The sequence below is a fragment of the Sulfuriferula plumbiphila genome (assembly GCF_009938015.1).
In the GTDB taxonomy this organism is placed as follows: Bacteria; Pseudomonadota; Gammaproteobacteria; order Burkholderiales; family Sulfuriferulaceae; genus Sulfuriferula; species Sulfuriferula plumbiphila.
Genome location: NZ_AP021884.1, coordinates 2,168,089 through 2,282,789, shown reverse-complemented (window position 1 = coordinate 2,282,789; position 114,701 = coordinate 2,168,089). Strand labels below are relative to the sequence as shown.

Sequence of the window (114,701 nt, the reverse complement as noted above, 5' to 3'; positions counted from 1 at the left end):
CGTGTCACGCATTAACGTCGGTGCCCATTTTCCTGCCGATGTTCTGGCGAGCTGGCTGACAGCCTTGCCTCTGGTACTGCTGGTAAGGATGATCGTCACCCGATGTCTGCCCTTACATGAAACAAAAGGAGAAAACAATGACGGCAGCAGACACGTCTGAACAGACTCCCGCAGCCGCGCCCAAGCACCGGTTGAACCACAACATTCTGGGCATGGGGCTGACCAGCCTGTTCAGCGGCTGGAACCACCAGATGGCGACCTCTCCCAACGCCGGTTTCGCCGTCGCCGCAATTTTGGCGCTGGTGTCGGCGCTGATGCCCGGGCGGATGCGGTTCCCGCCGCCAGCGGCAGTTGCCGCGGATGTCTTCCCAGCCGTCAAAGCATGAAAATCTGGAGTGTGTCAGATGAAGTTGTGGCCAGGACAGTTGAAGGTACTTGCGTATCGCCCCGTCCGGGTCCTCTGGGGCGGTCTGCTCCTGTCCGCGATTGGCGACGAGTTCTACAGGATCGCCATCGTTTGGCTGGGAACCTCGTTGATTGGAACTGACGCAGGCTATCTTTCTGCCATTCAGGCGGCCGCTACCCTGATCTTTAGCCTCACCGCCGGAATTTGGGCGGACGCTTGGGAGCATCGTAGGACGATGATCGGCGCAGATTGCCTGCGCGGGCTTCTGGTGCTTTTTCCGGTCCTCTGGGTACAGACCATACCGTTGTCGATCTGGATGCTTGTGCCGGTTGCGATTCTGGTGCCGAGCCTGAGTGCTTTCTTCGATCCGGCATTGCAATCCAGTATTCCGGTGCTGGTGCGCGACAGAGATCTCCTCGGGGCGACGAACGGCCTCTTCGAGGCAACCCGACGGATGGCCCGATTGATCGGGGCGAGCTCGATTGGTCTGCTGTCCTCGATCGTGCCCATCCTGCACTTTTTCACCATCGACGCCGTGACTTTTTTCCTCTCTGCCGCCGCGGTTTCCTCGCTACGTCGCGATTTGCCGCCGACTAGCGCGGAGCGAGTGCATCCCGCTGCGCGTAGCCTCCGTGCAAGCGTTGCGGGAGGCTTTGCCGCTTTGCGACCGCACGCCCTGCTAAAATATGCCCTGCTCACTTCAGGTGTGGTCAACGGTGCGTGGCAGGTCGGTTTCGTTCTGGGGGTCGCTCTCGAGCTTCAGCATCAACGGCCCGGAAATATCGGCGCATTTGGTTTGATGATCGCAGCTTACGGCGCCGGCAGCGTGCTATCGAATATGCTGGTCGGGAGTTTCCGATCATATCGCCCGGCCTTGCCCATGTTCGCCGGGAGGATAGTCGGCGGTATCAGCTTTGTCGCGCTTGCCTTCGCACCAAACCTTGCCGTTGCGCTCGGGCTCGCCGCGATGATGGGGGTGGGCGCGCCGATGAGCAATATTCCCTTGTTGAATCTGCTGCAAACCACATTCTCGGAAACCAGGATTGGCCAGGTTTACCGGATCAAGATGGTAAGTGAGTGGGGATGCATCCTCGTCGCCCTGCTGATTTCACCATTTTTGTTCCGGCATTTGAGCATAGAGCGGGTGATCGCGTTGTGCGGAATGGTAGTGTTGTCGGTCGGTGTTACTGGGCTGTTGAAATTTGTCAGATTGAAGAGACGGCTCGTGTGAGTCAAGTGACCGTGCGGCATTTTCTCGACGAATACAGCCGTCGTCCGCGCCCATGGCAGCAGCAGGCGCTGTCCGATTTGACCTGGCTGTCCCCGCCACGATAAGCGCAATCTGTTACGCCTGTTCGGCTGTTTCTCGCGGGCGGGGAACGGGATCCATGGTTTTTATAGTCAATAGGAGAAAAAGGGAGATGATGTTGTGGCAGAATCGATTCAACGCGTTCGTGGCGCGGTTGCGTAGCCACGCTATTCCCCTGCGGATACGCCTCTGGAACGGCGCCGAAACAGACCTTGGAGCCAGCCCGGCAGTGATGCTCACGGTTCCCAGGATCGCAGCGCTACTTGCTCAATCCTTCCCTGGACAGCCTGGGCCATGCCGTGCTGCCGCTGATCAGGGATTACAGCTATGGCGGCTAAAATGGAGGAGGGCATGAATATACGCCGGATTGTCCTCGACGTGGACAAGGCGATCTCTAAACCCGCCGTCACCGAGCTGGCAGAGGCCATTTGCCGAGTCGAGGGAGTGGAGGCCGTGAACATTACGGTCACCGAAATCGACATCGAGACCGTGGGATTCAACGTCACCATCGAAGGTGAGAATATCTCCTATCCCGACCTGGTGCAGGCCATCGAGCATACCGGCGCGGCGGTGCACAGCATCGACCAACTGGTGGCGGGCAGCCGGATAGTGGAAGAAATCAAGCGGGGGAGGACGTGACCACGAAACGGGTTTTCCGGCGCGCGTGGCTGTTTTTCGTTATCACGGGACTGGTCGAGGGCATGTTGACTGCCCTGACCCTGGCGACCGGGAAAATGCTTCGTCCGGGCGCCGCGCTGACGGGCAGCCTGGCTGTACGGATCGGGCTCGCTTCGGGTTTTCCCACCGCCGTCGTGTTTTTCGCTGCGGAGTACGCCCGCCAGCGGGGGGAGCTGTTGCGCATGGCGTACCAGCTCAACATGACCCGGCGCGAACGGCTGGTCGCCGGGAAATTGGGGCAGCAGGCATTGCGCGAGTCCTTCGTTTCCGCGTTTGTGTCCGGCCTGTGCTCCTTCGGCGGGGCCACCGTCCCATTGATGGTTGCCAGCGCAATACCCGGTTCGGGCTGGCCGTCCGTCGCGGTTGCCGTGGCTTGCCTGGGAGTGCTTGGTGCCGGGATCGGGTACACCACCCTGAGTTGCAAAACGTGCTGGTCCTTGGCGCTCGTAATCGCTGGCGGATTGATGGCTTGGCTGGGATATTTCCTTCGGATAGTTTGACTGGTGGCGACAGCACGGCTGGTGCTCGGTTTATTGCGTACCCACCCGTGCCAGCGCCAGCGTGCCGGCGGCCATCAGCACTGCGGCCAGCCCAAAACTGAACACCGGCGAGACGACCGTCCACAGCACGCCGACTGCGGTGCTGGAGATGAACTTGGCCGTGCCATTGACCGTGCCAAGTGCGCCGTAACTCATGGCCAGCTTATCCGCGCCCACCATGTCGGCGGTTACGGTCGATTCCAGTGCTTCCTGTACGGCGACATATAAGCCAGCGATGAAGAAAATCACGCCGAGCAGCAAAATGCTGTCAATGCTGAACCAGAAGGCCAGCGCGGCGAGAATGGCGGTGAGCGCGCCCAGCACATAACCGACAACCAGCACCGGCAGATGGCCGAATCGATCTGCCAGCACCCCGACTGGATAAGATACCGCAACCTGCACCACATTGCGCCAGACATACAGCAATCCGGCGACTTGCGCCGCATGCACCACGCCCATCGATGCAGTCAGCAACGTGGTCGCCGCCAGAATGAGCAGACTGTGCGAGAAGTCACCGATACCGAAGATGCCAACCGCGCCAAGGTAGCGCTTGAAGCGCGTCGGCAAGCCGCGCAGAGAACTGAAAAATTTCAGTGCTGGATTGGACGAGTGCTGCGGGTCTTTGACCAGCGTCAGAAAGGCAAGCACCGCCAGCACACCGGGAATGACGGAGAGCCACAGCACAAAGCGGAATGGGCCGGACGCATTTTCCCAATGCCAGTCCTGGGCCAAACCGAGCAAAGCCACGCCCAGCAAGGGGCCGACCACTGCGCCAATGGTGTCGGCTGCGCGGTGAAAGCCGAATGCACGACCTCGCGTTTCGGGGCTGACCGCCTGAATCACGATGGCATCGCGCAAGGGGCCGCGCAGGCCCTTGCCGAACCATGACACCAAACGACCCAAAAGCAGCAAGGGCCAGCCTGCCGCCAGGGCGATCAGGACCTGCCCAGCCGGCGTCAGTCCATAACCGACCAGAACCAATAGTTTGCGATGGCCCATCTTGTCGGCGATGTAGCCCGACACCATCTTGGTGAAGCTGGCCACCGCATCGGCGATGCCTTCGATGATGCCGAGCGCCGCCGCTGGTATGCCCAGCACCGCCAGGAAGCCGGGCAGGATCACGGTGGTGGTCTCATAACAGAAGTCGCCCAGCGCACTGGTGATGCCGGCCCCCGCCACGGTGCGGTTGAGCCAGCCCCCGGGTTGTTCTTGCCGCGTCCCAGTCGACGCCATCGCGGCTTCATTCAATTCACTCATGATGTTCTATATGGACGCTTCCCGATTGCCAAGGGTTTTTGCTGTGTTTTGGTAAACAAGACAAGGCTGCAGTTCTATATCCGGCCTTGTTGCAGGCTATTTCCCTGCGGGCCCCGATGGAATTCGCTGACTTGCCCCTCATTCTCCTGGCGGACTATTGATGTCCAGCTCATCATTCAGGTTCAGCAAGCCACGGTCTGACCTGTTTGCCATCACACACAATTACCTATCGCAACCTTTCAGCATTCACTCCTGTGTTCGTTATTCTTTGACTGCCCAGTGCATGGCCCTATGCTGGCCTGATGCTGACCCAGTCGCCCTGGTACGCCCGGTCATGGGCCAGCATCGCCCAGATCATTCGCGCCATCTTGTTGGCCAGCGCGACCACCACCACATTGGATGGCCTGCGCTTGCCTAATTCGTCAACCCACGCCCCAGGTTGCTTGGCGTGTACCAATACCGAGCGGGCGCCGTGGATGAGCAGGGTTCGCAAATAGGTGTCACCACGCTTGCTGATGCCCAGTAGCCTCGTCTTCCCGCCCGTGCCGGTTTGCCCAGGCACCAGGCCCACCCAAGCCGCAAACTCACGGCCTGACTTGAAGGCTTTGGCATCCCCCATCGTGGCCACCGCAGCGGTGGCGGTCAACAGGCCCACACCGGGAATGTCAGCAATGGCGCGGGCCGCCTTGTCCACCTTTAACCAGCTTTTAAGCTTGAGCTCAATTCCCGCGATTTGCATATCCAGCTCCGTAATGCGCTGCCACTGATCACGCAGGGCTTCGATCACGATGCCTGGCAAAATGCTCCAGAAACTTCTCGCGTTTGAGCTGCAAACTCACCATCTCTCCCGTCTCAATATCAACCCAATGCAGTTGAAATACCCGTTTTGCAATATCAATGCCGACTACGCCATGCTTCATGATGGATCCTCTGGTTTGCCTGTGAAGAACTCCATGTTCCTCCAAATTTGGCACTTCGATGCCGTCGGCCCATGAGGATCCACCTTCGCCCCACCCTACGCCACCTCAGTAGCCCGTCGCCGGGGGCAAGCGTCCATACCATTCTCCCTGTTGTCGTGCGTGCGAATAAGGCCAAATTTCTCGACAAGCGTTGGAAACATGATGTCTGTATCAAATAATTCATTGCGGCATCTCAAAGGTCGTCAGTACAAGGTTTTCGTCGTGGGCCTCGTGTCTAGTGTAGGGGTGGAGAGCGAGGGCGATAGCAGGTCTTGCGCCTGGAGGATTAAGTGCTCGCATTGACGCCCGACGGACTCGAACTTCCAAGAAGCCCCGTCTGTTGGAACACCGAGATCTTTACCTGGTCGAGCAGAACGCTGGCGACCAGGACTGCCCCGAGGGTACCTGCCAGCAGAACAACGGGAACAGAAGCCATGAGAATGCCCCAGGCAGCCAATATGGACGCTATGGCTACATTGCCAATCGTCGCGGCAGCGACGTAGCGACTGGGCGCAAGCGACCAGAACCGGCCTGGCACGCGGGTGATGTAAATCGTGGCCTGGGCGGAGTACATGAGGTAGACAAACATCAGCGTCTGGATCTGGAGAGTGGGCAGCTTCAGGATGTTCATCGCCGCCCACAGGATGACAAACCCTAGAACCAGCCAGCCGAGCGCGAGGACGCCGCCGATCTTGGCGATTTCGCGGACGTCCCATTGCCTGGGTGTCGAAGAGCCCTGCACACGGTCGGTCGCCAGGGTGATCGTCACAATGTCATTCAGGACGACGATCACGGCGATCAGGGCCAGCGGCGTCACGAAGAAGCCGGTTGCGATATAGCCGATGGTCAGCAGTGCCGCAAGTTCAACCGTGCGAGCAATCTTCGTGATCGTCCAGGTCAGCATGCGCCGGTAAACACGCCGGCCGCCCGACACCACTGAAACGATGCCTTGAAGCCCGGGAACCGTCAGGACGATCTGTGCAGAGGCTTTGGCGACGTCCGAAGCCGAATGAACCGCAATGCCGACCTCCGCCTGTTTGAGCGCTGGCGCGTCGTTCACGCCGTCGCCGGTCATTCCTGTGATTCGGCCAGAGCGCTGCAGCGTCTGTACAAGGTGGAATTTTTCCTCCGGATAGAAGTTTGCAAATCCGTCATATTCAAGCGGATTATGCAAGGAATCCTCCGCATCCCCGAAGTGACCGCCGATCCCTACCGCACGGCTGACGGCCTGGGCGGTCGCCCGCGTGTCCCCGGTGACCATGAGCACCTTGACGCCAAGCTGCTGTATTGCTTTCACTAACTCCGCAGCGTCGTCCCGGAGCGAATCGGCGAGCGCGACAAGTCCTCGAATGCTCAGGTGCTCCTCAGGACCGGCTGCAACCGCGAGGACGCGCGCGCCGGAAGCAGCCAGCGCTTCGACACGGGCCATGAGTTCGGGCTGCGGCTCGGCGAGCTGTTGGACCACTAGCGGAGCGCCCAGCACCACACGCAAAGCCTGCCCATCCCGGTTGACGTGCGCTTCGGAGTGCTTGATCGCGGGATCGAACGGAACGAACTTCTTCCGGCTGAGCGGCTGTAGCGACCGGTCCTTGAAGGCGCCGAGGATGGCAAGTTCGACCGGGCCCTGAGTCGCCTCGTCGCAGGATGCGGCCGCCCAGGTCAAGACCTCGTCCTCAGACTCGCCTGCGAAAGGCACGAGGGCAGCGAGGCTTTCCTTGTTCTGCGTCAGCGTGCCGGTCTTGTCTATACATAGAACGTCCATGGTCGCCGCTTCCTGGAGTGCGGACAGCCCGGTGACCAGAACGCCTTTGTTTGTCAGTGTCCGCGCTTCGACCGCGTTGGCAACCGTAAAGGCTGCCGGCATCGTCACCGGCACCGTGGCAATCACCAGCACCAGGAAAAAAGGAATGAGCGGAAGCAAGTCTTCTCCGCGCCAAAGAACGGCCGCGACAAGCGCCACTGCGAGTACCGCGTCGATGTTTACCAGATAGCGCACAACGGTGAAGAGAAGCTGGTCAAGATGACCGACCGAGCGGGCGGTCCTGACCAACTCTGCCGTGCGCCCATAGTAGGTGCGCGGTCCAGTCGCTGTGACCGTTCCTGAGGCTTCGCCGCGACCGACGCTCGACGCCGAATAAATCGTTTCGCCGCGGGATCGGGGTACGACGCCTGACTCACCCGTGAGCGCGGACTGATCGACCTCCACGGTCCCTTCGTCGATCGTAAAGTCGGCAGGCACGATATCGCCCATCCTGACGTGAACCAGATCGCCCGGAACAATCTCCCGGGCGGGAAGTATCTGCCAGTTTCCAGCGCGGCGGACTCGCGAACTGACTTGCAGACGGCTGCGCAGAAGATCCAACGCGGTTCGGGCCCGACGCTCCTGGACGCCGCCGAGCACGGCGCTGAAGACCAGCCAGACGGCAATGAGCGCCGGCCCTGCCAGTTTGCCCAGCACCACCTCGAGTACGAGCGCCGCCTCGAGCATCCAGGGAATGGGACCCCAGAGGCGCCCCAGGATGCTTCGAAGAGGACCGGATGGCTCTTCCCGGATTTCGTTGTAACCGAATTGGGCGAGGCGGGTCCGGGCCTCTGCCTCAGACAGCCCCTCCTCAGCACCGGGGGTCAATTCCTTGGGCTTTTCCGTTTCGGTACCGTCAGCGGATTTGCCAGCGGCGGATTCGTTGGACGCGCTCACAGTGGCACCTCGAAGGTGGCCAGCACCGGATAGTGATCGGAAGCCATGTCGGTTATGGGGTACGGATGACCTGATAAGACCTGGCGTGATCTGCCAACGCGTTCGATGCCAACAGGTAGTTGCAGCGCATGACCGCGAACTCGGTGCCGGTGAAACCTGTCGTGGACACCCTCGGAATGCTTGATCCGCCCAGCGCATGGCCAACATCCACCCAGCCAGCGGCTTCCAGCATCAGGAAAATATCAGGCTTGAGTTCGTTGATCAGGCCGATCTGAGCCTGCGCACCACGATCATCGGAGCCGTCGCGTCCGCCGAACAGCGTGTTGTAGGTGAGTACGGTCAGTTTCATGGCTTGCCTTCCTTTATCAGCGGTTTTCGTCGTGCGCCTCGAACACGCGCTGGGCGTAGGCGTCCAATAAGGCTTCGCAGGCCTGCAGGCCTTGCTCGGCCTCAAGCGCCAAGCTCGCGCCGTAGAAATCGAGCTTGCGGATTTTTTCCAGCCAACTTTGCAGCTTCTTAAAATCCACGTCGTTTTCTTCCAGCTCAGCATAGGTGAAGTGGCTAGCTGCGGTTTCCTTGTTGATCTCGCCCTCGAAGTCCCTGCACTTATCAAGGAACTCTCGGTACGCCTCGTCGCGATCCGCTTTAAAACGGGCGACGACTTTGTCTTCCTGTGAGCGATCCAGCGCCACTGTTTCCAGGATCACTGATTCGCCGGTCATTTCGGCTATCTCGTTCTCCAGCATTTTGAGCTGGCGAACGTGGTCGTCGGTCTTGGGTAAGAGACAGACACCGTTCTGCAGGTAGATACCCCCCATTCCTTTGAGCCGTCGCCAAAGGGCGACCCGCTTCTTGGCCGGTTCGGGAGGGACTTTGTAGGTGAGGAGCAGCCAGTTCTGTGTAGTCATAAAATAATTATATTGTTACTATGGTAACAAATAAAGAAAAACTATATTGAATAGAACCGTGAATCTCGATATCAATGGCTTCCAATGGAGCGGGATGTATTTCCGGGGAGTATCGTAATACATGGGAGTCGAGTAGCTCTGCCAGGAGAAGTGAAGTGATGATCAAAATTGACATTCCGGGTGGTGCGACCCTTGAACTCGTCCATCTGGTATGTGATTACAATGGCACTCTGGCCCGGGACGGCCGGTTGCTCGAAGGTGTTTCCCGGCGGCTCGCGGCGCTGGCAGGGGATTTGACCATCCATGTGGTGACAGGAGATACCTTCGGCCAGGCCCGGGAGTCGCTTGCCGGCCTCGATATTTCGCTTGCTGTCCTGGCTGAATCCGGTCAGCGAGAGGCGAAGCTCGACTATGTGCGGCAACTGGGTGTCGAACGGACGGTCGCGATCGGTAATGGTAGCAACGACCGGGACATGTTGGCGGCCACCGCGCTCGGTATCGCCGTGTTGGGGCCTGAAGGTGCCGCGGGGGCCACGCTCGCGGCGGCCGCTGTGGTCGCGCCCGACATCCTCGCCGCCCTTGATCTGCTGTCGAATCCGCGCCGCCTGGTGGCGACACTGCGGCAATGAATCCGTCCCCGTAGCCGCTTTTCGCAGCCAGCGTTGGCTGTCTTGGCCGCCCGGGTCAGCGCTCATTGCTATGGGATAACTGCCATATTTAGGATGAAACATCCGCGGTAAGAACGCATAATGGCGGCAGTGAATGGCGGCAGTGAGGCTGTCCTGGATTTTGTGTGGCCGGGTTTTTATTTGGCACCCAGACAAGATGAACGCACTCACCAACGCATCTGAGCCCAGTAACGGAGATAGTGTGCACAAACCATCCAATCGCAATTTTTTCCTTCTTATCTCGGTGATTGGCGGCTTGGCAATACTCAGCTCAACAATGTCGAAGACACCGGCGTTGCCCCTGTTTTCAAAAGCACTGGGGGCGAGTCCTGCGGAAATCGGCTGGATCGTCATGGCTTCGACTGTGCCAGGCATATTGATCAGTTTTCCTGCCGGGGCGTTATCCGATTATCTGGGCAAGCGCAGCATTATCTACGCCGCGCTTTTCGTGTTTGCCACGGCACCTTTCCTTTATTTGCTGGTGAGCGATGTTTGGCAATTGATCGCAGTGCGTTTCTATCACGGCTTCTCCACCGCCATTTTCGGCACGGTGGTAAATGCGGCTATCGCTGAAAGATATGTGCAGGATCGGGCGGAAAAGCTTTCGGCTTATTCCTCAGCCACCATAGTCGGGCGTTCTGTCGCGCCATTCCTGGGTGGTTTGCTCATTTCGCTGGCGAGTTTCCAGATGGTCTATCTGGCGTGCGGCATCAGTGCAGTATTGGCGCTGGCACTTGGATTCCTGCTCCCGGATGAATCGAAGCCCGCTGCGCGAAGCCATATCCGGCCCCATTTCATGGACAGCCTCCGGACGGTACTGAAAGATCGCTATATGCTGGCGACCAGTCTGGTTGAAGCCGCGCTGTACCTTGTCTTCGGGGCGATAGAAGCGTTCCTGGCATTGTTCGCTTCATCCAAGGGCATTCCCGCCTGGGAGATCGGTATTATCCTCGGGGCACAACTGCTCAGCATCGTGTTCCTGAAGCCTCTGATGGGGACTATTTCCGATAAATCTGGCCGCGAACGCGTCATTATCCCCGGCCTGATTGTGGCGGGGATAAGCGTCTTGCTTCTGCCACGTTTCCCAGGCGTGTTTGGCCTGGTGGTTCTGGTTTCGCTGTTCGGCATCGGCTTTGCCGCTGTCACTTCGTCCACGTCAGCGCTGGTGGCGGATCTCACCAAAAACGGCGCATACGGTTCTTCGATGGGTGTGCTGAGCACTATCATGGACATCGGCCAGTCCATCGGTCCGGTGCTGACAGGCTGGATGGTCGGCCGGCACGGCTATGTCGCCGCTTTTTCCCTGCTGGCGGCGATCCTGCTGGCTGTCGCGATATCATTTGGATATATCGCATGGCTGAGAGGGAAGCATAAGCCGTGAAATGGCAGAGCGCTTACAAAAATCCCGGAGTGAACGGCGACATGTGACGCGGTTCGCTGGTCCGCCGTCAGCGCCAGGAGGCCACGCAAGGCGGCTCATTGCCTTGACGTGGCCTCCTGGCGGCTGGTTCTAGGGTGCATCATGGCCATCCTTCCCATTGGCGGGGTTACCAGCGGACCGCTGCAGCAGCTTGACCTGGACCGCACTGTAGGTCGCGACACAATAGGGCACCACGTAATTGAGTACCAGGTGGCCGATCATAGCGCCTGGCCCGATCTCAGAGACTCCCATTGGTTGATAAGGTTGAGTGCCGTACCTACAACCAGGGAAATCCTGAAGGACTGACGCACAGTCTGGCCAGAGAACGCGAGGGACAATGCTTTCGTCATGGTTGAATGCCCACATTATGTTCATCACAAACGCACGTGCCGCTCAGGATCGGGTCAGCAAGCTTAAAAAAGCTATAGTCCAATATACTGTGTGAGTAGCTTAAACGGCCAAATTTTCTCCCACAAAAAGTGCTCTACTGGAAAGCCTAGCGTTAACCCGAGCCAGAAGCCAACAGACAGCAGCACTGTTTTAGACTTGTGGTAACACTTCACCATAAGACCGTTTTCGTCCCTATGCGTATGAAACATATTAAGTTCCTCAAGTACCAGTCTTGTTATCGAATGAGCGGTTAGCGCCTCGCAATGGTGTCAAAACCGCGCACCCAGGCACCACAGATGATCTCGTCCACTGCCCACGCCTCGTTCGATGCCTGGCCGCATCACGATTCCGGCAATCAATAGACGGCATGACCCGGCCCATGCCTGGCGTGATCTCTTGCAGCGCGATGAAATGGCTCCGTAATCCAGCAAAAATCAGCACTGAACACGCACTTTGGAGTACTCGGCAAAGGGCACCACCTTGGCCATCGCGGTGACCAGTTCCCTGGCTTTGCCGGCGCCCAGTTCAGCGTTGAGTTGCGTCTTGTAGGCCTTGAAAAAATCATCGAACAGCGTGCCGCCATACACGCCCGTTGCATAGAGTTCATCCGTGGCCACGTCGTATTCGAGCGCGACTGCGGAGAGCGGCCCAGCGGCGGGCCCGGACAATACCCTGGCACCCTGTGCCGGGTCATACACGCTGTTATGTGCACAGCATGTAATCACGCCGCCACGCCCGGCGATTTCGCTTGTGTTGGGATTGTAGGTAATCAGGCTCGCGTCCCTGGTCGGGTAGGCGAGCTGATGCGCGCAAATTGCGGTATAGGCGACGACGGATTTGTTGGCGCCCACACCACCGCGCCAAGCGTATTCGTTGCCGTCGCTGGCGACCAGCTTGTTGCCGTCTGGCGCCGGCTTGCCCAGATTGATGAGGAAGCTGGGCGTGCTGGCGTAGGGGTAATTGAATAGGTAGGCCTCGGCGCTGCCGAGTGCGCTGGCCTTGATGGGTTGACCCTGGGCATCCACCAGTTTCACCCGCGCAAACGATGTCAGTTCAGTTGCCTGCGCCTGTTTTGAAAAGCACGCTACCATGCTGCCAGTGGCTGCCGCAGTGCTGCATATTCTTATAAACGACCTTCTGTCCATGCGCTACCCCAAAAAAAAAGGGGGCATGATGCCCCTTGAACTGACTGCTGATTCAAGCGAACAAATCCCGGTAAATGCCGCGCGCCCATTCCAGCGTGGCACGCCCCTTGGCCTGGTCGCGGTTTTCATACAGCTTGGTGTCGCTGGAGAAGCCAAACGCCTTTTTCTTCTTGTCGTAGGCATAACCGGCGTCCACGCTGATGGCCTCCATCGGATCCGCATTCACCATCGAGTAGCAGAGGGTGCGCGGGCTTTCCCAGTTGATGCTCTTGCCTTGGGCGTGTGCGGCGAGCACTTTGGCAACGTACTTGCCCTCGGTGTTGGCGGTGTTGGCGCTCTTGGAGTAAGGCATGGGGCGCGAGTCACCGGTGACATAGACGCGTTCATCGCCAATGACGTGGTACTTGAAACCATCAATGTTGGCTTCTTTCTGGTTGCTGTTGGGGTCAACCAGACCGAAGGTTTCGATGATGCGTGCGCCACGCACACCAGGATAAATGGCGGCGTCGTCGAAGCGGTAGCTGTCGAACTCGGTTTTGATGATCTTCTTCGCTACATCCACACCCTTGATCTCGGCGGAAGGCTTGTACTCGATGTAGTCTTTGTACAGTTCATCAAACGCTGCGTGGAAGCCTTTGGCCTTGATGGTGATGTCGGGGTTGTGGTCAAGCACCAGCACCTTGCCCTTGATCCTGTTTTTCTTGAAGTAAGAGGCAATCATGCAGGCACGCTCGTAAGGCGCGGGGAGACAGCGGTAGTTGCCGCCCGGCACCGTCTGGATGAACAGGCCGCCATCGAAACCGTGAATCTTGTCGCGGATGGTGACGTGCTCGGTGGGCATGGTCCAGCCGGCGGGATAGTCGGTGCGCAGCAGCGTTTCGCTTTCCGCGTCGCTGACGCCGATGCGGCTGTAGTCGTAATCGATACCGGGAGCGAGTACCAGGTAGTCGTAATCGATTTCACCCATGTTGGTCATGAGCTTGCGCCCAGCGCGGTCGAGTCCGGTACAGGTGGCATTGAAGAAAATGTAGTGGTTATTGCGCGCCGCGTCGAGGAAACTGTGATTGGCCAGAAATTCGAGGTTGATCAGGTCGGCGTACCACAGATTGCTGGAAAAGCAGGAGGAATACATATCGCGCTTTTCTACCATCACCACGTCAAACCTGGGATAGGCTTTTTTCGCGTATTTGGCGATGGTCAAGCCCGAGGTGCCCGCCCCCACCACCACCAGGCGCGGGCCTTTGGCTTTGGGTAACGAGGCTTTCACATGGGTGCCGAGTGACAGGGTGGCGGCCTGGACATTTGCAGGTGCCGATGCACCGGTGCCTAGCGCCAAGGTCGCGGCAGCAGCGCCACTCATTTTGAAAAAATCGCGCCGTGTCAGTTTGGGATTGTGGTTCATGATTAAGTCCTCCTCCGTTTTATAGTGGTATATGCGTCGCTCCCTATTATAGAAGCCGCGCTGGAATATGAAGGGTTATGTGTTGTTTTTTTACATTTCTACCCGCTTCGGTGACGATCTATTCTGAAATAGTCCGACTAACCGCCCACGAATGGGCGGGTATCGCCACGTTCTGTACCAGCGTTACAATGTGCTGGACATAGTTTCACCGCCGATTATCTTTAGAATTTACGAACCGGCGCATCCGGTCGATCACTTCTCCCCAATTTTCCCTCCAACCTGCTCATGGCACTTTGTGGAGGGAAAACCGGGAGCTGTATCTCAGAACTTCCAAGTGAGGCCCACGCCAATTTGCCACGTCTTGGCATTTACTTTCGTGTTGCCGATCGTCTCATCCCGGCTGAGGGCTGTTCCCACGTGCGTATCCATCTGCATGTTCTTGGTCAGTTCGTAGCCTAAACCAAGTGTCACCTGGTCTGTCCAAATTACTTCTGCGTTTGTCGCTTGCAGATAACGGACCAAAGATGGGGTGAGGGGAATATTGGTACCGTTGTAGGCAAGCGATGTCGCTTCGCCGACATTCGATCCAACGCCGCCCTTGATCGGGCTATTGACATGACTGTAGCCAACCCGCCACTTCGCTTTTCCTTGGGTCAGTTGAGCACCGAGCGCCACAACGGTCTGGTTCTTATAAATGTCCTGGTAGAATTTTGCGCCCTCCCAGTTCTTCCAGATCACATCGGCAGCCAAGAGAAGCTTTCCGTCAAGCAGTGAAGAATTTGACAAGCCCATCCCAACTTCTTCCGGTTGCTCGACTGTCAGATCCCAGAAGGCGTTCGAGGCATAATTCACAACATCTTTATACTTTATCGAGAGCTTGCTGCGGTAATAGACGCCCGCTGCCGTCTGCCCAACGTGGTAGTTGGCGCCGAGCGCCCCGCGCCAGCCAAATGCGTGGCGCGTCGCGGTATTGGAAGAAAGGCCCGCCTGGAAGAAACCGTTGCCGATGGTAACGGCGCCACCGATATCGAGGTTATCGTTCACCCGGTGTGCTATACCCACGTTGGCGCCGAATAACACGAGTTCGGCAAGCGGATCCAGACTACCGGGCGTTCCGCGAAAATCTGACCCCACTCCAGAGATGGCGGTCAGACCAAGCCCCAATACTGTGTCCTGGCTGATCGGCTGCGTAACGGCGACGGCAGGAACCAGATAATCGCCCGCCTTCGAGTCGGCACTCCAGGCTGTCCCGGTATCTCCCCCATTGTGTTGGGCTCTGACCTGCGGTCTATAGAATGTAGCCCCAAAAGAAAAGGAGGTGCCACTATTGAAGTTCGCGAGCGTTGCCGGATTGCCGAATACAGCTGCGGCAGGTTCCAGCGGGTTCGCGATCCCTACCCCTGCCATGCCACCCGAAGCGGGCAGCATGGTGAGGTTAAGGTCGGTACCGTAATTTGCCGCATTCGCTGCAGAAGCGGCTCCCAAAACAAGTGCAACTACAGCACATATTTTCTTCATTTACTGCCTCCTTTAAGTTTTTGGAATTTTCAATTTTTTTCTTAGGCTCCAGTGACTGCGGCTTCTTGGTGTGACTGGAGTGATTTCATGGGCCCGCCGTTGATCGATACCTTCCCCGTGACCTCGATAGCACGCACCAGCGTGTCCAGTACCGGGCAATGGCTTTCCACGGTTTCGATCAGCTTCTTGATGGTCGCTTCGTCCGCCGCGCTGTCGATGGTGGTTTCGAAAGTCACCTTCTGGAAGCCTGGCGGCACAGCGTCATCCATGGCGAAGAGGCCCCGCAAATCGAGATTACCCTTCACTCCCACCTTGACCTTGGACAACGGGACCCCCATCACGGAGGCGTATGCGCCATACATAATCTCCTGACAGGTTCCGAGCGCGACCAGCACGAGCTCAACGGGACTCATAGCCTCATCTTTACCTCCCAGCGCCGGAGGTTCGGTTACGGTGATTGACGCAAAATCCCGCACCTTCGCGCTACAACGAACGTCCTCGACCAACTCGGTGTCGGCACGGAAGACAAGGCGCGCTGCGCCAGGGTTGGCTTTGATCGATTCGATCGTGTTGAGCAGAGCTGCTTTAACTGATGCTTGAGACATGATTTCTCCTCCATTTTAAAGTGATTTGGATCGCGGCCCCGCGATGGTGGCCATTCAAGACCGCGCAGCAGCAGGAGAATGAAGCAAATGCCTGCCACGTGCTTCCATTACAGCGCCGGACAGCACCACCTGTAAATTGGGACGAACATGTAGAGTGGATTAGGGAATTCACTTAGGCGGCGCGCAGGTGGAGTACCATTCCGACCAATTCGGAGAGCGAATTGGCCTGCATTTTGCGCATTGCATTGGCACGATGCACTTCGATGGTTTTCCAACTCACACCCAGTTCATATGCATTGAACCACCCCGGAAATCTCCGGACAGCAGTGGCCGCATATAAATATTTTTCCATTACTTTCTCCCCGGTATGAATGACAGGCTACAGGGAATATAGCAATACTTATGCCATAATAAATTATGTTTTAATACAGTGCGTTATGATATTCTGTGGCTGGGTAGTCAGAAACAACACTTCCTGGAGGTGATGGCTGTTTACAAACAAAAGGCCTAAATAAACAGGGGGAAAGTGAATACGAAAAGAATTGATCCACTGTGAAATTTTATTTCCTGCTACCATCCGGATTTGGCCGGATATTCAGTCAAAAATTTGCAAGCCAACGATATCACACCATCATAAGCACTGGTATAAGGTGTGTTCCACCGCTACTAACATTGGCGATAGAACCCTGGTGCCCGCTACCTCCCTGTATCCGGGTGTGCGACTTTGAGCCTTGCCTGGGAGCGGTAACTGTTGGGGTCCATGCCGTGTAAATTGAGCTTCTGATGAATCGCCCTTGGCGTAACTCCCAAAGACTTCGCTATCTCGCTGACATTGCCGCGGAACCGGGTAAGCGCCTCCTTGAGGATCAGCGTCTCCACCTGTTCAGCAGCCCGCTGTTTCGCCTCCTTGAGGGACAGGTCAACGGCTTGTACGGCGCTCGCGGGTGTGGCGCCGCTGGTTTGGGGAAGCAGCAGTTGGGTCATAATCGGGCCGGGTGAGAACAGGAACGAGCGCTCCAGTACGTTCTCCAGCTCGCGTACGTTGCCAGGCCAATCGTGCTGCATCAGCTGCGCTATTGCGGTCTCGCTTAATGCTTTGATGACTTTATTGTACCTCGCGGAGAGTTGGGCAAGAATATGATTGACGAGCGGCAAAATATCCTCGCATCGTTCGCGTAGCGGCGGGAGAAGGATAGGCACCACGTTTATCCGGTAATAGAGATCCATCCGGAAAGTCCCCTCGGCAATGAACTTGTCCAGACGCATACTGGCCGCGGCGATCACCCGAACATTTGCGGACAGGCGCTGCTTCCCGCCTACCCGCTCGAATTCCCCGCCCTGCAGCACGCGCAAGAGACGTGCCTGGGCGGCGAGCGGCAAGGAATCGATCTCGTCAAGAAACAGGCTTCCGCCCTCTGCCTGCTCAAACAGGCCGTGATGGACTTCGTAGGCGCCGGTAAACGCCCCGCGCTCATGTCCGAATAGTGTGGTTTCGACCAGGTTTTCGGGTATTGCGCCGCAGTTCACCGCGACGAAATTCCTGTTCCAGCGTTCACTCAAAGCGTGGATGCGACGGGCAATGACCTCCTTGCCCACGCCGGTCTCACCGGTAATCAGCACGGTCGCGGTGGTCGGTGCCACGACCTTGATTGTCTCCAGCGCATTGAGCATGGCCGGGGACTTCGCCACAACGAAAGGTTTGTCGGCATCCTCGGGCTGGCTCGGGCTGACACCGCACCATGCTTTTCCGTCGCGCCGCTCTCTAGTGATCTGCGCTTTGACTGTAGCTGCCCGACCACGGATAACCCCCTGTTCCCGGTGATATTCGTCTCCCTCAAAGGCGGCGGCTTTCTTGGGGTCGGTATAAATGCGCACCTCGCACATCCCGTTTCCCACCGCAATGCGTTTGTCCAGGATCACTTTCGCGTAACCGAAGTTGCGGGCTGCAATCCCGCCGAATACGCTGGAAGTCATCTTGCACAGCTCCGGCGCCTGCATGACGGCTTCTCCGAAGGGGCAGCGCGTATTGACCACCCGTACCATGCCCGGTTCGCTGGATGCACGGGAAAAATTTCCGCCGATCTTATTCTTGATCTCCACAATCATGTCCGCGTACTTGCCATGATCCAGGGATCCGTCTTGCCCAGACTCCTGTCGGTACGCGGTCTCAAAACAGCCGCTCGCGGTGAGACCGAGCTGCTCGATGTAATTTAGGCGGTCATTCCCTTTGCCGCCCCCCATCTTTGCGCTGACCTCGATGCTCTGGGCAACAAAGGTTTGCAAAAACAGGATGGGATTAAGATGGGAAAAAAACTTATCGGGCATAGTCATTCTCCTCAAATCCGGCACCGCTATCGCAAGTCGCCGCTGTTGCGCGCGGGCTTAGCCATTCCAAGATTCTACGGTGGCTATGTCTCCAGGCTATACCAAAAAATTGATTGTGTTTAAGAATGTTGGTGATGCCCACATCCGCATCCCGGTCCGTGCGTGTGTTTCTCCTGCCCCGGTTTCGGCTGCAGCGAGCGCATCGCCAGATCACGACCGCGCGCCATATGGCCATGCATCGCCGGGGCAGAGAGGATCACTTTTTCGGTCGCGCCCCCACATGCCGGGCAATCCGGGCTGGGCGCGTTGATTGCATGGCGTGCTTCGAATTGCAGCTTGCATTGTGTACACAGGTAATCATAAGCTGGCATCGGAATCTCCCTTGTAATAGGTTAGCGCGTTTCTCGGAAACACCAAGACGCGGACGCCTGTTACGCCAGGCGCCCACGTTTCTTGATTGCTCTCCTTGGCCTAGCTCCAGCGCGGCGGTTGCTTCCCCTTGACGCCGAATGGGGCTGAGGTGACATCGGTTCTTGCCCGTTTTTCAGGATCCCGGGTCGGCGCCCGCAGTCGACGCGTCTCAACCTCCCAGACCCAGCCGCTAATGACCGTATCCTTGGGAATGAGGGGGTGATTTTTGAATGTCTCGACTGTCTTCATGCAGGTTTCGTCCACGTCGTCCATCATCCCAATCCACTTGGCGAATGCGCCGTTCGCCAGCTTCAACTCTGGCAGCGTCGGGTCCATTGCGATATTGTCCGTATCGATCCCCTTGTCGCGTAACATCTTTTCCAGATCGGCCGCATTCGCCGACAGCATGCCGCACTGCGTATGCTGCACGATGACGATTTCCTTGGTGCCAAAGAAATTGCAAGTCAGCATCGCCGAACGGATCGCATCGTCGGTGACGATTCCCCCGGCATTGCGGAAGCAGTGCGCATCGCCTCCTCCAGCCGGTGTGTCTACGTGAATCCCGAGCGCTTCGTCTACCGGCAGGCGTTCGTCCATGCAGGCAAGTACCCACAAGCGTCGGTTGTTATGCCCATCCGGTCCATAGCGGCGACGCGTTGCCCAGTGGTCGTATGCAGCGACGTGTGTGCTCAGTTGCTCTTTGAGAGTCGTCATTTTCAGTCTCCTCGGTAAAAGGCTACAAATTTAGAACCCCTTGAGTGGTCTCGCTTCTTTGACAGCAGCCCAAGGGGATTGGTAACGGGTGTTTTACCCGCACACCGGATTAAGCAAGCCTCATGCCATTTATATATATACTTTAAATACAATTGGTTATGTGTTTGCGCTTGCGCTTCATCGATTTCAATTTCCTGCTTAAAATAAGCTTGTTGCACATAACATATTGAAAAACAATAATAGTATTGAAATGAAGAAACACTTCTTGGTGGGAAGAGATACTGCTTAGGCAGGCGCAGGGAAATGGGGCCTGCCATTGCCTGGCAGCCCGGCGTCGTACTCAACCCAGTTCGCTACCTTGAATTTCATTTTCGGAATGTGAGGCAAGGGCAGCGGTATTGCGCTTGTCGGACCTAGGGTGCCCAGGCGCATCGCTCGGAAAGGGTGTTATTCGAGGGAATAACTCTCCAATAAAGACTTTTAGGCCAGATTGTAATGCTTCAGCTTGCGGTAGAGGGTGCGTGCGCTGATACCCAGTGAATCCGCCACATTGCGGCGATGGCCGTTGTGTCTGACCAACAGCCCGGCGATGTGATGTGCCTCCAGTTCCGCGATGGAGGTCCCATGTGGCTTGCTCATCCCTGTCTTGGCCGGGTCGCTGGCAGGAACTTCGGAAGGGGCATGGTCATGGTTGTGTATGGATGAATGACTGCGCAGGTGGATATGCGCGGCGCTGATGATGCCGTGGCTGCTCATGGCCACGGCTTTCAGCAAAATATTGCGCAGTTCCCGCACATTGCCCGGAAAGCTATGCCGCATCAATTTTTCAACGGCGTCGTCGGTGAGTCTGCAACGTGGCGCACCCGCCTGGGTAATGCGTTTGAGCATAGCTTCCGCCAGTGCCGGGATGTCGCTGCTGCGCTCCTTCAGGCTGGGCAGGCGCAGGTCAATGCCGGCGATACGGTAATACAGATCAAGACGGAAGTGGTTGGTTTCGGCCATCTCCAGCAGGTCGCGGTTGGTGGCGGAGATCAGCCGCACATCGGCGTGCAGGGTGCCGGTGGCGCCGAGGCGACGGAACTCCCCGCTCTCCAGTACCCGCAACAGCTTGGCCTGCATGGTGGGCGGGATTTCGCCGACTTCATCCAGAAACAGGGTGCCGCCGTCTGCCAGCTCGAATAAACCCTGGCGTCTTCCAATACATCCGGTAAATGCCCCGCGCTCGTGACCAAACAGTTCATCCTCGAACATGGTCTCCGCAATCGAGGCGCAGTTCACCGCGATGAAGGGCTTGTTGCGCCGCGTCGAGCGGCGATGAATGTATTGCGCCGCCAGTTCCTTGCCGACACCGCTTTCGCCCAGCAGCAGGATGGCGGCCTCGGATTCTGCCGCCCGGCTGAGCTGGTCAAGGCAGGCGAGAAAAGCCGGCGAATTGCCGATCATGCGCATGTCTTCGCAGTCCAGTTCATCCGAGCTGGCGATGTGGAAAATCGCTTCTCCCAGGTAGCGTTGGTTGCCCGAGCCTTGAATCGGGTGCCCCTTGATACGCGCATATTCCGGACGGTTATGGCGGTCGAAATGGGTATGGATAACCTCATGCGGCTGGCCGCTACGAAACACTTCCTGATGCGGGCAATCCTCGCCATTCTGGTGGCAGGGAACAGGAGAACGGTGCGATACCTCGTGGCACGTTTTTCCCACCACTTCGTTTCTATCCATGTCATAGGTAACGCAATAAGCACGGTTGGCCGCGACGATGCGGTAATTTTCGTCTATCAGCACGAAAGGGTTTTCCTGTACGTCAATCAGGGATTGAAGTTCCGGTGCAAGCAAAGTATCCATGAGGATTTTTTTCCTGACAAAGTGTCATGACACGAAGTGTCAGCTTAGTGCAAAGCAGCCAAAATGACATGACGATTTTTGATGCGATGTGTATTGCCTGGCGTTATTCTTTTGTTATCAATGTATTGTAATTTTGGCATGAGTATTGCTCAGCCACACGCACGGTTGGCACCGGCGGATCAGCTTCCTGACCGATAAAAAACCGATATTTGATATGAGGATAACCATAAATGGCACACATCGTTATCATTGGCGCAGGCATAGGCGGCATGCCCATGGCCTACGAAATGCGCGAGCAGGCGCGCAAGGAAGACCAGGTGACGGTCATTTCCGACACGGATACTTTCCACTTTGTCCCTTCCAACCCCTGGGTGGGCGTGAAATGGCGCACCCGTGCAGACATCGCCTTTCCCATTGCATCTTACCTGAATAAGAAAGGCATCGATTTCATCCACAGCGGCGCCAAACGCGTGCACCCGGACAAAAACCAGGTCGAGCTGATGGATGGCCGTCACGTCGATTACGATTACCTGATTATCGCCACCGGCCCCAAACTGGCGTTTGACGAAGTTCCCGGTCTGGGCCCTGAGGGGCATACCCACTCGATTTGCCATGTCGATCACGCTGAAAAAGCCGCCCAAAAATGGGATGATTTTTGCGCCAGTCCGGGCCCGATCGTGGTGGGGGCGGTGCAGATGGCCTCCTGCTACGGCCCGGCCTACGAGTATGTCTTCATCATGGATACAGACCTCAAGCGCCGCAAGATACGCGACAAGGTGCCGATGACTTTCGTCACCGCCGAGCCATACATCGGCCACCTCGGCCTGGGCGGCGTGGGCGATTCCAAGGGCTTGCTGGAAGCCGCCATGCGTGACCGCCATATCAAGTGGATATGCAATGCCAAAACCACCAGAATCGAGGCGGGCAAAATGTTCGTCACGGAACTCAACGACGACGGCAGCGTGAAAAAGGAGCACGAGCTGCCGTTCAACTACGCCATGATGCTGCCCGCGTTTAAAGGCGTAGACGCGGTGTTGGGTATTGAGGGCCTGACCAACCCGCGCGGTTTCATCCTGATTGATCCGTACCAGCGCAACCCCAGGTTCCAGAACATCTATTCGGTGGGCGTGTGTGTCGCCATTCCCCCGGTGGAAGTCACCCCGGTGCCGACCGGCGCGCCCAAGACCGGTTACATGATCGAATCCATGGTCACCGCCACTGCGCACAATATCCGCAACGCACTGGATGGCAAGGAGCCGATGGAAAAAGCCACCTGGAACGCCATCTGTCTGGCGGACTTCGGTGATACCGGCGCGGCCTTTGTGGCGCTGCCGCAGATACCGCCGCGCAACGTCAACTGGTTCAGGGAAGGCAAGTGGGTGCATCTGGCTAAAGTCGCGTTCGAAAAATACTTCATCCGCAAGATGAAGAAAGGCACCACCGAACCACTGTACGAGAAATATGTACTCGGCGCCCTGGGGATCAAAAAGCTCAAATAACTGAAACTGAAGTTGCCTCTACCAGTTCAAGCCTGAGCGACTGGTTGGCAGAGCCGGGCCACACGGATTGTAAACGGCTTGCTCTGCGTGCCCGGTATTTTTCGTGGCTTGAATCGCTGCTACTGAATCGTGCCCTCACCCGTCACCAGTGCCGCCGCAAATTCCCGCTCAAGCTGGCCCAGGAAGTCCTGGTGGCGTTGCTCCAGTTGACGATACGCGGCGATCAACGCCAGCGCCTGCGGGGTGAGGCGCGCGCCGCCGCCGCCCTTGCCGCCGGTAGTGGTGTTCACCAGTGGCACATTGAGCGCGTTGCCCATCGCATCCACGGCATCCCAGGCGGCTTTGTAACTCATTTTCATGGTGCGTGCGGCCTGTGAAATAGACCCGGTCGCGCCGATTTTTTCCAGCAATTCCACGCGGCCGCGACCCAGCATGTTTTTGCCCGCTGCGGTCAACCAGATGCGTCCGCGTATGCGTATGTTGGCCGTATCTGCCATGGCATTTTCCTGCGGTTTAAATGTCCTATTGTAACCAAGCCGCATTGCGGGATACTTGGGATGAAGATATTTTCGAGGAGAGCAGCGTGAAAACGATGAGAATGATTCTGCCAACCGTCCTGATGGCATTCTCGCTGGGGAGTCATGCCGCAGGCGAAGATGCATACAACGTGGTGTATACGGCTCACGGCGATTTTGAATTCATCCGCGACGCGGTAGCTGCCGCCGTTGAGGGCCAGGGGCTGAAAATCAATCACTTCAACAAGATTTCCGCCATGCTGGACAACACCGCTGCGGCGGTGGGCGATACCAGGAAGATTTATCTCGATGCCGAGCAGATGGAGTTTTGCAGCGCAACTATCTCGCGCCAGATGATGGAAGCCGACCCGCACAGTGTGGCGATGTGCCCGTATATCATTTCTGTGTATAACTTGCCGGCTGATCCGAAAACCATCTATATCAGCTACCGCAAACCGCCCCTTGGCAGTACGCCCAAATCCAGAGCGGCATTTCGCGCGGAGGAAAAGCTGCTCGACGCTATCATCAAAGAGGGTATTCAGTAATATCGGCTGAGCGGTTTATGGCTTTTCTCATCGAGGCTTGATATATTCGATAAAGCGAATATAATTGCCGCCATGTTAAGCGAACAGGCATTTTTTGAAATTCTTTGTGACGAAACACGGCGTCGCTTACTCGGCCTGTTGCGGCGTGAAGGCGAGTTGTGCGTATGCGAGCTGTATTACGCGCTGGACCTGGCCCAGTCCAAAGTCTCGCGCCACTTGAGCGTGATGCGCGAAGCGGAAATGCTCAGCATGCGGCGCGCGGGCACGTGGATTTATTACCGCATCAATAGCCAGATACCCGCCTGGTGTGACCGTATTCTCGCGCAACTGGGTGAAGTCTGGGTGGGTAGTCCGACGCAGCAGCAGGATGCGGCGCGCTTAACCGGCATGAGCAATCGTCCGGCGCGCTGCTGCGCCTGATTTTTTTGCCTGTAAATATCTGTTTAAACGAATATATAATTCAAGGATAGCGGGTGCAGGTTCAACGGCAGGCTTCGCATAATTATGAGTAATAATTTCTTCAACGTGTTGTTTCTGTGTACCGGCAACACTGCCTGTTCGATCTTAGCCGAAGCCTTGTTGAACCGTTTTGGTCCAGGCCGTTTCCATGCTTGCAGCGCGCAATATTCCGGTTGCCGTATCGGCGTGTTGCACGCCCACGCCTTCCGGGAAATCCTGCTGTTAATCAGGGCTTCATGTCCGCAAGCTGTCGTGGTGATCGATGAAAAAGCAGTCCATGCGGGCGGTGTGCCCGGGCAATTCCTTGTGGAGAGTAAGTGATGCGTAAAAAAACGGTGTTGATCCTGTGCACCGGCAATTCCTGCCGCAGCCAGATGGCTGAGGCGCTGGTGAATCACGATCTGGGCGACGCGGTGCGGGCGATCTCCGCTGGCACGCGACCCCAGCCCAAAGTGGCCGATGCTGCGGTAGCCGCGCTGCAGGATCTGGGCATTGCGACTGACGGGCTGCACCCCAAGGACGTGGATGCGGTAATGAACGAGGCGATTGATCTGGTGATTACCGTGTGCGACAACGCAAAGGAAGCGTGCCCGGTATTCCCGCGCGCCATTCCCAGCGTGCACATGCCGTTTCACGATCCGCACGGCGAGCCGCTGGAGAGCTTCATGCGCGTGCGCGATGAAATCCGCGCAAAGCTGGTGCCAGAAGTCGCGCGGCGTCTGGGATAAGCAGCCATGCTGGTTGCGCTGCTTATTTTTCTGGTTACGCTGGCCCTCGTCATCCGCCAGCCCAAGGGTCTGGGTATCGGCAGCGCAGCCTGGCTGGGTGCGGGTGCTGCGTTCCTGGCTGGTACGGTATCGCTGACCGACATTCCCACTGTCTGGCATATCGTCTGGGATGCCACCTTCACGCTGATTGCATTGATACTGATTTCGCTGATCCTGGATGCGGCGGGGTTTTTCGAGTGGTCGGCGCTGCATGTGGCGCGCTGGGCGCGGGGATCGGGCCGGGCGCTGTTTGTGCTGATCGTGCTGCTGGGCAGCGTGATTGCGGCGCTGTTTGCGAATGACGGCGCGGTGCTGATCCTGACGCCACTGGTCGTCGAAATGCTGCGCGCGCTGCGCTTTTCGCCGCCTGCGATGCTGGCGTTTGTGATGGCGGCGGGATTTGTGTCGGATTCGGCCAGCCTGCCCTTCAAGATTTCCAATCTGGTCAATATCGTTGCCGCCAACTACGCGGGGATAGGCTTTACCGATTACGCGGCGGTGATGGGTGTGGTCAACCTGGTGTCGGTGGTAGCCTCGCTGCTGGTGCTGGCCTGGTATTTTCGCCGCACAGTGCCGCCAGCCTACGACCCGGACCAGCTTGCCGACCCCGCGGGTGCGATTCGCGACCCGTTTGTGTTTCGTGCTGGCTGGATAATATTGCCCGGTTTGCTGGTGGGCTATTTTCTGTCGCAACACTGGGGCGTGCCGACCTCGCTGATTACCGGGGCAGGTGCGTTGGTGTTGATGCTTGCCGCAGGCCGCGGGCATCTGCTCAGGCGTCAACCGAGGGCGGTCATCCCGGTGTGGACTATCCTGCGCGAGGCACCCTGGCAGGTGGTGGTGTTTTCGCTGGGCATGTACCTGGTGGTATACGGGCTGGGCGACCACGGTCTGACCGCAGGCCTGTCCCATGCGCTGGAATGGCTGGCAAGTTATGGCCTCACCGCGGCCACGCTGGGCACGGGTTTCATGATGGCGGCACTGTCGGCACTGATGAACAATATGCCCGCTGTGCTGGCCGGCAGCCTCGCCGTGGCGCATGCGCAGGTAGACCCGGCGATACGCGAGGCGATGGTTTATGCCAACATCGTCGGCTGCGATCTCGGCCCCAAGATCACCCCCATCGGCAGCCTTGCCACCCTGCTGTGGCTGCACGTGCTGGCGCAGCGCGGCATGAGGATAGGCTGGGGGCAGTATTTCCGGATTGGTGTTGTACTTACCGTGCCGGTACTGTTGGCCGCGCTGTTGGCGCTGGCAGGCTGGCTGGGTTTTTTGCGTTAAAGCCGCGCTTCACGCTATCCTTGCAGGATGGGAGTGAACGCTTTTTTGGCAATCGGAGTGGGTGCGGCGCTGGGCGCATGGCTGCGCTGGGGACTGGGACTCTGGCTGAATCCGCTGTTTCCCACGTTGCCGATGGGCACGCTGGCGGCTAATTTGCTGGGCGGCTATCTGATCGGGCTGGCGATGGCTTTTTTCGCCAGCTATACCGGGCTGGCGCCGGAAGCACGGCTGCTGGTGATTACCGGATTTCTGGGCGGATTGACCACGTTCTCCACTTTTTCCGCCGAGATATTCACGCTGCTCTCGCGTCAGCAATGGGGCTGGGGACTGACGTCGGTGTTCCTGCACCTGGTCGGCTCGGTGCTGATGACCGCACTCGGCGTGCTCACCTTCAGGTTTTTCAGGGGCTGATGTGATGCAAGATAACTGGCTGCGCCTCTACACTTCCGAAAAACAGAAACACGTCGGCAAACCGCTCTATGAATGGCTGCTGGAAACCGCGCGCAAGCAAGGCATCGCAGGCGGCACGGTATTCCGGGCGACCGCCGGATTCGGCCGCCATGGCTTCACTGAGGAAACCTTCTTCGAGCTGGCAGGCGAGTTGCCGATGCTGGTGGAATTCATCGCCAGCGCGGAACAGGTCGAGGCGCTGCTGGCCCTCTGCGCGCAGGAAAACCTGCGCCTGTTCTACACCCGCATCCCCGTTACCCACGGCATCACCGGTTCCTGAGCGGGATGACCTCTTACGCCGACCAGGCCATCCTGTTCGTCGCGTCTTTTGCCGCCAACTGGTTTTCTGCACTGTCCGGCGGGGGGGCGGGGCTGATCCAGTTTCCCATGCTGATTTTCCTCGGGCTGCCCTTCGGCGTGGCGCTGGCTACGCATAAAGTCGCCAGTGTGGCGTTGGGGCTGGGTGCTACTGTTCGCTATCTCAGGGAAAACCATCTGGAACGGCGTTTTTCCCTGATCATCCTCGGCGCAGGCTTGCCCGGCGTGGTGCTGGGGGCCGGCACCATCCTTCAGCTGGCGCCGCGCACTGCCCTTTTTCTGCTGGGTGTGCTGACCCTGGGTCTGGGGCTGTATTCCGTATTCAAACCCCGTCTGGGCATGGAGCATGCGCCGAAAAATCGGGAAGGCAGCGGGCTGCTCACCGGCATGCTCGGTCTGTTCGTGGTGGGCTTTCTCAATGGATCGATCACTTCCGGTACCGGTCTGTTCCTGACCATCTGGCTGATTCATCATTTCGGCCTCGATTACAAGCGCGCCGTGGCCTACACCCTGGTGCTGTGCGGGTTGGTGTGGAACGGCACCGGCGCGCTGGTGCTGGGCTATCTTGGCAGCATCGCCTGGGGCTGGATGCCGGCGCTGCTGGCGGGCTCAATCCTGGGCGGCTATTTCGGCAGCCATATTGCCATCAGGAAAGGCAACCTGTGGATCAAGCGCGCGTTTGAAGTGATCACCATTCTGATTGGCGTCAAGCTGGTTCTGGGCTGAAACCGCAACTGAACAAACGTTGCGAGGGTCTATAGTGTGGGATAGGTCAACCCGGATGCCACAGGCTCACCATGAAGCGCTTTAGTACATTCCTGTTGCTGTTACTCGCGTTGGTGTGGAGTACGCTCGCATGGGCTGCCGCACCGGTGCTGCTGTTGAAGGTGGAGGGCGCCATCGGGCCGGCCAGCGCAGATTACGTGACGCGCGGGCTGGAACACGCCGCCCGCGATGGAGCACAGCTGGTGGTGTTGCAAATGGACACGCCGGGCGGGCTCGACACGTCCATGCGCAAGATGATCAAGGCGATTCTCACGTCACCGGTGCCGGTGGTCAGTTATGTCGCGCCCAGCGGCGCGCGCGCTGCCAGCGCCGGCACCTATATCCTCTACGCCAGCCACATTGCGGCGATGGCGCCCGGCACCAATCTGGGCGCTGCAACGCCGGTGCAGATCGGTATACCGGGGTCACGCGAACCGCAAAGTGCTGGAGACGGAGGCGGAAAACCAGCACAGGCGTCCAAAGATGCCATGACCCGGAAGGCGGTCAACGATGCCGCCGCCTATATCCGTGGCCTTGCCCAGTTGCGCGGGCGTAACGCACAATGGGCAGAGCAGGCAGTACGCGAGGCGGCCAGCCTGTCTGCCGAGGAAGCACTCAAAATCAGGGTGATTGATTATGTGGCGCCAGACCTGCCGCATTTGCTCCGGCAACTGGATGGCAAGCAGGTCAGCGTAGTCGGTGGCGTGCGCACATTGGCCACCGCAGGCGCACCCCTGATTGCTTACCAGGCTGATTGGCGCACCCGCTTCCTCGCGGTGATTACCGACCCCAGCGTGGCGCTGATTCTGCTCATGATCGGCGTATACGGGCTGTTCTTCGAATTTTTCAACCCCGGCTTCGTTGCACCCGGTGTACTGGGCGGCATCTGTTTGTTGCTGGCGCTGTATGCTTTCCAGTTGCTGCCGGTGAATTACGCCGGCCTGACGCTGATCCTGCTTGGCATTGCGTTTATGGTGGCGGAGGCGTTCGCGCCCAGTTTTGGCGTACTCGGCATCGGCGGGGTAGCGGCTTTTGTCATTGGCGCGGTGATATTGATTGACACCGAACTGCCCGGCTTTGGCATTCCCATCGGTCTGATTGTCGCGATAAGTGCAGTCAGCGCGGTACTCATTGCAAGCCTGGCCGGCATGGCGCTGAAGGTGCGGCGCAGAACCGTGGTGAGTGGGGCCGAGCAACTGCTCGGCAGCGTCGGCGAGGTGGTCAAATGTAGTGAAGATATTTGCTGGGCGCGCGTTCACAGCGAGTTGTGGCAGGTCAAAAGCACCCAGGTTCTGATTCCCGGTCAGCATATCCGGGTCACTGGCAGGGAAGGCCTGACGCTTATTGTCATGCCTCAATTTGAAAAAGGAGTCTGAGCATGGAATTCAGTTTCGGTTTTGGTGGTGTGTTCATCATCCTGATTGCGCTGGCGGTTTCGTCAATCCGTATCCTGCGCGAGTACGAGCGCGGTGTGGTGTTCCAGCTGGGGCGATTCTGGAAGGTGAAGGGGCCGGGGCTGGTGATCATCATCCCGGGGGTTCAGCAAATGGTGCGGATAGAATTGCGCACCGTGGTGCACGAGATCCCCCCCCAGGACGTGATCTCGCACGACAACGTCTCCATCAAAGTCGACGCGGTGCTTTACTTCCGCGTGGTGGACCCGGAAAAAGCCTTCATCCAGGTGGAGGATTATTTTTCCGCCACCAGCAAGCTCGCCCAGACCACCTTGCGCTCGGTTCTGGGCAAGCATGATCTGGATGAAATGCTGTCCGAGCGGGACAAGATCAACACCGACATCCAGACGATACTTGATTCCCAGACCGAGGCCTGGGGGATCAAGGTCAGCGTGGTCGAGATCCGCAATATCGAACTCACCGAAGACATGATTCGCGCCATCGCCAAACAGGCCGAGGCCGAGCGCGACCGCCGCTCCAAAGTGATCCATGCGGATGCCGAGTTCCAGGCATCGCAGACCCTGGTCAATGCCGCCGCCATTCTGGCCTCTGCGCCGGGGGGCATGCAGTTGCGTTATCTGCAGACCCTGGCCGAGATCGCCACGGAAAAGAATTCCACTATCGTCTTTCCGCTGCCCATCGATCTCATCAAGCCGTTCCTGGAGATCATGGAGAAAGCGTCCGGAAAGGGAAGTAAGGACACGCCTGCTTCCTAAGCAGCCTGGGCTTGACTGCCAAGCCTGGAAGCGGCTCAATACCTGCCTTTGCAGCAGTGGGTATAAATGGAGCAATGGAGACAGGCCGCAACTGGGATATTTTCTGCACCGTGGTGGACAACTACGGCGACATCGGCGTGGCCTGGCGTCTGGCGCGGCAGCTGGCCGCCGGGCATGGCCTGAATGTGCGCCTGTGGGTGGATGACCTCGGCAGTTTTCATCATCTCTGCACTGCAATCAACCCGATACTGTCCGCGCAAAGTGTGGACGGGGTGACCGTGCGGCATTGGGTTAGCCCGTTTCCCGATGCCACGCCTGCCGATGTTGTCATCGAAGCCTTCGGCTGCAAATTGCCGCAAAGCTACCTGACTGCAATGGCCGCGATGCAGCCCAAGCCGGTCTGGGTCAATCTGGAATATCTCAGCGCTGAAGATTGGGTGGAGGGCTGTCATGGACTGCCTTCGCCGCATCCCCGGCTGCCGCTCACCCAACATTTCTATTTCCCGGGTTTTAACGCCCATACCGGTGGCCTGTTACATGAAGCTGGGCTCGCCGAGCGGCGCATAGGCTTTCAGCGCGACCCGGCGGTGCAGGATGATTTCTGGATGTCGCTGGGTATGAAACCTGCACCCGATGCGCTACGGGTGTCCCTGTTTGGCTATGAAAATCCCGCCGTGGCGGAATTGCTCGAGGCCTGGGCAGAAGGCGAACTTCCGGTGCTGTGTGTGCTGCCGGAAAGCAAGTTGCTGCCGCAGGTCGCCGCATTCTTCGGCGCAACCGGGTTGATTCCCGGCGAGCAGCGCCAGCGCGGAAAGCTGATCCTGCACGTGCTGCCATTTTTGCCGCAACCCCGCTATGACGAATTGCTGTGGGCGTGCGACCTCAATTTCGTGCGCGGCGAAGATTCGCTGGTGCGCGGGCTATGGGCGGCGCGGCCATTGGTCTGGCATATTTATCCGCAGCGGGACGATGCGCACCTGGAAAAACTGAACGCATTTTTGAAGCATTATTGTGCAGGGATGTCTCCTCAGTCCGCCACGGCCTTGCAGGATTTTTGGCATGCCTGGAATGCAGGCAAGGGAGCGGGGCCGGCCTGGGTGAATTACCGGCAGCATCAGGCCGAGATCGATGCCCACGCCTGCCGCTGGGTTGATTGCCTGTTGAAAAACGAAGATATGGGCGCACGTCTGGTGCAGTTTTGCCAAAGTAAGCTAAAATGACCGGCTAAATTATCGCTCACTTCAATTTATTCAGCAGGATATAGCATGAAAACAGCACAGGAAGTTCGCGCAGGCAATGTAATTATGGTCGGTACCGATCCCATGGTTGTATTGAAAGCCGAGTTCAGCAAATCCGGCCGCAACTCGTCCGTGGTCAAAATGAAGATGAAAAATCTGCTTACCGGTTCCGCTTCCGAGACCGTGTATAAAGCCGACGAAAAATTTGAACAAGTCGTGCTCGAACGCAAGGAGTGCACTTATTCCTATTTTGCCGACCCGCTGTATGTGTTCATGGACAGCGAGTTCAACCAGTACGAAGTCGAACTGGAAAACATGGGCGACGCGTTGAACTATCTGGAAGACGGCATGAGCCTGGAAGTGATTTTCTACAACGGCAAGGCCATTTCCGTGGACATGCCCACCACTGTGGTGCGCGAAGTGACCTACACTGAGCCCGCGGTGCGCGGCGACACCTCCGGCAAAGTGCTCAAACCTGCCAAGATTACTACCGGCTTTGAGTTACCGGTGGCTGCGTTTGTTGAGATTGGCGACAAGATCGAAATCGATACACGTACCGGGGAATTCAAACGGCGTATTGCGGCCTGATTCAGACAGCAGGCATTTACCAAAAAAAGGTGGTCTTGGGCCACCCCTTGGTTTTTGGCAGATCGCAGATTGGTTTTCTTGGCCGCCACGGTCTATAAAGAAAACCACCCGGTTGTCGAGTTTATATAAAGGAGTCTGGATCATGCGTCTTTCTTCGGTATTGCCTGGCATCTTCGCTGCCCTGTTGTTCGTTCCGCTCGCCGCGCCGGCGGCCTCGGACAAAGCGTATGTCAAGATCATATCCCCGCTTCCCGGCGCCAAGCTGGACGCCATGGCCCAGACCAAGCTGGTTTACGAGGCCGTTCCCGGACCGCGCGGCGACCATGTCCATGTCTATGTGGATCACAAGGAAGTCGGAATACTGCGCCAACTGAAGGGTAGCTACACACTTGAAACGCTCGCACCCGGAACCCGCAACATCTGCGTCAAGGTGGTGAACAAGGCCCACGTGCCCATCGGGGTGGAACAATGCGTCAAGGTCAGCGTGGAGTAGGGTGTGGATCTTCAAAACCTCGCCTATGCCCTGACCCAGGTGATCCACAATTTTGGCGCGGTTACGGTGGTGGGTGGTGCGGCTACGGCTCTTTGGCTGGCGCCACGGCAACCCGTGCTCGGACGTTCCCTGGCGTGGCTGGTGATGCTGGCGTGGGCGGCCCAGATCGTCAGCGGCGTGGGCCTGGGCGCCATCAGCTTTTATTATTACGGGCGCTTTCCGGATATCAGCGGGATCGCCACTGCCGCACTGGCGATTAAAATAACCAGCGCCGTCATCGGCTTCTTTCTGGCCGTGCTTTATATACTGCGCGCGGCCCGCTGGCCTGACGCAATCTGTCGACGGATATGGCAGGCGCTCACCGGGCTGGGCGTCGTCGCACTGACGGCGGCGGCCTTTCTGCGCTGGTTTTCGTGATGAGCATGGCTAGCCAGCCGGAGGCCCCGCTCTGCCGGGGAGGCAGGGCAGCAGTCCGGGTAGGGCGCAATCCTTACCTTATTGCACCGAATGAAAAGAACGCTGCAATGGCCCACGTTAATAAATGGGGTCATGGGGTCAGGCACGAGGAAATGCTATTCCTCCACTCAAATAAAGTATCGCCACAAGGTGAGCCTTAGCGGCAAATCAAGGCGGTGCAGAAGGGGGAAGCGCGTCGCAAGTATCGTTTGTGTCGAGAAATCGAAGCACTGATACGGGTTTTCTCTGTGCCCTCTGTGTTGTGCTGTGGCTTGAATTGTTTTTCTACATCAGGTCGGGATTGCTCACCCTTCGTGGCAGCACAGTAGGGCAGACAATCAGCGCAGTTCACACAGTGGCAAAACTGTCACGCCGCCTGTCCCATGGGTGCCACGTCTTTCTCGATGCGCGCGCCATGTTCGGCCAGAGTGATTTTCATGTCGTAGTCCGATTGCAAGCCCAACCAGAATTCCGCGCTGGTGCCGAAATAGCGCGCCAGGCGCAGGGCGGTGTCGGCGGTGACGGTGCGGCGCTCGCGCGCGATGTCGTTGATGCGTGGGGCGGGTACACGCAAGGCGATGGCAAGCGCGTTGGCAGACAGTCCCAGCGGGATCATGAATTCTTCGCGCAGGATTTCACCGGGGTGAATTGGACGCATTCCATTGATAACTGTCATCTTGGCCTCCGTTCAGTGGTAATCGACGATTTCGACATCCAATGCATTGCCCTCTTCGTAGCGGAAACAGACGCGCCATTGATCGTTGATGCGAATGCTCCAGGCTCCCTTGCGGTTGTCTTTGAGTTTTTCCAGCCGGTTTTGCGGGGGGATGCGCAAATCGTCGATGCGGGTGGCACGATGCAGCATCTGCAATTTTCGTTCGGCAACCGTCTTGATATTCACGCATCGTGGCGTTGGACTGCCAGCAAACAAGGCCAGTGTGTCGGCGCATTTGAACGACTGGATCATGCGGTTATAATATAACGCAACACGTTAAATATCAAACAGATAATTCGGTCAGTATTCGTCTGTGTTTTCAAGCTGGCATCACACATCAAACAACGCCAATTTCCCGGCCTGATCAGTGCGTTCCCAGGTGAACTCCGGTTCTGTCCGTCCAAAATGCCCATAGGCGGCGGTCTGCCGGTAGATGGGTCGGCGTAAATCCAGGCTGTCGATGATGCCGCGTGGTGTCAGCTCAAAGCTGCTGCGCACCATGGTTTCCAGCTTTTCATCGGGCATGTTTCCGGTGCCATAGGTTTCAATCAGCAGGGAGACAGGTTCTGCTACCCCGATGGCATACGCCAACTGCACCAGGCAACGCTTGGCATAGCCCGCCGCGACGAGGTTTTTGGCGATGTATCTGGCCATATATGCCGCTGAGCGATCCACCTTGGTGGGGTCTTTTCCTGAAAATGCGCCGCCGCCGTGTGGGCAGGAGCCGCCATAGGTATCGACGATGATCTTGCGGCCGGTGAGGCCGGTGTCGCCATTCGGGCCGCCAATTTCGAATGGACCGGCGGGGTTGACCCACAGCCTGAAACCTGGTGAGCGCAGTTCCATCGGCACCAGCGGGTCGATGATTGCGCGCGTAATTTCCTGCGTGACCCAGACGGGATCGAGGTCGCGCTCGATCTGCGTGGAGATGATCACGTTCTCGATGCCTGCCACGCGCTGTCCTTCATACGCGACGGTCACTTGGCTTTTTGCATCGGGACGCAACCAGGGCAGGGCTCCGGACTTGCGCAGCTCGGCTTGTCGTTTCACGAGGCGATGCGCCAGCCAGATGGGGTAGGGCATCAGGTCCGGGGTTTCGTCACAGGCATAACCAAACATCAGCCCCTGGTCGCCTGCACCGATGTCGCCGTCTGCCAGTGTGATGCCTTTATGAATCTGGATAGACTGATGATTAAAGCGCACCTGCACTTCGCAACTGTTCGGATCGATGCCGGTTTCAGCATCCTGATAACCGATGTCGCGCAGCACCTGGCGGGCAATCTCTTCGGCGCGGTTTTGAATCTCGCTGAAAAGCGTCTTGCGGGCAGTCTTGAACTCACCGGCAATCACCAGCAGATTATCGGCCACGAAGGTTTCACAGGCCACTTTGGCTGTGGGCTCTTCGGCAAGAAAAGCATCCAGAATGGCGTCGGAAATCTGATCGGCGATCTTGTCCGGATGGCCTTCAGCAACGGATTCGGAGGTAAACAGATGGCGTCGGTTATTCATTGTTTGTTTCCTTTGGATGCGGGTGCATTGTGTGTATTAATCGTGAAAAAATCTTAGCATTGCGGTTGTGTGAAACCCGGCGCTCAAGCCGCAGCAAGCCGCCACAGCGAGGTGATCTCCGCCGCACGCGCCGTGTGCAATGGGTCGGTTTCGTCGGCACTGCGGGGATGCGTCGGCTTCACATCCATTCGCCCCACGACTTTCAATCCGGCTGCGTCGAAAGCAGCGAGTAACGCGTCCCGCGACCGCAGCCCCAGGTGTTCGGCCAGATCCGACAGTATCAGCCAGCCTTCTCCTCCCGGCTCCAGATGGGCCGCCAGGCCATCTAAAAAGCCCCGTAGCATGCGGCTCTCCGGGTCGTAAATCGCATGTTCGATAGGCGAGTTTGCGCGCGCTGGCAGCCACGGCGGGTTGCAGATGATGAGTGGCGCGCGTCCTTCCGGAAAAAGATTTGCCTGAACAATCTCCACCTGACCCATCAGTCCGAGCCGGCCGATATTCTCGCGCGCACAGGTTAATGCGCGCGGGTCCTGGTCGGTGGCTACGATGTGTTTTACACCTCTGTGCGCCAGCACCGCAGCCAGCACACCCGTCCCCGTACCAATGTCGAAGGCCCGCTCCAATGAGGGGAGCGGTGCCCCGGTCACCAGCCTCACGTACTCGCCACGCACCGGCGAAAACACGCCATAGTGTGGATGGATGCGATTGCCGAGCACCGGGATTTCGACGCCTTGCTTGCGCCACTCGTGGGCACCGATCACGCCGAGCAGCTCACGCAGCGAGACCACCGAGGGCGCCGCTCCCGCACCATACGCCTCGGTGCAGGCTTGCCGCACATCGGGTGCGCGCCGCAAAGGAATGCTGTAATCAGCCTCTAACGGCAGCAACAGCATCCCCAGTGTGCGCGCGCGCCGGGACTGGAACTGACGATGGAAATTGAACGCCTCGGTCGGTGACGCAGCGGGTTTGCGCGGTTTACGGTCGACGCGGCGCGCCATTGCCTGCAGCAACTGGCGCGCATTCTGAAAATCTCCCCGCCACAGCAGCGCAGTGCCCTCGCTGGCCAGGCGGTAGGCAACATCTGCCGCCATACGGTCATCGGCGACAGTCACCCGCCTGGGTGGCGCGGCGCCGCTCTCCGAGCGCCAGCGGGCAGAGTGGTGCGCGTCTGCTTCAGACCAGTTAACAACAGGATAGTCACTCACGCTGGCACACTCTTTCACCGTGCTGTTTCCTGGTCATTTCGTGTGGGTATGGTCATGGGGTTTGGGTCGTTGCGTTGATGCGCTTGGATAGTTTAAGTCATAGGACTGCGGTGTGCTTGTTCCCGTTTCGTCACCCGCTCAATGCCGGTGACGATGATGCATATCCGGAAAATGGTGATGGCTGTGCGTGATCGGCGCATGCATATGCTCGTGCGAATGCGGATCATGGCCTCCCCGGACGGAAGCGTGGCTATGCTGGTGATGCTCGTCGTGAACGTGGCGGTGCGCATGCCGTATCGGTTCATGAGTATGGCTATGCTCGTGGCGCTCGCTAAAGTGCAGCCAGACACCGATACCCATCAATACACTGGCGGGCCAGAACAGTATCCCCGGCGTTTCGCCCAGCAAGGGCAGTGCCAAAGCCGCTCCCGCAAACGGCGCGATCGAAAAATAGGCCGCTGTGCGCGCGCTGCCCAGGTTGCGTAGTGCCAGTATGAACAGCACCAGGCTGATACCATAACCGAACAAACCCAGCACGCCCGCGGCGAACACGATGCCCGCCCCCGGCACTTGTCCGCCGGCAGCACTCCCCAGCGCCAGATTGGTGATGCCGGCTGCCAGCCCTTTAATCATGGCGATCTGGGAAGCATCGCTGGCCGAAATCTTGCGGGTCAGGTTGTTGTCGACAGCCCAGAACAGACAAGCGCCGATGATCGCCAACACCCCCCAGGCCATGCCGAATATCGGCAGCTGTTGCCATGACAGCAGCGCGCCGGCAGTCACGATCAGCAGCATGCCGAGGGCAATGCGCCGGTCGAAGTTCTCGTGGAACACAAACCAGGCCAGCAGCGCAGTGAGCACGCCTTCCAGATTCAGCAGCAAGGATGCGGTTGAACCCTGGGTAAATTGCAATCCCCACATCAACAGCGCCGGGGCGAGCACGCCACCCGCCAGCACCGTGCCTGCCAGCCATGGTAAATCCTGCCGAAGCAGTGGCGTGGTATCGACCGGCTTGCCCGGCAATCGACGCAGCCAGCGCCAGGCGGCCAGCCCCAGTCCGCTGCCCAGATAAAGCAGGCCGGCCAGAATCAGGGGGTGAGTGGCGCCTACCAGCGCCTTTGCCATCGGCGTGCTGATGCCGAATAAAATGGCAGCGGCTAATGCCTGGATGATGCCTTTGTGGATTTCGATTCTCATTTTACGAATTTGTCTTGCTACGGATTTTCTCGTTAAAGCTGTGCAAACTGATCTGTCACTCACGCTGTCAGCACATTACTCGCGGAGCTCACCGTCGCGTCTAAAAAATTCCTTCATTAAAAAGTCTTCGAGTTGCGCATTATCTTCCTTGCGTGCCGACAGCACGATTACGCGGTTGAGGCGCTGTGATTCCCAATTAAAATCGCCTTTGTAATATTGGCGTATCAGCTCGATCATCCTGCGCACGATTGCGCGTTCCACATCGCCATTGAGTCCGGCGTCGACATCGATGACCTGATGCTGAAAGTGGCTGGAGTCCGTTGTCCAGCCGCGGAATGAAAACTGGGCCGTGCGCACGCCCATGCTGAGGATCTGGAATACGCCGTTGGTACCCCCAGGCTGGAGATTGCGTTTGATGTTGGCCATCCTGATTTCGTCAGGCGTGGGGTTGCGCTGGTTGGCGCCGGGTTCTGCGTCCGCTTGCTCGGCGGCTTGGCGGCGCGCTCTGACGGCATTGATATAACTCATCATGTCAGTCGGCGGCGCTGGGCTTGCGGTGGGTGTAGTGTCTACTACAGGTGCCGCAGGCATGACCGAGGTATTCAATGATGGTTTGGTCGTCGCGACCACCGCAGCAGGCGGTGCGTGTGGGCGAGGACTGACAGGAACGCGAGGTTTAAGCCTGGGTTTGCTGGTTTGTTGTTTAACTGGAGGCCTTGGCCGGATTTTCGGATTTTTAGTCGGATGGATTGGCACCCGCTTTGCATGTTTCGGTGTCACCCTTGCCGGCATGAGCGGCGTTAATTGCACGACCAGCGGCGCTTGCGTGTCTTGGACAGAGGGAGACCCGATGCGCATCTGCTTCTGGTTTAAGGTAAATAACAGCAGCGCATGCACCAGCAAAGACGCGATGACCGCAATGAGGGTACTGCGGCGGATATGAATCTCGAAATAACGCTGCCTGGGCGCGGGTAATTCCCAGGCAAATTTAATCGCGTCGGACTCGGCTGATTTCATTTGTGCTGGTGGTCTCTTCCAGCCACGGGCTTCCTGCTCAATTCCTATCCCCCAATTGCTTTGCATGAAGCGGGTTGCCAGTGAGTTGGCCCGAATGTTTCATCGTAACGATGCATGCCCGCGCGAGCGCTTTGTGGCGAATTCAAATTACCGTTGATAGTCGTGCAGCAAAAGCCAGTCAGAGCCGTTATGGGCGCCATGGTTCCATTGCGGAAAACACGATTGCCGGATTCAGGATTACGCAAACTGCCCCGCCACCCAGCCTGACGACCATGCCCACTGGAAATTGTAGCCACCCAGCCAGCCGGTTACATCGACCACTTCGCCTGTGAAATACAGTCCTGGCACTGTCTTGGATTCCATGGTTCTGGACGAGAGCGCGTCGGTATCCACGCCGCCCAGCGTGACTTCGGCCTTGGCGTAACCCAGGGTGCCGGCGGGCATGAGTGCCCAGCCTTTGAGTGCCGCAATCATTTCGGCCAGATCGCGGCTGGAATGCTCCGTCAGTGGTTTCACCCAGTCATGCAGCGCACACCATTCCTGGGCAAAGCGTTTGGGTAAATGTCCGGCCAGCAGGCTGGCGAGCGTGGCCTTGCCGTGGCGGTGCGGTGCGATCCAGGCGGCGGCATCCACGCCGGGCAGGAGGTCAATGGCGATCGGCAGCCTCTTGCCGCCGCCGTATTCCTGCATCTGCCAGTAGCTGGAAATCTGCAGGATGGCCGGGCCGGACAGACCGCGATGGGTAATCAGCATTCCCTCACGAAATGCGGCGGGCTGAGCGTCGCAATGGGTAGCGACATGCAGCGATGCGCCAGCCAGGGCTTGCAGCGGCGCAAGCATTTCTGCAGGGAGTGCCAGCGGCACCAGCGCAGGCTTGGGCGCGATTACCGGCAGATTGAATTGCTCCGCCACCTTGTAGCCGAACGGCGTGGCACCCAGTTTCGGTATCGCCAGTCCGCCGCTGGCGATCACCAGCGACTGGCAGCGCAACCTGCCGTGCCCTGTCATGAGTTCAAAACGCAGGCCGTCGTCAATCCGTTCGATGCTTTGTACGCTGCACGGCTGCGCCCATTGCACACCGCCGGCGTCGCATTCGGCGTGCAGCATAGCTATGATTTGGCGCGCGGAATCGTCGCAAAACAGTTGTCCCAGCGTTTTCTCGTGATAGGGGATGCGGTAGCGTTCCACCAGCTTGATGAAGTCGAACTGCGAATAGCGGGCCAGGGCGGAGCGCGCGAAATGCGGGTTCTGCGACAGGAAATTTTCTGCGCTGATGTGGCGGTTGGTGAAATTGCAGCGGCCGCCGCCGGAGATGCGGATGCGCTCGCCGATCCTGGCGGCGTGGTCAATCAGCAGCACGCGCCGCCTGCGCTGCCCGGCCTGGGCAGCGCACATCATGCCGGCCGCGCCGGCGCCGATGACGATGACATCGAAGTCCATTGGCTTCAATAAACCTCACGTGTTTCCAGGAATCTGACGTCCGGGAAGCGTTCCTGCGTCATGGTCAGGTTGACCCGGTTGGGCGCCAGGTAAACGTACTGATTTGCGCCGTCCAGGGCGACGTTGAAACCGTATTTATCCACCAGTTGCTTGAGGTTGGTCTCGGAGCCGCGCAGCCAGCGGGCAGTGGCGTATTCGCAGCCTTCAAACAGCACGTCCACGCCGTATTCGAATTCCAGCCGGTGCGCCACCACGTCGAATTGCAGGGTGCCGACCGCGCCCAGGATCAGGTCGTTCGAGGAAATCGGGCGGAACAGTTGGGTGGCGCCTTCTTCGGCCAGCTGCTGCAGGCCTTTCTGCAATTGCTTCATTTTCAGCGGGTTCTTGATGCGTGCCTTGCGGAAAAATTCCGGCGCAAACGAAGGTATCCCGGTGAATTTGAGGTTTTCGGTTTCGCTGAAGGTATCGCCCAGGCGGATGGTGCCGTGGTTGGGGATGCCGATAATGTCGCCCGCAAACGCCTCATCCGCTGTGTTGCGATCCTGCGCCATGAAGGTGATGGCATTGTTCACCGCCATGACTTTGCCGCTGGAAACCTGTTTGATTTTCATGCCCCGGTCGAAGCGCCCGGAGCACACGCGCAGAAACGCAATGCGGTCGCGGTGCTTGGGGTCCATGTTGGCCTGGATCTTGAATACGAAGCCGGAAAACTTCGCCTCGCCCGGTTGTACCAGACGGGTTTCAGTGGCACGCGGCTGGGGCGGCGGCGACAAGTCCACCACCGCGTCCAGCATCATCTGTACGCCGAAGTTGTTGACTGCCGAGCCGAACAGCACCGGGGTCTGTTTGCCGGCATGATAGGCGGCTGAATCAAAGGTGTGCGAAGCGCCGCGCACCAGTTCCACCTCCACACGCAGCTCGCTGGCCTGTTCGCTGCCGATGAACGCATCCAGGCGCGGGTTGTCCAGGCCCTGGATGATCTCGCTGGTGCCCTTGTCTGCATGCGGGTCGAACACCAGTACCGTGTCGTCGTAGAGGTGATACACGCCGCGAAAGCGCTTGCCCATGCCGATCGGCCAGGTCATCGGCGCGCACTGCATGCCCAGCACCGATTCGATTTCGTCGAGCAGTTCAATCGGTGCGCGGCCTTCGCGGTCGAGCTTGTTGATGAAAGTGATGATGGGGGTATCGCGCATGCGGCACACGTTGAGCAGCTTGATGGTCTGTGCTTCGACACCGTTGACCGAGTCGATCACCATCACCGCCGAATCCACGGCAGTGAGGGTGCGGTAGGTATCCTCGGAAAAGTCCTCGTGACCGGGCGTATCCAGCAGGTTGATGATGTGTTCGCGGTAGGGGAACTGCATCACCGAGGAAGTGACCGAAATGCCGCGCTGTTTTTCCAGTTCCATCCAGTCCGAAGTGGCGTGGCGGCTGGCCTTGCGTGCGCGCACTTCGCCCGCGACCTGGATCGCGCCGCCGAACCACAGCAGCTTTTCGGTCAGCGTGGTTTTACCCGCGTCCGGGTGGGAAATAATGGCAAAGGTGCGGCGACGCTGGATTTCTGAGTCAAGGGTGGTCATTTTTGGCAACAGAAGAAGAGGCTGGCTAACCCGGCATTATACAAGAGCGGAGCCTTGCGATTCCGCATGCGTCTTGCTGAAATATCCGGGCTGAATTTTGTTGAATGGCGCTGCGCAACAATCGAACCATGCCACCAAGCCTGGAACTGTGCCTGATCGGGCGGTTCCGGTGCCTGTCCAATACTCGGCATGGCGGCCGGAGATTACAGCTGGCTGTCAATTGGCAGACCATCCCTCAGGATTTTGGCATTGCCACAATCAGCATAAGGCAGTACATTGGCGAGGCCATTTCAACCTGGGTCGGGCCATGTCGCGCAATAAGTGTGAAACCCTGTCCATTCGGACGACTGCGGAGATCAAAGACCTGATTCGCCAGGCTGCCGAGCGCGAGCATCGCTCCGTCGCTTCCATGATGGAGGTGCTGGTCCTGGCTCACGCAGAGCAGTCCGGCCTGAAGGCCAGCGCCAAGACGAAAAAGACCAACAAGAAGTGAGCCGATGAGCGCCAACGCCTTCCAGAATATCTCCAAGATCGAAGACAGCCTCTGGGAGGCTGCCGATCAGTTGCGCGCCAACTCCAAACTGACCAGCAGCGATACTGCATGCCGGTGCTCGGCGTCATTTTCCTGCGCCACGCCACCAATCGCTACCAGGCCGCCTTGCGAGCCATCGGGGCCGATCAGGCCGCCGGCAGAATACCCAAGCGCCCATTGGTCAAGGGCGACTTCATCAAGCGCCGGGCGCTGATGCTGCCGGAACTGGCTCGCTACGACACCCTGCTCAAGCTCCCCAAGGGCAGCAAGCTTGGCACCGCGCTGGTCGATGCCATGAAGACCGCTTCCCCAAGGCCGAAATGCAGGACGTACCGGGCCTGTGCAAAGTGGTCAGCCGCGCCGACATCGAAGCCGCCGACTGGAGCCTCACCCCCGGCCGCTATGTCGGCGTCGCCCCGGCGGAAGCGGATGAGGACTTCGACTTCGGGCAGACGTTGCGCGACATCCATATGGGGCTGGCCGATCTGAACCGCGAGGCGGTGGAACTGGCGGCGAAGATTCAGGAAAATTTTGAGGAACTGGGAATATGACCCCCGTAGGGGCGAATTCATTCGCCCAACCCCTCTCCCGCCATGCCGCGCGATAATCTCCTCAAAGGGCGGGTTTCGCTGCCGCGCCAGGCCTGCCATGTCACCGCCTGCACGGAAGCCCGCCGCCCCATCTTCCGCGACTTTGCCTGCGCTCGCCTACTGGTAACCGAAATGCGCCGGTTGCACGAAGCAGAACTACTCGGCTCGCTGGCCGGGAAGCTCGAAGCTTCACGCACGGGTGACGCCGTCAGCCTCTACCGTCGCGTGGTGCCGCCCATCGTCGAGCAGACCAGCAACGCCGCTTACGACGAGGCGATCAAGCTGATTCGCAAGATGGGCGGGTTGATGAAAGCGCAGAATCAGTCACGGCAATTCGGCGACTACCTGGCGGAGCTGCGCGTGCAGTTCAAGCCCAAGCGGAATTTCATCAAACTGCTGGGTGGCGCGGAGTGCTGCGAAATGAGCGCCGATGCGTCCATTTTGTTCTCCAAAATTGCTCGATCACTGTCTGATCCCATTGGTACGGGACGTGTTGTCTTGGTGTCTCGCACGAGTTATAAAATATCCATAACATATTGATTGGAAATCTAATGATTAAAGTTTTATTCGTCTGCATGGGCAATATCTGCCGCTCGCCCATGGCGGAAGGGGTTTTCGCCAAAACGGTACAGAGTGCCGGGCTGGACACGCAAGTTGTGATCGATTCGGCGGGCACCCACGACTACCACGTGGGCGATGCACCCGATCTGCGTGCCCAGCGCACGGCGCTAAGCCACGGCTACGATATCAGTGCGTTGCGTGGCAGGCAGGTGCAGGATAGCGACTTCGAGCGTTTCGACTATATTCTGGCAATGGATAGACAGAATCTGAACAATCTCACGCGCCGTGCCCATGCCAGGCATCACCACAAAATCCGGCTGCTGCTGAGTTTCAGCCGGCGTTTTCCCAATCTGGATGTACCCGATCCCTACTATGGCGGGCAGCAGGGGTTTGACCAGACGCTGGATATGGTCGAGGACGCCGCCCAGGGCCTGCTCAAGATTATCCAGGGGCAGGGCAGGGATCAACCAGGTTAACCCGCAGCGGGGATTTGTGTGTGGCGCAGCTATATTTAATACCGGGTCGAATTTGAGCGGAAATTGACAGGTGGCAGTTGCGATATCGTCCACTTGCCTGAGCGTTTCCTCGCACAACGCGCAAAATTATTAAACAGAGCTAGTATTACCAGATAGGCAGGGGGACATGTCATGACTGTTTTGCCCGCACCAGTTTGTTTTGCTGCAACGAGTTGGCCACTCCATTATTATCCATGAACGTCGAGCCCATGGCCGTTATGGGAAAGCCGGATCAACTCCTTGTTTTTGCTTTGGGCGATCAGCGCTGCGCCCTGTATCTGTCGGCGGTCGACAGGGTGGTGCGCATGGTGGAGATTACCCCGTTGCCGAAGGCGCCGGCCATCGTGTCTGGGGTGGTCAATGTGCACGGAGAGGTGATCCCGGTCATCAACCTACGCAAGCGTTTTGACCTGCCGCAACGGGACATCGCCCTCACCGACCAGCTCGTCATCGCGCACACGGCGCGGCGGCCGGTGGCCCTGGTGGTGGATACGGTGACCGATATCGTCGAATGCGCCGGGCGGGAACTGGTCGTGGCGGAGAGCATCCTGCCCGAGCTTGAGTATGTTCAAGGTGTGGCGAAGCTCAAGGATGGCTTGATCCTGATCTACAACCTGGAACAGTTTCTCTCCCTGGAAGAAGAAGAATCCCTGGATCAGGCCATGGCCCCTCTTTGATGCAGAACATACGCCCTCCTCTTCCCGATTCACTTTTGTCCAGCCTGAGCGATTTCCTCGCCGCACAGACCGGGCTGTACTTCCCGAAAAAGCGCTGGGGTGACCTGGAACGGGGGATAGTCGCGGCCGCTTGCCAGTTCGGTCTGCCGGATGCGCAAACGTGCGCACGCTGGTTGCTGTCTGCACCCCTGACGCGCAGCCAGATCGAGGTGCTCGCCAGCCATTTGACCGTGGGCGAAACCTATTTCTTCCGCGAGCAGCGGAGCTTCGAGGCGCTCGAACAGCACATCCTCCCGGTGTTGCTGCATGCGCGCGAGCACACCGGACGGCGGTTGCGTATCTGGAGCGCCGGTTGCAGCACCGGCGAGGAAGCCTATTCCATCGCCATGCTCCTCGACCGGCTGATCCCCGATCCCGAAAAATGGAATGTCACCATCCTGGCCACTGACATCAACCCGGCGTTCCTGGGCAAGGCGGCAGCAGGGATGTACGGCGAATGGTCGTTCCGCGACACGCCGGCCTGGATCCGGGCGCGTCATTTCAAACATGGAAAAAATGCGCGTTTTGAGATCCTGCCGCGCATCCGCAAGCGGGTGACATTTTCCTACCTCAACCTTGCCGACGATGTTTACCCTTCACTCACCAACAACACCAACGCGATGGACGTGATCTTCTGCCGCAATGTACTGATGTATTTCACCGCGGCGCAGGCGCAGAAAGTCATCGAAAACCTCCACCGCTCGCTCGTCGATGGCGGGTGGCTCATCGTCAGCCCCGCGGAAACCTCGATCAGCCTGTTTTCCAGGTTCACTGCCGTCGGGTTTCCCGGAGCCGTTCTCTACCGCAAACCCGCGGATGCGGAATCGCCGGCTGTCGCCACCGCTTATCCAGCCGCGGCAGCCGGTCTGTTGTCTGAGACCTTGGCGCCGGAATCCCTTGTTGGGGATGCAGCATTAGCGACTCCGTTGCATGCGGCGCCGTTGAATCTGGATCGCCCGGCAGTACAATCAGACGGGCTACCTCCGTGCGCGGTGAATGCCAGCGCAGCGCCATCCCGCACGGCGCGGGCCTGTGCCAACCAGGGCAAGCTCGCCGAAGCGGCCGAATGGTGCGGAAAGGCGATCGCCGCCGACAAGCTGAATCCCGCGCACCTGTATCTCCTCGCCACCATCCGGCAGGAGCAGGGCCAATACGACCGCGCCGTGCAGTCGCTGATGCGCGCGCTCTATCTCGATCCCGATTTCGTACTCGCGCATTTCGCGTTGGGTAACCTGCGTCTGGCGCAGGACCGGCGCCGCGAGGCGGAGCGGCATTTCAGAAATGCCCTTGCGCTCCTGCATCAGCGCCCGCGCGACGAAATCCTCCCCGAGTCGGACGGGCTGAGCGCCGGCCGGCTGGTCGAGATCATCACATCCGTGCTGTCGAGCCTGCCATGCGCTGCAACGGTCGGCGTATGAAAGGCATAACGGTATGAGCCCTCCTAAGCCATCATCGCGAGAACAGAAAAAAGCAGTTATTGACTGGCGCGATATAGAGCGGCGCATGGCGGCCGCGCGCGCCGCAATCGAGCGCGCATGGACGTCACCACCCGAAGAGACCCAACGCATCCTGAAGGCAAGAGCGCAAGCGCTGGCCCGGGAGCCCGTGCACGCGGAAGCCGCTAACGAGTGCCTCGAAGTCGTGGAATTTCTCCTCGCCTGCGAGCGCTACGCTGTCGAATCACGTTGCATCCGGGAGGTCTATCCCCTGGAAAACCTCACGCCGTTACCATGCACGCCGGCATTCGTGCTCGGCATTATCAACCTGCGCGGAGAGATCCTCTCGGTCATCGACATCAAGAAATTTTTCGACCTGCCGGAGCAAGGGCTGACCGATCTCAACAAGCTTATCGTTCTCCGCTCCGGGAACATGCTCTTCGGCATCCTGGCGGATGCGATTACCGGCGTGCGTCGCGTTCCAATCGCCGACATGCAGTCATCCCTGCCCACCCTCACGGGTATCCGGGAAGTGTATTTACGGGGCGTGACGCCTGATCGCACCGTCGTTCTCGATGCGGAAAAACTCCTGTCCGACGCGAACATCATCGTGCAGGAGCAAGTGGACGGGTAGTGGACAAACGGCCCCTGGCTCGACAGAACAACGGAGAACATCAAGCAGGCCAGCGTACAGAACGTCGCCGCACCCGGCAGGCAGAGGCCGCGGCGCAGTGGCTGCACGAACTGGGACAGCGACTCAAGCAGATGACGGAACGGTATAAGTGAAAGAACGGTTTACCGAGAGAAAACAACTCCAGGAAAGGTGAAACAAATGAAATGGACTGTCGGAACAAAGATTGGAGCCGGATATGCTCTGGCACTGTTCATTCTGGCCGTTCTCGGCATGGTTTCGTACCGGAGCACGACCGGACTCATCGAAGCCGCACAGTTGAAAGTTCACACCCACCAGGTACTCGCAAATCTTGCAGACGTGCTCTCGGCCCTGAAAGATGCCGAAACCGGACAGCGTGGCTATCTCATTGTCGGAGATGAGCGTTATCTGGAACCGTATCAGACCGGGACGGCGGCTATGAATAAGGCTTTCCAGAATCTCCGCAGGTTGACAGCGGATAACCCCAATCAACAGCGCTCGCTCAATGCTCTTGAGCCTCTCATTGCGGCCAAATTTTCTGAACTCAAGGAAACGATCGATTTGCGGAAAAGCAAGGGGTTCGAGGCTGCGTTACAGGTGGTCCGGACGGATAAGGGAAAGCAGGCGATGGATGATATTCGAAAGCTGATCGCCGGGATGGGTGACGAGGAAAAGAGACTATTGGAACAGCGGGACGGCGAGGTGAGGATCAGTTCCGAAGCCACGATTTCCGCCATCGTTTACGGCATCCCTCTTGCTTTTGCAGTATTGGCTCTGGTTGGTTTTCTGGTCACCCGTAGCATTACCCGCCAGTTGCGGGAAAGTATTACCCTGCTGTCGTCCTCCGTGGCCGAAATTCTCGCCACCACCACCCAGGTTGCCTCCGGCTCTGCCGAGACGGCCGGTGCTGTGAGCGAGACCACGGCGACGGTTGAGGAAGTCAAGCAGACCGCCCGGGTTGCGAGCCAGAAAGCGCGCTACGTCTCCGACAGCGCGCAGAAGACCGCACAGATCTCGCAGACCGGCCGCAAATCGGTGGAGGACGCGATTGCCGGCATGCAGCATATCCAGGAACAAATGGAATCCATTGCCGAGAGCATCGTGCGGCTGTCCGAGCAGAGCCAGGCCATTGGCGAGATCATTGCCACCGTCAACGACCTTGCCGGGCAGTCGAACGTGCTTGCGGTGAATGCTGCCATCGAGTCGGCCAGGGCCGGCGAGCACGGCAAGGGCTTCGGCGTAGTGGCGCAGGAGGTCAATAGCCTGGCGGAACAGTCCAAGCAAGCGACTGCCCAGGTACGCGCGATTCTGGGCGACATCCAGAAGGCCACCGGTGCTGCGGTGCTGGCCACCGAGCAGGGCAACAAGGCCGTGGAGGCGGGTGTGAAGCAGACCACGGAGACCGGCGAAGCCATCCGCCTGCTCGCTGAGAGCATCAATGAAGCGGCGCAGGCGGCCACGCAGATCGCGGCATCGAGCCAGCAGCAGATGGTGGGCATGGATCAGGTGGCGCTGGCGATGGAGAACATCAAGCAGGCCAGCATACAGAATGTCGCCGGCACCCGGCAGGCAGAGGCCGCGGCGCAGGGGCTGCATGAACTGGGACAGCAGCTGGCCATGTTGATCGGGAGCAAGGCCGCCTGAAGGGACTGCCGCATCTGCACCGAATACAGGAACCGGAACAAGGCTATGCCCAAACAAAACGATGAATTCCTGAAAAGGCTCCTCGCAACATTCCGGATCGAGGCGGACGAACATCTCCAAACAATGTCGTCAGGATTGCTGGAACTGGAGAAAATGCCGGCTGGTGCCCGGCGTGCGGAAATCATCGAGCGGGTTTTCCGTGAAGCGCACAGCCTGAAGGGCGCTGCCCGTGCAGTGAATCTGACGCAGATCGAATCCGCCTGCCAGCCGCTGGAAAGCGTGTTCGCGGCACTGAAGAACAATCAGCTCGCCGCCTCGCCGCCGTTGCTCGATCTCCTGCACCAGACGATTGATGCCCTCGGCGGCTTGCTTGTTCCGCAAGCCGGTGCGCCGGAAACCCGCAAGCCGGTGATCGGCAGGCTGATTCGACAACTCGACGATGCGTTGACAGGACCCTTGCCAGCGCCCGCACAGCCGGCTGCAGCGCTGCCGCAAGTGATGCCGCAAGTGATGCCGCCGGCATCCACGCCCGCCGCACCGAATGAAGCTGTCGAGACGGGCGATGCACCTTCACCCGCGCCGCCGCACAGCTTGATCTCCGAAACCATCCGGGTTTCCACGGCGAAGCTCGACGGCGTGATGCGGCAGGCCGAAGAACTGCTGTCCCCCCGGCTGGCGTCAGGCCAGCGCGTCAGGGAGCTGAGTGAGGCCGCCGCCCTGCTCGCAGGCTGGAAAAAGGAGCGGACGCGGATTCAGTCCACACTCAGGCTGTTCGAGAGTTTATGCGAACAGGATGGCAAGGACAACGACGCCGCCAAGGGCCCGCAGCAGATGCGCAGGCTGCTCGAATATCTGGACGCCGAACAGCGCTTCATCAAAACGCTCGAAGACCGTCTGGCGAAATTGAAAAAATCCGCCGAACACGATCAGCGCACGCTGACCGGCATGACCGACAGCCTGCTGCACGACGTGAAGGAGATGCAGTTGCTGCCGTTCATGTCGCTGCTCGAGATTCTCCCGCGCTTTGTCCGCGAGCTGGCCCGCGCGCAGGGCAAGGATATAGAGCTGGTGATCCAGGGTGGCGAGATTGAAATTGATCGGCGCATCCTGGAGAAGATGAAGGATCCGCTCATCCACCTGTTGCGCAACGGCATTGATCACGGCATCGAAAAACCGGCGCTACGCAGGGAGAAGCAGAAGCCGCCGCACGGAACGATCAGCGTGGCGATCTCGCAACAGGACAGCGGCAAGGTCGAGATACGCATTGCCGACGATGGCGCCGGCATCGATGCGTCCAAAGTGAAGGCTGCGGCCGGCAGGCTGGGCATCGTTTCGCCCGAGGTGGCGGAAAGCCTCGGCGCAGCGGAAGCGCTGGCGCTCGTTTTCCAGTCCGGCATCTCCACCAGTCCCCTCATCACGGACGTTTCCGGGCGCGGGCTTGGCCTTGCGATCGTGCGGGAAAAGGTCGAGCGGCTGGGCGGCACTGTCGCCCTCAAGTCCAGCCCGGGTGCCGGAACAGAGTTCCGGATCGTCCTGCCGCTGACACTGGCCAATTTCCAGGGCGTCATCGTCCGCGCCGGCGGCCATCTGTTCATCATTCCCGCCATCAGCGTGGAGCGCGTGGTGCGCGTAGCCAACCAGGACATCCAGACTGTGGAAAACCGGGAAACGATCGCGCTCGATGGCCAGGTGGTTGCGCTGGGCTGGCTCAGCGATGTGCTGGAAATGCCGCGCAAGGGCACGGCGGGCGAGTCGGCCGGCACCCTGCAAGCAGTCGTGCTTGCACTGGGTGCGCAACGTATCGCATTTCGTGTGGAGGAGATCGTCGGGGAACAGGAAGTGCTGGTCAAGCCGCTTGGACCGCAACTCACGCGCGTGCGCAACGTCGCCGGCGCGAGCATCCTGGGGACGGGGCAGGTGGTGCCGGTTCTCAATGTTTCCGATCTGCTGAAGTCGGCCGTGAAGCGTGCGACGGCACCGTTTGCACCGGCTGCCGAACAGCAGATGGAAACGGAAAGGCAATCCATCCTGGTGGTGGAAGACTCGATCACCTCGCGGGCCCTGCTCAAGAACATTCTCGAATCGGCGGGCTATCGCGTCACCACGGCGGTGGACGGTGTCGACGCCTACACCGCACTCAAGACCGGCACCTTCGACCTGATCGTCTCGGATGTGGAGATGCCGCGCATGGACGGCTTCGACCTGACGGCCAAGGTGCGCGCGGACAAGCAGTTCGCGGAGTTGCCGGTGGTGCTGGTGACAGCGCTGGGCTCGCGCGAACACCGCGAACGCGGCATCGACGTTGGTGCCAACGCCTATATTGTGAAAAGCAGCTTCGACCAGAGCAACCTGCTGGAAGTCATTTCCAGGCTCATTTGATCGGCGGGCGCCAGCATCAGGGTCGCGTCCTGGCCGATGCAGGGAGACGGTACCGACACGCTGGTCGCGGCCAAACGGAGCGGCAAAAACTGGTTAAGCCGCCACGAACCGGCGCTCCATGGATAAACACGGGCACAAACTTGCCCAGTTCATTGTTTCGGGAAAAGGAAAAACACAATGAGGCAACGCTTTTGATCAACGTCCTGGTGGTGGAAGATTCGCCCGTGGTGCGTGAATTTCTCATTCACGTTCTCGGCTCGGACCCCGGTATCCGGGTGGTCGGCACGGCGCACGACGGCGAGGAGGCGCTCGATGCCGTGCGCCGCTATAGGCCAGACGTGATCACGATGGACATCCACATGCCGAAAATGGATGGCCTGGAGGCCACGCGCCGGATCATGGAAACGGACCCGAGACCTATCGTCATCGTCAGTGGGAGCCACCGCTCCGGGGAGATGACGACGACGTTCGAAGCGATGGAGGCTGGCGCGCTGGCCGTGCTGTCCCGGCCGGCAGGTATCGGCCATGCCGACTATGAAGCCACGGCGAGGGAGCTGGTGCAGACGGTGAAGCTGATGTCGGAAGTCAAGGTGGTGCGGCGCTGGTCCCGCGTGCGGCGCGATGCGCCGGCCCCGTGCCCGGTGAAGATGGGGTTTGCGCGCGCACCGGCGCAGGTGCGGATCGTCGCCATCGGTGCTTCAACCGGCGGCCCGCCAGCACTTCATACCATACTCGCGGGATTGCCGAAGGCGTTTCCGGCACCGTTGTTGATCGTCCAGCATATGGCGGCTGGCTTTATCCAGGGATTCGTCGAGTGGCTGGCGCAGTCGGCCAGCCTGCCGGTTCATGTTGCCGCACACGGCGAGCCTGTTCTTCCCGGTCACGTCTACGTGGCAGCCGACGCGTACCAGATGAAAGTGGAACGCAGCGGCAAGATTGTTCTGACCAGGGACGCGCCCGAGAACGGGCTGCGTCCGTCGGTGTCTTATCTTTTCCGCTCGATTGCCGATAACTATGGGTGCGACGCCGTCGCCGGCCTGCTCACCGGCATGGGACGCGACGGCGCCGAGGAACTGCGGCTGTTGAAGGAAAAGGGCGCAGTCACCTTCGCGCAGGATAAGGACAGCTCGGTCGTGCACGGCATGCCGGGCGAGGCAATCAGGCTCGATGCGGCAACGTTTGTCCTTTCCCCGGACAAGATTGCCGCAGTGCTGACAAACCTGGCGAACCATCGAGGTAAAAGCATAAATGGAGTGTGATCCATGAAATCCAGAAAGAACAACAACAATGGCATTGAAATCCTCATCGCCGAGGACAGTCCGACCCAGGCGGAAAAATTGCAATATCTGCTCGAAGAACACGGCTATGCGGTCGTGACCGCAGCCAACGGCAAGCAGGCCCTGGCGGCGGCCCGGCGGCGCAGGCCGGCGCTGATCGTGAGCGATGTCATGATGCCGGAAATGGACGGCTTTGCGCTGTGCGGGGAAATCAAGCGTGACGACCAGCTCCAGGACGTGCCGGTGATGCTGCTCACCACGCTTTCCGACGTGCGCGACATCATGAAAGGGCTGGAGTGCGGTGCCGACAACTTCATCCGCAAGCCGTACGAGGAGCGCTACCTGCTTGCACGGGTCGACTACCTGCTGATGAACAACGAACTGCGCAAGAGCCAGAAGATGCAGGTTGGAGTGGAAATCTATCTCGGCGGGCAAAAACATTTCATCACTGCCGAACGGCAGCAGATCGTGGACCTGCTGATCTCGGTTTACGAAGAGGCGGTCCACATCAGCGAAGAGCTCAAGGTGCGGCAGCGCGAACTGGCCGACTCGAACAGCGCGCTGACCGGCCTCTACCACGTCGCGGAGGGGCTGAATCGCGCGGTGAGCGAGCGCGAAGTGTGCGACAAGGCGCTCGAGCATGCGATGGAGCTGCCGGGGGTGCAGGCGGGATGGATCGCCCTGTGGGAAGACGATGCCTTCCGGACAGCGGCGGTGCGCAACCTGCCCCCGGCGTTGCTGGGCGAAGACGCGATGGAGGGCTTGTGCGAATGCCGGCGCCGCTTTCTTGCAGGAGAGCTGGGTCATGTCACCAACATCCTGGAGTGCGAATGGCTGAAGCATGCTGCGGGCAACACGCACGGCCTGCGCTACCATGCCAGTGTGCCGTTGTGGAGCGGCGATTGCATGTTGGGGATCATGAACCTGGTGGGGGCAGATCAGGGTCTGTTCAAAGACGACGAACTGGATACGCTTTATGGAGTCGGGCACCAGGTGGGTATCGCGCTGGAGCGGGCACGGCTGCATGAGCGCCTGGAGCAACTGGTGGCGGAGCGAACCGCGGCGTTGACCGCGGAAATCGCCGAGCGCAAACGCGCGCAGGCCAGGATCGTTCGCCTCAATCGCATCTACAGCGTGCTCAGTGGCATCAACACCACGATCGTGCGCGTTCGCGAGCCCCAGGAACTCTTCGACGAAGCCTGCCGCATCGCGGTGGAACATGGCAAGTTCACGTTCGCGTGGGTCGGCACACTTGATGCGGGCACACAGCAGGTCACACCGGTCGCCAGGGCAGGCCGCGACGACGGATACCTGTCCCGGATCAATTTGAGCGCCGCGGAAGATACGCCGGGAAATTGCACGCTGACGGCACGCGCCGTGACCCGGCGGCAACCGGTAATCTGCAACGACATTGCCACGGATACAGCCATGCAATCGTTGCGTGCCGAGGCGTTGAAGCGCGGCTATCGTTCCGTGGCAGTGTTTCCCCTGATGCTGGGAGACCGGCCGGTTGGCGTATTCCTGCTCTATGCCCCGGAAGCGGACGTTTTCGACGAGGAGGAAATGCGGCTGCTGGTCGAGATGGCCGGCGATATTTCATTCGCTCTGGATCATCTCGAAAAAGAAGCGCGCCTCAATTATCTCGCCTATTTCGATGCCGTCACCGGTCTTCCGAACCGTACCCTGTTTCTGGATCGCGTCGCCCAGAAAATCAATGTCGCGCGCCGCGATCGCAAGGTGTTTTCGGTGATCATGCTCGACCTCAATCGGTTCAGCAGCATCAATGAAACCCTGGGCCGCCAGGCCGGCGATGATCTGTTGCGCCTGCTCACGCAGCGGCTGCAGGGAATACTTGGCGAAACGGACATCCTTGCCCATTTTTCAGCCGACTACTTCGGTATCGTCACCCACCACGACGATGAAAGTGTAAACATCGTTCATGTCCTGGAGAGTATATTGTCCGCGATCCGGAATCAGCCGTTCCTGGTCAGCGGACAGGAGCTGCGTGTTTCGGCCAGGGCGGGAATATCGTCTTACCCCGTCGACGGCCAGGACATTGAGACCCTTTTCCACAATGCCGAGTCAGCGCTGAAAAAAGCCAAACTCTCCGGCGACAAGTATCTGTTCTATACCCCTGCATTCAATGCGCTGGTCGCCGAGAAGCTGTCGCTTGAGAACAAGCTGCGCCGGGCGCTGGAGCAGGAACAGCTGGTGCTGCATTACCAGCCCAAGGTCGACCTCGCAAGCGGACAGATCAGCGGCCTGGAAGCGCTGCTGCGCTGGAACGATCCGGAAACCGGTCTCGTGCCGCCGCTGAAGTTCATTCCCTTGCTTGAAGAAACCGGGATGATTCTGGAAGCAGGTCAGTGGGCCCTGGAAAAAGCGGTATCGGATTCCCTGGTATGGCAGACCCAGGGGCTGCGATCTCCGAGGGTCGCCGTCAATGTCTCTCCGATTCAGTTACAACAGAAAGATTTCGTCAGCATGATAGAACGCGTGGTGAAGGGTGACGGAGATGTAGCCGGCAGGCTGGAACTCGAGATAACCGAGAGTCTGGTCATGCAGGATATCGTGGCGAATATCCAGAAACTCCAGATGATCCAGGAGATGGGCGTGGAGGTGGCTATCGACGATTTCGGTACCGGTTATTCCTCGCTCAGCTATATTGCCAAGCTGCCTGTCAGTACCCTGAAGATCGACCGGGCGTTCATCATGAACATGACCAGCAACTCCGACGATCTGAGCATTGTGTCCACGATCATCTCGCTTGCCCATTCCCTGAATATGCGGGTGGTCGCGGAGGGCGTCGAAACCGGGGAGCAGGCAAGGCTCCTGCGCCTGCTCAAATGCGACGAGATCCAGGGGTTCCTGTTCAGTCCGGCGGTGCCTGCTGAACAGATCGAACGCTTCCTGCGCGAGCGGAAATCCCTGTTGGGATAGGCCAAAAACAGAACACGGCCAATCGGCCATGTTCTGTTTTGGGTATTTGCCTGCGTGTAGATTGATTAGCGCCGGGTTTCAATCTGTTGCAGCGGTGCTTCCTGCGCTGTCTGTTGCGGCACTGCAGCGCGTCTCGGCTGGCGACTCTGGGGCACCGGGTTGCTGGCCACAATGGTGCTTTCTGCAGGAGCCGTGACGGCGTTTTTTGTTTCCACCTGCATCAGCTCAACCGGAGTGTCTGCGACCATGGCTGGCGGCTTGCGGCGTCGACGCGGAGCCTGTTCTGTTACGTCAGGTACGATTGCGGCAGCCGGTTTGGCTTGCGTTTCCACCTGCTGTAGCTGGGCGGCAGCGGGGGAGGGAGCGAGCATTTCGCTGAGCAGCTTTTCCACCGGCATGAGGGCTTTTGTCGCATCTGCTTTGGATACTGCCGGGATGGATTCGGAGGCGACGGTAACTGGCCTGGTTTCCACAGGAGCGGAGGGCTCAATGGGCGCAGGAGCGGTTGCTGCCTGGGGCGTCGTCACCGTGGCAGTAACCGGTTCGCTGGTGGGCGCAGCAACCGGCTGTGCCATTACTTCTACATCACCCTCTACTTCCGCACCACCGGTCCTGGTGGTGAGCATTTCGGCTGCTGAGCTGGTTTGATCCTGTTCCGGGCGACGCTCGCGCCGGCCACCACGGCGACCGCGGCGGCTACGGGTTTCATCGCTGATGTCCGTGGTTGTGGCCTGCACCGGGGCATCGGTTTCAGCTACGGCATTGGTAACGACAACTTCGCCGGCTGGTTTCGGCGTGCGCGGCTGTTGCTGTCGAGGTTTGCGGGTTGGCTTTTGAGCACTGTCTGCAGGCGTGGCAGGCCGTTCGCCTGCCTGACGTTCCGGGCGCGGGCCGCGTTCGGGACGGGGCGCGCGTTCGGTACGCCCGGAACCTTCCTGCGCTTCGACGGGACGTTGCGGGCGCTCGGTGCGTTCACCGCGCTGACGGCCGCGTCCACGCGTTTCGCGCGGCTCGCGCACGGGTTCGGCCGGCTGTTGGGCTACGATGGGCTGAGGCGGTTTTTCTTCACCGATTCTTTGCAGCCAGCCGAAGATGCGGCCAATCAAGCCGGATTTGGGTTCGGTCTGGGTAGGAACCTGCGCCGGCAACTTTTGTTCAACGATGGGGGCGGGCTGCGCCGGGGTAATGCCGCGCACCGCGGGTACTTGTGGCGCAGGTTTGTTTTCCTTGCGCATTTCAGTCGGCGAGGCGTCTTCAATGGCATCCGCCAGTTTATAGCTGGGAATGGTGATGTCGTGCTGGTTGAGTTCGTCATGGCGCAGTCGCGTGATCTTGTAATGCGGCGTCACCAGATAAATATTGGGGATCAGCAGCACATTGACCTTGAGCCGGGATTCGATGGCGAAGATGTCGGAGCGCTTCTCGTTGAGCAGGAAAGTGGCCACGTCCACCGGAATCTGTGCATGAATTGCGCCGGTGTTTTCCTTCATCGCATCTTCCTGGATGATGCGCAGGATATGCAGGGCGGTGGATTCAATGCCGCGAATGAAGCCGGTACCGCTGCAACGCGGGCAGGGCTGATGGCTGGATTCACCCAGCGACGGCTGCAGACGCTGACGCGACAGTTCCATCAGGCCGAATTTGGAAATCTTGCCAAATTGCACGCGCGCACGATCGTAGTGCAGCGAATCGCGCAGGCGGTTTTCCACCTCGCGCTGGTTGCGCTGGCTTTCCATGTCGATGAAGTCGATCACGATCAGGCCGCCCAGGTCGCGCAGGCGCAGTTGACGGGCGACTTCTTCGGCCGCTTCCAGATTGGTATTGTAGGCGGTCTGTTCGATATCCGAGCCGCGCGTGGAGCGCGCCGAGTTGACGTCCACCGACACCAGCGCTTCGGTGTGGTCAATCACGATGGCGCCGCCGGAAGGCAGCGTCACTTCGCGCGAGTAAGCGGATTCGATCTGGTGTTCGATCTGGAAGCGCGAGAACAGCGGCACGTCGTCCTTGTACAGCTTGACCTTGTGCACGTTGCCGGGCATGACGTGGCTCATGAACTGCTGTGCCTGCTCGAATACCTCTTCCGTATCGATCAGGATTTCGCCAATGTCAGGCTGGAAGTAGTCGCGTATGGCGCGAATCACCAGGCTGCTTTCCTGATAAATCAGGAAAGCGCCTTTCTGGCTGTTGGCAGCGGAATCAATGGCGTTCCAGAGCTGTAGCAGATAGTTCAAGTCCCACTGCAGTTCTTCCACGCCGCGGCCGATACCGGCGGTGCGGGCAATGATGCTCATGCCAGACGGGATTTCCAGTTGCGCCATCACGTCGCGCAGTTCGTTGCGCTCTTCGCCCTCAATGCGGCGCGATACGCCACCGCCGCGCGGATTGTTGGGCATCAGTACCAGATAGCGGCCCGCCAGGCTGATGTAGGTGGTAAGTGCTGCGCCCTTGTTGCCGCGTTCGTCTTTTTCCACCTGGACGATGATTTCCTGGCCTTCGCGCAGCACATCCTGGATGCGCGCGCGCGAAACATCGGCGACGTCATTGGCAAAGCAGGCGCGGGAGACTTCCTTGAACGGCAAAAAGCCGTGGCGATCGGTACCATAGTCGATAAAAGCGGCTTCGAGGCTGGGCTCGACGCGGGTGACGATGCCTTTGTAGATGTTGCTTTTGCGTTGTTCCTTGCTGGCGGATTCAATGTCGAGATCAACGAGTTTCTGACCATCGACAATGGCGACACGGAGTTCCTCGGCCTGTGTCGCATTAAATAACATGCGTTTCATGATGTTTTGTTCTCCCGCGCGCGATAGACACGGGACGACCAACCGCCGCGCGTTTTGCGCGGTGTGCGGCGCGAATGATTTAGTCTGGAATTTCAGTCATTTGGACAACCAGGTTAGTCGGGCGTGGCGGTTTATCGTTAGGGCAGATGAATCGCTCATCTGCTGGAAATCTAAGGGTGCGTTTCGCGCGCTTATGCTTTACCATCGCTACTTTTTAATGCGGCGTCCATGCGCCTGTTGGCGTCTCTGAACGGCTTTGGGTCTCTAACATGGCGGTGCAAACTAAAGCAGGCGCGATGTATCGGGACATGCATCCGGTGAGCGAAATTAACCGGCTAATTTTGCTTCTGGACGCAGAGTATTCCGTCACTTGCCGGATGAACCCAGCCTGGAAAACGTCGCAGATTGCAACGGCAGTATATGCAAAATGAATGATTTACGCAAAGAATCTGTCACCTATCTCAAAGTGGACGAGTCCGGTGCCGGGCAGCGTATTGACAACTTTCTGGCACGCCACCTCAAAGGGGTTCCCAAAAGCCACCTGTACCGTATTTTGCGCAGCGGTGAAGTACGCGTGAACAAGGGGCGTGTGGAGGCTGCGCGCAAACTTGAACTGGGCGATGAAATCCGTATTCCGCCGATCCGTGTGGCGGCACCGCAAATTAACCGGCCCACCGCCTTGCCCAAGGGCGGCGTCCGTCTGGTCGGACGTATCCTCTACCATAACGAAGGCCTGCTGGTACTCGACAAGCCTGCAGGCATGGCAGTGCATGGCGGCAGCGGCGTGAGTCTGGGGGTGATCGAGCAATTGCGGCTGGAGATGCCGGAGCAGCGCTTTCTCGAACTGGCTCACCGCCTGGATCGGGAAACGTCCGGTGTGCTGATGCTGGCGACCAAGCGCAGTGCACTGGTGGCCCTGCACGACATGATGCGCGCCAATCAGATGGACAAACGCTACTTTGCACTGGTTCTCGGGCGCTGGAGTGATGCGCTGCGCCACATCAAACAGCCGCTACACAAGTATCTCAACGCTGAAGGCGAACGGCGTGTACTGGCAAGCGCGGATGGCCAGTCTGCGCATACCGTGTTTCGCCTGCAGCGTAACTGGGCAAACTTCAGCCTGCTCGAAGCCGAGCTCAAAACCGGCCGCACGCACCAGATCCGGGTGCATCTGGCGCACGCCGGCTTCCCGATTGCCGGGGATGACAAATACGGGGATTTCACGCGCAACAAGATGCTTGCCAAAACCGGCCTCAAGCGCATGTTCTTGCATGCGCATCGGGTCAGTATCAAGCATCCGCTCAATGACGAGATGTTGGTTCTGGAAGCGCCGCTACCCGCCGAACTGGGGAATTTTCTTGTACAACTTGATCGCGACGAATGAGCACAAGACGCTTTGATTTGCTGATATTCGACTGGGATGGCACGCTGATGGACTCCACCGGTGCCATTGCCCAGTCCATCCGGCTGGCCTGTGCTGACCTGGGTTTGCGTGTGCCACAGACAGAGGAAGCCAGACAAATTATCGGCTTGGGGCTGGCCGAGGCGCTCCATACCTTGCTGCCGGATATGGCGCCGGACGATTACCCGCGTCTGGTGGAACGCTACCGATATCATTTCCTTGGCCAGGATCACACCTTGCCGCTATTCGACGGGGTGGCGGATACGATTGCAGCGCTGCATGACGCGGATTACCGGCTGGCGGTGGCCACCGGTAAAAGCCGCAGGGGACTGGAACGCGCTTTTGATCACAGCGGCTTGCGCAAGTTTTTCCATGCTTCGCGTTGTGCCGATGAAGGCTATTCCAAGCCGCACCCGGGCATGGTGCTGGAGTTGATGGATTGCTGCGGCGTCGACGCAGAGCGAACGCTGATGATCGGCGATACCAGCCATGATCTGCAAATGGCGCTCAATGCGGGCGTGGCGAGTGTGGGCGTGGCTTACGGCGCGCATTCGGCAGCATCCCTGCAAGCGTGTCAGCCGCTGTATATTGCCGATGACTTCAAAGGCTTGGTGGCATGGCTGAAAATCCACGCCTGATTTGCGCCAGTACGGCGCTGACCGATTCAGGCAAGGGGATGCGCTTCGACCTGCAGTATCAGGGTGAAACCACGCCCGCCTTCGCGATCCGCTACCGCGGCCGGGTGTATGCCTACCTTAACCGTTGTGCGCATATACCCGTGGAGATGGACTGGCAGGAAGGGGAGTTTTTTGACCTCTCCGGGTTATACTTGCTGTGTTCCACCCACGGCGCAATGTATGTTCCGGAAACAGGGCAATGTATTAGTGGGCGTTGCGCCGGCAAAGGACTGGTTACGCTTGCAGTGCGGGAACACGACGGTCATGTCTATTTAATTGAGGAAGCAAATCATGTCTGAACCGGAAAAAACCGGGAACTGGGAGCGCGACGTGCTGGAAAAAGTGGCGCTATCAGCTGTCAAGGAGCAGCGTACTGCGCGCCACTGGAGTATTTTTTTCAAGCTGCTGGGGTTTTCCTATCTGTTTATCCTGCTGTTTCTGGCACTGGGCTGGATCGGCGATCGCGGTATTCCCATCCCCGGCAAGCATACCGCACTGGTAGAGCTGAATGGCACCATCGCAGCAGATCAGACCAGCGCTGATCAGATCATGAAAGGACTGCAGGCCGCCTTTGAAGACAGCAACACAAAAGGCGTCATCCTGCGCATTAATAGCCCCGGGGGCAGCCCGGTGCAGGCGGGGCAGATTTATGACGACATCAAGCGCCTGCGCGCAAAATATCCCAATATCCCGCTGTATGCAGTGGTGGACGATATTTGTGCCTCCGGTGCCTATTATGTTGCAGCGGCAGCTGACAAAATCTATGTGGACAAGGCCAGTCTTGTCGGTTCCATCGGTGTGCTGATGGATGGTTTCGGCTTTACCGGCACCATGCAGAAGCTGGGGGTGGAACGGCGCCTGCTTACCGCAGGAGAAAACAAGGGCTTCCTTGATCCGTTTTCGCCTGAAAATCCGCAGCAGGTCGCTTATGCCAAGACCATGCTGGAGGAAATTCATCAGCAATTCATCAAGGCCGTGCGCGATGGGCGGGGCAGTCGCCTGAAAGAAACGCCGGATATGTTCAGTGGCCTGGTGTGGAGCGGCCAGAAAAGTATTGAATTAGGCTTGGCCGATGCCCTTGGCAGCACCGACTATGTTGCGCGCGACGTGATTAAAGCCAGGGATATCGTTGATTTTACGCCACAGGAGGGCTTTGCTGACCGGTTTGCCAAACGCTTTGGCGTGGCCATGGGCAAGACCATGAATCCCCTGGCATTGTCGGGTAGCATACTGCATTGATAGCCGGCGGCGCCTATCAGCCGATTGCGTGTGCGCAGCACGAGCGGCTTGAATTCGCCGTGCTGCGGCGGATTCCCCTTTGGTTGCACTACCTGGCCGAGGATGGGCAGGAACATGAAGCCAGCGTCATGCCGCTGGACGTGCAAACCCGGCAATCGGGCGAATGGCTAGTGATGCGCTATGCTGACGGCAGCACAGGCGAACTACGACTTGATCATCTGCAGTATTTTGAAGAGCGCCCGTCTGCGGGTGGTTCGGATAAAATCTGATCCGCCAATCTGGCCGAAACCGAAAGACAGCGTACCCTTCCGTGTCTACACCCGAACAACTTGCTCGCTTTCTCGCAGAAGTTGAACGCCGCGCCTATCGACATGCGGCTTATACCGTGCGCGATGAGCAGGCAGCGCTGGATATCGTGCAGGATGCCATGCTCAAGCTGGCCGAAAAGTATGTGGACCGGCCTGCCGAAGAGTATCCGATGCTATTTCAGCGTATTTTGCAAAACACCATACGGGATTATTTCCGTCGCCAGAAAGTGCGCAACTTCTGGACAACGGCAATGTCTTTTGTGATGCCTGGTCACGACGATCACGCTGAAGATGGAGATGCGATCGAACACCTGCAGACTACATCCGAGTCGGATGATCCCGCCTGCCAGGCAGATACGACCCAGAGACTGGCGATTATCCAGGAAGCTCTGGAAAAATTGCCGCCACGTCAACGTGAAGCCTTCCTGCTGCGTTACTGGGAAGAGATGGATACCGCAGAGACTGCCACGATCATGGGTTGTTCCGAAGGTAGCGTGAAAACGCACTGTTCACGAGCTGTCCATGCGCTTTCCAAAGACCTGGAGAGCAAGGGAATAACGTTATGAATGAAGAAGATTTCTCAAGAAAAGTGATCCGCCTGGTGGATGCAGATATCAACAATATCCGCCCGGAGGTGGCTCAGCGCTTGCGACAGGTACGCGAGCTTGCTGTCGCCCACGCGCAGCAGCGCCGCGCGGCCAGCTTTGGTCTCTCCGGCGATGCCCTGCATCGTGCATCATGGTTTTCCCAGCATCGGCTTGCCGGTGTCGGCGTGTTGCTGGTGATTGCATTGTTGGCGGCTACCGGGATATGGCAGATATCCCCAAAACAGCAAGAAGATGATGTTTCCCAGATTGACGCAGCCCTGCTGACAGACGATTTGCCCGTCCACGCGTATCTTGATAATAGTCTTGTACAATGGATCAAAAATCCTTCCGGACAGTAATTTTTTGCTTGCTATTGGCGCTGTCGCCCGTCTGTTTTGCGGGAGGCAAGCCCAATGCTCCGGAATGGCGGCTGCTGACCCCCACGCAGCAGCAGATTCTTGCGCCTCTGGCATTGCAATGGACCAGGATGTCGACGCTGCAGCGCTCACGCCTGATTGCGGTAGCTGAGCAATACCCGAAAATGACACCCGAGGCGCGCTTGCGATTTCAGAAGCGTATCAAAACCTGGGCATTGCTTACCCGTGAACAGCGTGAAGAAGCACGCGAAAATTATCGCAGGCTAAAGCGTTTGCCGAAAAAGCAGCGCGAAGCCATCAAACAGCGTTGGGAAGCAAAACAGCAGACCCGACTGCCGGTGGAGCCGGCACCTGCAAAGCCTGATGTAATGCCGGCCCTGACATCGCCTATTCAACCTTCTTGATCTGATTGGCGCGGGTCAGGATGGATGCTGCCAGGTGAGTACGTCCAGACCCTCCTGCGCCAGCATGTGTGTCAGTGCAATCAGGGGCAAGCCGATCAGCGCATTCGGATCTACGCCTTCAAGTTTTTCAATCACCGCAATACCCAGGCTTTCGATGCGCGCGCTGCCAGCGCAGTTATAGGGCTGATCTTTGCGCAGATAGGCTTCAATTTGCGCGTCGCTGAGTTCACGAAAATGGACCGTGGTCGGCACAGATGTTGTGTGCAGGCTGCCGCTGGCACTGTTGTAGAGGGAGAGCGCGGAATGAAACACGACGCTTTTGCCACACATCAGGCGTAATTGCTCGGCTGCTTTTTCGTGCGTGCCAGGTTTGCCGATCTGGCGGCCATCCACCGTAGCAACCTGATCCGAGCCAATAATGAGCGCGCGTGGATAGGTCGTCTGCACTGCCTTTGCCTTGAGTTGTGACAGGCGCAACGCAGTTGCTTCGGGCGTCTCATGAAGCAGTGGCGTTTCGTCCACCTCTGGCGCAATCACTGCAAACGGTATCTGCAGGCGCGACAACAACTCGCGCCGGTAAGGCGAAGTGGAAGCCAGCACCAGCGGCAAGAGATGCAAAGCGGCCAGCCTATTCCGGCTGGATTTCCAGCAGCGCCTGGTCAGGCGTGACCGTGTCACCCTTGATCACGAACAGGGCAATCACGGTGCCGGAAATCGAAGCCTGGATTTCATTTTCCATTTTCATTGCCTCAATCACCAGTACCGGGTCTCCGGCCTTGACCTTCTGACCGGTGGTGACCATCACATCCACGATATTGCCGGGCATGGCGGTGGTGACGTGGCCGACGTGGCTGGGACGCGGGCGGCCACCGCCGGAGGGTTTCTTGTTCATGCCCGAGTCGGCTCTGGGTGAACGGCTGCCATTGGCAGCCACTTCGATTTCGTTCAGGGCCTCAACCAGTACTTCCTCAGTCACCCCATCTACAGATACATAATAGGGACGCTCCGCCTGTCCGCCGTGACCGGTGCCGGTTAGCCGGATGTGATAAGTTTCGCCGTGCAGGGTGATGCGGAATTCGTCTGCCGCCGAGCGTGTGGCGGCAGCGGCATTTTTGGCCTCGATTGGCAGCAGCGCCTCGGCAGCCAGCGTGCCCGCATTGCGCTCCTGCAGGAATGTGCGCCCGAGGTCGGGGAACATGGCATAGGTAAGTACATCTTCTTCGGATTTCGACAAATCCTCGATCTCGCCGCGCAGTTTTTCCAGTTCATCCGGGATCAGGTCTGCGGGACGGCAGGTGATGACTTCCTGATTGCCGATGGCGAGGCTGCGCACCTGCTCGCTGACGTGACCAGGCGCCTTGCCATAGCGGCCTTGCAGGTAGAGCTTTACTTCATTGGTGATGGTTTTATAGCGTCCGCCGGTGAGCACATTGATCACAGCCTGGCTGCCAACGATCTGGGAAGTCGGCGTAACCAGCGGCGGGTAACCCAGGTCCTCGCGTACGCGTGGGATTTCCATTAGCACCTCGTCCATGCGTTCCAGCGAGCCCTGTTCCTTGAGCTGGTTGGACAGGTTGGAAATCATTCCGCCCGGCACCTGGCTGATCAGTACACGCGGATCTACGCCGGTGAAAGTGCTTTCAAACTGCCAATACAGTTTGCGCACTTCGCGGAAGTAGGCGGCGATTTCTTCCAGCAAGGCGAGGTTGAGGCCTGTGTCGTATTCGGTGCCAGCCAGTGCCGCAACCATGCTTTCGGTGGTGGGATGGCTGGCGCCTTCCGAGAAAGCGGAGATACAGGTATCAATAATGGTCGCGCCGGCTTCGACGGCTTTCAATTGTGCCATGCTGGCCAGGCCAGAGGTGGCATGGCTGTGGGTATGAACCGGCAAGCCAGTCGCTTCGCGCACGGCCTTGACCAGATCGAAGGCGGCAGTAGGCGTCAACAGGCCGGCCATATCCTTGATGGCAATCGTGTCACAGCCGAGTTCGGCGAGACCCCTGGCCAGTTCGACGAAGTGGGGGATATTGTGCACCGGGCTGGTAGTGTAGGAAATTGCACCTTCTGCCTGTTTTCCAGCCTTTCTTACTGCTTCAACCGAGACGCGCATGTTGCGCAGATCATTCATCGCATCGAATATGCGGAACACGTCCACCCCGTTGTCGGCCGACTTTTGTACAAAGGCACGTACCACATCGTCGGCATAGTGCCGGTAACCAAGCAGATTTTGACCGCGCAGCAGCATTTGTATGGGGGTATTGGGTAATGCTTTGCGCAGTTTTTTGAGCCGTTCCCATGGGTCTTCTCTGAGAAAACGTACGCAGGTGTCAAAGGTGGCGCCGCCCCAGGCTTCCAGGGACCAGAAGCCCACGCTGTCGAGTTTGGCGCAAATGGGCAGCATGTGCTCGGTGCGCATGCGCGTGGCAATGAGGGACTGGGGGCCGTCGCGCAGGACGAGATCGGAAATAAATACTTTTGGCATTGTTCGGTGCAGTCTGTTGGTTGGACGAATTACAATCCGTTATGGGCGGCAATGGCAGCCGAGATGGCTGCCGCGATCATCTCGGGTGGCTGACGTACCGCATAGTTTATCAGTTCAGGGTGAGTATCCACGAACGAGGTATTAAAGCGGCCACTGCGGAAATCCGGATTTTTCAGGATTTCCAGATAATAGGGAATGGTGGTTTTTACACCATATACCACCATGTCATTGAGGGCGCGACGGCCACGCTCCATCACGCTCTCCCAGCTCAAGTTCCATACCGTGAGTTTGGCGCACATGGAGTCATAGTAAGGGGGGATGACGTAACCGCTATACATGGCAGCGTCGGTGCGCACGCCCGGGCCACCCGGAGCGTAATAACGGGTGATGCGACCAAAGCTGGGCAGGAAGCCATTCTTCGGGTCTTCTGCATTGATGCGGAATTCCATCGCAAAACCCCGGTAATGCACGTCTTCCTGCTTGTACTGGAGCGGGTATCCGGCAGCAATGCGAATTTGTTCCTGGACAATGTCCACGCCGGTAATCGTCTCGGTGATGGTGTGTTCCACCTGCAGACGCGTGTTCATTTCCATGAAATAGAACTGGTTGTCCGAATCCAGCAAAAACTCGACTGTGCCCGCATTGGTGTAGCCAACTGCCCGCGCTGCCCGCACTGCCAGTTTGCCGATGTATTGACGCTGTGCCTCGGTGAGCTGGGGTGAAGGTGCAATTTCGATGAGTTTCTGGTTGCGGCGCTGGATCGAGCAGTCGCGCTCGAACAGGTGAATGGTATTGCCGTGAGTGTCTGCCATTACCTGAACTTCAATGTGCTTGGGATTCACCACGCATTTTTCCAGAAAGACCTCCGGTTTGCCGAATGCCTTGCCGGCCTCGGATACCACGCGGTCAAAATTTTTCAGTAGTTCTGCGTCGGAATCGCAACGGCGAATGCCACGGCCACCGCCGCCATTGGTTGCCTTGAGCATCACCGGGTAGCCGATGCTGTTGGCCAGGGTGCGTGCTTCTTCCACATTTTCCAGATTATGTTCGCTGCCAGGAATGACCGGAATGCCTGCCTTGATCATGGCTTTGCGCGCTTCGATCTTGTCACCCATCATGCGGATAACCTCCGCGTTCGGGCCGATAAACTTGATGCCACGGCGCGCGCAGATCTCGGCCAGCATGGGATTTTCAGACAGGAAACCATAGCCTGGATGGAGCGCATCACAGCCACTCGCAACGGCCAGATTGACAATATTGTGTGCGTTCAGATAGCCCTGCACCGGATCGGAGCCGATGTTGTAGGCTTTGTCGGCTTTTTTGACATGTAGCGCATGGCGGTCGGCATCTGTATATATAGCCACTGAAGTGATACCCAGTTCCGAGCAGGCGCGCACGATACGGACAGCGATTTCGCCTCGATTGGCTATGAGGATTTTCTTGATCACGCGGCGAAGCCTTATTTTGACAACACAAGTCGAAAATTATATCATGCGCGCCTTATGTCGGAACAGGCGCGCATTGACTGTCTTGCGTTTGCGCAGGACTCCGGGGTGTTGGAAAGCGTCGTTGCGGTGCGTGATTTTACACGCCTGTGCGAATCTCTGGCAGACAGCACCGGCGAAATTCGCTATCGAATAGACGCCGGCCTGGCAAAGTCAGGCCGTGCGTTTATGAGACTGGAAGCCAGCGGTCAATTGCAATTGCAGTGTCAGCGTTGTATGCAGGCTTTTGGCTGGCATTTGGCAGCCCGTAGCCATGTGTTTGTGGCGCATGATGCAGCAGAGCTGGACGCCTGGGATCGCAAGGCTGAAGGCCTGGAAGAAGCGGTGCTTGCGGATGGTCAGTTTGACTGGTTTGCGTGGCTGGAGGACGAGATTTTACTGACGCTTCCAGTCGCCCCAATTCATCTCGCTGATGCATGCCCGATACCGCACCGGCAAGTGTTGCCGGTGCGCCGTCCCAACCCTTTTGCCACGCTGGCGACATTGCAGCGGCATCATAAATTGAAATCTTGATTGGAGTATCAGAATGGCAGTTCAGCAGAATAAGAAATCCCCGTCCAAACGCGGCATGCATCGCTCGCACGACTCCCTGACCAACCCGCCGCTGGCTGTTGAGCCGACCACAGGTGAGGTGCATCTGCGTCATCACATCAGCCCGAACGGTTTTTATCGTGGCCGCAAAGTGGTGCATAGCAAGGACGAATAAGCCTCTGCACATTCCACTCCGTGCAATTTGTTTGCGTCACGACGTGTGAGTTGGCTTACCTGTTGATGTCAATATCAGCGCATTCAATGATGCAACGCTTGGACGCAATCTGCGAATCATGAGAGATGTAACCGTGGCAATCGATGCCATGGGGGGTGACCACGGGCCGCATGTCACCGTCCCCGCCGCATTGAAAAGCCTTGCGCGTGATCCGGATCTGAATATCGTCCTGGTTGGCCTGCAGGATGTTGTCGAGGCCGAATTGCGCACGCGGCGTGGCAAAACCAGTTCGCGCCTGCGCATCCATCCCGCCAGTGAGGTCGTCGCCATGGACGAGTCGCCGGCACTTGCCATGCGCAACAAAAAAGACTCCTCCATGCGCGTTGCGATTGACCTCGTCAAAAGTGGCGAGGCGGATGCCTGCGTGTCAGCCGGCAATACCGGTGCGCTCATGGCCACCGCGCGCTTCGTTCTGAAAATGCTGCCCGGCATCGAACGTCCTGCCATAGCCACCGAAATGCCTACCGTAAAAGGCCACACCTACGTGCTGGATCTGGGTGCCAATGTGGATTGCAGTGCTGAACACTTGCTGCAATTCGGCATTATGGGTGCCATGCTGGTGTCTGCCCTGGAACAGCGTGATGCACCCAGCGTAGGGCTGCTCAATGTGGGCGAGGAAGAAATCAAGGGTAACGAAATCGTGAAGCAGGCTGCAGATTTATTGCGTTGCAGCGGACTGAATTTTTACGGCAACGTGGAAGGCAACGATATTTTCAAAGGTACAACAGACGTCGTGGTGTGCGATGGTTTTGTCGGAAATATCGCGCTTAAAAGTTCCGAAGGGCTGGCAAAAATGATTGCCACCATGCTGCGTGAAGAGTTCAAGCGTAGCATGTTCACGCGCATGGCCGGATTGATCGCGTTGCCGGTGCTGAATGCCTTTAAAAAGCGGGTTGATCCACGTCGCTACAATGGTGCCACCCTGCTTGGTTTGCGCGGCATTGTCATCAAGAGCCATGGCGGCGCAGACCGTTTTGCGTTTGAGCATGCCATTGAACAGGCAATACGCGAAGTGCGCAGTGGCGTGTTGCACCGTATCACTCAACAAATGGCTACGCTGCACAAGGATGTCGCCTAAATGTATTCCGGAATCCTGGGCACGGGCGGCTATCTGCCGGAACGTGTTCTCACCAATGCTGATCTGGAGAAAATGGTTGACACTTCCGATCAATGGATCGTCGAGCGCACCGGCATCCGCGAGCGTCATCTTGCCGCCGCGCATGAAACGACCAGCGATCTGGCCGCAGCTGCTGCGCGCCAGGCAATTGCAGCTGCGGGTATTGATGTTGCGGAAATTGATCTCATCATCGTCGCGACCACCACGCCGGATCTGATATTTCCCAGTACTGCCTGTCTGGTGCAAAACAAGCTGGGTATGAGCAACGGTTGTGCCGCGTTTGATGTGCAGGCAGTTTGTAGCGGCTTCGTTTATGCGTTGTCTATTGCCGACAACTTTATCCGTGCAGGCCAGGCACGGCGTGCCCTGGTCATTGGGGCCGAGACACTGTCACGGATCACGGACTGGAACGACCGTGGTAATTGCATACTGTGGGGTGATGGTGCGGGTGCAGTGATTCTTGCAGCCAGCGAGACTCCCGGCATTATCTCCACCCACTTGCATGCGGATGGCCGCTACCAGGATTTGCTGCACGTTAATGGCGGGGTGTCGGCGGGGTCGGACGGTAAACCCACCATGCAGATGCAGGGCAATGCGGTATTCAAAATGGCGGTCAATACCCTTGACGCCATTGTGGATGAAACCCTGGCCGCCAATGGCTTGCAAAAATCCGCTGTAAACTGGCTGGTGCCGCATCAAGCCAATATCCGCATTATCCAGGCCACAGCCAAAAAACTTGGTATGAGCATGGATAACGTCGTGGTGACAGTGGATCGCCACGGCAATACTTCCGCAGCGTCCATCCCGCTGGCACTGGATACGGCAGTGCGCGACGGGCGCATACAAGCAGGTGAAATCATATTGATGGAAGCATTCGGTGGTGGTTTTACCTGGGGCTCCGTTCTTATTAAATGGGCTTAGCTAATTAATACAGTTATTCGATTTAAAGATGAAATTATCATTTGTTTTTCCTGGCCAGGGATCCCAGTCAGTGGGCATGATGCAGGGCTTTGACAGTATGCCCGTCGTGCGTGACACATTTACTGAAGCCTCGGACGTGTTGGGCCAGGACATCTGGCAAACGGTCACCACGGGTACGGCAGAACAGCTTGGCATGACGGTGAATACCCAACCGGTGATGCTCGCTGCCGGGGTTGCCACATATCGCGCCTGGCTCAGACAGGGCGGGCAGGCTCCGGAAGTCATGGCCGGGCATAGCCTGGGTGAATATTCTGCGCTGGTGGCGGCGGGTGCACTGTCGTTTGCGGATGCTCTGCCGCTGGTGCGGCTGCGTGCAGAAGCCATGCAGGATGCGGTAGCAGAGGGCCGGGGCGCGATGGCTGCGATACTCGGGCTGGATGATGATGTAGTGCGCGTCGTGTGCGCGGAAGCTGCGCAAGGTGAGGTGCTGGAGCCAGTCAATTTCAATTCGCCCGGCCAGGTGGTCATCGCAGGCAACAAGGCGGCTGTTGAGCGCGGCATGATACTTTCCCGGAAAAAAGGCGCCAAACGCGCCTTGTTGCTGCCGGTTTCGGTACCTTCACACTGTGCGTTGATGCATCCGGCAGCAGAACAGCTTGCTGCGTACCTGGAATCAGTGGCTATCCACCCGCCGCAAATACCCGTACTGCACAACGCGGATGTGATGGCCTATAGTGACCCGGCGCAGATCCGCAGCGCACTGGCACGCCAGCTGTATAGTCCGGTGCGATGGGTGGAAACCGTGCGAGCCATGGCCGCATCAGGCGTAACCCACGTCGTGGAGTGCGGGCCGGGCAAGGTTCTGGCCGGCCTCGGCAAGCGTATCGACAACAATATTCAGGCATACGCGCTCACCAGCGCGGATGCGATCAACGAGATCAAGTCCGTACTCGCCGGATAGGGGGAACCATGCCGCAGGGAAAAATCGCATTAGTGACTGGCGCCAGCCGGGGCATCGGCAAGGCCATCGCGCTGGAACTGGGCAAACAGGGGGCAATTGTAGTCGGTACCGCGACCAGCGAACCGGGCGCCCAGGCTATCAGCGACTACCTGCAGCAGGCAGCGCTACAGGGCGCAGGCATGGTGCTGCAAGTGACCGACGCGGCGAGCATCAATACCGTGCTGGAGCAGATACAGCAGCGCTTCGGCGAGATTGCCATTCTGGTCAATAATGCGGGCATCACTCGCGATAATCTGCTTATGCGCATGAAAGACGAGGAATGGGATGACGTTATCGCCACCAACCTGGGATCGGTATTCAGGCTGTCGCGGGCGGTACTCCGTGCCATGATGAAAGCACGTTATGGCCGCATCATCAGTATCGCCTCGGTGGTCGGCACCATGGGCAACGCCGGACAAACCAGCTATTCGGCGGCCAAGGCGGGCATGGTGGGATTCTCCAAATCCTTGGCGCGTGAAGTGGGCAGTCGTAATATCACGGTTAACTGCGTATCACCCGGCTTCATCGATACCGATATGACGCGAGCCCTGCCAGAGGTCCAGCGTGATGCACTGCTAGCGCACATTCCTCTCGGACGCCTGGGCCAGGTGACGGATATTGCGCATGCGGTAGCTTTTTTGGCCTCTACGCAGGCTGGGTACATCACGGGTGCCAACCTGCATGTGAACGGTGGCATGTACATGGAGTGAGCGGTTTTCAGCGATGGCCTGATGGCCTAAAGCTGTGCTGTTCCAATTTGGGTAATGTTGGCAAGTTTGTTAGAATGCCAACGCTTTTTGTTTAATACTTGGGAGTATCTAGATGGACAATATCGAACAGCGTGTCAAGAAAATCGTCGCCGAACAACTGGGCGTGAACGAAGCGGACGTTAAAACCGAATCTTCCTTTGTCGATGATTTGGGTGCGGATTCGCTGGATACGGTTGAATTGGTCATGGCACTTGAAGAAGAGTTCGAGTGCGAAATCCCTGACGAAGAAGCCGAAAAAATCACCACCGTCAAACTGGCCATTGATTACATCAATAGCCATCTCGCCAAGTAATCTTACTAAAATCTCGCGGAGTTGTTTTGTCCAAGCGCAGAGTTGTGATTACCGGTCTGGGGATTGTGTCCCCGGTCGGCATAGGCCTCCAGGAATCCTGGAGCAATATCCTGGCGGGCAAATCCGGCATCACCCGGATCACCCGCTTTGACCCCACGCTGTTTGCTTCCCAAATTGCCGGGGACGTAAAAAATTTCGACGTGGGGCAATATCTTAATGCCAAAGATGCACGCCGCATGGATGTCTTCATCCAGTACGGCATGGTCGCTGCAATTGAGGCGGTCAACGATGCCGGGCTGGAAGTCACTGAGGAAAACGCCGAACGCATTGGCGTGAATATTGGTTCCGGGATTGGCGGTCTGCCGCTGATTGAGGAAACCCACAATATCTATCTTGCGGGCGGTCCCCGCAAGATTTCACCGTTTTTCATCCCCGCTTCGATTATCAACATGATCGCGGGCAACCTGTCCATACTTTATGGTTTCAAGGGCCCGAATCTGGCGATGGTCACCGCCTGTACCACGGCCACCCACTGTATCGGTGATTCCGCCCGCATGATCGAGTATGGTGATGCGGACGTGATGGTCGCGGGAGGCGCAGAATCGGCGATCAGCCCATTGGGTATGGGGGGGTTTGCAGCCGCGCGTGCATTGTCCACGCGTAACGATGACCCGGCATCCTCAAGTCGTCCCTGGGACAAGGGGCGCGACGGCTTCGTCATGGGTGAGGGCGCAGGTATCCTGGTGCTGGAGGAATACGAACACGCCAAGGCGCGTGGCGCAAAAATATATGCTGAACTGGCCGGCTTCGGCATGAGCGGGGATGCCTACCATATGACCGCACCGGTTGAAGATGGCGAGGGCGCAGCGCGCTGTATGCGGAATGCGCTGAAAAATGCCGGACTTGATGCGACTCAGGTGGACTATATCAATGCACACGGCACGTCCACGCCGCTGGGTGACTTGGCCGAAACCATGGCGATGAAGCGTGCCCTGGGCGATCATGCCTACAAAATTGCGGTCAGCTCAACCAAATCCATGACCGGGCACCTGCTGGGCGCGGCGGGCGGGGTAGAAGCCGTGTTTTCTGCGCTGAGCGTACATGAACAGGTAGCACCGCCCACAATCAATATTTTCAACCAGGACGAAGCCTGCGATCTGGACTATGTGCCCAATACGGCGCGACAGATGAAAATTGACGTGGCGCTGTCGAACTCGTTCGGTTTTGGTGGCACCAACGGTACGCTGGTGTTCCGTAAAATATAATCGGGCGCTGTACAGCAGCGCTTATCCCCGTGCCTGTTCTTTCCCTGCCCGGCAGCGCCGATCTGTTAAGTCTTCACCAGGCCGACCCGCAGCGCTACCCGGTGCTGCTGGAAACGGCGTCTGGCGGCGGCTGGGATATCCTGCTGGCATTTCCGCAGCAAACCCTGTTATTCAAGAATGACCAGGCGGAACAGTGCCTGAGCCAGCTGGACGCTGCATGGCAGGCTGCGTGTTGCATGGCGGATACGGCCATCGGGCACTTGCCGTTCCGGGGTGGCTGGTTTCTCTATCTGGGCTATGAGCTATTGCAAGGGCTGGAGCCTGCTGTGCCGGCCCGGCCAGCCGATGCCGATTTTCCTCTCGCAGCGATCATGCGGATGCCTGCTGCTGTGATGGTGAATCGCCGCAGCGGCGAGACCTGGCTGTTTGCCGAGACCGGGTACGCCAGTCTACTGGATGCGCTGGCGGGAGATATGGCTGGTTTGCGATCGATCCCCGATTCACCGGTCACGCTCTGCGATCTGCATGAAGCACCTGCGCAGGATTTCCTCGATGGGGTGGCGCAAATCCAGCGTTATATCCGTGCCGGGGATGTGTTCCAGGTCAATTTGTCGCGTCGCTGGCATGGCCGTGTGCAAAGCGATGCTCCGGCGCTGGCGCTGTATCAGGCGCTGCGTCGCAGTAATCCGGCACCATTTTCCGGACTGGCGCGCCTTACCCGGGAACGCACTATTGTCAGCTCCTCACCTGAGCGTCTGGTGCAGGTACAGGCAGGCATGGCACACACCAGACCGATTGCGGGTACCCATCCACGCCACAGCGACTACCGGCAGGATGTACAAACCCGTACTGAACTGGCTGCCCACCCCAAAGAACGGGCTGAGCATGTGATGCTGGTTGACCTTGAGCGCAACGATCTGGGGCGGGTGTGTGTGCCGGGCAGCGTGCGGGTGACTGAGCTGATGGCGGTCGCCAGCTACACGTACGTGCACCACATCGAATCAACAGTCGTTGGCCGACTGCGCGCCTGGATCACCCCCGGACAGGTAATACGTGCCCTGTTTCCGGGTGGTACCATCACCGGATGTCCCAAAGTGCGCACCATGCAAATCATCCGCGAACTGGAAGTCACGCCGCGCTACGCTTACACCGGCAGTATGGGTTATCTGAATCGGGACGGTGATATGGACTTGAATATCCTGATCCGAACCATCATGGTGGCGGGTGACCATATCGGCTTCTCGGCGGGAGCCGGCATCGTGGCGGATTCCGACCCGCTGGGCGAGCTCAACGAAACGCGTGCCAAGGCCAGGGGGCTGTTACGGGCGCTGGGATTGGCGGGATGATTCTGGTCAATGGCGTAGAAACCAGCACACTGGATGCGCTTGATCGCGGGCTGGCCTATGGTGACGGCATATTCCGCACACTGCTGTTGCGCGACGGTAAGGCCGTGGCATGGGCGCGCCAATATGCGAAAATTGTCGCGGACTGCACGCGGCTTGGCTTGCAAGCACCCACTCAGGCGGCGCTGGAAGCTGATCTGACCCACATCGCCGCAGACTCGCCAAATTGTGTGGTCAAGATCATTGTTACCCGGGGCAGCGGATTACGCGGTTATGCTGTTGCCGCCTCGGCCCAGGTCCGCACGCTTGCAATCAGTAGCCCCGTGCCGATTTATCCGCGCAGCCACACCGAACAGGGGATTAGCGCCCGTGTGTGCGATTTGCGGCTTGCGCAGCAGCCCGCGCTGGCCGGCATCAAGCATCTCAATCGGCTGGAAAACGTGCTGGCGCGCAGGGAATGGAGTGACCCGCAGATTGCAGAGGGCATTCTGCTGGATAGCGCAGACAAAGTAATCGGTGGCACGATGAGTAATCTGTTCATGGTGCGCGCTGACACATTGCTTACCCCGGATCTGTCAGCCAGCGGCATTAGCGGCGTGACCCGTGAACGCATTCTTGCTGCCGTACCCGGGCTGGGGCTGAAAACCGGGATGGGTGAATTTGAGCTGAAGGATTTGTACGCTGCCGACGCCGTCATGGTGTGCAATAGCGTGATCGGCATCTGGCAAATTCGTAGGCTTGCGCATCAGCACTGGCAGCCGCATCCTTATACCCGGATGATACGTACTCTACTGGAACAAGACATTGATTAAACGCTTGATAGTTGTGTTGCTGGTTGCATTGCTGGTGATGGGTGCCGATCTGTTCTGGTATGCGCGCACCCCACTGCCGCTGAAATCCTTGCCTAGCGAATTCACACTTAAGCCAGGTAGCAGCCTGACCGCAGTTGCCGAACAGTTGCGTCAGCAGGGTGTGATCGAAAGCAGCTGGCGATTTCGGATACTGGCACGGATATTGGGCGATGCTGCACGGATCAAGGCCGGGCACTACACACTGGGGCGCGCAACCACGCCATTTGAGCTACTCAAAAAACTGACCCAGGGTGAGGTCAGCCTGCGCGAGATCGTCTTTATCGAAGGCTGGACTTTCCAGCAGATGCGGGATGCGCTTGATGCTCATCCGGCCCTGCGCCATGACACCGCCAACATGAGCGAGGCACAGATACTGGCTGCTCTGCATATCCCGGAGGCACACGCCGAGGGCCTGTTTTTTCCCGCCAAATATTATGTTGATCCCGGCAACAGCGATATTTCCATCCTGCATCGTGCTTATGAAACCATGCAGGCGCACCTCGCCAAGGAGTGGGCAGCACGCCAGCCTGGGCTGCCTTACGATAATCCTTATCAGGCGCTGACGATGGCGTCCATTATTGAAAAAGAAACCGGCATGGCAAGCGAGCGCCCATTAATTGCTGCCGTGTTTATCAACCGCCTGCGCAACGGGATGCGCTTGCAAACCGATCCCTGCGTGATTTATGGCCTGGGTGATGCTTTTGATGGCAACCTGCGCAAGCGCGACCTGTTGGCCGATACGCCTTATAACACCTATACCCGCGCAGGCTTGCCCCCCACGCCGATCGCCATGCCCGGGCTCGATTCGATCCATGCCGCACTCAATCCGGCGCCCAGCCAGGCTTTGTATTTTGTTGCCAAGGGCGATGGCAGCCACTATTTTTCGGACAATCTCGAACAGCACAATCGCGCTGTGATGCGCTATCAAAAAAGCGGAAACTGATTATGCCATTCATCACGCTCGAAGGAATCGACGGCGCTGGCAAGAGCACCCATCTGCCATGGCTGGCCGACAAACTGCGCGCACGCGGTGTTGAGGTGGTGGTCACGCGGGAACCCGGTGGGACACCGCTCGGTGAAAAGTTGCGCGAATTGCTGCTTGCCGAGCCCATGCATGTTGAAACCGAAGCGTTATTGATGTTTGCGGCGCGCCGTGAACATCTGGATTGCGTGATCCTGCCCGCATTGAGACGGGGTGCTTATGTCATCTCGGATCGGTTTACCGATGCCAGTTTTGCTTATCAGTGCGGCGGACGCGGTATTGCCGAATCCAGGTTGCGCATTCTGGAAGACTGGGTGCAGGATGGGCTGCAACCAGACTTGACGCTGCTGTTCGATGTGGAGGTCGCTGTAGCGGGTAAACGCCTGGCGACTAACGCCAGTCTGGACCGGTTCGAGCAGCAGCAGCAGGATTTTTTCGAGCGCGTACGCGCCATGTATTTGCAGCGCGCCGGACAATTTCCGGCGCGGTTCCGGGTAGTCAGGAGTGAGCGCAGCCTGGATGAGATTCGCGATGACCTTGAACCAATCATTGCTGCTATTTGAGCCATGAATCCGCACACATGGAATGAAACGGTCTGGCAGCGCCTGTTGCAGCTACGTGGGAAGTTGCCGCACGCGCTGCTGTTACATGGACGCGCGGGCATCGGCAAATTGGCGCTGGCAGAGCAATTGGCTCAGCTTGTATTGTGCGAGAACCCGCAGGCAGATGGGCACGAAGCGTGTGGCGCATGCCCATCCTGTCACTGGTTGCGCCAGGGCAGCCACCCGGATTTTCTGAAGCTGCAGCCCGCGGCGCTGGACGAAAATGATCCGGATGCTGAGCTTGCCGAGCGCAAAAGCCCGGCCGCAGGCCAGCATATCAGTGTGGCTCAGGTGCGCGAATTGACCCGGTTTGTACAATTGAGCGCGCACCGTGGTGGTTTGCGCATTGCGCTGATTCATCCCGCCGAGACTATGAATGCGGTGGCTGCCAACGCGCTGTTGAAGACCCTGGAAGAACCGCCGCCGAATATCTTGTTGATTCTGGTCAGCCACCAGTCAAGCCGGCTGTTGCCAACCATCCTGAGCCGCTGTCACCAGATTCGCTTTACTCTGCCGGGCACGGATGCTGCGCAGTCCTGGCTGATCCAGCAGGGAGTACGTGAAGCCGCAGTCTGTCTGGCGCAGGCGGGGGGGGCACCGCTATTGGCCAGCCAGCTGGCGGATGCGGATTATCAGGCACGACGGCGCGGATTTCTGTCCGGGCTGGTAAAAATGAATAGCGCAGACACCCTGCGCATTGCCGAACATCACGCCAAACAGCCGCTGCCGGACATGGTGCACTGGTTGCAACTGTGGGTGCATGACCTGGTGAGCTTGCATCTGGCAGGGCGGGTGTTTTACCAGGTCGATTACCAGCAGGAATTGCGAGGCATGGCCGGGCGTGCTAATTTATTCGGACTGCTGGATTTTCAACGTCGTTTGCAGGCGGCGCGCGCCAGCGTCCAGCATCCGCTTGCCACACAAATGGTGCTGGAAGATTTGCTGCTGGAATACGCGGGCCTATTTGAATGAATGGAGCAAACATGAGCAATACCGCAGATAAAGCTGCTATCGCCCGCCCTGGGGTGCTGTCTCTGAGTATCAAGGAAAAATCCGCGCTGTTCGCTGCTTACATGCCGTTTCTCAAGGGGGGGGGCATTTTTATTCCCACCACCAAGCAATATAGATTGGGCGATGAAGTATTCATGCTGCTGACACTGATGGAAGACCAGAACAAAATTCCGGTCGCAGGGAAAGTGGTATGGATTACTCCGCCGGGTGCCCATGGTGGCAAGACACAAGGCATAGGCGTGCAATTCGACAAGAATGATAGCGGCATAGCTGCACGCAACAAGGTGGAAGGTTTACTTGGCGGCTCGCTCAAATCGGCGCGCCAGACGCACACCATGTAAACCTGTTCACCTGCCGTACCCATCAGGCTGCCGCGCGCAGCCTGCTTTTTTGGACCCATCCCATGTTTGTCGACTCGCACTGCCACATCAACTTCCCCGGCCTGGCCGAACAGCAGGCGGCCATACTGGCGCGCATGAAAGACGGTGCAGTCAGCCATGCACTGTGTGTCAGCGTGAATCTGCAGGATTTTCCCCAGGTGCTGGCTATGGCAGAAAACCATGCCAATGTTTATGCGTCAGTTGGCGTGCATCCTGACCACAAAGATACCGAAGAGCCCAGTATTGCACGTCTGGTCGAACTGGCAGCGCATCCAAGAATTGTGGCTATTGGTGAAACAGGGCTGGATTATTTTCGCCTCACCGGTGATCTGGAATGGCAGCGCGAACGTTTCCGCACCCATATTCGTGCGGCAAAACAGGCTTGCAAGCCGCTGATTATCCACACCCGCGCAGCGGCGCAAGACACCTTGCGCATCATGGCGGAGGAGGGTGCGGCAGAAATCGGCGGCGTGATGCATTGCTTCACCGAGAGTCTGGAAGTCGCACAGCAGGCGATGGCGATGGGGTTTTACATTTCGTTTTCCGGTATTGTCACGTTCAGGAATGCCGTGGCATTAAAACACGTGGCGCAGACCATCCCGCTGGAACAGATGCTGATCGAGACGGATTCGCCCTATCTGGCGCCGGTGCCGCATCGTGGCGAGACCAATGAGCCTGCTTTTGTGCGCCATGTTGCCGGAGAAATTGCCCGATTACGTGGAATTTCTGTTGAAGAGGTGGGCGCAATTACGAGTCGCAATTTTTTCCGTTTGTTCAAGGCTGCGGCGTGATCAGGGACATCGCGCGTGCATTAATAGATGCGGCTCGCAGCCTGTCGCATCCAAAATGCTGGCTATCGTGCTGCGGCCCATGGTGCTGTCATTCATGCTGTGGGGCGTGTTGGCGTGGCTATTCCGGGATGACTGGATAGGTTTACTCGGACACTGGTTGCAAGCAGCGCAGGATTTTCTCAGTCAGCACGATTGTGTATGACTGGCCAGCGGCATGACCGTGGTATTGCTGGGCCTGTTGCTGGCTTTGCTGCATTTCGTGCCGGTGATCAATCTGTTATCACCCATATATACCGGATTGGTCTGCATCCACTACGGACTGGGTCAGCTCATACGGCTACGCGCCTGATCCAATCCAACAGCGCTTTAACAATCAGCCAAAAAATTCCTTCACTTTATCCATGAACGATTTGGCCTTGGGGTTATGGCGCGCGCCGTCCTGCTGATTCAAGGTTTCCAGTTCGCGCAACAGTTCTTTTTGGCGCTCGGTCAGGCTCACCGGGGTTTCAATCTGCACATGGCAGAGCAAATCACCTGGCGCATGGGTACGCACCCCCTGGATACCCTTGCCGCGCAGACGGAACACCTTGCCAGTTTGAGTTTCTGCCGGAATTTTGATTTTGGCATGACCATCCAGGGTGGGAATCTCGATCTCGCCACCCAGCGCAGCAGTACTGAAGCTGATCGGCATCTCGCAATGCAGGTCGTTGTGGTCGCGCTGAAACACGGAATGCGCCTTGAGGTGGATAACGACATACAAATCCCCGGTCGGTCCGCCGTTGACCCCGGCTTCACCTTCGCCAGACAGACGGATGCGATCGCCTTCATCCACCCCGGCGGGGATGCGTACCGACAGCGTTTTGTGATGCTTGACGCGACCCACGCCGTGACAGTCGCCGCACGGATTGGCAACAATCTTGCCGCTGCCGTGACATTTCGGGCAGGTCTGCTGGATGGAAAAGAACCCTTGCTGCATGCGCACCTGGCCGTGGCCGCCACAGGTGGGGCAACTGGTGGGCTGGGTGCCGGGCTTGGCACCGGACCCGTGACAGGTACTGCATTCTTCCTGGGTCGGAATACGGATTTTGGTCTCGGTACCGCGCGCTGCTTCTTCAAGTGTTATCTCGAGATTATATTGCAAGTCTGCGCCGCGGTAGACATTTGACCGGGAACGGCCACCGCCGAAAATGTCCCCAAAGATGTCGCCAAAGGCATCTGCAAAACCGCCTGCAGCGCCTCCAAAGCCGCCACCCATGCCTGCGCCTTGTTCGACCCCGGCATGGCCGTATTGATCGTAAGCTGCGCGCTTTTGCCCATCGCACAGGATTTCGTAAGCTTCCTTGGCTTCCTTGAAATGCTCCTCGGCCTTGGGATTGTCCGGGTTGCGATCCGGATGGTGCTTCATCGCCAGTTTGCGGTAGGCCTTTTTAATTTCTTCGTCACTGGCGTCGCGATTGACGCCGAGCACTTCGTAATAATCGCGTTTGGACATGTGTTTTCAGCCACAGAGAACACACAGAGGGCACAGAGTGATTCACAGATAAACTGTGATCTCTGTGCCCTCTGTGACGGGTTAAGAATTATTTGTTGTCTTTGACTTCTTCAAACTCGGCATCCACCACGTCGTCTGCCTTTGCATCCGCAGTTTGTGCGCCACTCGCCGCACCCGCTTCGGGCTGTTCCTTGGCGTACATCTGCTCGGCCAGTTTGTGCGAGGCTTCGCCCAGAGCCTTGGATTTGGCTTCGATGGCCGCCTTGTCGTTGCCTTTGAGGGCTTCCTCGGCTTCGGCAATGGCAGCCTCGATTTTGGCCTTTTCGTCGGCGCTGATTTTATCGCCATACTCACCCAGCGATTTCTTCACCGAATGGATCAGGTTGTCGCACTGGTTGCGGGTGTCAATCAACTCGCGCGTCTTGTGGTCTTCTTCGGCGTGGGCCTCAGCATCCTTCACCATCTGCTGGATTTCGGCTTCGGACAGTCCCGAGCTGGCCTGGATCTTGATCTTGTTTTCCTTGCCGGTAGCTTTGTCCCGGGCCGAAACATGCAGGATGCCGTTGGCGTCAATGTCAAACGTCACTTCAATCTGCGGCATGCCGCGTGGTGCGGGCGGGATGTCCGACAGGTTAAACTGTCCCAGGCTCTTGTTGCCGGAAGCGATTTCGCGCTCGCCCTGCAACACGTGGATGGTCACCGCATTCTGGTTGTCTTCGGCGGTCGAGAACACCTGGCTGGCCTTGGTCGGGATCGTGGTGTTCTTCGGAATCAGCTTGGTCATCACGCCGCCCATGGTTTCAATGCCCAGCGACAGCGGGGTCACGTCGAGCAGCAGCACGTCCTTCACTTCACCTTGCAGCACGCCGCCCTGAATTGCAGCGCCTACCGCTACGGCTTCGTCCGGATTGACGTCGCGGCGTGGTTCCTTGCCGAAAAATTCCTTCACTTTTTCCTGCACTTTAGGCATGCGCGTCATGCCGCCCACCAGGATTACGTCACTGATGTCGGATACGCTCACGCCGGCGTCCTTGATGGCCATTTTGCATGGCGCGATAGTGCGCTGGATGAGTTCTTCCACCAGGCTCTCGAATTTGGCACGGGTGATTTTTACGGCCAGATGCTTGGGGCCGCTCGCATCGGCAGTGATATAAGGCAGGTTGACGTCTGTCTGCTGGGCCGAGGAAAGCTCGATTTTGGCTTTTTCGGCAGCTTCCTTCAGGCGTTGCAGCGCCAGCATGTCGTTGCGCAGATCAATGCCCTGCTCTTTCTTGAATTCATCAGCGAGGTAGTCAATCACGCGCTGGTCGAAATCTTCGCCGCCAAGGAAAGTGTCGCCGTTGGTGGACATCACCTCGAACTGGTGTTCGCCATCAACTTCGGCAATATCGATGATGGAGATGTCGAAAGTGCCACCGCCGAGGTCGTACACCGCGATTTTGCGATCGCCTTCTTTCTTGTCCATACCGAAGGCGAGCGCTGCGGCTGTGGGCTCGTTGATAATGCGTTTCACATCCAGACCTGCGATGCGACCGGCATCCTTGGTGGCCTGACGCTGGCTGTCGTTGAAATAAGCTGGCACGGTGATGACCGCTTCAGTGACCGGTTCACCCAGATAGTCTTCTGCAGTCTTCTTCATTTTCATCAGCACTTGTGCAGAGACTTCCGATGCCGACATTTTCTTGCCGCGTACTTCCACCCACGCGTCGCCGTTGTCGGCCTTGACGATGGAATAGGGCATCAGGGCGATGTCTTTTTGCACTTCTTTTTCCTCGAAGCGCCGGCCGATCAGGCGTTTCACTGCAAACAGCGTATTTTTCGGATTGGTGACGGCCTGGCGCTTGGCGGCTGCACCCACCAGGATTTCGCCGTCTTCAGTGTAAGCCACGATAGAGGGAGTGGTGCGCGCACCTTCGGCGTTTTCGATCACCTTGGGTACACCGTTTTCCATAACGGCCACGCAGGAGTTGGTGGTACCCAGGTCAATGCCAATGATTTTTCCCATGATTCGATTCCTTGTTAAAACGTGAATGTTGTTGTGTTAAATAGGGTGGTTAGCGGCAATTTCAAGCGCTGTTCAGCTATTTTTGGCTTTGGCGACGGTGACCAGGGCCGGACGCACGACGCGATCGTGCAACTGGTAGCCTTTTTGTAGTACGGCGACTACGGTATTGGATTCGGCATCGGCTTCCACCATGCTGATTGCCTGATGCTTGTGCGGGTCGAATTTTTCGCCTAACGGATGAATCTCGGCGAGGCTGTATTTATCGAATGCGGCGTTGAGTTGTTTAAGCGTGAGTTCGACGCCGCTTTTCAAGTTTTCGATGCTGGGAGCGTCGCTTGCCAGTGCGGCCTCCAGGCTGTCTTTCACCGCCAGCAACTCGGTGGCAAAGCCATCAATAGCATATTTGTGTGCATTGGCGACATCGTGTTGGGCGCGTTTGCGGATGTTGTCGGCCTCGGCTTTGGCGCGCAGCCAGGCGTCATGGTGTTCCTGTGCCAGCAGTTCGGATTGCTTGAGCATCTCTTCCAGGCTGGGCATGATTTCGGAAGCATGTTTGCTATCGGTTTTGCCAGGGGTTTGTTCTTGCTGAGTCGGATTTTCCTGCTGCATGTTGTTCTGCTCCGTGTTTGACTGCAAGCGAGATTAGGGTGAATCTGAAAATTTCAATAGCCAGAGAATTTTTTTGTTGATTATGGCGAGGCAGGCAGCGCACGGCTTTATACCACAGCTGAAAGCCGCTAGACTTGCAGCAATTTATTTAGATAAAGAGTGTCTGAAATGAGTACGCTATCGTTGCAGGGAAAGCCGCAGGCAACATCAATACACGACGCGCGCTCCATGCTGGATCTCGACAAGTTCAATGCGGCAGCGCTGGTGAAAGAGCCCTTTGAATACCTGATTTTGCCGGGTTTTTTGCGCCAGGAGATGCGCGCGGCTATTTCGCGCGATTTTCCCAATATCGCCAAGCCGGGGAGCTTTCCTGCGGAAACCCTGCAATATGGGACTGTGTTCCGCGAGCTGCTGGCCGAACTGGAGGGCGACACTTTCCGCCATGCCGTAGAGCAAAAATTCGGCCTGGATTTGACCGGTCGTCCGACCATCATCACTGTGCGTGGTCATACCGATGAAACCGACGGGCGTATCCATACCGACAGCCGTACCAAAATCATTACCATGCTGATTTATTTCAACGAGGACTGGCAGGATTCGGGCGGACGGTTGCGCCTGTTGCGTTCTGGCACGGACATGGAAGATTACGTGGCCGAAGTTGATCCCAGTATCGGCACGCTGCTGGCCTTCCGCCGCAGCGATCATTCCTGGCATGGGCACAAGCCTTTTGTGGGTCCGCGCCGGGCAATTCAGTTGAATTGGGTGGTGGATGAGAAGGTCAAACGGCGCGAGCAGAGGCGCCACGGCATTTCGGCATTCTTCAAAAACCTGTTTGGCGGCAAGGCTTCCGCCGGCTATTGAAGCGCATGGCAAATAAAACCTGCTGGGTGCTCTCCAACGGCATTATCGGGATGGACAACCAGTCATTCGGCCTCGCCCATGCGCTGGGACTGGAAGTGATAAAAAAAACGGTGGTGCCGACCACACCATGGAAGTATCTGCCGCCACAGTTATGGATTAAGCCACTGCAAGCCCTGGGAGCGGGCAGCGATTCCCTCGCACCGCCCTGGCCGAGCGTTGTAGTGGGGACCGGGCGCCTGACGGTCGCGCTTTCCATCGCCATTAAGCGTGCCAGTGGTGGGCGCACCTTCAATGTTCGTATCCAGAACCCGCAGGTCGCATTGCGCGATTTCGATTGGGTCATTGCCCCGTTGCATGACCGCTGCAACGGGAAAAATGTGATCGAGACGCTGGGTGCAGTCAACAGCGTGACTGCGGAACGTTTACGCCAGGCGGCTGAACAGTTTGCCGTGCGATTGGCCCACCTGCCCAGACCATTGCTTGGCGTGCTGGTGGGTGGCACCAATCGCAGTGTGCGTGTTGATACGGGACTTGCGCACACGCTCGCCGACAAGCTCATACACGCTGCGGCCACGCGCGGCGCTGGCATTGTGGTGACGCCCTCACGGCGTACCGCGCCAGAAGTCGTGGCAGTATTGCAGCAACGCCTGTCGGATGTCGCTTCGGTGATCTGGGATGGCACAGGTGATAACCCTTATCTGGGCTATCTGGCACTGGCCGATTACCTGGTGGTGACGGCGGATTCGGTCAACATGGCGTCAGAGGCATGCTTTACCGGCAAGCCGGTGTTCATCGAGGGATTGACTGGCGCCAATAACAAGTTTGAACAATTTCACCGCGAATTGCAGGCACGTGGCTACACGCGACCCTTCGCCGGTGAATTGGCCGACTGGCATTACCCGCCACTGGATGAAACCAGTCGGGTAGCCAACTTACTCAAACAAAGCATGGGGTTGAACTAGATGGCGTTAAAAATTGAAACTTTCAGCAATGCCAAGGGGGGCAACAGCTTTTTCAAGGCCTTGGGTCATCCGCTCAGCGCACCGCTTGCGGCCACATTGCTCGACAGACTGCGCGGCATGGGCAGCGTTGCCGTATATGACCCATTAGGCATGGCAGAAAGTTTCTGTGAATTTTATGCGCTGGCTGAGCTGAATATTCGGGCAGTGTATGTGCAGCGTCTGGAAGATGTCGGTAAAACCCTGTTGGGCATGCGCGTGCAGCCCGTCGTTGAGCTGCCGCAAAGTGACGCGCGGGCGTTGCTGGTCACTGCATTCGACGCCGCTCGTCTGGTGGACCATATCCGCCATCTGTTGCCTGCCGGCATGGTGGTCATGAGCCTGGATGAGATGCGCCTGCCCGATGCCATGCTCACCAATCGGCAGCGCTATCTCGACCCGCTCAACTTTGCCACCAACTTCGGCTTCTTGCGCGACGCGGCAGGCCAGCACACGCGTATCGTGACCTGCGATTACTGGTCCGGGCTGGGTGCTGCCAGGCCGCCCACTGTGTGGTTGCGCCTGTTTGACAGCGCGGGCGGCGTGTTGGCCGAGTGGCAGGATACGATTCCCGCACCCGGCGCCAGCCTGATTGTGGACAGCCGCGAGGTGCGCCGCCGCTTCAATCTCGGCGAATTCACCGGATCGCTGTTCATGCACGTGTTGGGCGTGGCCCGCCACGACGTGGTCAAGTATGCGCTGGATACCTTTGGTGACGATGAAACAGTGCTGTCCTGCACCCATGACGCCAACGCCTGGCCGTCCGATTTGTTTGCCGGCCTACCCGCGCCGCGCGACAACGAGCGCGTAGTGATGTGGATACAAAACAGCCACCCGGTGGCGATCCCGGCTGGCGCAGTGGGGCTCAACCTGATGGGCTCTGATGACATTCGTTATGTGGATCAGGTGATTCCGGGGTTTGCCTGCTACGCACTCGAGGTCGCGGCGCTATTTCCTGAAGCGCGCTGGCCGCAGCAACTGGAAGTGCAGGCTGGGCGCTATTTCGTGCGGCCACGCTACGAGGTGCACGTGAAAAATGGCCGTAGCCGCATTGCCCACGTCAATGTCGAGCGCAACGATCTCCCCGCCGATCCGGGTATTCCCGCCATGGCGCCCTATCTGGGCAAGGGTTATATCCTGCCCGCACCGGTTTTGCCGGTGGCGATTTGGCGCAGCGCAGTACAACCCACGCCGATGTCTACCGCGCAGCATGATCTGCCGATAGCCGCGATTGTGTATGACGCTTCCGGGGTGGAAATCGCTCGCCATGATTTCGGCTGCCTGCAGCGCAGCGAGAGCGTTGAACTTGATATCAATGCGTTATTGACAGAGCAGGGTGCCAAGCTGCCCAGCCGCTCCGGCCACGTCGAGCTGGTTTATGATTTCAGCCACGGCGGTAGCGCCGATGGCTGGCTGCACAGCCTGTTCCGCTACACCCATAACAGTAGCGGCCACATCGCAGAAACCAGCTTTGGCGCGCATGTGTTCAACACCGTGCTTACCTACAAGAACGAGCCGCAATCCTACGCCGGCGCGCCGCCGGGCCTGAGTACGCGCCTGTTTCTGCGTCTGGGCGATGCGCCTCTGGACACCATGTGCCATCTGATTTATCCGGCTTCCACTCCCTGGCATGCGCATTCCGATACCACGCTAAGCCTGTTCAATCGCCTGGGTGAGGAAATCGCCCAACGCAAAATCGCCATTCCATGCAGCGGTTCGCTGCACTGGCGCTATTCGGAAATGTTCGATGCGGAGCATCGTCGGCAGGCAGGGCAGGGCGCCTACATCATCATTCGCGACGTGACCTGCCGCCTGTTCGGATATCACGGTACATTGCACGGTGAGCAGGCGTTTTGTCTGGATCACATGTTCGGATTTTGATTGCGATGACGGCCGATAATCATTTCTGTGACCTGACCGGGCATGCATCCAGCCAGCTGCAAACTTCTGTTTTTTATGAAATCAAGGATATATCGCGCGGTGAAACCGTCACCTTCCTGTTTGCCGAAGACCCGGCCATTATTCTGCATAGCCTCAATTTGCAGTTGCGCAACAACCTGCGCTGGGAAGTGAGTGAAGAGCCAGGCCAGCGTTGGCGTGCAGTGATTCATCGCGCCGAAGATGTGCCGCCGGTAGATGTGCTGGATATGCTCAAGCGTGACCACAAGCGGCTGGACGCAATGTTCTCTCAGGTCATCCACCTCACCGATAACGGTCAACTGGAAGTTGCCCATGCGCTGATGCGTGCCTTTAGCGATGGCCTGCGCAAGCATCTGCTGGTGGAACATGACATGCTGGCGCGTGCCATCCGCACCCCGCCCGATGCCCAGGGCCTTGATCCGAGTGCCGCGATGGTGCAGGAGCACAACGAAATCCTGAATCAGTCGGTAATGATTGAAGCCAGCTTTGAAGAACAGGACGCGAGCAATACCAGTGTCGGGCCGTTATTGGCAATTCTCGCAGGGTATTTGTCCAAGCACGAGCAACGCGAGGAGGCCACCTTGTTCCCGGTATGGACAGGGGCGTTGAACAAAGCGCCGGAGCAGGCGCGAACGGCTTTGTTCAACAAGGTAATGGAGACTTTACGGGATTAATTGCTAAACGACAGGATCTTTTACTGCAAAACCATGCCCGCGCAACAGGTTCAAACTCGGATTCAGGCACTTCTGAATGAACTCGCGCCGTGCCGGGTTGCGCCGCGCGACCTCGCGCCACTGGTGGCCAGGATTCAGGCCGGCCAGCTCATAAACATCGGCTTGCGGCAGATAAAAAGTCGTCACGAACTGGCGTATCAATAAATTAATCACCGGTGTCAGCAGCTTCTTGTGCAAGGTCGAGGTGCGCATCAGGCTCTGCTCGAGTGCGCTGCGCGCGTGGGCGATGTGGCGCGCTTCGTCAATCACATGCAAAGTGCACATCTGCCGAATCAGCGGATCCACGCTGGCCTGTCCATGGGTGCGGATGTAGCGATTGAGCTTGTCCGGCACCTCTTCACCTATCGTCACGGCCAGCCAGAACAGTGTGGTATTGATCGGTGCATGGCGGCCGAGAAAATCTGCAGTGCGTGGCCGGTTGCGCCATACTCCGGGCAAACGTAGCCCGCCTTTTTCCATCAATTTGAGAAACATCAGGCTGTGCCCGGATTCCTCGCGTATCTCATGCAGGTAATAAGCGAGCTCCTGTGCCGACTGGGTGTGTTTGAGATTGCGCGACAGGCGTTCAACAAAAATAGCTTCGAGCCACAAGCCTGCCTGGATAAAACCCGTGAACTCGTATTGCGACAGACGGATGCGGGTGGTTTCCGGCAGCTCGTCATATTCGCGCGTGCCGTGCAAGGAAATGGCCGATGGGGGTAGCCAGTATGCTGTGGTGTCCAGCGTATCCCAATTCAGCCGCAACAGCGGGTCATGGTATGGAGAGCTGTTGGTGGCGAGCTGTTCCAGCAGTGAGAGTTCGGCATACGCCATGCTAAACGCCTTGTTTTCGAGCAATATTAATTGCTGCTAATCATACCATTTTTGTTTCGAAGAGGCAGTGCCCGGCGATAACCCAAATTCCGCGATTGAAATATTCACTGCCCGCTTGTGTGGGCTTGAGAGGCATCCGGGAAGGAGGAATGGGGTGGCGGAGCGGAAGTTGAGCGCCCGAGAGTACGCCAGCGCGGGGACCGAGATGCGAAATGGGTAATTGTGCCGATTTTGGCCGGGCTGGCGATACCAGAGCAGGGTGTGTTCGGTCGATTCGACGCGGTTGCTGGCGATCACGTGCTACTTCGGCGCATGGCCGAACAGTTCGGCCGTGCGCTTGTATTTGACGACCATCAACCGGAATGCCATCGATGTCCCGTTCATGCTGTGCCGGGTCTCGACGACGGCGCAGTCGGCGTAATGCTTCCAGGCCGATGCGGGAATCTCGGCAATGGCCTTTTGCGTGGGGACATCCAGGCGCCCGCTGATGGCATCGGTGCTGGGTAGCGTGTCCTGCTTGAGCAGATTCGCCCGCGCCGTGTCGCCCTGGAGGGCGCGCAGGTTTTCCAAACGACCGCCGCCGGTGAGCATCAGTACCAGCGGGGAACATAGGCTCCGGCTTCATGGCCGCGCCGATTGCCCGGTTATGCATCTCCTGCGCCGTCACTCTATCCAAGATCCGGGACAGGCGGGGCTCTTTCAATCCATGGGCGCCTTGAATCGCGGATCTTGGGGACAAACACCTTGCTGTTACATGGCTTCTCCGGTATTCTTGCGCCCTTTCTGGGATTGGACAAAAGCATTTCTTTCATTCCCAAAAATGACATTCCGGAGAGGTGGATGAGCGGTTTAAGTCGCACGCCTGGAAAGCGTGTTTAGGGTAATACCCTAACGCGGGTTCGAATCCCGCCCTCTCCGCCATCTTGTGCTAACATGCTGAATGCTAATGTCATCAAGGCGTTCAGAGGCCAAAATGGTACAAAAAGCTAGTACAAAGAGCCGGAGCGGGCGGGTCGAGGAGACCCCGATGCCTGCACTTCCACGCAATTGCTACAAGACCCCTCACGGGTTCCTTTTCCGCATCACCGTGCCAGAAGCATTGCGCGCGGCCGTCGGCAAACGCGAAATCAAGAAATCCCTCGGAAAGGACTACCGTGAAGCGGTGAGCCACGCCAAGCTCCTTTCTGTCCAGGTTGATCGCCAGTTCTGCGAACTGCAGGAGAAATCCGCCCAACAGCACCAAAACCAAGATGCGCTGAACTCCTACTTCAAGACGCCGGCAGATAGACGCCTCAAGGCCATCACCGAAGTCACGCCGGAGCTTGCCGGTGGCTTGCGCAGCCTGTGGCTTGCCGGTCTTGAAGCAGATCTTGTCTGGCGTCGTGAAGGACTCGATGACGACGACTACGACGAGCTAGCACAGAACATCACACAAGTCAAAGGTATGATCGCGAAGGCTCTTGCCCGAGGCCAACCCGACGCGTTCATTCCAGCCGTCCACAACCTCCTTGTTGGACGCGGTTATCAACTCGCAGTTTCTGTTGAAGCCGAACGCAAACTCGTACTCGACATCCTCCCGGCCATTCAACAAGGCTACGACATTCTCGAGCAGCGTCAGGCCGGACGCTTAGTGAATCCGCCGAAGCTCGACGATCCACCCTTACGCGCCGTATGGGAACCCGCGCCCGTCGCACCAGACAATGGTCTGGCTTGGCAGCAACTTTTGGATCATTGGCGCAAGGATCGTATTCGGCCCGCTAGAACTACCCAGGAAGTCGAAACCTACATCAATGCCCTCGCCACCTTCCTTCCCAAGGCCAGCCCCGCGACGCTGACTCGTGCCCAAGTCACCGAATGGCTACGCAACGAGAGGGAGACACGTGGCAACGGCGCCAAGACCCTGGAAAAGAAAGGCACCCTCGTCGGTGCCTTGTTTTCCGTGGCGGTCAAGGATGAACTTCTGGAGCAGAACCCCTTTGCCGGCTTCGACTACAGCCGCTTTGCCACGAAGGAAGGTATCGAAAATCCCGACGAGCGCGAACCATTCACCTTGGAACAGCTCAAACGAATTTTTTCCAAGGGCGAGGGGCTCTTCACCGTCAACAAGGCCGGTGGGGGTGGTGGCTATCATGCCCGCGTGTGGATGCCGCTCCTGTCCCTGTATTCCGGTGCCCGGATCGACGAGGTCGGAAGCCTGTCGGTCTCCGATATACTCCGCGAACCGGTCCCCCATTTGTTCATCAGGCACGGAAAGAACCAGTCCAGTGTCCGCGAGGTTCCGATCCACCCCAAACTCATTGAACTCGGTTTTCTCGACTACGTTGATGCTATCCGCAACGCGGGCCACGAGAGTCTGTGGCCGTTCCTGCGCACAGAATCCGATACCGCCAATCCGAGCGAGACCCAGGGGAAATGGTTCAACCGCTTCATCCATAAAAAACTCGGTATGCCGAGTAATGTGGTGTTCCATTCATTTCGTCACAACTTTAAGGATATGTGCAGGGATGCGCTTATTCCCCGTGAAATTCACCAGGCACTTACTGGTCATGCCAAGCAAACCGTCGGAGACAGCTATGGGAAAGGCCACTCGCTGGAGGTCAAGCTCGACCAGATGAAGAAGATCAAACTCGACCTCGCTATACCCCGGCCAGCGCCCTATGGCTCCAGATTAATCACCTAAGAGTATGTATCGAGTGGCGTTCATGCGATCCTGAAGCTTTCCAGTTTATTTTCCACTTGAGTTACCTGATGCTGAGTCGTAGTGGGCTTTAATCGTGAAGTTATCAGTGCGTGTCTCACATCTCAAAATCCTCCTGCCAAAGCTTCTGCATCCGCATCACCGGCAACTCGAGCGGCGCCAGCCCCGGCATACCCAGTTTCATGAGCATCCGACTCGCATCGAAATGCAGGCGCAGCACCTGCGACCGAACCCCCGCAAACTGCGGCATCTCGCGCAACAACTCGAAAATGTCCGCGACTGATTTAGCGTCACGCGCCTTCACCCGTTCAATCAGCAACGCCTGCCATTCCCGGAATCGCATCGGCGCCATGCGCCAGGTCCAGGTCGTGGTTTTGGGGTGGTCCGGAATGTAGTTCTTTTCCAACTGAAACAGTTCATAGTCATCGCTCAACAGCCGCCCCTCCAGCGTGCGCGCATCATGCACCGCGCCGGGTAAGTTATCGCTGGTGGCAAGCCCCAGTTTTCCGCCCGTCGACAGCATCCACCAGGGAATGTCCTCATCTTTCGTGCTTGCCATCGGATGCAATACAAGGTGCACGGAGGCGCGTCCTGTGCGCTTGCGGTATGCCCGTGCCGGCGCATCCGCACGCAAGGCAAAGTCGGGATACTTATCGATCAGCCTGGGGATGTGTCGCATGGCGATGCGATCCCCTGACCAATAGTAATGCCCCGTTGTCACGAGGCGCTGCAAATGCTGCATCAGCGCCGTCATATTGCGCGGTGCCTTGATCGGTTGGTTTGCCATGAGAGGCTCCTTTGATGGATGGAACCTCGTATAGCGATCGCTCATTCGATTAGACAAAAACATCTCTCAAATCCCCATGACTGCTATTCAATGAGAATGCTGGTGAATTCAATACTGAACTGGGAAAAGAAAATAGAAGAAAACCGCACGTCGGTGCCTATATGGAGCAAGGGCAAAACTCTTCGATGGAAATTGCGGATGCGTTCCGGTGCGCCAACACCTGCTTATTAGCAGCAAGGGCGCGCCAACGCCCCTGCTGTTTCGTCTATGCCGACAGTGTCGGTAGCCTTGCCAAAGGCGAGTCGTGTGGCGCCGTGTGCTCGTAATGGAGCTTGCACGGTGCGAGGGGGAGGTGGCGGAGTAATCCTGTCTGTACACAACAGACAGCGTAATCCCGCCGCTTTATCCCATGCAAATCACCTGGGAAGGTGGGACTGGTGCGAACACGAAACGGGTCCGGGGAGCAAATGCCCCGGTGTCCCTGATCATCTGGAAATTGAGTGCGAGTCTCAACCACGGGATGCGGGAAAACCGCATAACGTGTGCCAAACAGGATGGCTGCGAAACCGTGCACAGTGATGTGCACCTCGGCTGGACAACGCGAGTGCGTTGGACCCGTCGGGCGAGCGTGTGGTGAACCAGGGTCGCACCTGGGAAGCTGCAAGCCGCGCTGAGAGCTTAAACCTGTAACAGCGCCCGTAACAGGGTGCCGTCTGGAAAGTGCAGAAGCCGTATAGGGCCGATAGTGCCTGCAATTTGGTGGAAGCGTCATGGAGTACAACGGTTTTGGAAGTAAGACAGGGTCTTCTCCCGGTTCTCTCGTCTGAAACAGGGTATCCAGCCCCTTGCCGTTGCCATGGCGTGAGCCAGCGGCGTTCCTGCATGAACGCAAGAAGTTGATCTAAGTGGTGCGAAATGCGCCGAGCAGCGCGCCAGGGTGGCACCTGGCGCGACGGATGTAACGAATCCGCAAAACCTGTAACGCGTATGAGCGTGTTTCTTCGACGTTGACGTTTGGCCGAAAGCCAGATCGAGTTGTGGAAACGACACGACGAGAAGTAGACGAGTCCGGTTGGTAGCCGGACAGCAAGCGAAAACTGCAGCCCGCCTGGCGGTAGGCTGCAGACCGGATTCACCCTTGGCGGGGTGGATTCGGCCGGGAAGCGTGGGTATTACACGCTTCGTTGATAATGACGGCCTGCGGTGCAGGCCGGTGGCATGGATCTTGGCGTTTGGCGACGCCGGGATGGATGCCAGTGAAAGTAAATTCAAGGAGGAATCACATTTTAAATTCGGCCCGACACCTTTGTGTCGGGCTTTCTATTTGGGTTGCATAAGGTAAGCGGTGGCTGGATTGGTGCTGACGGATGTCGATGGCCTTGGCGGTCCAGATATAGGCTTGGAAACTCCTGTCAGGGTGGGCAACGTAATCATGAATGGCTGCGACGAGTTCCGGGCGCGGGTAAGGGCATCGCAGCGCAGGAGCCATTGGAAATGTCAGCCAAAAAATATTTTGCAGGAGGGGGGAAATTCCGGCTGTCAGTGGCTATACGCAATTGTAAACACGATGTAACTGTTATTCGGATGCAATCAGACGGTAAGTGTATTACACCGGATTTACATATCGGGAACCCAGTTACATTGCATTTACATACGTCACTACAATTTACCTTAAGGAGCAAGGATCGTGTGTACTGAAAAATATGTTCGGATCGTGGAGGAAATGCTTGCACGCGGCGAGAAAATCACGCTGCAGGAAGTGCGTCGGGTCGCAGGGAGAGGCAGCTATGCAACGATTTCGGATGCGGTAAAACTGGTACTTAATCAAGGGTTGATTCCGACTGAAGTGAGTGGGCCGGTGCCGGAGACCCTGATTGATGAGACCAAACGCTTGTGGCAGGAAGCATGCAGGCTGGCGAGTTCGGCGGTAGCATCGGAGCGCCTTGCTCTACATAGCGCAAGAGTTTCTTCGCAAGAGAGCCAGCGCGAGCTGACAGCCCTCGCGGATAGTTTGGCGCTGCAGGTAGATGAACTCACTGCGCAGCTCGAAAGCATGCAGGCGGATAAGGTAACTGCGGAAAAACGTGCTCAGGAAGCCGACGCTGGTTTGAAGGCAACCCGACAGCTACTTAAGGACATCGGAATCAAGCCGGCAAAAATGGGGGTCGAGAAAGGTCAAACGATGGACGAAGCTTAAATTTTGCAGCAAATTCATCATTCAGTTGGGGCAGGGTTATCCTGTCCCAATTTTTTATGCGTGTTTGGCGGATTGACAGATTGAGTTCGAGTACTGAGTTGCTATGGTCACAATTTCAAAATATTTGATGTGGCCGGCAGTACCCCACTCGAACATCAAAGCCCGGTTTTTCGGGGGCAGGTAACGCCACGCTGCGCTACTGCCCGGTGCTGGCCACCGAACCGGAAAATCGGCTCGCGACCATCGTTCTCTGATTCATCTAGCTGGGAAAGCGGCATCGGCAGCAGCTGGGGTGATTGACGCAGCGGATTTACCAGGAAACGGCATTGCGCTACTATATGACCATCATAGTGACTAACTGGAGGGGCGTATGAGCACCGTTACGCTGGCAGAAGCCAAGGCGCATTTAAGCCACCTTCTGGACCAGGTTGAGGCGGGTGAGGAAGTCGTCATCACCCGTCGCGGCCAGCCGATTGCCCGCATCACTTCAGTGGAGAAGCCCAAGCACGCCATCAAGTCCCTCGCCGAGTTTCGTAGCCGCATGCCCCGCTGGCGCAAATCCAGCGCCGAACTGCTGCGTGAAATGCGCGACGAGGGACATTGATGCTGTACTTCGATACCAGTTTTCTGGCCCCACTCCTCCTCGAAGAATCCACCAGCGCAAAAATCGAGGCCTTCTTCACCAAGCTCCCAGTGGGAGAGTTGTATGTTAGCCACTGGACCCGCGTCGAGTTCGCCAGCCTCGTCGCACGCGAAGTCAGGATGGGAGGCCTCGCAGAGGCCGATGCACTCCTGACCATCGGCCAGTTCGATGAACTGGTGGCCGGCTCATTCCAAGTCCTGGCGCCGGGCGTTGTGGACTACGAGTTAGCCAAAGGGTACATCCAGCACTTCTCCACCAAGTTGCGAGCCGGCGACGCGCTGCACCTGGCCATTGCCAGCAATAACGGCGCAAACATGCTTTATACCCTGGACGAGGGGTTCTTGAGCGCTGCTAAGTTGCTGAAGGTTCACGCTAGTCGAGGTATCAAAATCTAAGGCCCAATCGATCACCGTGAACAAACAAAAAAACAAAACCGCCGCCTTGGGAGACAAGCACGACCACCTATCCAGATACGGCTTTCGCATGGGGCGCAGCGGTGCCCATGCCAGCCGTACCATGATGTTGGATGAACTCTATGTTTTGATGGATGCCGCCCTCCCCCAACACCAGCAAGTCGGACTACATGGCCTTGGTCATAGATTCCAATCTGCTGGGCAAGGGGACGGCGAAGATGTCTGCCGCATTTGAAAGCCAGGCGACTGAGTTGGAAACATAGCAGTTGCACTTGTCCGAATCGGAGGCCAAAGCGGTAGCATCTGCTGACCTTGCAGCGCAAGAGGCTGCTGAGTTGCGTGGTCAATTGTCAGAACTGATTGAACGGGCTCATACAGCAGAGGTGCGTGCACAGGAGATTGAGCGCCGGGCTGATGACCTGAATGCAGAGCTGGTCCGGCTGAGTCATCAGAACGCGGAGTTGGTGCGGGCGTTGGCGGAGGCAGTGAAGAGCAGGCAAGAGGGGTGAACCTCCGTCGCTGGCTGATGGCGGCTTCGCAGATTCCAGTGATCGCTCCTCAGCCTCGCTTCAGCAGGTAACACCTACGTCGCACCCTCGCCGGGTCAGGTCACCAGGGGTAGCAAATAGTTAACAAAACTTTTTCATATCAAACAGAAGGCAAGCGAGAGCGCGCGTCAATTCATGAAGTGTCCTGACCAGTGCAAAATAGAGCCCACAGCGTCTTGCTGTCACAAGCTTGATGGGCAGTGGTGATATACTCCCGCAACAAATAAAGGCAACGCTGTAGCTATTACCCAGAGAGCCATTTTCCCCCCCATGAAACTAATGCCAGCAATTACCTGTGGAGAAGCCGGATCCGGGCTTCGGCCTATTTCCCGCGAGCAGCATGCCAATCCCGATCCGGGGCCGGCATGAAGGAATGACGCCAGGAAGTCGCGCGTAAAGTTCCAAACCGAATGAAGCGACACGCTAGAACCGAACGTAGCACGAAACCTATTTTGAACTGTAAAACACGTGAATAACCCACTCACCGCAGCATTGACCAACAACGGCAAACCCTCAGCAAAAGGTCTTATCAACCGCATCAAGGACATCAACCGCCTGTTTCTCTTAACAGTCGCATTGCCTACGTTGCTGTCCATCATCTACTTCGGGTTGATCGCCTCCGACGTTTACATCTCCGAATCCCGCTTTGTGGTGCGCAGCCCTGACAAACAAAGCACCACCGGTCTGGGTGCGCTGCTGCAAGGCGCCGGGTTCTCAAAAGCGCAGGACGACAGCTTTGCCGTGCACGACTACATCCTCTCGCGCGACGCGCTGCAAAAGCTCGAAACCCAGTTCGACATCAGCCAAGCCTACGGCAGCAAAAACATCGATATCTTCAGCCGCTTCGGCGGGCTGGACTGGGATACCAGCTTTGAAGCCCTGCTGCGCTACTACCAGAAACACGTCAGCGTCGATGCCGACACTGCCTCGTCCATCTCCACCCTCACCGTCAACGCCTTCACCAGCCAGGACGCCTATAACATCAACGAAAGCCTGCTGGAAATGAGCGAAAAGCTGGTTAACCAGCTCAACGAACGCGGCCGCCAGGACATGATCCGCTTTGCGACAGCCGAAGTTGCCGACGCCGAAAACAAGGCCAAAAAAGCCGCCCTCGCCGTATCGCGCTACCGCGATCAAAAAAACGTATTCGATCCCGCAGGCCAATCCGCGCTACAGCTACAACTCGTCTCCAAGCTGCAAGACCAGCTCATCGCCACCAGAAACCAGCTCAGCCAGATCCAGAGCATCACCCGCGACAACCCGCAAATCCCCGCGCTCAAACGCCAGGTCGAATCCCTGCAAGCCGATATCACCAATGAAACCGCCAAAGTAGCCGGGGCGGGCGGCTCCCTCTCCAACAAAGCCGTCGAATATGAACGCCTCAAACTTGAAAGTATGTTCGCCGACAAACAACTTGCAGCTGCCTTTACCTCGCTCGAACAAGCCCGCAACGAAGCGCTGCGCAAACAGTTTTACCTGGAGCGCATTGTGCAGCCGAACAAGCCTGACACAGCGATAGAGCCGCGCAGGTTACGCGGCATATTGGCCACGTTTGCCCTGGGCATGCTGTTGTGGGGTGTAATGTCGATTATGGTAGCGGGCGTGCGTGAGCATCATGATCGATAAATCCACACCCAGTTTTATGCACCAGCTCCGCATACAGGGGCGGGTGATCTGGGCGCTCATTTTACGAGAGATGATCACCCGTTATGGCCGTGAAGGCATCGGCGTGCTGTGGTTTATTGCCGAGCCTGCTATGTTTGTTGTGGGTGTAATGGTAATTTTTTCCAACCTGCATTCGGCCAATGCAGGGCTATCAGTCGCTGAGTACCTGGCGGTGAGCTACCCAACCATCCTGCTATGGCGTAATGGCACAGGCCGTGTTCAAAAATCATTGGAAATCAATCGTGCCTTGTTACACCACAAGCCCATCAGGCCAATTGATATTATTTATTCACGCATCATTTTAGAATTCTCTACCGCAGCAGCTGCGTTTATTGTCTTGTTTATCATATTTGTAGCAGTGGGTATTTGCCAAATGCCCTCAGATATTTTAACAATGACATTGGGATATTTGTTGATTTTGTGGTTCTCGTTTGCATTTGTGATGATTATGGCCGCTCTGTCTGAATTAAGCGAAGCTGTCGAGCGCACATCACATATCGTTTTGTATTTGATGCTGCCATTTTCGGGCGTGTTTGTTGCTGCCTATATGGTGCCGCAGCAGCTAAGAGATTATTTGCTGTTATTCCCGTTGGTGAATGCAGTAGAGTATTTTCATCATGGATATTATGGTTCGAGAATGCTTACCTACTATCATATCGGGTATACGGTAGTTATGATTCTTGCGATGACTTTTATTGGCTTGGTATTAACCCAGGTCGCAATCAAACGGGTGCAAGCCTCGTGAATATTCTGAAATTTCAAAAATGCTGGAATTGATTGACATTTGTAAATCTTACCCAATTCATCATGGCAAGGACAAGCGCCCTGTTTTGAAAAATGTCAATCTCAGAATAGAGCGCGGTGAAAAATGGGGCATTCTTGGGCGCAATGGTGCGGGTAAATCTACCCTCATTCGCATTATCAGCGGGGCAGACAAGCCGCACAGTGGTCACATTAAACAGGATATGTCCGTTTCTTGGCCCCTGGCTTTTGGCGCGACATTCCAGGGTAGCTTAACGGGTAGAGATAACACTCGCCTGATTTCCCGTGTATACGATGTCGATTTCGAAAAAACACTTGCCTTGGTTGAAGATTTTGCCGAATTGGGCGCCTATCTGAATGAGCCTGTGAAGAGCTATTCATCAGGCATGGCTTCGAGATTGGCATTTGCTATTTCAATGTCGATTGAGTTTGATTGTTTTTTGATTGATGAAGGCATGTCAGTCGGAGATCACCGATTTCACCAAAAATGCAATATTGAATTGTTTGAAAAACGGGCGGATCGCGCCATGATTATTGTGGCACATCAAACCGGTTTAATCCGCGCACACTGTGATCATGCGGCTGTGCTGGATAATGGTCATTTAACAGTTTGCAATACTGTTGATGAAGCGATTGATATTTATGAGTCACTTTGATCTGGTCAAAGGCAAGATGACCACATTTTCTGATTTTGATCGGACTTTTGAATACTACAACGCACGTGCAGCCGAGCTTGCATGATGCGCATCCTTCAAAACCTTGCGTTCAGTCATCTCCCGGTTTCTTTCCTGCGAAATCGCTTGGCCAACTCACCCAAACGATCCGACAGCCTGAGCAATACCGACCGGCAGCTATTGATTGACGTATCCGCCATTGCCCAAGCTGACGCTGGTACCGGCATACAGCGTGTGGTGCGCAACCTGTATCAAGCGCTGCTTGCAGCCCCGCCCGAGGGGTACCGGATTTGCCCCGTGGCCGCCACGCGTAAACAGTTTTACGCCTATCTGCCGACAGGCTTCCTCCAGCAGCCAGCCCGTAGCGCATCCGCGCCGATACAAGTTTGCGCAGGCGATATCTTTTTGGGTCTCGATCTGTCGGCGCATATTGTGCCGCACCACATGCCAGCATTGTTCCGCTGGAAACAGCAAGGCGTGCGCATGAGTTTCGTCATCTACGACCTCTTGCCTGTGCTTGAACCTGCCTGGTTCAACCCCAAAGCCACGCGGCAGGAAGTAATCGCGTATTTCGGTTGGCCGAGTGAGCGTGTCACCGCGATACACTTGGGGGTTTCTCCTATGTTCGCACCGCGTACATCAACGGAGTTGACGCCTGCGTTGCGCCGTTACGGCTTGAACCCTGGCGCTTATACTTTGTGTGTTTCTAGCAGCGCACGCTAAGGCAGCCATGCGATTCTCGTCACAAGGGATCGAGCCTTCGGCTTTGTTCCCAATGGTTTGACGTTGGAAGATTGGACAAAGGTAAAGCACACACCCATGATGGGAAACCATCAAAGCGCGCCGCTGCGGCAAAAGACAGCCTAAAAACTACTGTCTTGGCGTTTAGCGGCGGGGTCTTCATCATCATTAACCTGGAATCAGAGCAATTGAAAACAATCAAAAACAGTACTTTTGGTGGGGTGCGATCACTGTTCGCTACTGCGGTTGCTGCAGGCATACTTGGCGGTTGCGCCACTTACCCAAGCTGGATTCCGTCTTCCGGCCCCAGCCGTGAGCAGGTACTGGAACACCACGACACAAAGGGTATTGATGGTATCCAGGTGGTGGATGTGGATGAGGCGGTGGCGCGCAAGTTGCTCGCCAATCAGAAAAAGACTCTTTTTTCTGATTCGTTTGGTGGGGCTGTGCGCTCGGGTTATCTCATTGGCGCGGGAGATGTGATTGAGGTATCGGTGTGGGAAGCGCCACCGGCTACACTGTTTGGTGGGGTGGCGATAGATCCGCGCACAGGGCCTGCAACCACGCGAGTGACGACCTTTCCCGAACAGATGGTCAGTAGCGACGGCATGATCAATATTCCTTTTGCCGGGCTAATTGCGTCTGCTGGCCGCACCCCCGAGCAGATTGAAGGGGAGATTGCCCAGCGCCTCAAGGGCAAGGCCAACCAGCCGCAGGTTCTGGTGCGTGTAATCCACAATAACACGGCCAATGTAACGGTAGTGGGCGAGGTGGCTTCGAGTACACGTATGCCGCTGACGGCGCGCGGTGAGCGGCTGCTGGATGCGTTGGCGGCGGCGGGCGGGGTGCGCCAGTCGGTGAACAAGATGACGCTGCAGGTGACGCGAGGCGACAAGGTGCAGGCGTTGCCACTGGATACGATTATTCGCGACCCGAAGCAGAATATTGTGTTGCAGCCGGGGGATGTGATTACGGCGCTGTATCAGCCGCTGAGTTTTACCGTGCTCGGTGCGACTGGCAAAAATGAAGAAATCAATTTCGAGGCGCAGGGGATTTCGCTGGCGCAGGCGCTGGCCAGGGCGGGTGGCTTGCAGGATGCGCGTGCCGATGCACGCGCGGTGTTTGTCTTCCGCTTCGAAGACAGCAAAGCACTGGATTGGGCAACGCCGCCGAAGATCACCCCGGATGGCAAGGTGCCGGTGATTTATCAGGTGGATTTGAAAGACCCCGCCAGCTTTTTTGTCGCGCAGAGCTTTCCGGTGGATAACAAGGATGTGCTGTATGTCTCCAATGCGCCAGGGGCGGACTTGCAGAAATTCCTGAATATTGTGTTGTCAGCGGCTTATCCGATTATCAACGTGATTAACCTTAAGCCTGCAGGGCTTTAAACGCTGGTTCCAACGTGCTTCGAGGCGTTATTGGTACAGCCTGGGGGTTGCCGGATTACTTCAGCAATGATGTGACGGCGGGCTATATCATCAAGGACGCGGAACGGCTGCGGGGGCAATGTCACAGATCACCGGCTACCTCTTGAGTTCTTTTGCAAACGACACACAATCGTTGCAGCATAAATCTGCGCAATGAGTGTATCCACAATTATGATTTAAACTACAATATGAAAATCATGAACACACTCAATATCCTACGAAGCAAAAGAGCCGAAATCCTGGCGCTTGCTGCCAAGCATGGGGCAAGCAATGTCCGCCTGTTCGGTTCAGTTGTTCATGGTGAAGACCGAGAAGACAGCGACGTGGATTTTCTGGTGGACATGCAGGAAACCCGCAGCCTGTTCGACTTGATCGGCCTGCAGCAGGACATTGAAAAGGCAATTGGCAGAAGAGTTGACGTGCTTACTCCCAACGGCATCAATCGTTATCTGAAAGACCGCATCCTCCACGAGGCTGCGCCACTGTGACCAAAGACCGCTCCGTCTACATACGCCACATTTACGACTGCATCGGCTGGATCAAGGAATATGTGCAAGAAGGCAAGGAAGCCTTCTTGCAAGACCGGAAAACCCAAGACGCCGTTATCCGCAATCTCGAAGTCATCGGCCAAGCCGTCAAGGATTTAGGAACCGACAGTCTGACTGCTTCCCACCCCGAAACACCCTGGCCGCAAATCGCAGCTACCCGAAATTTTCTGGCGCACCAATATTTAGGCGTGGATTTGACGCTGATCTGGAATATCGTCGAACAGCACTTGCCTAAAATTGAACAGCAAATCATCGCGATATCCAACGATGAGGGCATCGACCTCAATGCGCCCAATACCCCCGAATTGCCTTAGTGTAGGGTTGCATTCTGTTTGAAACTTAAGCGGCTATTTGCGCGAATAACTTCGAGCTTCCCCAGAAATTGCGCACACATGAGTAGAAATAGCATTTTTGTAACGACTTTCATGCGAATCGTCTTTTGAACGAGGTATTGATCGACGTTACTCGCCTGGTGGATCGCTTTATGCGAGGGCGACTGCCGACAGGGGTGGATCGGGTAGGTCTGGCCTACGTGCATCACTATGGACACCGGGCGCAGGCGGTAGTGCGCTGGGCTGGGCATAGCTGGGTGTTGCCGAGGGCGCAATCTGACAAGTTATTTGAATGGCTGTTTGCACCCACCACGGGGAGAACTGCCGTGCGCCATATCGCCAGCGGGATGCTTGCAGGCTGGAACGCGCAGGGGGTGGCTGGCCGTTTCCTGTTTAATACTGGGCATAGCGGGCTGGAACGCGTTGTCTATCCGGCCATGCTCAGGCGGATGCAGGTCAAGCCGCTGTTTCTGGTACATGATTTGATCCCGATTACTCACCCGGAATACTGCCGGGCAGGGGAAGATGCGCGACACATTTCCCGTATGAATAATGTGCTGGCGCTTGCGAGTGGTGTGATTACCAATTCGCAGGCGACGCTGGGTCAGCTTGCGCTATTCGCCCGTCACTCCGGCCAGGCTATGCCACCCTCAGTCGCGGTTTTATTGGCGCCGGGCATGTTGGCCGCTACCGCAGGGGCGCGGCCTATGGAAGCGCCTTATTTTGTGATTTTGAGCACTATAGAGCCACGCAAAAATCATTGGCTGCTGCTGCAAGTCTGGCGGCGCCTGGTCGAGCGTTTGGGTGCGCAAGCGCCGCGCCTGGTGGTGATCGGTCAGCGTGGTTGGGAATGTGAAAACGTGGTGGATTTGCTCGAGCGTTGCGCGCCGCTGCGAGGTTTCGTGAGCGAACATTCAAGTTGTTCGGATGCGGAGCTGGTGACTTATTTGCACCACGCGCAGGCCTTGCTTTTCCCGTCATTTGTCGAGGGCTATGGCATGCCACTGGTGGAGGCGCTAGCACTTGGGGTGCCGGTGATTGCGAGCGATCTGCCGGTATTCAGGGAAATTGCAGCGGGAATTCCCGAATATGTTGATCCGCTGGACGGCAAGCGTTGGGGTGAGCTGGTGATGGAATATGCCCAGCCACAGAGTCAATCAAGAGCGGCCCAATTGGTGCGTCTGGCAGATTTCAAGGTGCCGGGCTGGCCAGATCATTTTGCCAAGGTGGATGCGTTGTTGACGCAATTGAGTGAGTCCGAACAGCATGGATGAACTGGCAAGCGCTGGCAGCAGGGAGTTTCCCACAGTGGTGTATGCCTGGGATTTTTCGCGCTGGAAAAAGCCGGTTGTGCGGCAGTTTTTTGAGGGCTCGCGCGTAGTGTTCGTGCGTCGTGCGTCGCAAGTTAAGCCCGGCAGTACGCTGGCGCTCTGGGGTTGCCGGCCAGTCCCGGATAATTTGCCGGATGGGGTGCGAATTATCCGCCTGGAGGATGGTTTTTTACGTTCAGTGGGCTTGGGCGCCGACTTGATTCGACCGCTGTCATGGGTGATCGATACCTGTGGCATTTATTACGACGCCACACGGCCATCCGACCTTGAGATTTTGCTACAAACGACGGAATTTACCTCGGGTTTGCTGATACGTGCGGCCAGCTTTCGCGAGCGTGTGGTCAGCAGCGGGCTGACCAAATATAACGTTGGCAGTCGCAGCTGGCAGCGGCCGCAGAGCGACAAGCGGGTGATTCTGGTACCGGGGCAGGTAGAGAGTGATGCTTCGCTGGCCTTTGGCGCGCCAGGAATACGCAGCAATCTCGGACTGCTGCATGCGGTGCGGCAGGCCCATCCGCATGCATGGCTGGTGTATAAACCGCACCCGGATGTGCTGGCGGGTTTGCGTGCCAAGGGCAAAGGCGAGGATGAAGCGGCTGCCTGGTGTGATGAGCAGGTGACTGATGTATCCATGGGAGAGCTTCTGTCGCGAGTGGACGAGGTACATGTGCTAACTTCGTTGGCGGGTTTTGAGGCTCTGTTACGGGGCAGGGCGGTAACGTGTTATGGCCAGCCGTTTTATGCTGGCTGGGGCTTGACCACCGACTTGCTAGCCGTGCCACGCCGAACGCGGCAATTATCGCTGGATGAATTAGTGGCAGGCGTCTTGCTGCTGTATCCGGCTTATGTGGGATTGGGGAGTGGACGGTGTACCACGGCAGAGTCGGCGCTGGATGAGCTTGTCACCTGGCGCGCCAGCGTGGGAGATCATGTAACCTGGTGGCGTAAGTTATTCCGTGTGATTCTGCGTCGCATAGTCGGGGTGCGGTGATGCATAAGCGTTCGTTTCTATTTCTTCAGGGCGTGTGTTCACCATTTTTTGCCCGATTGGCCGATCAATTGCGGGCAGATGGGCATCGGGTCTTTCGGGTGAATTTCAACGGCGGGGATGCGGCTTACTGGGGTTTGCGGGCAGCTTGGTCTTACCGGGGCAGTGTCGATGGTTTGTGTGATTATCTGGCCAAAAAATACCACCGCTTCGGAATTACCGATCAGATCCTGTTCGGCGATAGTCGCCCCATACATCGACCGGCGGTAAATCTGGCGGAGAAATGCGGTATCCGCACGCATGTGTTTGAAGAGGGCTATTTCCGCCCTTATTGGGTGACGCTGGAACGCGAAGGGGTGAATGGGCATTCCTTGCTGCCGCGTGACCCGGACTGGTTTTGGCAGGTGGGTGAGCATTTGCCAGATTACGGCGACGGCGAGCCTTTTGCCTCGCCATTCTGGCTGCGTGCCGCATACGATGTGGGCTACCACGTGGCGAGTGCCAGCAATCCTGTGTTGTATCCAGGCTATCGTATTCACGCACCAGTTCATGCCGCTGTCGAGTATGCCGGATATGTGCGGCGCTTCACCAAGCTGCGCTTTGTACGAGGGCGCGACAGGGCACGTGTGAATGCGCTGGTGAGCGGTTCAACACCCTATTTTCTGCTGCCTTTGCAGCTGAACAGTGATGCGCAGATTCGTGATCATTCGCGCTTCGAGGATATGGCTGGGCTGATGGAATATGTGATGGAATCCTTTGCCCGGCATACACCGGGCGATGTGCGTTTGGTCATCAAGAACCATCCGCTGGATATGGGGCTGGTGAACTATCCGCGCATCATCGCTCAGCTTGAGCGGCGTTTTAGCCTTGCCGGCCGTATTGATTACCTGGAGAGCGGCGATCTGATGGGCTTGATACAACATGCGCGCGGTGTGGTGACGGTGAACAGCACGGTGGGCGCGCTGTCGGTAGGCTTGGGGTGCCCGACAATCGGCTTGAGCGATTCGATCTATAACCTGCCAGGGCTCACATTCCAGGGGCATCTGGATGAATTTTGGCGCGATGGCGTGAAGCCGGATGCCGAACTGTTTCGCCGCTTTCGCAATACCGTGATTCACACTACACAGGTAAATGGCGGGTTTTATTCTCGCCAAGGGATCGCGCTGGCAGTGGCAAATTGCCGACGCATGCTGGAGCCAGAACACTTGCCATTGGAGGAATTGTTGTGACCAAATCTGTAATTTCCCAAACCGTGTTAATTACCGGCGCTAGCGGCAGTATCGGTGGCGCTTTGGCCGAGATTTATGCGGAACCCGGCAACATCCTTATTCTGCAAGGGCGCAATGCTGCTCGCCTGGCGGAACTGGCGAGTATCTGCGAGGAGAAAGGCGCACGCGTGCTCACCAAGGTGCTGGATGTGCGCAATCGGGCTGAACTCGCTGCCTGGCTCGGTGAGATTAGTCGGCAGGAAACGCTGGATTTGGTCATCGTGAATGCAGGCGTGAATACCAATATCGGCGCAGATGGCGCAGGTGAGCGCTGGGCTGATGTTGAAGCGCTGGTCGAAATAAATGTGCTGGCGGCGATGGCCACGGTGGATGCAGTGCTGCCAGCGATGCGTGCGCGTGGGCAAGGTCAGATTGCCCTGATGAGTTCGCTGGCTGCCTATTTTGGGCTGCCAGTAACGCCCAGCTATAGCGCCAGCAAAGCGGCGATGAAAGCTTATGGTGAGGCCTTGCGCGGATGGCTGGCACCCGAGGGTCTTCATATCAATGTGGTGATGCCAGGCTATGTGGAATCGCAAATGTGTCGCGACATGCCGGGGCCCAAGCCGTTTTTGTGGACGGCTGACAAGGCTGCCCGAGTAATCAAGCGTGGCCTGGCACGTAATCAGCCGCGCATCAGTTTCCCGTTCCCACTGAATCTGGGGACATGGTGTTTGTCGATACTGCGCCCAGGCATTTCGGAGCGTATTTTACGGTTGTTAAATTATGGGGCTTGATGCGCTGGGCTGGGCAGTGGTATTACCCGCATTGGTCGGGATAAGCCTGTCATTTCTGCTTGAACGCTTGTTGCAGCCCGCAACCTTGCCGTTATGGCGACGTCCTGTAGGCGCGGTGCTGATTCATCTGGGTCTGTGGCTGCTGGTGTTTTGTTTTGAACTGGCCGTATTTCGACGCCCGTGGTTTGCTGCAGCGGTGGTGTCGTCCTTCTTTCTGTTCGTCGTATTAGTCAACAACGCTAAGTTTCATTCTCTGCGTGAGCCGTTTATTTTTCAGGATTTCGAGTATTTCACCGATGCCCTGAAGCACCCGCGCTTATATCTCCCGTTTCTGGGATTAGGCAGGGCGGTAATCGCCGTAATCGTCTTTGGTTTGGTGATTTATTTGGGAATGACGCTGGAGCCTTCTCTGACTAGCCGGGTGGAGATGGCGGATTTCATTGTTGCGGTTCTTGTGCTGATTATTTTTGGATTGGCGCTGCTTTGGCTAGGGGCGAGACAGAAGCTACATGTAATTTTTGAGCCAGAGACGGATTTACGCCAACTGGGTTTGCTGGCGAGCATTTGGCGCTATGGCGAGGAGGAGCGCAAACCCTGTTGTGTTCCTTCGGTAGACGACTTTGCAGAGTGTGCTCGATTTTCTACAGGGATTTTGCCTAATCTGGTGGTGGTTCAAAGCGAGTCCTTTTTCGATGCGCGGCGGCTGTTTGCAGGCATACACCCACAAGTGCTACACGCCTTCGACACGATAAGAGCTGCTGCCGTTTGTGAGGGACAAATCGAAGTACCCGCCTGGGGTGCCAATACGGTACGCACTGAATTTGCATTTCTGTCGGGATTGGACGCTGAATCGCTCGGTGTGCACCGATTCAATCCCTATCGCAAGCTGGCACGACAGGGTGTACTCACGCTGGCCAGTGTGCTCAAGCAATCTGGTTACCGGACAGTGTGTGTTCATCCCTACCCAGCCAGTTTCTATGCACGTAACGTGGTGTATCCCCAGCTTGGCTTCGATGAGTTCATTGATATTCGCCACTTTGAAAACGCCGAAAAAACTGGACCTTACATCGGCGATGTGGCTCTGGCCGAGAAGGTTTGCGCCTTGCTTGAGCCTGCGTCTGTGCAGCCGATTTTTGTGTTTGTTATCACCATGGAAAATCATGGACCACTGCATCTGGAAAAAGTGCAGCCGGGGGATGTAACACGTCTGTATTCCAGCCCACCCCCTGAAGGTTGCGATGACTTGACGGTTTATTTACGCCATCTGGGCAATGCAGACCAGATGGCCGATATGCTGCGCAATCGGCTAGCGGCTATGCCAGGCAATGGTTTGCTGTGTTGGTATGGTGACCATGTGCCCATTTTGCCCAAGGTTTATGCAGCGCTGGGCACCCCGGACGGACTAACGGATTATTTTATCTGGGCAAAAAATGACGATGTGGCTAATGGAAGTCGCCTGGATATTGCAGTCGAGAATCTGGCGGCGCTGGTGTTGCAGAAAATGGGGTTGCTCATTGCGTAGACTGAGGATGCGCCAGGGCGCAACCCGTTTGTAACTTCTGCTTGAACCGGTCGGCAAAGCGCATGAGCGGGGCGCCGTCGATGATGTCGTGATTGGCTCCGAGATTCATCTGGATGAAATCGCGTTCAACGGGCCGGCTGTCCTCCAGCACCAGTCTTTTGCTGATCGCGCCAATGGACAGGGTCAAAGTCATGGGGGTGATGGGAATTATCACCGCTGGGCCACTGGCGTGCATACCCATCGATGTGATTCCCACCGTGCCTGCCAGTTGCTTGAAAAGATGCGGGTCGCGGCGGATGAAAAACCAGATGATCTTGCGCAGCGGGGAGGGTAGCTCGAAGAATTGTTTTTCCAGGGCTGACATTGGCCCATGTTCGCCCAATGGGGCGGTCTTGGCAGCCTGGAGTTCCTGGTAAATATCGCCGATGTGCTTGTGATTGGCCGCACGCACGATGAGGGTAATGGGCATGGTTTCACCGTCGATTTCACGTTCCACCATGATGGAAAGGTCAATGTCGTCAAACACCATCAGCTTGGACTTTCCGTACCGATAGGCATGGATAGTTTTGTCTTCGTCAATGGCGCAGGCGAGGGACTTGGCGATGTAGGTGGTCATGGAAATACGCCCGCCATGCTGCACGGCGTATTGCGCAAGATGTTGCTGTATGGGTGTGAGATCCGCTTCAAATAACAGGTTGATGGTGTTCTTGCGGCGCCCTTCAGCCATCACATCAAGGATGAAGTTGCGCAGTTTTGGATAAGGCCGACGCGTGCCGGGAGACGGCGGCTGCTTAATCAGCGCGATGAGTTGCGACACGGTCGTGGAAAAGTGATTTGCCATGTTCAGCCCCCTACATCAGCTTGAGTTCGGTGGCGAGCACCTGAACTGTTGCCCGTATTTGCGCTTCGCTATGCTCGCAGGAGACGAAGAAGCGCAGTCGGGCGGATTTTTCCGGAACTGCCGGGTAGAGGATGGGTTGCACGTTAATGCCTTGGTCGAACAACGCTGCCGACAAGCGCGCCGCCTTGATGGAACTGCCGGCAATGGTGGGGATGACGGCCAAGCCTGTGCTGGTGCCGGTATCGATGCCGGCTGCTTTGGCCTGCTCCAGGAAAAACCGCCCCCGCTGCTGCAGGGTTGTAACACGCTCTGGCTCGCGTTGCAGACATTGGATGGCAGCCAGGGATGCGGCAGCGACGGGTGGCGGCATGCCCACGCTGTAAAGAAAACCGGGTGCAAGAAACTTGAGGTGCTCCACCAGTGCCGTCTCACCGGCGATGTAACCGCCACAGCCAGCCAGTGCTTTGCTCAGGGTACCCATCCAGATATCCACGTCTCCTCCTTCGAGTCCGAAATGCTCGCGGATACCGTGCCCGGTCTTGCCCATGACGCCGAAGGAGTGGGCTTCATCCACCATCAGGAAGGCCCGGTGCCTGCGTTTGATCTCGACGAAGTGGGGCAGGTCTGGATAGTCTCCATCCATGCTGTAGATGCCTTCCAGCACGATCAGCACACGCTCGAAGTGGTGGCGCTGTTCGGCGAGAATGGCATCCAGGGCGGACCAATCGTTGTGGGGGAAAGGGAGGCGCCTGGCGCCTGAGAGCGTTATTCCTTGCAAGATGCTGTTATGGCTGAGTTCATCGTGAAGGATGAGATCTTTGGGTCTAAACAGGTAGCCGATGGTGGTGACGTTGGTGGCGTGTCCGCTAACTAAAACGATGGCGTCGTCTACGCCATAGACTTTGGCGATAGCCTGTTCGAGTTCTCGATGAATTGGCCGCTCTCCAGACACGAGCCGGCTTGCGGAAACCGATGTGCCGTAGCGGTCGATGGCTGTTTTGGCGGCTTCAGTAATCTCGGGGTGGCCAGAAAGTGCGAGGTAATTGTAGCTGGCGTAGTTGATGTACTCCCGGCCGCCGATTCGGGTGGTCGCACCGGCAATTCCTTCGTGCAGTTTAAAGAAAGGGTTGCCAATACCCAGCCGGGCTGCGCCATCATTGATGATGCGAATTTGCTGGTAGCCTGGATGCAGATGGAAGTGGTAGTGCTGCTCCGGGATGTTTACTATGCCTGTAGGTGAACGGGTGGGGGCTTCGGCGTTGCTCTCTTGCTTGGCCTGTCGGAGCCGGCGTTCGAGAGCCTGCTGGATGAGTTTGTCCTTGATCTGGGCGGTGAGGCCAGGGAGTCCTTTGCGTGCCATATTATCGGATCATCCGGTTATTGGAGGGCGCCCCACCACGTGACTGGATATCTTCGACCAGGCTGGCGATAGACTCAGCCGTTACCTCTGCGCCATGCTGAGCGGCTACCTGCTGTACCTGGGTGCGGGTATTCGCCTCACTGCTATTAATTTCCACTTCTTCGCTTCCCTTCAGTTGTACGATCATGCGCTCGGCAAGTTTGGCGATAGTCGGGCTCTCGCTCAGCGCCATTACCGGCAGGCGCATGCTGAAACGGGCTTCGAGTGCGATGACCAGTTCCACACCCATTAGCGAGTCCAAACCCATGTCATAGATGGACCGTGTGGCGTCGATTTTGTCTGGAGAGACGCGGATAATTTCGCCGACTTCGCTTTTGATCATTTTGGTGATGCTTGCCAGGAGTTCTGTATCGGACAGTTCCGTGAGCAGACGCTGAATGTTTTCGCTGTTGTCTTCATCTGCGTCGCTGTCACCACCATGCTGTCCCATCTCGCTGAACTTGGAGGTTCTGGCGCTGGGCAGGAAACGCGCCAGTGCCTTCCAGTCGAGTTCTAGTATTCCAAGCCCAGAGCGGTCGGCAAGCAGCAGGCTCTCCAGAGCGTCAAGGGCAACGGCGGAATTGAGCGCCGATCCGCCCATGCGGCTTTGCAGGGCATCCTTTATTTTTTTATTGCGAGCCAGGAATCCCACATCGTCAATCGCGCCCCAGCGCACACAGGTAGCGGCCAGACCGGTGGCTCGGCGATGTTTCGCCAAGGCTTCCAGGCAAGCATTGGCGGCAACATAGTTGCCTTGACCAGGATTGCCGAACAGGGTGGTGGCCGATGAGAAGAGGATGAAGAAGTCCAGCGGTGTGTCGAGAGTCATTTCATGCAGGTAGTGTGCGCCCAATGCCTTGGGCGCGAGCACGCTACGAATCTGATCCGCATCCATGTTACGGATCAGTCCGTCATTGATGACCGTGGCGGCATGAACGATGCCCTTGAGGGGGGGCAGTGCCTTGGCTATTTCGGCCAGCAGGGCTGAAATAGCATTTTTGTCGGTAATGTCGCAGGAGGCTGCGTGAACGTTGACCCCTTGTTTTTCCAGTCGGCCAATGGCGTTCCTGGCCTCTTCGGAGCTTGGGCCGCTACGGCTGATCAAAACGAGGTTGCGAGCACCTTTGCTGACCAGCCATTCCGCAGTTCTAAGACCAAAACCGCCAAGACCGCCCGTCACCAGATAGGAGGCATCGGCAGCGAGTATCAGATGCTTCCGGGTGGCAGGGCTTGGGGTGTGAACCTGGCTGATGCCATTTCGATAGGTGATGACGATCTTGCCGATCTGGCGCGCCTGCTGCATGTAGCGGAAGGCATCGACAATATCTTCGGCTTCGAAGACGTGATAGGGCAGGGGATGGAGCACGCCTTCGGTAAACAAGGCCATGACCTCGGCGAAAAGGCTGCGGGTGAGGCCGGGGCGCGACTGCATCAACTGGTCCGCATCGATGCCGAAGTAGCTGATGTTGTTGCGGAAGGGGCGCAGGCCGATCTTGGTGTTTTCGTAGAAATCCCGTTTGCCGAGTTCCAGGAAACGACCGAAGGGTTTGAGCACCCGCAAGTTGCGGTTGATGGCCTCCCCGGCGAGGGAGTTAAGCACGACGTCCACGCCTTTTCCATCCGTCTGGGCCAGGATTTCGTCGGCAAAAGCCAGTGAGCGGGAGTCGAAGATGTGATCAACACCCAGCAGGCGCAGGAAGTCGCGTTTTTCGTCTGACCCGGCCGTGACGTAGATTTCGGCACCAATCCATTTGGCGAGCTGGATGGCGGCAATGCCTACACCGCCGGCTGCGCCGTGGATGAGTACCTTTTCGCCCGGTTGTAGCCGCGCCAGATGGTGCAGGGCGTAATAGACCGTGAAGAAGGTGCTGGGAATGGTCGCCGCCGCCTCGAAGGAAATTCCGGGCGGGATGTGGGAGATGGCGCTGGCTTGGGTGATTACCCGGTTGCCGAAGCTGGAAGGGCCGAAGCCCACAACCTGATCTCCCGGCGCGAATCCGCATGCCTTGCTGCCTACGCTGCGCACGGTTCCAGAAAATTCGAGACCCAGTGTCGGGCCGGCAAAACCGTTTTCGATGGCTTCGTCGGAGAGTAGGCCAAGGGCGTACATGACGTCACGGAAATTGAGGCCGGTGGCGTGGACTTCGACTTCGATTTCATCGTCAGCGGGTGCGCTGCGCGCGTGGGCTTCCCAACGCAGATTGCGCAGTTGACCAGGGAGCTGGAAGCCGAGGCGTATCGTTGGGCTTTCGATCTCATGGTGTTCCTGGGGCAGGGGTCGCGGCTCGAGGCGCAGGCGCGGGGCATAGCGTGCGCCGCGTCTGGTCAGGATGATTTCCTGTTCGTTGTCCGGTTGCTCGAATTCTCTATCCAGAGCCGTGGCGACGGTTTCGATCGCCAGAGGGTCTTCCAGATCGACTAGGCGGATAGTGTAGTTGGAGGCTTCGTTGATGAGGGTTCGACCAAAGCCCCATAGCGCAGCGTCTACGGGGATGATGGCCGATACCGGAGTTTCGGCGGGGCCGCGATGGGGTAGCAGGTCGGTGGCGGCGCCGGTAGTGATCAGCCAGCAGGTAGTGTTCGTCAGGGTTGTTTCGCAAGCCTGAATGATGCTGGCGGCGGTGGCGCATCGAGCCACCTGTTGGTCCAGAACGGCTTCCGCCTCGGCCTTGGCTGGCTGGGGGGAGAGCCCGGCCAGGTGTACGATGCCGTCGAGTTGTCCGTAGCTGGCGGTGGTATCCAGCAGCAAGGACTCGATGTGGGCAGTGTCGCCAGGGCAGGCTTGTACGACGAGATCGCCCCGCGCCTGCAATTTCTTTGTCAAGTGATCGGACAGTTGCGCCGAGTAGCCGTTCTGGTCTGCCAGCAGAACCCAGCTGCGGGGCATAGCCTTGCGGGATAGGGCTGTCGACAATGCGCTTTCTGCCAGTTGGGCCAGCAGCAAATAGGGGCCGGAGAGGGTGTCCGGGGACAGTTCAAAGATGTCGGCACTGGAAAAATCAGGTTGTTGCAGTTGCTGTTGCCAGAACAGAGCAGTGCGTTGATTCGATAGCCATGTGCCATTTTCCGATGGGGACCAGTTTTTGCGTTGTCCGCCAAAAACAAAATCGATCCAGCGCGAGGGGTGTTGTCCGATGACAATAAGGGAGCCGCCGGGAGCGAGGCAGGTGCGGGCGTACTCCAACGCACCCATCGCTTCCTCCAAGGTGCTGAAATCGAGCGTGACGATGGCGATCTGGCAGGCGGCTAACGGGGCGATACTGTATTGGTCGCCAGTAGTGTCGGTCAGATGAGTCTCGATGGCAGGAAAGCGCTCTTTGAGCCGGGCGGCATCCTCCAGCGTAGCGGCAGAGGTGCTGGCGAAAGCATAATCACAGCAATTGAAATCCATGGCGACGCAGGCATCCATGGCAAATGAAGGGGATCCTTCACTGATTTCAACGATGCCCAAGCGTTGGCCTTCAGGCAGTTGGTTCATTCCCCGTGCAATCAAATCCCGCAAGGCCCGCCCGACGTTCTGTTTGCTTTCAGCGCCGAGCACTTGGCGCGTCAGCGTCGCCAGTGATGACTCCTGAGGGCATGTCTGGGCCAGCGTCAGGCCCCCTTCCAGGAGCGACTTGAGATGCATCCCGATACGTCCCACCGAGTGCACGATCTGGAAATAGTCTGGGTAATCGGCAACCAGGCTGTTCCAGATGTCCTGGGCTGAAGCTTGGTTATCCTGGTCCGGCAGAATTGTCCACCCATCTTGACTTTTCGCCATAGTCTGATCGTCTTCTGCCAAGGTTAGCAGATGGTCAAGGAAAGGCTTGATTTCTGGGTTGGCGGTCTGGAAAGCCAGAATTTCCTGGGAGGATAGTTTTTGGCCATCTGTTGATAGTAGTTGTAGTGCCTGCCGGGTGAAGCGGCTGCACAAGCTATCCAGTAAGGGGTCCACTTCTTCCGAGTAGCGACGATGGGATCCCTTGAGTGCTGCACGCTTTGCCAGTTCGGCAATGGCTGACTGAACGCGTTCGAAGGCGATAGTCGGCGTGGCATCAGGCGTAAAGGCGTGGGGTTTCGGTGTGCCGTGGTAATCGAGAAAACGCAGATGATCCGCTGCGTTTTTGCTCAGGCGAATGCTGCGGAATCGGGCTTCCTTGACGACGGCTATGGTTACGCCGTCAGTATCAAAAACGGTAAACTCTGCTGTCAGGGAGTGTGAGGTTCGACGCAGAAGCGTGGCACGGGCAAGGCTGGGCTTCGCCTTGCTGGCGCGGAAGGCGATTCGCCCCATTTTGGTGGGGACAAAGGTAATGCCATCGTGAACGCCCAAATCCTCCTTCAACAACTGGATGATTAACTGGAAGGTGCAATCCAGCAGGGCCGGGTGGAGGTGGGTATGCTCCAGTTCGGTCTCTATGCTTTCCGGTGTTTTGAAGACGGCCAGTACAGAATTGTCTTCTACCCAGCCGTAATCGATGCACTGGAACGCCGGGCCATAAGCGAGGCCGGCTGCCTGGGTAAGTGCTTCATGGCTGGCGCTGTTGAAATCAGGCTGGCGTGTGGGCAATACGGGGCTTTCCTGTCGCAGCAGAATGTCGCGAGGATCACGCAGGATGCGGCCCACAGCGTGCAGGGTCCAGGGTTCTGTGCCGACATGCTCCCTGCCTTTGATCGTCAAGCTGCCGTCTTGTGCCTCGATGCTCAAGCGGACGAGCATGGCGTGGTCATCGCTCAACAGCAGCGGGGAGCGGATTTCGAGTTCTTCGATCTCGGCAAGATCGCCGGGATGCCAAGCTAACGCGGCTGCCAGGGCGAGTTCGGAAAAGCCTGTGCCCGGGAATATGGTGGCCTCCCCGACCACATGATCGGCCAGGGTGGGGTTGAGTTTTGTATCGAGCTGGTTTTCCCAGGTGAGCTCGTGCTGTTGGAGCGGGTAACCCAGCAGGGGATGGACTTTGCGCCGATCGAGCAAACCAATGGATTCCGGCATAACCGGGTGCCAGTGGCGCTCGCGCTGCCACGGGTAATTCGGTAGCCGGACAAAACGGCCAGGCCATGAAAACACGCGCTGCCAGTCGATGCTTGCGCCGGCGATCACCGCCTGGCTGCATGCCCCCCAAACCCGTTGAGGGGCATCGTCACCGCGAGCGACTGTGGGAATGATGCGGCCCTCTGTCGCCAAGTCTGTCAGACAGTCATTGATGTAACTGCGTAAAACAGCATGGGGACCGATTTCGATGAAGATGTTGATGCCGCCGTCCAGAATGC

Annotated in this window: 116 protein-coding genes, 1 tRNA gene and 1 pseudogene (2 of these 118 only partly in view); 81 read left to right on the top strand and 37 right to left on the bottom strand. The window is 57.6% G+C overall.

What is annotated here, in order from left to right; all coding sequences use genetic code 11:
* The 5 genes from GZH91_RS11820 to GZH91_RS11800 form a co-directional block, all read left to right on the top strand.
* A protein-coding gene (locus tag GZH91_RS11820; protein ID WP_147074471.1) for a phosphatase PAP2 family protein crosses the window boundary here: on the top strand, positions 1–160 show its 3' end. Its footprint begins 488 nt before the window's first position; 160 of the gene's 648 nt are visible here — the last part of the coding sequence; its start codon lies off the left edge, out of view; the stop codon is at positions 158–160.
* Positions 138–386, top strand: a complete 249-nt coding sequence (locus GZH91_RS11815) for a hypothetical protein (protein ID WP_147074472.1) — start codon at positions 138–140, stop codon at positions 384–386. The genes GZH91_RS11820 and GZH91_RS11815 overlap by 23 nt, the downstream gene beginning before the upstream one ends.
* An 18-nt stretch (positions 387–404) precedes the next feature.
* A complete protein-coding gene (locus tag GZH91_RS11810; RefSeq protein WP_147074473.1) occupies positions 405–1,637 on the top strand; it encodes an MFS transporter in 1,233 nt (410 codons plus the stop codon).
* Positions 1,638–2,066: 429 nt separating this feature from the next.
* Entirely contained in the window at positions 2,067–2,354 is a 288-nt protein-coding gene (locus GZH91_RS11805; RefSeq protein WP_147074474.1) for a DUF211 domain-containing protein, read from the top strand.
* Positions 2,351–2,893: a hypothetical protein gene (locus GZH91_RS11800; protein ID WP_147074475.1), complete on the top strand. Its 543-nt coding sequence runs from the start codon at positions 2,351–2,353 to the stop codon at positions 2,891–2,893. The genes GZH91_RS11805 and GZH91_RS11800 overlap by 4 nt, the downstream gene beginning before the upstream one ends.
* Positions 2,894–2,923: 30 nt before the next feature.
* On the opposite strand, the gene GZH91_RS11795 is transcribed toward GZH91_RS11800, so the two are convergent.
* The 6 genes and pseudogenes from GZH91_RS11795 to GZH91_RS11770 form a co-directional block, all read right to left on the bottom strand.
* Entirely contained in the window at positions 2,924–4,189 is a 1,266-nt protein-coding gene (locus GZH91_RS11795; protein ID WP_170227457.1) for an MFS transporter, read from the bottom strand.
* Positions 4,190–4,478: 289 nt separating this feature from the next.
* Positions 4,479–4,988 (bottom strand): annotated as a pseudogene (locus GZH91_RS11790) (IS110 family RNA-guided transposase); the annotation flags it as partial.
* Positions 4,957–5,109 carry a hypothetical protein gene (locus GZH91_RS11785; protein ID WP_161984168.1) on the bottom strand — a complete coding sequence of 51 codons (153 nt, stop codon included), beginning with the start codon at positions 5,107–5,109 and terminating at the stop codon, positions 4,957–4,959. The pseudogene GZH91_RS11790 and the gene GZH91_RS11785, both read right to left, overlap by 32 nt.
* A gap of 325 nt (positions 5,110–5,434) precedes the next feature.
* Entirely contained in the window at positions 5,435–7,846 is a 2,412-nt protein-coding gene (locus tag GZH91_RS11780; protein WP_170227468.1) for a plasma-membrane proton-efflux P-type ATPase, read from the bottom strand.
* Positions 7,847–7,898: 52 nt separating this feature from the next.
* The gene (locus GZH91_RS11775) at positions 7,899–8,195 is read right to left on the bottom strand and encodes a hypothetical protein (protein ID WP_198415309.1); all 297 of its coding nucleotides are present in this window, start codon (positions 8,193–8,195) and stop codon (positions 7,899–7,901) included.
* A 16-nt stretch (positions 8,196–8,211) separates the two neighbouring features.
* Positions 8,212–8,754, bottom strand: coding sequence for a Chromate resistance protein ChrB (locus GZH91_RS11770; RefSeq protein ID WP_147075098.1), 543 nt, complete (start codon positions 8,752–8,754; stop codon positions 8,212–8,214).
* A 158-nt stretch (positions 8,755–8,912) separates the two neighbouring features.
* Between GZH91_RS11770 and GZH91_RS11765 the strand changes: the two genes are divergently transcribed.
* Both GZH91_RS11765 and GZH91_RS11760 read left to right on the top strand, forming a co-directional pair.
* Entirely contained in the window at positions 8,913–9,383 is a 471-nt protein-coding gene (locus GZH91_RS11765; RefSeq protein ID WP_147075104.1) for an HAD family hydrolase, read from the top strand.
* A gap of 316 nt (positions 9,384–9,699) precedes the next feature.
* A complete protein-coding gene (locus GZH91_RS11760) occupies positions 9,700–10,803 on the top strand; it encodes an MFS transporter (protein ID WP_223264662.1) in 1,104 nt (367 codons plus the stop codon).
* Between the two features lie 863 nt (positions 10,804–11,666).
* Here the strand turns inward: GZH91_RS11760 and GZH91_RS11755 are convergent.
* The 9 genes from GZH91_RS11755 to GZH91_RS11715 all read right to left on the bottom strand — a co-directional run bounded on the left by GZH91_RS11755 (position 11,667) and on the right by GZH91_RS11715 (position 21,194).
* Positions 11,667–12,323 (bottom strand): Rieske (2Fe-2S) protein, encoded by a 657-nt coding sequence (locus tag GZH91_RS11755; protein ID WP_161984263.1) that lies wholly within the window; start codon positions 12,321–12,323, stop codon positions 11,667–11,669.
* Between the two features lie 106 nt (positions 12,324–12,429).
* The gene (locus GZH91_RS11750; RefSeq protein ID WP_147075101.1) at positions 12,430–13,779 is read right to left on the bottom strand and encodes an NAD(P)/FAD-dependent oxidoreductase; all 1,350 of its coding nucleotides are present in this window, start codon (positions 13,777–13,779) and stop codon (positions 12,430–12,432) included.
* Between the two features lie 321 nt (positions 13,780–14,100).
* Positions 14,101–15,297 carry an OmpP1/FadL family transporter gene (locus GZH91_RS11745; protein WP_147075102.1) on the bottom strand — a complete coding sequence of 399 codons (1,197 nt, stop codon included), beginning with the start codon at positions 15,295–15,297 and terminating at the stop codon, positions 14,101–14,103.
* Positions 15,298–15,338: 41 nt separating this feature from the next.
* Complete coding sequence (locus GZH91_RS11740; RefSeq protein WP_161984262.1) at positions 15,339–15,902, bottom strand: OsmC family protein; 564 nt, start codon at positions 15,900–15,902, stop codon at positions 15,339–15,341.
* 172 nt (positions 15,903–16,074) lie between these two features.
* On the bottom strand, positions 16,075–16,254 hold the full coding sequence (locus GZH91_RS11735) for a LuxR C-terminal-related transcriptional regulator (RefSeq protein ID WP_161984261.1): 180 nt from the start codon (positions 16,252–16,254) through the stop codon (positions 16,075–16,077).
* A 344-nt stretch (positions 16,255–16,598) separates the two neighbouring features.
* The gene (locus GZH91_RS11730) at positions 16,599–18,227 is read right to left on the bottom strand and encodes a sigma 54-interacting transcriptional regulator (protein ID WP_147071986.1); all 1,629 of its coding nucleotides are present in this window, start codon (positions 18,225–18,227) and stop codon (positions 16,599–16,601) included.
* A gap of 119 nt (positions 18,228–18,346) precedes the next feature.
* Positions 18,347–18,598, bottom strand: a complete 252-nt coding sequence (locus GZH91_RS11725) for an FmdB family zinc ribbon protein (RefSeq protein WP_147071985.1) — start codon at positions 18,596–18,598, stop codon at positions 18,347–18,349.
* A gap of 100 nt (positions 18,599–18,698) precedes the next feature.
* Complete coding sequence (locus GZH91_RS11720) at positions 18,699–19,352, bottom strand: beta-class carbonic anhydrase (protein WP_147071983.1); 654 nt, start codon at positions 19,350–19,352, stop codon at positions 18,699–18,701.
* Between the two features lie 480 nt (positions 19,353–19,832).
* Positions 19,833–21,194 (bottom strand): sigma-54 interaction domain-containing protein, encoded by a 1,362-nt coding sequence (locus GZH91_RS11715; RefSeq protein WP_147071981.1) that lies wholly within the window; start codon positions 21,192–21,194, stop codon positions 19,833–19,835.
* 230 nt (positions 21,195–21,424) lie between these two features.
* Here GZH91_RS11715 and GZH91_RS11710 point away from each other — a divergent pair, with 230 nt between their 5' ends.
* Positions 21,425–22,693 carry an NAD(P)/FAD-dependent oxidoreductase gene (locus GZH91_RS11710; RefSeq protein ID WP_147071979.1) on the top strand — a complete coding sequence of 423 codons (1,269 nt, stop codon included), beginning with the start codon at positions 21,425–21,427 and terminating at the stop codon, positions 22,691–22,693.
* Positions 22,694–22,812: 119 nt separating this feature from the next.
* Here GZH91_RS11710 and GZH91_RS11705 read toward each other — a convergent pair whose 3' ends face one another.
* Complete coding sequence (locus tag GZH91_RS11705; protein WP_147071977.1) at positions 22,813–23,190, bottom strand: winged helix-turn-helix domain-containing protein; 378 nt, start codon at positions 23,188–23,190, stop codon at positions 22,813–22,815.
* Positions 23,191–23,285: 95 nt separating this feature from the next.
* Between GZH91_RS11705 and GZH91_RS11700 the strand changes: the two genes are divergently transcribed.
* The 14 genes from GZH91_RS11700 to GZH91_RS11635 all read left to right on the top strand — a co-directional run bounded on the left by GZH91_RS11700 (position 23,286) and on the right by GZH91_RS11635 (position 32,699).
* Entirely contained in the window at positions 23,286–23,753 is a 468-nt protein-coding gene (locus tag GZH91_RS11700; RefSeq protein ID WP_223264520.1) for a DUF302 domain-containing protein, read from the top strand.
* Positions 23,754–23,825: 72 nt separating this feature from the next.
* Positions 23,826–24,173 (top strand): metalloregulator ArsR/SmtB family transcription factor, encoded by a 348-nt coding sequence (locus GZH91_RS11695; protein ID WP_198415308.1) that lies wholly within the window; start codon positions 23,826–23,828, stop codon positions 24,171–24,173.
* A gap of 84 nt (positions 24,174–24,257) precedes the next feature.
* Positions 24,258–24,533: a low molecular weight phosphatase family protein gene (locus GZH91_RS18420; protein WP_371860359.1), complete on the top strand. Its 276-nt coding sequence runs from the start codon at positions 24,258–24,260 to the stop codon at positions 24,531–24,533.
* Complete coding sequence (locus GZH91_RS11685) at positions 24,533–24,940, top strand: arsenate reductase ArsC (protein ID WP_147071971.1); 408 nt, start codon at positions 24,533–24,535, stop codon at positions 24,938–24,940. Before GZH91_RS18420 ends, GZH91_RS11685 begins: the two co-directional genes overlap by 1 nt.
* A gap of 6 nt (positions 24,941–24,946) precedes the next feature.
* The gene (locus GZH91_RS11680; RefSeq protein ID WP_147071969.1) at positions 24,947–26,260 is read left to right on the top strand and encodes an arsenic transporter; all 1,314 of its coding nucleotides are present in this window, start codon (positions 24,947–24,949) and stop codon (positions 26,258–26,260) included.
* 27 nt (positions 26,261–26,287) lie between these two features.
* Positions 26,288–26,671: a fluoride efflux transporter CrcB gene (gene crcB, locus GZH91_RS11675; protein WP_147071967.1), complete on the top strand. Its 384-nt coding sequence runs from the start codon at positions 26,288–26,290 to the stop codon at positions 26,669–26,671.
* 4 nt (positions 26,672–26,675) lie between these two features.
* On the top strand, positions 26,676–26,990 hold the full coding sequence (locus GZH91_RS11670) for a DUF190 domain-containing protein (RefSeq protein WP_147071965.1): 315 nt from the start codon (positions 26,676–26,678) through the stop codon (positions 26,988–26,990).
* Between the two features lie 5 nt (positions 26,991–26,995).
* Complete coding sequence (locus GZH91_RS11665) at positions 26,996–27,754, top strand: sulfite exporter TauE/SafE family protein (RefSeq protein WP_147071963.1); 759 nt, start codon at positions 26,996–26,998, stop codon at positions 27,752–27,754.
* Positions 27,755–27,825: 71 nt separating this feature from the next.
* The gene (locus GZH91_RS11660) at positions 27,826–29,169 is read left to right on the top strand and encodes an NfeD family protein (protein WP_147071961.1); all 1,344 of its coding nucleotides are present in this window, start codon (positions 27,826–27,828) and stop codon (positions 29,167–29,169) included.
* Positions 29,170–29,171: 2 nt separating this feature from the next.
* Entirely contained in the window at positions 29,172–29,963 is a 792-nt protein-coding gene (locus GZH91_RS11655; protein WP_147071959.1) for a slipin family protein, read from the top strand.
* 74 nt (positions 29,964–30,037) lie between these two features.
* The gene (gene earP, locus GZH91_RS11650; RefSeq protein WP_147071958.1) at positions 30,038–31,183 is read left to right on the top strand and encodes an elongation factor P maturation arginine rhamnosyltransferase EarP; all 1,146 of its coding nucleotides are present in this window, start codon (positions 30,038–30,040) and stop codon (positions 31,181–31,183) included.
* Between the two features lie 45 nt (positions 31,184–31,228).
* On the top strand, positions 31,229–31,789 hold the full coding sequence (gene efp / locus GZH91_RS11645) for an elongation factor P (RefSeq protein WP_147071955.1): 561 nt from the start codon (positions 31,229–31,231) through the stop codon (positions 31,787–31,789).
* 142 nt (positions 31,790–31,931) lie between these two features.
* A complete protein-coding gene (locus tag GZH91_RS11640) occupies positions 31,932–32,282 on the top strand; it encodes a hypothetical protein (RefSeq protein ID WP_147071953.1) in 351 nt (116 codons plus the stop codon).
* A 3-nt stretch (positions 32,283–32,285) separates the two neighbouring features.
* Positions 32,286–32,699, top strand: coding sequence for a hypothetical protein (locus tag GZH91_RS11635; RefSeq protein ID WP_147071951.1), 414 nt, complete (start codon positions 32,286–32,288; stop codon positions 32,697–32,699).
* 406 nt (positions 32,700–33,105) lie between these two features.
* On the opposite strand, the gene GZH91_RS11630 is transcribed toward GZH91_RS11635, so the two are convergent.
* The 8 genes from GZH91_RS11630 to GZH91_RS11595 form a co-directional block, all read right to left on the bottom strand.
* Positions 33,106–33,414: a HigA family addiction module antitoxin gene (locus GZH91_RS11630; RefSeq protein WP_147071949.1), complete on the bottom strand. Its 309-nt coding sequence runs from the start codon at positions 33,412–33,414 to the stop codon at positions 33,106–33,108.
* A gap of 12 nt (positions 33,415–33,426) precedes the next feature.
* Positions 33,427–33,705 (bottom strand): type II toxin-antitoxin system RelE/ParE family toxin, encoded by a 279-nt coding sequence (locus GZH91_RS11625; RefSeq protein ID WP_147071947.1) that lies wholly within the window; start codon positions 33,703–33,705, stop codon positions 33,427–33,429.
* A 78-nt stretch (positions 33,706–33,783) separates the two neighbouring features.
* Positions 33,784–34,962, bottom strand: a complete 1,179-nt coding sequence (metK, locus tag GZH91_RS11620; RefSeq protein WP_147071945.1) for a methionine adenosyltransferase — start codon at positions 34,960–34,962, stop codon at positions 33,784–33,786.
* An 83-nt stretch (positions 34,963–35,045) separates the two neighbouring features.
* Positions 35,046–36,167 (bottom strand): methyltransferase, encoded by a 1,122-nt coding sequence (locus GZH91_RS11615; protein WP_147072008.1) that lies wholly within the window; start codon positions 36,165–36,167, stop codon positions 35,046–35,048.
* 138 nt (positions 36,168–36,305) lie between these two features.
* On the bottom strand, positions 36,306–37,364 hold the full coding sequence (locus tag GZH91_RS11610) for a DMT family transporter (RefSeq protein WP_170227437.1): 1,059 nt from the start codon (positions 37,362–37,364) through the stop codon (positions 36,306–36,308).
* A 75-nt stretch (positions 37,365–37,439) separates the two neighbouring features.
* Positions 37,440–38,447 (bottom strand): hypothetical protein, encoded by a 1,008-nt coding sequence (locus GZH91_RS11605; protein WP_147071943.1) that lies wholly within the window; start codon positions 38,445–38,447, stop codon positions 37,440–37,442.
* Positions 38,448–38,618: 171 nt separating this feature from the next.
* Positions 38,619–39,821, bottom strand: coding sequence for a BaiN/RdsA family NAD(P)/FAD-dependent oxidoreductase (locus GZH91_RS11600; RefSeq protein ID WP_147071941.1), 1,203 nt, complete (start codon positions 39,819–39,821; stop codon positions 38,619–38,621).
* Positions 39,822–39,826: 5 nt separating this feature from the next.
* Positions 39,827–41,404, bottom strand: coding sequence for a peptide chain release factor 3 (locus GZH91_RS11595; RefSeq protein WP_147071939.1), 1,578 nt, complete (start codon positions 41,402–41,404; stop codon positions 39,827–39,829).
* Between the two features lie 307 nt (positions 41,405–41,711).
* Between GZH91_RS11595 and GZH91_RS11590 the strand changes: the two genes are divergently transcribed.
* The 11 genes from GZH91_RS11590 (at position 41,712) to GZH91_RS11540 (ending at position 54,646) form a co-directional block, all read left to right on the top strand.
* Positions 41,712–41,897 (top strand): type II toxin -antitoxin system TacA 1-like antitoxin, encoded by a 186-nt coding sequence (locus GZH91_RS11590; protein WP_147071937.1) that lies wholly within the window; start codon positions 41,712–41,714, stop codon positions 41,895–41,897.
* 359 nt (positions 41,898–42,256) lie between these two features.
* Positions 42,257–42,487 carry a type I restriction-modification system subunit M gene (locus GZH91_RS11585; RefSeq protein WP_174861835.1) on the top strand — a complete coding sequence of 77 codons (231 nt, stop codon included), beginning with the start codon at positions 42,257–42,259 and terminating at the stop codon, positions 42,485–42,487.
* A gap of 42 nt (positions 42,488–42,529) precedes the next feature.
* Positions 42,530–43,066, top strand: coding sequence for a hypothetical protein (locus GZH91_RS17720; protein ID WP_174861834.1), 537 nt, complete (start codon positions 42,530–42,532; stop codon positions 43,064–43,066).
* An 11-nt stretch (positions 43,067–43,077) separates the two neighbouring features.
* Positions 43,078–43,563 carry a low molecular weight protein-tyrosine-phosphatase gene (locus tag GZH91_RS11575; RefSeq protein ID WP_147071935.1) on the top strand — a complete coding sequence of 162 codons (486 nt, stop codon included), beginning with the start codon at positions 43,078–43,080 and terminating at the stop codon, positions 43,561–43,563.
* A gap of 233 nt (positions 43,564–43,796) precedes the next feature.
* Complete coding sequence (locus tag GZH91_RS11570) at positions 43,797–44,279, top strand: chemotaxis protein CheW (RefSeq protein ID WP_223264519.1); 483 nt, start codon at positions 43,797–43,799, stop codon at positions 44,277–44,279.
* Positions 44,279–45,736, top strand: coding sequence for a CheR family methyltransferase (locus GZH91_RS11565; RefSeq protein WP_147071933.1), 1,458 nt, complete (start codon positions 44,279–44,281; stop codon positions 45,734–45,736). The genes GZH91_RS11570 and GZH91_RS11565 overlap by 1 nt, the downstream gene beginning before the upstream one ends.
* Positions 45,737–45,749: 13 nt before the next feature.
* Positions 45,750–46,388 carry a chemotaxis protein CheW gene (locus GZH91_RS11560; RefSeq protein WP_147071931.1) on the top strand — a complete coding sequence of 213 codons (639 nt, stop codon included), beginning with the start codon at positions 45,750–45,752 and terminating at the stop codon, positions 46,386–46,388.
* Positions 46,389–46,586: 198 nt separating this feature from the next.
* Positions 46,587–48,050, top strand: a complete 1,464-nt coding sequence (locus tag GZH91_RS11555; protein WP_147071929.1) for a CHASE3 domain-containing protein — start codon at positions 46,587–46,589, stop codon at positions 48,048–48,050.
* Positions 48,051–48,095: 45 nt separating this feature from the next.
* Positions 48,096–50,429, top strand: a complete 2,334-nt coding sequence (locus GZH91_RS11550; protein ID WP_147071927.1) for a hybrid sensor histidine kinase/response regulator — start codon at positions 48,096–48,098, stop codon at positions 50,427–50,429.
* 140 nt (positions 50,430–50,569) lie between these two features.
* On the top strand, positions 50,570–51,688 hold the full coding sequence (cheB, locus tag GZH91_RS11545) for a chemotaxis-specific protein-glutamate methyltransferase CheB (protein WP_223264518.1): 1,119 nt from the start codon (positions 50,570–50,572) through the stop codon (positions 51,686–51,688).
* Between the two features lie 3 nt (positions 51,689–51,691).
* Positions 51,692–54,646 carry an EAL domain-containing protein gene (locus GZH91_RS11540; RefSeq protein ID WP_147071925.1) on the top strand — a complete coding sequence of 985 codons (2,955 nt, stop codon included), beginning with the start codon at positions 51,692–51,694 and terminating at the stop codon, positions 54,644–54,646.
* Between the two features lie 65 nt (positions 54,647–54,711).
* On the opposite strand, the gene GZH91_RS11535 is transcribed toward GZH91_RS11540, so the two are convergent.
* Positions 54,712–57,426 carry an Rne/Rng family ribonuclease gene (locus GZH91_RS11535; protein ID WP_147071923.1) on the bottom strand — a complete coding sequence of 905 codons (2,715 nt, stop codon included), beginning with the start codon at positions 57,424–57,426 and terminating at the stop codon, positions 54,712–54,714.
* A gap of 427 nt (positions 57,427–57,853) precedes the next feature.
* On the opposite strand from GZH91_RS11535, the gene GZH91_RS11530 reads away from it, so the two are divergent.
* Genes GZH91_RS11530 through GZH91_RS11495 form a run of 8 tightly spaced genes read left to right on the top strand, consistent with a single transcriptional unit; the run spans position 57,854 to position 62,420 of the window.
* A complete protein-coding gene (locus GZH91_RS11530) occupies positions 57,854–58,810 on the top strand; it encodes an RluA family pseudouridine synthase (protein ID WP_147071921.1) in 957 nt (318 codons plus the stop codon).
* On the top strand, positions 58,807–59,466 hold the full coding sequence (locus GZH91_RS11525) for an HAD-IA family hydrolase (protein WP_147071919.1): 660 nt from the start codon (positions 58,807–58,809) through the stop codon (positions 59,464–59,466). Before GZH91_RS11530 ends, GZH91_RS11525 begins: the two co-directional genes overlap by 4 nt.
* On the top strand, positions 59,445–59,804 hold the full coding sequence (locus GZH91_RS11520) for a Rieske (2Fe-2S) protein (protein ID WP_147071916.1): 360 nt from the start codon (positions 59,445–59,447) through the stop codon (positions 59,802–59,804). Before GZH91_RS11525 ends, GZH91_RS11520 begins: the two co-directional genes overlap by 22 nt.
* Entirely contained in the window at positions 59,797–60,744 is a 948-nt protein-coding gene (locus GZH91_RS11515; protein WP_147071914.1) for a S49 family peptidase, read from the top strand. Before GZH91_RS11520 ends, GZH91_RS11515 begins: the two co-directional genes overlap by 8 nt.
* The gene (locus tag GZH91_RS11510) at positions 60,741–61,013 is read left to right on the top strand and encodes a Rho-binding antiterminator (protein ID WP_223264517.1); all 273 of its coding nucleotides are present in this window, start codon (positions 60,741–60,743) and stop codon (positions 61,011–61,013) included. The genes GZH91_RS11515 and GZH91_RS11510 overlap by 4 nt, the downstream gene beginning before the upstream one ends.
* Positions 61,014–61,054: 41 nt before the next feature.
* Positions 61,055–61,618 (top strand): RNA polymerase sigma factor, encoded by a 564-nt coding sequence (locus GZH91_RS11505; protein WP_147071912.1) that lies wholly within the window; start codon positions 61,055–61,057, stop codon positions 61,616–61,618.
* The gene (locus tag GZH91_RS11500; protein ID WP_147071910.1) at positions 61,615–61,998 is read left to right on the top strand and encodes a DUF3619 family protein; all 384 of its coding nucleotides are present in this window, start codon (positions 61,615–61,617) and stop codon (positions 61,996–61,998) included. Before GZH91_RS11505 ends, GZH91_RS11500 begins: the two co-directional genes overlap by 4 nt.
* Positions 61,971–62,420 (top strand): DUF3106 domain-containing protein, encoded by a 450-nt coding sequence (locus GZH91_RS11495; protein ID WP_147071908.1) that lies wholly within the window; start codon positions 61,971–61,973, stop codon positions 62,418–62,420. Before GZH91_RS11500 ends, GZH91_RS11495 begins: the two co-directional genes overlap by 28 nt.
* 15 nt (positions 62,421–62,435) lie before the next feature.
* Here GZH91_RS11495 and GZH91_RS11490 read toward each other — a convergent pair whose 3' ends face one another.
* From GZH91_RS11490 to GZH91_RS11480, 3 genes are read right to left on the bottom strand one after another with little or no spacing between them, the layout of a single operon-like run.
* Positions 62,436–63,029 (bottom strand): Maf family nucleotide pyrophosphatase, encoded by a 594-nt coding sequence (locus GZH91_RS11490; RefSeq protein WP_147071998.1) that lies wholly within the window; start codon positions 63,027–63,029, stop codon positions 62,436–62,438.
* A gap of 19 nt (positions 63,030–63,048) precedes the next feature.
* Positions 63,049–64,902 carry a sodium-extruding oxaloacetate decarboxylase subunit alpha gene (gene oadA / locus GZH91_RS11485; RefSeq protein ID WP_147071906.1) on the bottom strand — a complete coding sequence of 618 codons (1,854 nt, stop codon included), beginning with the start codon at positions 64,900–64,902 and terminating at the stop codon, positions 63,049–63,051.
* 29 nt (positions 64,903–64,931) lie between these two features.
* Positions 64,932–66,350, bottom strand: a complete 1,419-nt coding sequence (locus GZH91_RS11480; RefSeq protein ID WP_147071904.1) for an acetyl-CoA carboxylase biotin carboxylase subunit — start codon at positions 66,348–66,350, stop codon at positions 64,932–64,934.
* A gap of 54 nt (positions 66,351–66,404) precedes the next feature.
* Here GZH91_RS11480 and GZH91_RS11475 point away from each other — a divergent pair, with 54 nt between their 5' ends.
* The 17 genes from GZH91_RS11475 (at position 66,405) to GZH91_RS18280 (ending at position 78,847) form a co-directional block, all read left to right on the top strand.
* Positions 66,405–66,920 carry a YceD family protein gene (locus GZH91_RS11475; protein WP_147071902.1) on the top strand — a complete coding sequence of 172 codons (516 nt, stop codon included), beginning with the start codon at positions 66,405–66,407 and terminating at the stop codon, positions 66,918–66,920.
* Between the two features lie 13 nt (positions 66,921–66,933).
* A complete protein-coding gene (rpmF, locus tag GZH91_RS11470) occupies positions 66,934–67,113 on the top strand; it encodes a 50S ribosomal protein L32 (protein ID WP_147071900.1) in 180 nt (59 codons plus the stop codon).
* A 118-nt stretch (positions 67,114–67,231) separates the two neighbouring features.
* Positions 67,232–68,251, top strand: a complete 1,020-nt coding sequence (gene plsX, locus GZH91_RS17715) for a phosphate acyltransferase PlsX (protein ID WP_174861833.1) — start codon at positions 67,232–67,234, stop codon at positions 68,249–68,251.
* On the top strand, positions 68,252–69,211 hold the full coding sequence (locus tag GZH91_RS17710) for a beta-ketoacyl-ACP synthase III (protein WP_174861832.1): 960 nt from the start codon (positions 68,252–68,254) through the stop codon (positions 69,209–69,211).
* A gap of 28 nt (positions 69,212–69,239) precedes the next feature.
* On the top strand, positions 69,240–70,172 hold the full coding sequence (gene fabD, locus GZH91_RS11460) for an ACP S-malonyltransferase (RefSeq protein ID WP_147071898.1): 933 nt from the start codon (positions 69,240–69,242) through the stop codon (positions 70,170–70,172).
* Positions 70,173–70,180: 8 nt separating this feature from the next.
* Entirely contained in the window at positions 70,181–70,921 is a 741-nt protein-coding gene (gene fabG / locus GZH91_RS11455) for a 3-oxoacyl-ACP reductase FabG (protein WP_147071896.1), read from the top strand.
* A 112-nt stretch (positions 70,922–71,033) separates the two neighbouring features.
* Positions 71,034–71,273, top strand: coding sequence for an acyl carrier protein (gene acpP / locus GZH91_RS11450; RefSeq protein ID WP_124705861.1), 240 nt, complete (start codon positions 71,034–71,036; stop codon positions 71,271–71,273).
* A gap of 26 nt (positions 71,274–71,299) precedes the next feature.
* A complete protein-coding gene (fabF, locus tag GZH91_RS11445) occupies positions 71,300–72,538 on the top strand; it encodes a beta-ketoacyl-ACP synthase II (RefSeq protein WP_147071894.1) in 1,239 nt (412 codons plus the stop codon).
* Positions 72,539–72,567: 29 nt separating this feature from the next.
* The gene (locus GZH91_RS11440; protein WP_147071892.1) at positions 72,568–73,884 is read left to right on the top strand and encodes an aminodeoxychorismate synthase component I; all 1,317 of its coding nucleotides are present in this window, start codon (positions 72,568–72,570) and stop codon (positions 73,882–73,884) included.
* Entirely contained in the window at positions 73,881–74,693 is an 813-nt protein-coding gene (pabC, locus tag GZH91_RS11435) for an aminodeoxychorismate lyase (protein WP_147071890.1), read from the top strand. Before GZH91_RS11440 ends, pabC begins: the two co-directional genes overlap by 4 nt.
* Positions 74,686–75,675 (top strand): endolytic transglycosylase MltG, encoded by a 990-nt coding sequence (mltG, locus tag GZH91_RS11430; protein ID WP_198415307.1) that lies wholly within the window; start codon positions 74,686–74,688, stop codon positions 75,673–75,675. Before pabC ends, mltG begins: the two co-directional genes overlap by 8 nt.
* 2 nt (positions 75,676–75,677) lie before the next feature.
* Positions 75,678–76,277, top strand: a complete 600-nt coding sequence (tmk, locus tag GZH91_RS11425) for a dTMP kinase (RefSeq protein WP_170227436.1) — start codon at positions 75,678–75,680, stop codon at positions 76,275–76,277.
* 3 nt (positions 76,278–76,280) lie between these two features.
* Positions 76,281–77,288, top strand: a complete 1,008-nt coding sequence (holB, locus tag GZH91_RS11420; RefSeq protein WP_147071885.1) for a DNA polymerase III subunit delta' — start codon at positions 76,281–76,283, stop codon at positions 77,286–77,288.
* Positions 77,289–77,299: 11 nt separating this feature from the next.
* Positions 77,300–77,668, top strand: coding sequence for a PilZ domain-containing protein (locus tag GZH91_RS11415; RefSeq protein WP_147071883.1), 369 nt, complete (start codon positions 77,300–77,302; stop codon positions 77,666–77,668).
* Between the two features lie 62 nt (positions 77,669–77,730).
* On the top strand, positions 77,731–78,498 hold the full coding sequence (locus tag GZH91_RS11410) for a TatD family hydrolase (protein WP_147071881.1): 768 nt from the start codon (positions 77,731–77,733) through the stop codon (positions 78,496–78,498).
* Positions 78,499–78,553: 55 nt separating this feature from the next.
* Positions 78,554–78,700 (top strand): hypothetical protein, encoded by a 147-nt coding sequence (locus GZH91_RS11405; protein ID WP_161984259.1) that lies wholly within the window; start codon positions 78,554–78,556, stop codon positions 78,698–78,700.
* 12 nt (positions 78,701–78,712) lie between these two features.
* Positions 78,713–78,847: a hypothetical protein gene (locus GZH91_RS18280; protein ID WP_262982458.1), complete on the top strand. Its 135-nt coding sequence runs from the start codon at positions 78,713–78,715 to the stop codon at positions 78,845–78,847.
* 24 nt (positions 78,848–78,871) lie between these two features.
* Here GZH91_RS18280 and dnaJ read toward each other — a convergent pair whose 3' ends face one another.
* The 3 genes from dnaJ to grpE all read right to left on the bottom strand — a co-directional run bounded on the left by dnaJ (position 78,872) and on the right by grpE (position 82,631).
* Positions 78,872–79,990: a molecular chaperone DnaJ gene (dnaJ, locus tag GZH91_RS11400; RefSeq protein WP_147071879.1), complete on the bottom strand. Its 1,119-nt coding sequence runs from the start codon at positions 79,988–79,990 to the stop codon at positions 78,872–78,874.
* An 88-nt stretch (positions 79,991–80,078) separates the two neighbouring features.
* Complete coding sequence (dnaK, locus tag GZH91_RS11395) at positions 80,079–81,995, bottom strand: molecular chaperone DnaK (RefSeq protein ID WP_147071877.1); 1,917 nt, start codon at positions 81,993–81,995, stop codon at positions 80,079–80,081.
* Between the two features lie 72 nt (positions 81,996–82,067).
* Entirely contained in the window at positions 82,068–82,631 is a 564-nt protein-coding gene (gene grpE / locus GZH91_RS11390; protein WP_223264515.1) for a nucleotide exchange factor GrpE, read from the bottom strand.
* A gap of 141 nt (positions 82,632–82,772) precedes the next feature.
* Here grpE and GZH91_RS11385 point away from each other — a divergent pair, with 141 nt between their 5' ends.
* From GZH91_RS11385 to GZH91_RS11370, 4 genes are read left to right on the top strand one after another with little or no spacing between them, the layout of a single operon-like run.
* On the top strand, positions 82,773–83,465 hold the full coding sequence (locus GZH91_RS11385; protein WP_198415306.1) for a 2OG-Fe(II) oxygenase family protein: 693 nt from the start codon (positions 82,773–82,775) through the stop codon (positions 83,463–83,465).
* A 5-nt stretch (positions 83,466–83,470) separates the two neighbouring features.
* Positions 83,471–84,427, top strand: a complete 957-nt coding sequence (locus tag GZH91_RS11380) for a mitochondrial fission ELM1 family protein (RefSeq protein ID WP_147071874.1) — start codon at positions 83,471–83,473, stop codon at positions 84,425–84,427.
* On the top strand, positions 84,428–86,344 hold the full coding sequence (locus GZH91_RS11375; protein WP_147071872.1) for a hypothetical protein: 1,917 nt from the start codon (positions 84,428–84,430) through the stop codon (positions 86,342–86,344).
* A gap of 5 nt (positions 86,345–86,349) precedes the next feature.
* Positions 86,350–87,057, top strand: a complete 708-nt coding sequence (locus GZH91_RS11370) for a hemerythrin domain-containing protein (protein WP_147071870.1) — start codon at positions 86,350–86,352, stop codon at positions 87,055–87,057.
* 3 nt (positions 87,058–87,060) lie between these two features.
* Here the strand turns inward: GZH91_RS11370 and GZH91_RS11365 are convergent, their stop codons facing one another.
* Complete coding sequence (locus GZH91_RS11365) at positions 87,061–87,930, bottom strand: diiron oxygenase (RefSeq protein WP_147071868.1); 870 nt, start codon at positions 87,928–87,930, stop codon at positions 87,061–87,063.
* 300 nt (positions 87,931–88,230) lie between these two features.
* Positions 88,231–88,521, bottom strand: a complete 291-nt coding sequence (locus GZH91_RS11360; protein ID WP_147071866.1) for a hypothetical protein — start codon at positions 88,519–88,521, stop codon at positions 88,231–88,233.
* A 239-nt stretch (positions 88,522–88,760) separates the two neighbouring features.
* Here GZH91_RS11360 and GZH91_RS11355 point away from each other — a divergent pair.
* Positions 88,761–88,851 (top strand) — tRNA-Ser (locus tag GZH91_RS11355).
* Between the two features lie 106 nt (positions 88,852–88,957).
* Positions 88,958–90,610, top strand: a complete 1,653-nt coding sequence (locus GZH91_RS11350; RefSeq protein WP_147071864.1) for a site-specific integrase — start codon at positions 88,958–88,960, stop codon at positions 90,608–90,610.
* Positions 90,611–90,725: 115 nt separating this feature from the next.
* On the opposite strand, the gene GZH91_RS11345 is transcribed toward GZH91_RS11350, so the two are convergent.
* On the bottom strand, positions 90,726–91,415 hold the full coding sequence (locus tag GZH91_RS11345) for a hypothetical protein (protein WP_147071862.1): 690 nt from the start codon (positions 91,413–91,415) through the stop codon (positions 90,726–90,728).
* Between the two features lie 1,687 nt (positions 91,416–93,102).
* Here GZH91_RS11345 and GZH91_RS11340 point away from each other — a divergent pair.
* The 17 genes from GZH91_RS11340 (at position 93,103) to GZH91_RS11255 (ending at position 107,208) form a co-directional block, all read left to right on the top strand.
* A complete protein-coding gene (locus GZH91_RS11340; protein WP_147071860.1) occupies positions 93,103–93,612 on the top strand; it encodes a DNA-binding protein in 510 nt (169 codons plus the stop codon).
* 370 nt (positions 93,613–93,982) lie between these two features.
* The gene (locus tag GZH91_RS11330; protein WP_147071858.1) at positions 93,983–94,216 is read left to right on the top strand and encodes a type II toxin-antitoxin system Phd/YefM family antitoxin; all 234 of its coding nucleotides are present in this window, start codon (positions 93,983–93,985) and stop codon (positions 94,214–94,216) included.
* A complete protein-coding gene (locus GZH91_RS11325; RefSeq protein ID WP_147071856.1) occupies positions 94,216–94,650 on the top strand; it encodes a type II toxin-antitoxin system VapC family toxin in 435 nt (144 codons plus the stop codon). Before GZH91_RS11330 ends, GZH91_RS11325 begins: the two co-directional genes overlap by 1 nt.
* 16 nt (positions 94,651–94,666) lie before the next feature.
* On the top strand, positions 94,667–94,903 hold the full coding sequence (locus GZH91_RS11320) for a hypothetical protein (RefSeq protein WP_147071854.1): 237 nt from the start codon (positions 94,667–94,669) through the stop codon (positions 94,901–94,903).
* Between the two features lie 37 nt (positions 94,904–94,940).
* Positions 94,941–95,177, top strand: coding sequence for a hypothetical protein (locus GZH91_RS11315; RefSeq protein WP_147071852.1), 237 nt, complete (start codon positions 94,941–94,943; stop codon positions 95,175–95,177).
* Positions 95,178–95,684: 507 nt separating this feature from the next.
* The gene (locus tag GZH91_RS11310) at positions 95,685–96,842 is read left to right on the top strand and encodes a capsule biosynthesis protein (protein WP_198415305.1); all 1,158 of its coding nucleotides are present in this window, start codon (positions 95,685–95,687) and stop codon (positions 96,840–96,842) included.
* On the top strand, positions 96,832–97,626 hold the full coding sequence (locus GZH91_RS11305; RefSeq protein WP_147071850.1) for an ABC transporter permease: 795 nt from the start codon (positions 96,832–96,834) through the stop codon (positions 97,624–97,626). Before GZH91_RS11310 ends, GZH91_RS11305 begins: the two co-directional genes overlap by 11 nt.
* A 19-nt stretch (positions 97,627–97,645) precedes the next feature.
* On the top strand, positions 97,646–98,299 hold the full coding sequence (locus tag GZH91_RS11300) for an ABC transporter ATP-binding protein (RefSeq protein ID WP_147071848.1): 654 nt from the start codon (positions 97,646–97,648) through the stop codon (positions 98,297–98,299).
* Between the two features lie 144 nt (positions 98,300–98,443).
* On the top strand, positions 98,444–99,040 hold the full coding sequence (locus GZH91_RS11295; RefSeq protein WP_147071846.1) for a glycosyltransferase family protein: 597 nt from the start codon (positions 98,444–98,446) through the stop codon (positions 99,038–99,040).
* A gap of 206 nt (positions 99,041–99,246) precedes the next feature.
* Positions 99,247–100,446: a polysaccharide biosynthesis/export family protein gene (locus GZH91_RS11290; protein WP_223264514.1), complete on the top strand. Its 1,200-nt coding sequence runs from the start codon at positions 99,247–99,249 to the stop codon at positions 100,444–100,446.
* 236 nt (positions 100,447–100,682) lie between these two features.
* Positions 100,683–100,973, top strand: a complete 291-nt coding sequence (locus GZH91_RS11285; protein ID WP_147071843.1) for a nucleotidyltransferase family protein — start codon at positions 100,683–100,685, stop codon at positions 100,971–100,973.
* The gene (locus GZH91_RS11280) at positions 100,970–101,347 is read left to right on the top strand and encodes a HepT-like ribonuclease domain-containing protein (protein WP_147071841.1); all 378 of its coding nucleotides are present in this window, start codon (positions 100,970–100,972) and stop codon (positions 101,345–101,347) included. The genes GZH91_RS11285 and GZH91_RS11280 overlap by 4 nt, the downstream gene beginning before the upstream one ends.
* Before the next feature lie 137 nt (positions 101,348–101,484).
* Complete coding sequence (locus GZH91_RS11275; protein ID WP_198415304.1) at positions 101,485–102,639, top strand: glycosyltransferase family 4 protein; 1,155 nt, start codon at positions 101,485–101,487, stop codon at positions 102,637–102,639.
* Entirely contained in the window at positions 102,632–103,687 is a 1,056-nt protein-coding gene (locus tag GZH91_RS11270; RefSeq protein WP_147071839.1) for a capsular polysaccharide export protein, LipB/KpsS family, read from the top strand. Before GZH91_RS11275 ends, GZH91_RS11270 begins: the two co-directional genes overlap by 8 nt.
* A 98-nt stretch (positions 103,688–103,785) precedes the next feature.
* Positions 103,786–104,913, top strand: coding sequence for a capsule biosynthesis protein (locus tag GZH91_RS11265; RefSeq protein ID WP_223264513.1), 1,128 nt, complete (start codon positions 103,786–103,788; stop codon positions 104,911–104,913).
* Complete coding sequence (locus GZH91_RS11260) at positions 104,910–105,686, top strand: SDR family NAD(P)-dependent oxidoreductase (RefSeq protein WP_147071835.1); 777 nt, start codon at positions 104,910–104,912, stop codon at positions 105,684–105,686. Before GZH91_RS11265 ends, GZH91_RS11260 begins: the two co-directional genes overlap by 4 nt.
* Positions 105,676–107,208: an LTA synthase family protein gene (locus GZH91_RS11255; RefSeq protein ID WP_147071833.1), complete on the top strand. Its 1,533-nt coding sequence runs from the start codon at positions 105,676–105,678 to the stop codon at positions 107,206–107,208. The genes GZH91_RS11260 and GZH91_RS11255 overlap by 11 nt, the downstream gene beginning before the upstream one ends.
* Here GZH91_RS11255 and GZH91_RS11250 read toward each other — a convergent pair.
* The 3 genes in view from GZH91_RS11250 to GZH91_RS11240 are tightly spaced (at most 10 nt apart) and all read right to left on the bottom strand, a layout consistent with a single transcriptional unit that may run on beyond the window.
* Positions 107,198–108,049 (bottom strand): 2-oxo acid dehydrogenase subunit E2, encoded by an 852-nt coding sequence (locus tag GZH91_RS11250; protein WP_147071831.1) that lies wholly within the window; start codon positions 108,047–108,049, stop codon positions 107,198–107,200. The two genes, GZH91_RS11255 and GZH91_RS11250, sit on opposite strands and share 11 nt — an antisense overlap.
* A 10-nt stretch (positions 108,050–108,059) precedes the next feature.
* Positions 108,060–109,409, bottom strand: coding sequence for an aminotransferase class I/II-fold pyridoxal phosphate-dependent enzyme (locus tag GZH91_RS11245; RefSeq protein WP_147071829.1), 1,350 nt, complete (start codon positions 109,407–109,409; stop codon positions 108,060–108,062).
* 1 nt (position 109,410) lies between these two features.
* Positions 109,411–114,701, bottom strand: partial view of a type I polyketide synthase gene (locus GZH91_RS11240; RefSeq protein ID WP_147071827.1) — the 3' portion only. 2,362 nt of this gene lie beyond the right edge of the window; 5,291 of the gene's 7,653 nt are visible here — the last part of the coding sequence; the start codon falls outside the window, past its right edge; it ends in the stop codon at positions 109,411–109,413.

Coding starts and splice junctions, on each gene's coding strand:
- GZH91_RS11815 (WP_147074472.1), top strand. CDS start 138: ATGACGGCAGCAGACACGTCTGAACAGACTCCCGCAGCCGCGCCCAAG.
- GZH91_RS11810 (WP_147074473.1), top strand. CDS start 405: ATGAAGTTGTGGCCAGGACAGTTGAAGGTACTTGCGTATCGCCCCGTC.
- GZH91_RS11805 (WP_147074474.1), top strand. CDS start 2,067: ATGAATATACGCCGGATTGTCCTCGACGTGGACAAGGCGATCTCTAAA.
- GZH91_RS11795 (WP_170227457.1), bottom strand. CDS start 4,189: ATGAGTGAATTGAATGAAGCCGCGATGGCGTCGACTGGGACGCGGCAA.
- GZH91_RS11785 (WP_161984168.1), bottom strand. CDS start 5,109: ATGAAGCATGGCGTAGTCGGCATTGATATTGCAAAACGGGTATTTCAA.
- GZH91_RS11775 (WP_198415309.1), bottom strand. CDS start 8,195: ATGAAACTGACCGTACTCACCTACAACACGCTGTTCGGCGGACGCGAC.
- GZH91_RS11770 (WP_147075098.1), bottom strand. CDS start 8,754: ATGACTACACAGAACTGGCTGCTCCTCACCTACAAAGTCCCTCCCGAA.
- GZH91_RS11765 (WP_147075104.1), top strand. CDS start 8,913: ATGATCAAAATTGACATTCCGGGTGGTGCGACCCTTGAACTCGTCCAT.
- GZH91_RS11760 (WP_223264662.1), top strand. CDS start 9,700: ATGTCGAAGACACCGGCGTTGCCCCTGTTTTCAAAAGCACTGGGGGCG.
- GZH91_RS11755 (WP_161984263.1), bottom strand. CDS start 12,323: ATGGTAGCGTGCTTTTCAAAACAGGCGCAGGCAACTGAACTGACATCG.
- GZH91_RS11750 (WP_147075101.1), bottom strand. CDS start 13,779: ATGAACCACAATCCCAAACTGACACGGCGCGATTTTTTCAAAATGAGT.
- GZH91_RS11745 (WP_147075102.1), bottom strand. CDS start 15,297: ATGAAGAAAATATGTGCTGTAGTTGCACTTGTTTTGGGAGCCGCTTCT.
- GZH91_RS11740 (WP_161984262.1), bottom strand. CDS start 15,902: ATGTCTCAAGCATCAGTTAAAGCAGCTCTGCTCAACACGATCGAATCG.
- GZH91_RS11735 (WP_161984261.1), bottom strand. CDS start 16,254: ATGGAAAAATATTTATATGCGGCCACTGCTGTCCGGAGATTTCCGGGG.
- GZH91_RS11730 (WP_147071986.1), bottom strand. CDS start 18,227: ATGCCCGATAAGTTTTTTTCCCATCTTAATCCCATCCTGTTTTTGCAA.
- GZH91_RS11725 (WP_147071985.1), bottom strand. CDS start 18,598: ATGCCAGCTTATGATTACCTGTGTACACAATGCAAGCTGCAATTCGAA.
- GZH91_RS11720 (WP_147071983.1), bottom strand. CDS start 19,352: ATGACGACTCTCAAAGAGCAACTGAGCACACACGTCGCTGCATACGAC.
- GZH91_RS11715 (WP_147071981.1), bottom strand. CDS start 21,194: ATGGATACTTTGCTTGCACCGGAACTTCAATCCCTGATTGACGTACAG.
- GZH91_RS11710 (WP_147071979.1), top strand. CDS start 21,425: ATGGCACACATCGTTATCATTGGCGCAGGCATAGGCGGCATGCCCATG.
- GZH91_RS11705 (WP_147071977.1), bottom strand. CDS start 23,190: ATGGCAGATACGGCCAACATACGCATACGCGGACGCATCTGGTTGACC.
- GZH91_RS11700 (WP_223264520.1), top strand. CDS start 23,286: ATGAGAATGATTCTGCCAACCGTCCTGATGGCATTCTCGCTGGGGAGT.
- GZH91_RS11695 (WP_198415308.1), top strand. CDS start 23,826: ATGTTAAGCGAACAGGCATTTTTTGAAATTCTTTGTGACGAAACACGG.
- GZH91_RS18420 (WP_371860359.1), top strand. CDS start 24,258: ATGAGTAATAATTTCTTCAACGTGTTGTTTCTGTGTACCGGCAACACT.
- GZH91_RS11685 (WP_147071971.1), top strand. CDS start 24,533: ATGCGTAAAAAAACGGTGTTGATCCTGTGCACCGGCAATTCCTGCCGC.
- GZH91_RS11680 (WP_147071969.1), top strand. CDS start 24,947: ATGCTGGTTGCGCTGCTTATTTTTCTGGTTACGCTGGCCCTCGTCATC.
- crcB (WP_147071967.1), top strand. CDS start 26,288: ATGGGAGTGAACGCTTTTTTGGCAATCGGAGTGGGTGCGGCGCTGGGC.
- GZH91_RS11670 (WP_147071965.1), top strand. CDS start 26,676: ATGCAAGATAACTGGCTGCGCCTCTACACTTCCGAAAAACAGAAACAC.
- GZH91_RS11665 (WP_147071963.1), top strand. CDS start 26,996: ATGACCTCTTACGCCGACCAGGCCATCCTGTTCGTCGCGTCTTTTGCC.
- GZH91_RS11660 (WP_147071961.1), top strand. CDS start 27,826: ATGAAGCGCTTTAGTACATTCCTGTTGCTGTTACTCGCGTTGGTGTGG.
- GZH91_RS11655 (WP_147071959.1), top strand. CDS start 29,172: ATGGAATTCAGTTTCGGTTTTGGTGGTGTGTTCATCATCCTGATTGCG.
- earP (WP_147071958.1), top strand. CDS start 30,038: ATGGAGACAGGCCGCAACTGGGATATTTTCTGCACCGTGGTGGACAAC.
- efp (WP_147071955.1), top strand. CDS start 31,229: ATGAAAACAGCACAGGAAGTTCGCGCAGGCAATGTAATTATGGTCGGT.
- GZH91_RS11640 (WP_147071953.1), top strand. CDS start 31,932: ATGCGTCTTTCTTCGGTATTGCCTGGCATCTTCGCTGCCCTGTTGTTC.
- GZH91_RS11630 (WP_147071949.1), bottom strand. CDS start 33,414: ATGACAGTTATCAATGGAATGCGTCCAATTCACCCCGGTGAAATCCTG.
- GZH91_RS11625 (WP_147071947.1), bottom strand. CDS start 33,705: ATGATCCAGTCGTTCAAATGCGCCGACACACTGGCCTTGTTTGCTGGC.
- metK (WP_147071945.1), bottom strand. CDS start 34,962: ATGAATAACCGACGCCATCTGTTTACCTCCGAATCCGTTGCTGAAGGC.
- GZH91_RS11610 (WP_170227437.1), bottom strand. CDS start 37,364: ATGAGAATCGAAATCCACAAAGGCATCATCCAGGCATTAGCCGCTGCC.
- GZH91_RS11605 (WP_147071943.1), bottom strand. CDS start 38,447: ATGCAAAGCAATTGGGGGATAGGAATTGAGCAGGAAGCCCGTGGCTGG.
- GZH91_RS11600 (WP_147071941.1), bottom strand. CDS start 39,821: ATGGACTTCGATGTCATCGTCATCGGCGCCGGCGCGGCCGGCATGATG.
- GZH91_RS11595 (WP_147071939.1), bottom strand. CDS start 41,404: ATGACCACCCTTGACTCAGAAATCCAGCGTCGCCGCACCTTTGCCATT.
- GZH91_RS11590 (WP_147071937.1), top strand. CDS start 41,712: ATGTCGCGCAATAAGTGTGAAACCCTGTCCATTCGGACGACTGCGGAG.
- GZH91_RS11585 (WP_174861835.1), top strand. CDS start 42,257: ATGCAGGACGTACCGGGCCTGTGCAAAGTGGTCAGCCGCGCCGACATC.
- GZH91_RS17720 (WP_174861834.1), top strand. CDS start 42,530: ATGCCGCGCGATAATCTCCTCAAAGGGCGGGTTTCGCTGCCGCGCCAG.
- GZH91_RS11575 (WP_147071935.1), top strand. CDS start 43,078: ATGATTAAAGTTTTATTCGTCTGCATGGGCAATATCTGCCGCTCGCCC.
- GZH91_RS11570 (WP_223264519.1), top strand. CDS start 43,797: ATGAACGTCGAGCCCATGGCCGTTATGGGAAAGCCGGATCAACTCCTT.
- GZH91_RS11565 (WP_147071933.1), top strand. CDS start 44,279: ATGCAGAACATACGCCCTCCTCTTCCCGATTCACTTTTGTCCAGCCTG.
- GZH91_RS11560 (WP_147071931.1), top strand. CDS start 45,750: ATGAGCCCTCCTAAGCCATCATCGCGAGAACAGAAAAAAGCAGTTATT.
- GZH91_RS11555 (WP_147071929.1), top strand. CDS start 46,587: ATGAAATGGACTGTCGGAACAAAGATTGGAGCCGGATATGCTCTGGCA.
- GZH91_RS11550 (WP_147071927.1), top strand. CDS start 48,096: ATGCCCAAACAAAACGATGAATTCCTGAAAAGGCTCCTCGCAACATTC.
- GZH91_RS11540 (WP_147071925.1), top strand. CDS start 51,692: ATGAAATCCAGAAAGAACAACAACAATGGCATTGAAATCCTCATCGCC.
- GZH91_RS11535 (WP_147071923.1), bottom strand. CDS start 57,426: ATGAAACGCATGTTATTTAATGCGACACAGGCCGAGGAACTCCGTGTC.
- GZH91_RS11530 (WP_147071921.1), top strand. CDS start 57,854: ATGAATGATTTACGCAAAGAATCTGTCACCTATCTCAAAGTGGACGAG.
- GZH91_RS11525 (WP_147071919.1), top strand. CDS start 58,807: ATGAGCACAAGACGCTTTGATTTGCTGATATTCGACTGGGATGGCACG.
- GZH91_RS11520 (WP_147071916.1), top strand. CDS start 59,445: ATGGCTGAAAATCCACGCCTGATTTGCGCCAGTACGGCGCTGACCGAT.
- GZH91_RS11515 (WP_147071914.1), top strand. CDS start 59,797: ATGTCTGAACCGGAAAAAACCGGGAACTGGGAGCGCGACGTGCTGGAA.
- GZH91_RS11500 (WP_147071910.1), top strand. CDS start 61,615: ATGAATGAAGAAGATTTCTCAAGAAAAGTGATCCGCCTGGTGGATGCA.
- GZH91_RS11495 (WP_147071908.1), top strand. CDS start 61,971: ATGGATCAAAAATCCTTCCGGACAGTAATTTTTTGCTTGCTATTGGCG.
- oadA (WP_147071906.1), bottom strand. CDS start 64,902: ATGCCAAAAGTATTTATTTCCGATCTCGTCCTGCGCGACGGCCCCCAG.
- GZH91_RS11475 (WP_147071902.1), top strand. CDS start 66,405: ATGTCGGAACAGGCGCGCATTGACTGTCTTGCGTTTGCGCAGGACTCC.
- rpmF (WP_147071900.1), top strand. CDS start 66,934: ATGGCAGTTCAGCAGAATAAGAAATCCCCGTCCAAACGCGGCATGCAT.
- plsX (WP_174861833.1), top strand. CDS start 67,232: ATGAGAGATGTAACCGTGGCAATCGATGCCATGGGGGGTGACCACGGG.
- GZH91_RS17710 (WP_174861832.1), top strand. CDS start 68,252: ATGTATTCCGGAATCCTGGGCACGGGCGGCTATCTGCCGGAACGTGTT.
- fabD (WP_147071898.1), top strand. CDS start 69,240: ATGAAATTATCATTTGTTTTTCCTGGCCAGGGATCCCAGTCAGTGGGC.
- fabG (WP_147071896.1), top strand. CDS start 70,181: ATGCCGCAGGGAAAAATCGCATTAGTGACTGGCGCCAGCCGGGGCATC.
- acpP (WP_124705861.1), top strand. CDS start 71,034: ATGGACAATATCGAACAGCGTGTCAAGAAAATCGTCGCCGAACAACTG.
- pabC (WP_147071890.1), top strand. CDS start 73,881: ATGATTCTGGTCAATGGCGTAGAAACCAGCACACTGGATGCGCTTGAT.
- tmk (WP_170227436.1), top strand. CDS start 75,678: ATGCCATTCATCACGCTCGAAGGAATCGACGGCGCTGGCAAGAGCACC.
- holB (WP_147071885.1), top strand. CDS start 76,281: ATGAATCCGCACACATGGAATGAAACGGTCTGGCAGCGCCTGTTGCAG.
- GZH91_RS11415 (WP_147071883.1), top strand. CDS start 77,300: ATGAGCAATACCGCAGATAAAGCTGCTATCGCCCGCCCTGGGGTGCTG.
- GZH91_RS11410 (WP_147071881.1), top strand. CDS start 77,731: ATGTTTGTCGACTCGCACTGCCACATCAACTTCCCCGGCCTGGCCGAA.
- GZH91_RS11405 (WP_161984259.1), top strand. CDS start 78,554: ATGCTGGCTATCGTGCTGCGGCCCATGGTGCTGTCATTCATGCTGTGG.
- GZH91_RS18280 (WP_262982458.1), top strand. CDS start 78,713: ATGACCGTGGTATTGCTGGGCCTGTTGCTGGCTTTGCTGCATTTCGTG.
- dnaJ (WP_147071879.1), bottom strand. CDS start 79,990: ATGTCCAAACGCGATTATTACGAAGTGCTCGGCGTCAATCGCGACGCC.
- dnaK (WP_147071877.1), bottom strand. CDS start 81,995: ATGGGAAAAATCATTGGCATTGACCTGGGTACCACCAACTCCTGCGTG.
- GZH91_RS11385 (WP_198415306.1), top strand. CDS start 82,773: ATGAGTACGCTATCGTTGCAGGGAAAGCCGCAGGCAACATCAATACAC.
- GZH91_RS11380 (WP_147071874.1), top strand. CDS start 83,471: ATGGCAAATAAAACCTGCTGGGTGCTCTCCAACGGCATTATCGGGATG.
- GZH91_RS11375 (WP_147071872.1), top strand. CDS start 84,428: ATGGCGTTAAAAATTGAAACTTTCAGCAATGCCAAGGGGGGCAACAGC.
- GZH91_RS11370 (WP_147071870.1), top strand. CDS start 86,350: ATGACGGCCGATAATCATTTCTGTGACCTGACCGGGCATGCATCCAGC.
- GZH91_RS11365 (WP_147071868.1), bottom strand. CDS start 87,930: ATGGCGTATGCCGAACTCTCACTGCTGGAACAGCTCGCCACCAACAGC.
- GZH91_RS11360 (WP_147071866.1), bottom strand. CDS start 88,521: ATGCTCACCGGCGGCGGTCGTTTGGAAAACCTGCGCGCCCTCCAGGGC.
- GZH91_RS11350 (WP_147071864.1), top strand. CDS start 88,958: ATGCCTGCACTTCCACGCAATTGCTACAAGACCCCTCACGGGTTCCTT.
- GZH91_RS11345 (WP_147071862.1), bottom strand. CDS start 91,415: ATGGCAAACCAACCGATCAAGGCACCGCGCAATATGACGGCGCTGATG.
- GZH91_RS11330 (WP_147071858.1), top strand. CDS start 93,983: ATGAGCACCGTTACGCTGGCAGAAGCCAAGGCGCATTTAAGCCACCTT.
- GZH91_RS11325 (WP_147071856.1), top strand. CDS start 94,216: ATGCTGTACTTCGATACCAGTTTTCTGGCCCCACTCCTCCTCGAAGAA.
- GZH91_RS11305 (WP_147071850.1), top strand. CDS start 96,832: ATGATCGATAAATCCACACCCAGTTTTATGCACCAGCTCCGCATACAG.
- GZH91_RS11300 (WP_147071848.1), top strand. CDS start 97,646: ATGCTGGAATTGATTGACATTTGTAAATCTTACCCAATTCATCATGGC.
- GZH91_RS11285 (WP_147071843.1), top strand. CDS start 100,683: ATGAACACACTCAATATCCTACGAAGCAAAAGAGCCGAAATCCTGGCG.
- GZH91_RS11270 (WP_147071839.1), top strand. CDS start 102,632: ATGGATGAACTGGCAAGCGCTGGCAGCAGGGAGTTTCCCACAGTGGTG.
- GZH91_RS11255 (WP_147071833.1), top strand. CDS start 105,676: ATGGGGCTTGATGCGCTGGGCTGGGCAGTGGTATTACCCGCATTGGTC.
- GZH91_RS11250 (WP_147071831.1), bottom strand. CDS start 108,049: ATGGCAAATCACTTTTCCACGACCGTGTCGCAACTCATCGCGCTGATT.
- GZH91_RS11245 (WP_147071829.1), bottom strand. CDS start 109,409: ATGGCACGCAAAGGACTCCCTGGCCTCACCGCCCAGATCAAGGACAAA.